The organism is Streptomyces sp. NPDC096046, assembly GCF_040303285.1.
GTDB lineage: Bacteria > Actinomycetota > Actinomycetes > Streptomycetales > Streptomycetaceae > Streptomyces.
The window spans coordinates 1-87,500 of sequence record NZ_JBEOSZ010000025.1 but is presented as its reverse complement, the minus strand read 5'-3'; the positions used below and the strand labels follow the sequence as shown (position 1 = coordinate 87,500).

Annotated in this window: 72 protein-coding genes and 2 pseudogenes; 46 read left to right on the top strand and 28 right to left on the bottom strand. The window is 71.0% G+C overall.

Annotation, left to right across the window (positions count from 1 at the left end):
* Window positions 1–603: 603 nt before the first annotated feature.
* A complete protein-coding gene (locus tag ABTX62_RS22265; protein WP_352117797.1) occupies window positions 604–3,801 on the bottom strand; it encodes a tetratricopeptide repeat protein in 3,198 nt (1,065 codons plus the stop codon).
* A gap of 298 nt (window positions 3,802–4,099) precedes the next feature.
* Here ABTX62_RS22265 and ABTX62_RS22260 point away from each other — a divergent pair, with 298 nt between their 5' ends.
* The 5 genes from ABTX62_RS22260 to ABTX62_RS22240 all read left to right on the top strand — a co-directional run bounded on the left by ABTX62_RS22260 (window position 4,100) and on the right by ABTX62_RS22240 (window position 12,808).
* Window positions 4,100–6,133: a thioredoxin domain-containing protein gene (locus tag ABTX62_RS22260; protein ID WP_352117796.1), complete on the top strand. Its 2,034-nt coding sequence runs from the start codon at window positions 4,100–4,102 to the stop codon at window positions 6,131–6,133.
* A 147-nt stretch (window positions 6,134–6,280) separates the two neighbouring features.
* Complete coding sequence (locus tag ABTX62_RS22255; protein ID WP_352117795.1) at window positions 6,281–7,564, top strand: glycosyltransferase; 1,284 nt, start codon at window positions 6,281–6,283, stop codon at window positions 7,562–7,564.
* Entirely contained in the window at window positions 7,561–9,210 is a 1,650-nt protein-coding gene (locus ABTX62_RS22250) for an ArnT family glycosyltransferase (RefSeq protein ID WP_352117794.1), read from the top strand. Before ABTX62_RS22255 ends, ABTX62_RS22250 begins: the two co-directional genes overlap by 4 nt.
* Entirely contained in the window at window positions 9,207–10,400 is a 1,194-nt protein-coding gene (locus tag ABTX62_RS22245; RefSeq protein WP_352117793.1) for a glycosyltransferase, read from the top strand. Before ABTX62_RS22250 ends, ABTX62_RS22245 begins: the two co-directional genes overlap by 4 nt.
* 59 nt (window positions 10,401–10,459) lie before the next feature.
* Window positions 10,460–12,808, top strand: a complete 2,349-nt coding sequence (locus tag ABTX62_RS22240) for a galactose oxidase family protein (protein ID WP_352117819.1) — start codon at window positions 10,460–10,462, stop codon at window positions 12,806–12,808.
* Here the strand turns inward: ABTX62_RS22240 and ABTX62_RS22235 are convergent.
* The 3 genes and pseudogenes from ABTX62_RS22235 to trhA form a co-directional block, all read right to left on the bottom strand.
* On the bottom strand, window positions 12,799–13,530 hold the full coding sequence (locus ABTX62_RS22235) for a Mut7-C RNAse domain-containing protein (RefSeq protein ID WP_352117792.1): 732 nt from the start codon (window positions 13,528–13,530) through the stop codon (window positions 12,799–12,801). The genes ABTX62_RS22240 and ABTX62_RS22235 overlap by 10 nt on opposite strands.
* Window positions 13,531–13,637: 107 nt before the next feature.
* Window positions 13,638–13,872: pseudogene (locus ABTX62_RS22230) on the bottom strand (TetR/AcrR family transcriptional regulator); the annotation flags it as partial.
* Window positions 13,873–13,924: 52 nt separating this feature from the next.
* Window positions 13,925–14,638: a PAQR family membrane homeostasis protein TrhA gene (gene trhA, locus ABTX62_RS22225; RefSeq protein WP_352117791.1), complete on the bottom strand. Its 714-nt coding sequence runs from the start codon at window positions 14,636–14,638 to the stop codon at window positions 13,925–13,927.
* Window positions 14,639–14,964: 326 nt separating this feature from the next.
* On the opposite strand from trhA, the gene ABTX62_RS22220 reads away from it, so the two are divergent.
* Window positions 14,965–16,794 carry a phosphoenolpyruvate carboxykinase (GTP) gene (locus ABTX62_RS22220; protein ID WP_352117790.1) on the top strand — a complete coding sequence of 610 codons (1,830 nt, stop codon included), beginning with the start codon at window positions 14,965–14,967 and terminating at the stop codon, window positions 16,792–16,794.
* An 810-nt stretch (window positions 16,795–17,604) separates the two neighbouring features.
* On the opposite strand, the gene ABTX62_RS22210 is transcribed toward ABTX62_RS22220, so the two are convergent.
* Both ABTX62_RS22210 and ABTX62_RS22205 read right to left on the bottom strand, forming a co-directional pair.
* Window positions 17,605–18,024 (bottom strand): SCO4983 family protein, encoded by a 420-nt coding sequence (locus tag ABTX62_RS22210; protein ID WP_352117789.1) that lies wholly within the window; start codon window positions 18,022–18,024, stop codon window positions 17,605–17,607.
* A gap of 133 nt (window positions 18,025–18,157) precedes the next feature.
* On the bottom strand, window positions 18,158–19,369 hold the full coding sequence (locus tag ABTX62_RS22205; RefSeq protein WP_352117788.1) for a pyridoxal phosphate-dependent aminotransferase: 1,212 nt from the start codon (window positions 19,367–19,369) through the stop codon (window positions 18,158–18,160).
* A 126-nt stretch (window positions 19,370–19,495) separates the two neighbouring features.
* On the opposite strand from ABTX62_RS22205, the gene ABTX62_RS22200 reads away from it, so the two are divergent.
* Window positions 19,496–20,305 (top strand): hypothetical protein, encoded by an 810-nt coding sequence (locus ABTX62_RS22200; protein ID WP_352117787.1) that lies wholly within the window; start codon window positions 19,496–19,498, stop codon window positions 20,303–20,305.
* 160 nt (window positions 20,306–20,465) lie between these two features.
* Window positions 20,466–21,392, top strand: coding sequence for a S1 family peptidase (locus ABTX62_RS22195; protein ID WP_352117786.1), 927 nt, complete (start codon window positions 20,466–20,468; stop codon window positions 21,390–21,392).
* A 21-nt stretch (window positions 21,393–21,413) separates the two neighbouring features.
* Here ABTX62_RS22195 and ABTX62_RS22190 read toward each other — a convergent pair whose 3' ends face one another.
* A complete protein-coding gene (locus tag ABTX62_RS22190) occupies window positions 21,414–23,027 on the bottom strand; it encodes an N-acyl-D-amino-acid deacylase family protein (RefSeq protein WP_352117785.1) in 1,614 nt (537 codons plus the stop codon).
* A 13-nt stretch (window positions 23,028–23,040) separates the two neighbouring features.
* On the bottom strand, window positions 23,041–24,318 hold the full coding sequence (locus tag ABTX62_RS22185) for an amino acid deaminase (protein ID WP_352117784.1): 1,278 nt from the start codon (window positions 24,316–24,318) through the stop codon (window positions 23,041–23,043).
* 134 nt (window positions 24,319–24,452) lie between these two features.
* Here ABTX62_RS22185 and ABTX62_RS22180 point away from each other — a divergent pair, with 134 nt between their 5' ends.
* From ABTX62_RS22180 to ABTX62_RS22165, 4 genes are all read left to right on the top strand, one after another.
* Entirely contained in the window at window positions 24,453–25,523 is a 1,071-nt protein-coding gene (locus tag ABTX62_RS22180) for a sugar kinase (RefSeq protein WP_352117783.1), read from the top strand.
* Window positions 25,520–26,281 carry an IclR family transcriptional regulator gene (locus tag ABTX62_RS22175; RefSeq protein WP_352117782.1) on the top strand — a complete coding sequence of 254 codons (762 nt, stop codon included), beginning with the start codon at window positions 25,520–25,522 and terminating at the stop codon, window positions 26,279–26,281. The genes ABTX62_RS22180 and ABTX62_RS22175 overlap by 4 nt, the downstream gene beginning before the upstream one ends.
* Window positions 26,278–26,688, top strand: coding sequence for a RidA family protein (locus ABTX62_RS22170; protein WP_352117781.1), 411 nt, complete (start codon window positions 26,278–26,280; stop codon window positions 26,686–26,688). The genes ABTX62_RS22175 and ABTX62_RS22170 overlap by 4 nt, the downstream gene beginning before the upstream one ends.
* 225 nt (window positions 26,689–26,913) lie before the next feature.
* The gene (locus tag ABTX62_RS22165) at window positions 26,914–27,432 is read left to right on the top strand and encodes a hypothetical protein (RefSeq protein ID WP_352117780.1); all 519 of its coding nucleotides are present in this window, start codon (window positions 26,914–26,916) and stop codon (window positions 27,430–27,432) included.
* Between the two features lie 161 nt (window positions 27,433–27,593).
* Here ABTX62_RS22165 and ABTX62_RS22160 read toward each other — a convergent pair whose 3' ends face one another.
* Window positions 27,594–28,946, bottom strand: a complete 1,353-nt coding sequence (locus tag ABTX62_RS22160) for a M14 family metallopeptidase (RefSeq protein ID WP_352117779.1) — start codon at window positions 28,944–28,946, stop codon at window positions 27,594–27,596.
* Window positions 28,947–29,219: 273 nt separating this feature from the next.
* Here ABTX62_RS22160 and ABTX62_RS22155 point away from each other — a divergent pair, with 273 nt between their 5' ends.
* From ABTX62_RS22155 to ABTX62_RS22140, 4 genes are all read left to right on the top strand, one after another.
* Complete coding sequence (locus ABTX62_RS22155) at window positions 29,220–31,688, top strand: ATP-binding protein (RefSeq protein ID WP_352117778.1); 2,469 nt, start codon at window positions 29,220–29,222, stop codon at window positions 31,686–31,688.
* Between the two features lie 142 nt (window positions 31,689–31,830).
* Window positions 31,831–32,733, top strand: a complete 903-nt coding sequence (locus ABTX62_RS22150; RefSeq protein WP_352117777.1) for an anti-sigma factor RsbA family regulatory protein — start codon at window positions 31,831–31,833, stop codon at window positions 32,731–32,733.
* An 81-nt stretch (window positions 32,734–32,814) separates the two neighbouring features.
* Entirely contained in the window at window positions 32,815–33,297 is a 483-nt protein-coding gene (locus ABTX62_RS22145) for an ATP-binding protein (RefSeq protein WP_352117776.1), read from the top strand.
* A gap of 156 nt (window positions 33,298–33,453) precedes the next feature.
* The gene (locus ABTX62_RS22140; RefSeq protein ID WP_352117775.1) at window positions 33,454–34,770 is read left to right on the top strand and encodes an Nramp family divalent metal transporter; all 1,317 of its coding nucleotides are present in this window, start codon (window positions 33,454–33,456) and stop codon (window positions 34,768–34,770) included.
* Window positions 34,771–34,838: 68 nt separating this feature from the next.
* On the opposite strand, the gene ABTX62_RS22135 is transcribed toward ABTX62_RS22140, so the two are convergent.
* Entirely contained in the window at window positions 34,839–36,527 is a 1,689-nt protein-coding gene (locus tag ABTX62_RS22135) for a chitinase (protein ID WP_352117774.1), read from the bottom strand.
* Between the two features lie 473 nt (window positions 36,528–37,000).
* Between ABTX62_RS22135 and ABTX62_RS22130 the strand changes: the two genes are divergently transcribed.
* From ABTX62_RS22130 to ABTX62_RS22060, 15 genes are all read left to right on the top strand, one after another.
* Entirely contained in the window at window positions 37,001–37,867 is an 867-nt protein-coding gene (locus tag ABTX62_RS22130; RefSeq protein WP_502997997.1) for a hypothetical protein, read from the top strand.
* 70 nt (window positions 37,868–37,937) lie between these two features.
* Window positions 37,938–38,645, top strand: coding sequence for a Flp pilus assembly protein CpaB (cpaB, locus tag ABTX62_RS22125; RefSeq protein WP_352117773.1), 708 nt, complete (start codon window positions 37,938–37,940; stop codon window positions 38,643–38,645).
* A gap of 9 nt (window positions 38,646–38,654) precedes the next feature.
* Entirely contained in the window at window positions 38,655–39,887 is a 1,233-nt protein-coding gene (locus ABTX62_RS22120) for a CpaE/TadZ family protein (protein WP_352117772.1), read from the top strand.
* Window positions 39,884–40,276 (top strand): pilus assembly protein, encoded by a 393-nt coding sequence (locus ABTX62_RS22115; RefSeq protein WP_352117771.1) that lies wholly within the window; start codon window positions 39,884–39,886, stop codon window positions 40,274–40,276. The genes ABTX62_RS22120 and ABTX62_RS22115 overlap by 4 nt, the downstream gene beginning before the upstream one ends.
* Complete coding sequence (locus ABTX62_RS22110) at window positions 40,273–40,629, top strand: TadE/TadG family type IV pilus assembly protein (RefSeq protein WP_352117770.1); 357 nt, start codon at window positions 40,273–40,275, stop codon at window positions 40,627–40,629. The genes ABTX62_RS22115 and ABTX62_RS22110 overlap by 4 nt, the downstream gene beginning before the upstream one ends.
* A 24-nt stretch (window positions 40,630–40,653) precedes the next feature.
* Window positions 40,654–41,991 carry a TadA family conjugal transfer-associated ATPase gene (locus ABTX62_RS22105; RefSeq protein WP_283969455.1) on the top strand — a complete coding sequence of 446 codons (1,338 nt, stop codon included), beginning with the start codon at window positions 40,654–40,656 and terminating at the stop codon, window positions 41,989–41,991.
* A gap of 9 nt (window positions 41,992–42,000) precedes the next feature.
* Window positions 42,001–42,945 (top strand): type II secretion system F family protein, encoded by a 945-nt coding sequence (locus tag ABTX62_RS22100; protein WP_352117769.1) that lies wholly within the window; start codon window positions 42,001–42,003, stop codon window positions 42,943–42,945.
* 16 nt (window positions 42,946–42,961) lie between these two features.
* Window positions 42,962–43,849 carry a DUF5936 domain-containing protein gene (locus tag ABTX62_RS22095; protein WP_352117768.1) on the top strand — a complete coding sequence of 296 codons (888 nt, stop codon included), beginning with the start codon at window positions 42,962–42,964 and terminating at the stop codon, window positions 43,847–43,849.
* A gap of 637 nt (window positions 43,850–44,486) precedes the next feature.
* Complete coding sequence (locus tag ABTX62_RS22090; protein WP_502997996.1) at window positions 44,487–45,890, top strand: sensor histidine kinase; 1,404 nt, start codon at window positions 44,487–44,489, stop codon at window positions 45,888–45,890.
* Between the two features lie 29 nt (window positions 45,891–45,919).
* Window positions 45,920–46,870 (top strand): response regulator, encoded by a 951-nt coding sequence (locus tag ABTX62_RS22085; RefSeq protein WP_352117767.1) that lies wholly within the window; start codon window positions 45,920–45,922, stop codon window positions 46,868–46,870.
* 145 nt (window positions 46,871–47,015) lie between these two features.
* On the top strand, window positions 47,016–47,246 hold the full coding sequence (locus ABTX62_RS22080; RefSeq protein WP_352117766.1) for a hypothetical protein: 231 nt from the start codon (window positions 47,016–47,018) through the stop codon (window positions 47,244–47,246).
* Window positions 47,246–47,842 (top strand): pilus assembly protein TadG-related protein, encoded by a 597-nt coding sequence (locus ABTX62_RS22075; protein WP_352117765.1) that lies wholly within the window; start codon window positions 47,246–47,248, stop codon window positions 47,840–47,842. Before ABTX62_RS22080 ends, ABTX62_RS22075 begins: the two co-directional genes overlap by 1 nt.
* Before the next feature lie 34 nt (window positions 47,843–47,876).
* Window positions 47,877–48,461 carry a hypothetical protein gene (locus tag ABTX62_RS22070; RefSeq protein ID WP_352117764.1) on the top strand — a complete coding sequence of 195 codons (585 nt, stop codon included), beginning with the start codon at window positions 47,877–47,879 and terminating at the stop codon, window positions 48,459–48,461.
* 8 nt (window positions 48,462–48,469) lie between these two features.
* Window positions 48,470–49,126, top strand: coding sequence for an OmpA family protein (locus tag ABTX62_RS22065; protein WP_352117763.1), 657 nt, complete (start codon window positions 48,470–48,472; stop codon window positions 49,124–49,126).
* Window positions 49,127–49,246: 120 nt separating this feature from the next.
* Window positions 49,247–51,838, top strand: coding sequence for a hypothetical protein (locus ABTX62_RS22060; protein ID WP_352117762.1), 2,592 nt, complete (start codon window positions 49,247–49,249; stop codon window positions 51,836–51,838).
* An 85-nt stretch (window positions 51,839–51,923) separates the two neighbouring features.
* Here ABTX62_RS22060 and ABTX62_RS22055 read toward each other — a convergent pair whose 3' ends face one another.
* Together ABTX62_RS22055 and ABTX62_RS22050 are read right to left on the bottom strand one after the other, a co-directional pair.
* Window positions 51,924–52,187, bottom strand: coding sequence for a hypothetical protein (locus tag ABTX62_RS22055; protein WP_352117761.1), 264 nt, complete (start codon window positions 52,185–52,187; stop codon window positions 51,924–51,926).
* 565 nt (window positions 52,188–52,752) lie between these two features.
* On the bottom strand, window positions 52,753–53,136 hold the full coding sequence (locus ABTX62_RS22050) for a DUF192 domain-containing protein (protein WP_352117760.1): 384 nt from the start codon (window positions 53,134–53,136) through the stop codon (window positions 52,753–52,755).
* Between the two features lie 331 nt (window positions 53,137–53,467).
* On the opposite strand from ABTX62_RS22050, the gene ABTX62_RS22045 reads away from it, so the two are divergent.
* The 4 genes from ABTX62_RS22045 to ABTX62_RS22030 all read left to right on the top strand — a co-directional run bounded on the left by ABTX62_RS22045 (window position 53,468) and on the right by ABTX62_RS22030 (window position 57,285).
* Window positions 53,468–54,127, top strand: a complete 660-nt coding sequence (locus ABTX62_RS22045; protein ID WP_352117759.1) for a hypothetical protein — start codon at window positions 53,468–53,470, stop codon at window positions 54,125–54,127.
* Entirely contained in the window at window positions 54,115–55,140 is a 1,026-nt protein-coding gene (locus ABTX62_RS22040; protein WP_502997995.1) for a hypothetical protein, read from the top strand. Before ABTX62_RS22045 ends, ABTX62_RS22040 begins: the two co-directional genes overlap by 13 nt.
* Before the next feature lie 155 nt (window positions 55,141–55,295).
* Window positions 55,296–56,174 carry an LLM class flavin-dependent oxidoreductase gene (locus tag ABTX62_RS22035; RefSeq protein WP_352117758.1) on the top strand — a complete coding sequence of 293 codons (879 nt, stop codon included), beginning with the start codon at window positions 55,296–55,298 and terminating at the stop codon, window positions 56,172–56,174.
* A 226-nt stretch (window positions 56,175–56,400) separates the two neighbouring features.
* Window positions 56,401–57,285: a methyltransferase domain-containing protein gene (locus ABTX62_RS22030; protein ID WP_352117757.1), complete on the top strand. Its 885-nt coding sequence runs from the start codon at window positions 56,401–56,403 to the stop codon at window positions 57,283–57,285.
* On the opposite strand, the pseudogene ABTX62_RS22025 reads toward ABTX62_RS22030, so the two are convergent.
* Window positions 57,286–57,708 (bottom strand): annotated as a pseudogene (locus ABTX62_RS22025) (DNA glycosylase AlkZ-like family protein); the annotation flags it as partial. It lies immediately after the preceding gene.
* Between the two features lie 1,003 nt (window positions 57,709–58,711).
* Between ABTX62_RS22025 and ABTX62_RS22020 the strand changes: the two are divergent.
* The 4 genes from ABTX62_RS22020 (at window position 58,712) to ABTX62_RS22005 (ending at window position 63,743) form a co-directional block, all read left to right on the top strand.
* A complete protein-coding gene (locus ABTX62_RS22020) occupies window positions 58,712–59,485 on the top strand; it encodes an isoprenyl transferase (protein WP_352117756.1) in 774 nt (257 codons plus the stop codon).
* A 355-nt stretch (window positions 59,486–59,840) separates the two neighbouring features.
* Window positions 59,841–61,166, top strand: coding sequence for an RNA 5'-3' helicase PhoH2 (gene phoH2 / locus ABTX62_RS22015; RefSeq protein ID WP_352117755.1), 1,326 nt, complete (start codon window positions 59,841–59,843; stop codon window positions 61,164–61,166).
* Between the two features lie 420 nt (window positions 61,167–61,586).
* Entirely contained in the window at window positions 61,587–62,297 is a 711-nt protein-coding gene (locus tag ABTX62_RS22010; RefSeq protein ID WP_352117754.1) for an aggregation-promoting factor C-terminal-like domain-containing protein, read from the top strand.
* A gap of 138 nt (window positions 62,298–62,435) precedes the next feature.
* On the top strand, window positions 62,436–63,743 hold the full coding sequence (locus ABTX62_RS22005; protein WP_352117753.1) for an AI-2E family transporter: 1,308 nt from the start codon (window positions 62,436–62,438) through the stop codon (window positions 63,741–63,743).
* A gap of 83 nt (window positions 63,744–63,826) precedes the next feature.
* Here ABTX62_RS22005 and ABTX62_RS22000 read toward each other — a convergent pair whose 3' ends face one another.
* Window positions 63,827–64,360 (bottom strand): alkyl hydroperoxide reductase, encoded by a 534-nt coding sequence (locus ABTX62_RS22000; protein WP_352117752.1) that lies wholly within the window; start codon window positions 64,358–64,360, stop codon window positions 63,827–63,829.
* Between the two features lie 6 nt (window positions 64,361–64,366).
* Window positions 64,367–64,921, bottom strand: coding sequence for a peroxiredoxin (locus tag ABTX62_RS21995; protein WP_122616009.1), 555 nt, complete (start codon window positions 64,919–64,921; stop codon window positions 64,367–64,369).
* Window positions 64,922–65,054: 133 nt separating this feature from the next.
* Between ABTX62_RS21995 and ABTX62_RS21990 the strand changes: the two genes are divergently transcribed.
* Window positions 65,055–66,005 carry a LysR substrate-binding domain-containing protein gene (locus ABTX62_RS21990; RefSeq protein WP_352117751.1) on the top strand — a complete coding sequence of 317 codons (951 nt, stop codon included), beginning with the start codon at window positions 65,055–65,057 and terminating at the stop codon, window positions 66,003–66,005.
* 16 nt (window positions 66,006–66,021) lie between these two features.
* Here ABTX62_RS21990 and ABTX62_RS21985 read toward each other — a convergent pair whose 3' ends face one another.
* The 5 genes from ABTX62_RS21985 to ABTX62_RS21965 form a co-directional block, all read right to left on the bottom strand.
* Window positions 66,022–68,361 (bottom strand): ABC transporter permease, encoded by a 2,340-nt coding sequence (locus tag ABTX62_RS21985; protein ID WP_352117750.1) that lies wholly within the window; start codon window positions 68,359–68,361, stop codon window positions 66,022–66,024.
* Window positions 68,358–69,047, bottom strand: a complete 690-nt coding sequence (locus ABTX62_RS21980; protein ID WP_352117749.1) for an ABC transporter ATP-binding protein — start codon at window positions 69,045–69,047, stop codon at window positions 68,358–68,360. Before ABTX62_RS21980 ends, ABTX62_RS21985 begins: the two co-directional genes overlap by 4 nt.
* A complete protein-coding gene (locus tag ABTX62_RS21975) occupies window positions 69,044–69,568 on the bottom strand; it encodes a PadR family transcriptional regulator (protein WP_352117748.1) in 525 nt (174 codons plus the stop codon). Before ABTX62_RS21975 ends, ABTX62_RS21980 begins: the two co-directional genes overlap by 4 nt.
* A 127-nt stretch (window positions 69,569–69,695) precedes the next feature.
* Complete coding sequence (locus ABTX62_RS21970) at window positions 69,696–69,965, bottom strand: type II toxin-antitoxin system antitoxin (RefSeq protein ID WP_352117747.1); 270 nt, start codon at window positions 69,963–69,965, stop codon at window positions 69,696–69,698.
* On the bottom strand, window positions 69,962–70,897 hold the full coding sequence (locus ABTX62_RS21965) for an SPFH domain-containing protein (protein WP_352117746.1): 936 nt from the start codon (window positions 70,895–70,897) through the stop codon (window positions 69,962–69,964). Before ABTX62_RS21965 ends, ABTX62_RS21970 begins: the two co-directional genes overlap by 4 nt.
* A 261-nt stretch (window positions 70,898–71,158) precedes the next feature.
* On the opposite strand from ABTX62_RS21965, the gene ABTX62_RS21960 reads away from it, so the two are divergent.
* A complete protein-coding gene (locus ABTX62_RS21960) occupies window positions 71,159–73,450 on the top strand; it encodes a transglycosylase domain-containing protein (RefSeq protein ID WP_352117745.1) in 2,292 nt (763 codons plus the stop codon).
* A gap of 75 nt (window positions 73,451–73,525) precedes the next feature.
* Here ABTX62_RS21960 and ABTX62_RS21955 read toward each other — a convergent pair whose 3' ends face one another.
* The 4 genes from ABTX62_RS21955 to ABTX62_RS21940 form a co-directional block, all read right to left on the bottom strand.
* A complete protein-coding gene (locus tag ABTX62_RS21955) occupies window positions 73,526–75,670 on the bottom strand; it encodes a SpoIIE family protein phosphatase (RefSeq protein WP_352117744.1) in 2,145 nt (714 codons plus the stop codon).
* A gap of 292 nt (window positions 75,671–75,962) precedes the next feature.
* Window positions 75,963–76,637: a cytidylyl-2-hydroxypropylphosphonate hydrolase gene (fomD, locus tag ABTX62_RS21950; RefSeq protein WP_502997994.1), complete on the bottom strand. Its 675-nt coding sequence runs from the start codon at window positions 76,635–76,637 to the stop codon at window positions 75,963–75,965.
* A gap of 101 nt (window positions 76,638–76,738) precedes the next feature.
* On the bottom strand, window positions 76,739–78,142 hold the full coding sequence (locus ABTX62_RS21945; protein WP_352117742.1) for a class II fumarate hydratase: 1,404 nt from the start codon (window positions 78,140–78,142) through the stop codon (window positions 76,739–76,741).
* A 227-nt stretch (window positions 78,143–78,369) separates the two neighbouring features.
* Window positions 78,370–80,040, bottom strand: coding sequence for a fumarate hydratase (locus ABTX62_RS21940; RefSeq protein WP_352117741.1), 1,671 nt, complete (start codon window positions 80,038–80,040; stop codon window positions 78,370–78,372).
* Between the two features lie 168 nt (window positions 80,041–80,208).
* Between ABTX62_RS21940 and ABTX62_RS21935 the strand changes: the two genes are divergently transcribed.
* On the top strand, window positions 80,209–80,910 hold the full coding sequence (locus ABTX62_RS21935) for a DUF1707 SHOCT-like domain-containing protein (RefSeq protein ID WP_352117740.1): 702 nt from the start codon (window positions 80,209–80,211) through the stop codon (window positions 80,908–80,910).
* A 114-nt stretch (window positions 80,911–81,024) separates the two neighbouring features.
* Complete coding sequence (locus ABTX62_RS21930) at window positions 81,025–81,402, top strand: WhiB family transcriptional regulator (RefSeq protein ID WP_352117739.1); 378 nt, start codon at window positions 81,025–81,027, stop codon at window positions 81,400–81,402.
* A gap of 105 nt (window positions 81,403–81,507) precedes the next feature.
* Here the strand turns inward: ABTX62_RS21930 and glpX are convergent, their stop codons facing one another.
* Window positions 81,508–82,542, bottom strand: coding sequence for a class II fructose-bisphosphatase (gene glpX / locus ABTX62_RS21925; protein ID WP_283969487.1), 1,035 nt, complete (start codon window positions 82,540–82,542; stop codon window positions 81,508–81,510).
* 127 nt (window positions 82,543–82,669) lie between these two features.
* Here glpX and ABTX62_RS21920 point away from each other — a divergent pair, with 127 nt between their 5' ends.
* Window positions 82,670–83,194 carry a DUF4245 domain-containing protein gene (locus tag ABTX62_RS21920; protein ID WP_352117738.1) on the top strand — a complete coding sequence of 175 codons (525 nt, stop codon included), beginning with the start codon at window positions 82,670–82,672 and terminating at the stop codon, window positions 83,192–83,194.
* A gap of 129 nt (window positions 83,195–83,323) precedes the next feature.
* Here ABTX62_RS21920 and ABTX62_RS21915 read toward each other — a convergent pair whose 3' ends face one another.
* The gene (locus ABTX62_RS21915) at window positions 83,324–83,569 is read right to left on the bottom strand and encodes an exodeoxyribonuclease VII small subunit (RefSeq protein ID WP_352117737.1); all 246 of its coding nucleotides are present in this window, start codon (window positions 83,567–83,569) and stop codon (window positions 83,324–83,326) included.
* A gap of 9 nt (window positions 83,570–83,578) precedes the next feature.
* Window positions 83,579–84,787, bottom strand: coding sequence for an exodeoxyribonuclease VII large subunit (xseA, locus tag ABTX62_RS21910; RefSeq protein WP_352117736.1), 1,209 nt, complete (start codon window positions 84,785–84,787; stop codon window positions 83,579–83,581).
* Between the two features lie 127 nt (window positions 84,788–84,914).
* Between xseA and ABTX62_RS21905 the strand changes: the two genes are divergently transcribed.
* Together ABTX62_RS21905 and ppgK are read left to right on the top strand one after the other, a co-directional pair.
* Window positions 84,915–85,940: a 4-hydroxy-3-methylbut-2-enyl diphosphate reductase gene (locus ABTX62_RS21905; RefSeq protein WP_352117735.1), complete on the top strand. Its 1,026-nt coding sequence runs from the start codon at window positions 84,915–84,917 to the stop codon at window positions 85,938–85,940.
* A gap of 69 nt (window positions 85,941–86,009) precedes the next feature.
* A complete protein-coding gene (gene ppgK / locus ABTX62_RS21900; RefSeq protein ID WP_352117734.1) occupies window positions 86,010–86,756 on the top strand; it encodes a polyphosphate--glucose phosphotransferase in 747 nt (248 codons plus the stop codon).
* A 228-nt stretch (window positions 86,757–86,984) separates the two neighbouring features.
* On the opposite strand, the gene ABTX62_RS21895 is transcribed toward ppgK, so the two are convergent.
* The gene (locus ABTX62_RS21895) at window positions 86,985–87,461 is read right to left on the bottom strand and encodes a DUF6542 domain-containing protein (protein WP_502997999.1); all 477 of its coding nucleotides are present in this window, start codon (window positions 87,459–87,461) and stop codon (window positions 86,985–86,987) included.
* Between the last annotated feature and the right edge of the window lie 39 nt (window positions 87,462–87,500).

Genomic DNA, 87,500 nt, shown 5'->3' with positions numbered 1-87,500 from the left:
GCCGACGGGCATCCGGCCGTAGGGAGGGGCTCTCCGGACGGGCCTCGCGCGGCTTGGAAAGCGTCGCTGACGGAAGTCCCGCGCATCTGCGAGGCATGCTGGCGACCGGGGGTCCCGCGCGGGTGGTCGGCACGTCCCTGCCGACGGGCACCCGTCGGCAGGGAGGGGCGCCGCCGACGGGCATCCGGCCGTAGGGAGGGGCTCTCCGGACGGGCCTCGCGCGGCTTGGAAAGCGTCGCTGACGGAAGTCCCGCGCATCTGCGAGGCACGCTGCCGACCGGGGCCCCGCGCGGGTGGTCGGCACGCGCCGTCGCCGGGTACTGAGCCGCAGCGAGGAGCGCCGCCGACGGGCACCGGGCCGGGGCGAGGATCGCCGCCGAGAGGGGCGCCGCGCGCAGGGGGAGCGTCGCTGACGGAAGTGCCTGCGCACCTGCGAGGATCGCCGCCGACGGGCAACCCGGCCGGGGCGAGGAGCGTCGCTGATGGAAGCCCCGCGAGGCCCCGCCAAGCCCCGCGCATCTGCGCGGGGAGCGCCGCCGGCGGCCGGGGCCCGGCGTCAGTAGTGGGCCTACGGCCGACCGTGGGCCCACGGCCGACCGTGGCCTACGGCTTCGGCTCCACGGCCACACCCATCACCTCGCGCGCATGCCGGTTCGGCACCATGCCGAGACGCCAGGCCTGCCAGCCCGCCTCCAGGGTGATCCCGCGCTCCAGCAGCAGCTGGTACGCGTCGAGGCAGTCGTCCAGCTTCTGGTCGCGCAGAGGGTGGCCGGCGCGGGACAACTGCGCCAGTTCCTCCTGGGCGACCGCCGTGCCGATCTCCGTGCCGCCCGGGGCGGCGTAGGGGAGCAGGGTGCAGCGCAGGAAGCGGGCCCAGTCCTCGCCCCGGCGGTCGCCGTACGACGCGAACAGCTCCACCGCCTCGTCGCACAGGCCGAGAGCCTGCTGCGTGCGGGCGTTGCCCGCGTCCACGACCGCCAGCTCCAGGCACGTCCACGCCTCGCCATGGGCGACACCGATGCGCCGGAAGTCCGCCCGCGCGTCGACCAGCAGTTGCCGCGCGAACCCCGAGTTCCGCAGGGAACCCGTCTGGGCCGCTCGCTGGTCGCGGGTGACACGGGCCGAGTGGTGCCGGGCACAGGCCAGGCCGTACACATCGCGCATCCGCGAGAACATCGTGCGGGCGCGTTCCAGCTCGCGGACCGCCTGGTCGAGGCCGCCCGTCTCCTCCAGGGCCTGGCCCAGGTAGTACAGCGTCCAGGCCTCGCCGCGCGCGTCCTCGTTGTCGCGGTGCCGCGCGGCGGCCCCGCGCAGCTCCTCCACCGCCTGCGACGCGTCCCCGGCGACCAGCAGCGCCCTGGCCAGCTGCGTCAGAGCCCAGGCCTCACCACGTGCGTCACGGGTCCGGCCGTACAGCTCCAGAGCCGCCCGCAGCTCCGACTCGGCACGCGGGACGTCCCCCATGCGCAGACCCAGCTGACCGAGCTGGAAGTGCGCCCACGCCTGGCCGTGCACGGACTCGCCCCGGCGATGCAGGACCAGCGACTCGGTCAGCAGCTCCAGCGCCTCCGCCAACCGGGACCGGTCCCGCTCCACCGCCGCGAGCGCGTGCATCGTCCACGCCCGGTCCACGGCCAGCGCGGGCGAGGCCTGAAGCGCGAGGGCCTCACGCAGTTTCTCCGACGCCTCGGTCAGGTTGCCCTGATGGTGCAGGGTGATGCCGAGGGAGCACAGGGCGCGGGCCGCACCGGCGTCGTGATGGGCCTCCCGGTAGAGGTCCACGACCGACGTGAGCGTTGTGCGGGCCTTGTCCAGCTCGCCCAGCTGCCGCGCCGCGATGCCCGTACGCCACTGCACCGAGCGGACCAGCAGACCCTCGTCCACCGCCTGGGCCAGTTCACTGATTTCGCCCAGGCGGTAGAGGTCTCCCCGCAGCAGGCAGTAGTCGCACAGGGCGCCCAGCAGGTTCAGCACCGCCGCCTGGTCCACGCCCTCGGCATGCCGCAGCGCCGCCGTGATGAAGCTCGACTCGTCGTCCAGCCAGCGCAGCGCCTCGTCGAGGGACGTGAAACCGTACGGGCTGAAGCGGTTGGTGCGGGTCGACATGTTGCCGTCGACCATCCGCAGCACCGAGTCGGCCAGCTCGGCGTAGTTCACGATCAGCCGCTCCTGCGCCGCCGTGCGCTCGGCCGGCTCCTCCTCGTCGAGAAGGCGGGCCTGGGCGAAGGAACGCACCAGGTCGTGCAGCCGGTAGCGATCGCCCCGGACGTGGTCGATCAGACCGGCGCCGGTCAGGGCCTGCAAGTGGCGCTTCGCCTCCGCCTCGTCGGTCGCCAGCAGCGCTGCGGCAGCGGCGGCGCCCAGCGAGGCCCGCCCGGCCAGGGCCAGCCGGCGCAGCAGCCGCCGTACCGTCTCCGGCTGGTCCGTGTAGCGCAGCCACAGGGCACGCTCCACCGGCTCCACCGGGCCGTAGGCGGCCAGGTCCGCGGCCAGCGCGCGCGGGGAACGCGGACCCAGGCACGAACCGGCGGCGCGCAGCGCCAGCGGCAGCCCGCCGCACAGCTCCCGGACCCGGTCCGCGGACTCGGCGTCGTACGGTCCGGAACGGTCCTGGGCCACCGCCCCCAGCAATTCCTCCGCACCGGCGGCGTCCAGCGGCGCCACCGCCAGCTGATGCACCCGCGCCGGCAGCCCCGCCGGCTCCAGCGGGCCCCGCGCGGTCACCAGCACCAGACTGTCGGACCGCTCCGGAACCAGGGCGCGGATCTGCTCGGCGTCCGCGGCGTCGTCGAGGACGACCGTCACCGGCAGGCCCGTCAGATGCTGGTGGTACAGCTCGCTCAGCCGCTTGACCTGCTGGTCGGGGGAGGAGCGCTCACGGAACAGCAGCTGCTCACGGGGCGCGCCGAGCCGGTTCAGCAGATGCAGCAGGGCGTCGCGGGTGGACAGCGGGGACTCGCCCGGGCCGTCCGCGCGGAGGTCGACGACGCAGGCACCGCGGAAGTAGTCCTTCAGATCGTGCGTGGCGTGCACCGCGAGCGTCGTGCGGCCGCTGCCGGGCCGGCCGTGCAGGACGACGACCGTCGGCCGCGTCTCCGTGCTCGCCCGGGCCGCCTGCACCCACTGCCGGATCTGCGCCAGCTCGTGCCGTCGCCCCGCGAACGGCTCGGCCGGTTCCGGGAGTTGCCCGAAGGACTGCTCCAGCACGTTGCGTCCGCGCGCCGCCGCGCTCTTGTCCGCGCCCCGCAGCCGTGGCCCCGTCTTCTTCGGCCCGGTCGAGGCCGCGAGCACCCGCTGCTGGTCCAGGAACGGGCGGATGCCCCGCACCTCCAGCGCGGTCAGCCACTGCAGCCGCAACTGCTCGGGCCCGCCCGGCTGGCTCGCGGCCCCGGCGCGACGGCTCGCGGCCGGCAGATGCGATCCGACCACCTTCACCACCGTCGCCGCCGCCCCCGCGACACCCACCGTCGCACCCGCCCCGAGAGCGGTCCCGGTCCCCGTGCCCAGGGCCATGTCGGCGGCCACGGCCGCGACCGCCGCCACCCCGGCCACCAGCAGCGCCGTCCCGGCGCCCTCCCGGGCGTAGCGCTGCCCGAAGGTGAGCTGACCGGCCGCCGCCTCGTCCAGGGCGCGCGTGTACGCCTCGTACTCCTCGGACGCGCTCCGCGCCATCACGTCGAGCGCCCCGCGTGCCCGCGCGAGCAGCACCTTCCCGTCGCTGCGCCCGCCCGAGCGGCGCACCTCCTCCTCGACGGCCCGCGCCAACAGCCGCTCGGCCTCCACCCGATGACCGTCCCGCATGTCACGTCCCCCTCCGGCCACAACTTCTGTGCTGAGAAGTGTCCTTGGTGGGAGGCGTGAGCGCGAGGGGGCGACGATCAACGTGTGCGGTCCGGTGACTCGGCTCCGGGGGTCCGTGCGCTGCTGTGTGCGAGTGCCGGGCCGGCTGTCGGAAGGGGTGTCAAGGCGACCACGCCCCTGATCACTCCCGAGTCGAGCCCGTCCGGCGTGGCCCGGCTCCCGTGACAACGGCAAAGGGCGGCGGCGGGCGGGGAACGGGTTCCGCTGCCGGGCGGTCGTCGTGAGGCAGGATGGAAGCATGCCGAACCGACTGGCTCATGAGACGTCCCCGTACCTGCTCCAGCACGCCGACAACCCCGTCGACTGGTGGCCCTGGTCGGAAGGGGCCTTCGAAGAGGCGCGTCGGCGGGGTGTCCCGGTGCACCTGAGTGTCGGCTACTCCAGTTGCCACTGGTGCCACGTCCTGGCGAAGGAGAGTTTCCAGGACGAGGAGACGGCCGCCGTGATGAACGAGCACTTCGTCAACATCAAGGTCGACCGCGAAGAGCGCCCCGACGTGGACGCCGTGTACATGGAGGCCGTACAGGCGGCGACCGGGCAGGGTGGCTGGCCCATGACCGTCTTCCTCACCCCGGACGCCGAGCCGTTCTACTTCGGTACGTACTTCCCGCCCGCCCCCCGGCAGGGCATGCCCTCGTTCCGGCAGGTGCTCCAGGGGGTGCACCAGGCGTGGGACGAGCGGCGGGACGAGGTGACCGAGGTCGCCGGGAAGATCGTCCGGGATCTGGCGGGGCGGGAGATCTCCTACGGCGACGCGCGGACCCCGGGGGAGGAGGAGCTCGCGCAGGCGCTGCTCGGGCTCACCCGGGAGTACGACCCGCAGCGCGGCGGTTTCGGCGGGGCTCCGAAGTTCCCGCCGTCCATGGTGCTGGAGTTCCTGTTGCGTCACCATGCGCGCACCGGTGCGCAGGGGGCCCTGGAGATGACGCGGCACACCTGTGAGCGCATGGCCCGGGGCGGTCTGTACGACCAGCTCGGGGGCGGCTTCGCCCGCTACTCCGTCGACCGCGACTGGGTCGTGCCGCACTTCGAGAAGATGCTGTACGACAACGCCCTGCTGTGCCGGGTGTACGCCCATCTCTGGCGCGCCACCGGCTCGGAGCTCGCGCGCCGGGTCGCGCTGGAGACCGCCGACTTCATGGTGCGCGAACTGCGCACGAGTGAGGGCGGGTTCGCCTCGGCGCTGGACGCCGACAGCGATGACGGCACCGGTAAGCACGTCGAGGGCGCCTACTACGTGTGGACGCCCGAGCAGCTGCGGGAGGTGCTCGGCGAGGAAGACGCCGCACTGGCGGCCGAGCACTTCGGTGTGACCGAGGAGGGCACGTTCGAGGAGGGCGCGTCCGTTCTCCAGCTCCCGGTGCGCGAGGGCGTGTCCGACGCGGAGAAGATCGCCTCGATCTCGCAGCGGCTGCTGGTGAAGCGGGCCGAGCGGCCCGCGCCCGGCCGGGACGACAAGGTGGTGGCCGCCTGGAACGGCCTCGCGATCGCCGCACTGGCCGAGACGGGCGCCTACTTCGACCGGCCCGATCTGGTGGAGGCCGCCGTCGCCGCGGCCGATCTCCTGGTCCGGCTGCATCTGGACGAGCAGGCCCGGCTCACCCGTACCAGCAAGGACGGGCAGGCCGGCGCCAACGCGGGTGTCCTGGAGGACTACGCGGATGTCGCGGAGGGCTTCCTCGCGCTCGCGTCCGTCACGGGCGAGGGCGTGTGGCTGGAGTTCGCCGGGTTCCTCCTCGATCACGTCCTGGCGCGTTTCACGGACACCGAGTCGGGTTCGCTGTACGACACCGCGGCCGACGCCGAGCGGCTGATCCGCCGTCCGCAGGATCCGACCGACAACGCCGCTCCGTCGGGGTGGACGGCGGCCGCGGGCGCCCTGCTGAGCTACGCCGCGCACACCGGGTCCGAGCCGCACCGCGCCGCCGCGCACAGGGCGCTCGGGGTCGTCAAGGCGCTCGGGCCGCGGGTGCCGCGCTTCATCGGCTGGGGGCTCGCCGTGGCGGAGGCCGTGCTGGACGGGCCGCGGGAAGTCGCGGTCGTGGGGCCGTCACTCGACGACGAGGGCACAAGGTCCCTGCACCGGACGGCACTTCTGGGGACCGCGCCGGGTGCCGTCGTCGCCGTCGGCGTGCCGGAGAGCGAGGAGTTCCCGCTGCTCAGCGACCGTCCGCTGGTCGGAGGTGAACCGGCGGCCTACGTCTGCCGTAACTTCACATGTGACGCGCCGGCAACGGAGGTTGAACGGTTGCGTGCGGTGCTGAGCGACTGAAGTCGGGAATCAACGGAAACACGCTCTTTATCTGAACAGCCCTCAGGCTTCACAGTTCCCCCCTAATCTCTGCACGGTGGCGTGACGGGAGGGGCCGCACCGGCACACCGTCACGACACGGGGGTTCTGGGATCTGGGGGGATCTTTTTGCTGACGTCTGTCTTCATCGCCGCGGTTTCACTTGCTCTGTTCTGGATGGCGGCGTTCACGCTGTGGTGGCAGATGCACGCCTGGCGCACGCCGGAAGTGCTCGCCTCCACCCGGTTCAGCAGCCCGGACGGGGACGAGCACGTCTCCTTCTCGCTGTTACTGCCCGCGCGGCACGAACAGGCCGTGCTGGACCACACGATCCGGCGGCTGCTGGAGTCGAGCCACACCGGCTTCGAGATCATCGTGATCGTCGGGCACGACGACCCGGAGACCACCGCCGTGGCCGAGCAGGCCGCCGCGCGTGACGCACGGGTCCGGGTGGTCGTCGACACGCACGAGAAGAAGAACAAGCCGAAGGCCATGAACACGGCGCTGCCGCACTGCCGCGGCGACGTCGTCGGGGTCTTCGACGCGGAGGACCAGGTCCATCCCGAGCTCCTCGCTCACGTCGACCACGCCTTCCGCACCACCGGCGCGGACGTCGTGCAGGGCGGGGTGCAGCTGATCAACTTCCACTCCAGCTGGTACAGCCTGCGCAACTGCCTGGAGTACTTCTTCTGGTTCCGCTCGCGGCTCCACCTGCACGCGCAGAAAGGTTTCATTCCGCTCGGCGGCAACACCGTCTTCGTCCGCACGGACGTCCTGCGGGAAGCCGGCGGCTGGGACCCGAACTGCCTCGCCGAGGACTGCGACCTGGGTGTACGCCTGTCCAGCGTCGGCAAGAAGGTGGTCGTCGCCTACGACTCCGACATGGTGACCCGGGAGGAGACGCCGGGCTCGCTGATGTCCCTGCTGAAGCAGCGCACTCGCTGGAACCAGGGATTTCTTCAGGTGTACCGGAAGAAGGACTGGAAGCAACTGCCCACCCTGGGGCAGCGGCTGCTCGCCCGCTACACCCTGATGACGCCGTTCATGCAGGCCTTCACCGGTCTGATCATCCCGTTGAACGTGGCGATCGCGCTGTTCCTCGACGTGCCCGTCGGCATCGCCTTCATCACCTTCCTGCCGGCCGTCACCGCCCTGGTCACCTTCGTCTTCGAGGTCGTCGGACTGCACGACTTCGGCAAGCAGTACGGGCTGCGTGTCCGCCTCGCGCACTTCCTGAAGCTGATCCTCGGCGGCCCCTTCTACCAGGTCCTGCTCGCCGGAGCGGCCGTGCGGGCCGTCTGGCGTGAGCAGCGCGGCCGCAACGACTGGGAGCTGACCAGCCATGTCGGAGCCCACCTCGACGAGACGGCCGTGAGCCGGCAGGACGTGACCCGAGAGGACGTTCCCGCGTGACCTCCACCCTTCCCGCGGTGACCGCCGCCAAGGTCCCCGCGCAGCGCCGGCCCGCGCCCCGGACCGGTGCGCACCGCAGACCGGAGCCGCCGAGCCGGCTGCGCTCCTCCCGCTCCGACCTGATCCTCTGCGGCCTCCTCCTCGCGGCGATCCTCGTCGTGCAGGGCTGGAACATCGCCGACTACCCGGCCCTCAGTGACGACGAGGGCACCTATCTCGCCCAGGCCTGGTCGGTCCAGCAGGGCAACGGCCTGGCCCACTACACCTACTGGTACGACCATCCGCCGCTCGGCTGGATCCAGATCGCCGTGCTGACCTGGATCCCCGCGCTGATCAGCCCCGAGTCGATGACCGTGGGCACCATGCGCGCCGCGATGCTGGTGATCAGCGGCATCAGCGCGGTCCTCGTCTACGTGCTGGGCCGGCGCCTCGCGCTGCCCCGCTGGGCGGCGGCGCTCGGCATGGTGTTCTTCGGGCTCTCGCCGCTGTCGGTCGTGCTCCAGCGGGAGATCTTCCTCGACAACCTCGCGGTGATGTGGACGCTGCTGGCCTTCACGCTGGCCGCCTCCCCGAGCCGCCACCTCTGGCACCACTTCGGTGCGGGCGTCGCGGCCGCCACGGCCGTGCTCACCAAGGAGACGATGCTCGTCGTCCTGCCCGCGCTGTTCCTCACCATGTGGCGCCACAGCCACCGGGACACCCGCAAGTTCGCCCTCACCGGAGCCGTCACGGCCTGCGTTCTGATCGGCTTCTCCTACCCCCTGTTCGCCCTGCTCAAGGGCGAGTTACTACCGGGCAGCGGGCACGTGTCCCTCTGGGACGGCGTCAAGTACCAGATGACCCGCCCCGGTTCGGGCTTCATCCTGGACCAGGGCTCCGGCTCCTGGGGCGTGCTCCAGTCGTGGCTGTACTACGACAAGATCCTGCCCCTCGGCGGCCTCGCGGGCGCCCTGCTCCTGCTCGTCACCTGGCGCTGGTCGGTCACCGCCCGCGCCCTGGCCGGACCCGCCCTGGCCGTTGCGATCCTCGCCGCTCTGGCCCTGCGCCCCAACGGCTACCTGCCCGCGATGTACGTCATCCAGGCCCTGCCGTTCCTCGCGCTCGTCCTCGCCGGAGGAACCGCCTCGGTCGCCCACGCGGTGCTGAGCCGCTGGCGCTCCGAGGCGGAGAAACGGTACGTCAGCGTGGTCCGGTACGCGCTCGCCGCCGTCCTCGCCCTGGCCGCCGGTGCCCACGTCGTCCCGCACTGGTACGACGGGGCCCGCATCGCCGTCACCACCGACGCCAACGCCCCCTACAAGGCCGCCTCCAAGTGGCTGGCCACCGAGGTCGAGGACCCGGAACGCACCCGCGTGCTGGTCGACGACGCGCTCTGGCTGGACCTGGTGCACCAGGGCTACCGGCCCGGCCTCGGCGTCATCTGGTTCTACAAGGCCGACCTCGACCCGGCGGTGACGAAGACGATGCCGCGCGGCTGGAAGGACCTCGACTACGTCGTCGCCTCGCCGACCGTGCGGCGTGACGCGGCCGACCTGCCCAACGTCAAGGCCGCCATGGAGCACTCGCACCCGGTCGCCACCTTCGGCACCGGCGAGGACCGCATCGAGATCCGCCAGATCCAGACGTCCGCCGGAGGCGCGCGATGAGCCAGGAGTCCACCGTCCCCGGCGAGGTCGTCGAGACCGCCGAGATCCCCGAACCGGGCGCCGTCACCATCGTCGTACCGACGTTCAACGAGTCGGCGAACGTCCGGCAGTTGCTGCGCCGGATCACCGAGGCCGTCCCGGCCCGGCTGCCCTGCGAGGTCGTCTTCGTGGACGACTCCACCGACGACACGCCCGAGGTCATCGAGAAGGCGGCTCAGGACTGCCCGTTCCCCGTGACCGTGCTGCACCGCGAGGAGCCGGTGGGCGGGCTCGGCGGCGCCGTCGTCGAGGGGCTGAAGGCGGCCACGTCCGACTGGATCGTCGTCATGGACGGCGACTGCCAGCACCCGCCGTCCCTCGTGCCCGACCTGGTCGCCACCGGCGAGCGGGCGAACGCCGGGCTGGTCGTCGCCTCCCGGTACATCGAGGGCGGCAGCCGCGCCGGACTGGCGGGCAGCTACCGCGTGTTCGTCTCGCGTGGGGCGACCTGGCTGACCAAGGCGCTGTTCCCGCGCCGGCTGCACGGCATCAGCGACCCGATGAGCGGTTTCTTCGCGATCCGCCGCGGCGCGGTCACCGCCGAGGTCCTCCAGCCGCTCGGCTACAAGATCCTCCTCGAACTCGCCGTCCGCAGCCGTCCCCGCACGGTCACCGAGGTGCCCTTCGTCTTCCAGGACCGGTTCGCCGGGCAGTCCAAGTCCACCGCGCAGGAGGGCTTCCGGTTCCTGCGCCATCTGGCCGGGCTGCGTGCCGCCTCGCCGGTCGCGCGCATGATCGGCTTCGGCCTGATCGGGCTCACCGGCTTCGTGCCGAACCTGGCCGGCCTGTGGGCGCTGACCGCCGCCGGCATGCACTACGTACCGGCGGAGATCCTCGCCAACCAGCTCGGCGTCGCCTGGAACTTCTGGCTCATCGAGCACCTGCTGTTCCGCGAGCGGCGCCGGCACCGCCGCTGGTGTGACCGGGCCGGGCGGTTCGCGCTGCTCGCCAACGCCGACCTGGTGCTGCGCATCCCGCTGATCGCGCTGTTCGTGCACCAGTTCCACCTGGGCGTGCTGTCGGCCACCGCGCTCGCGCTGGTGACGACGTTCGTCCTGCGCTTCGCGGCCACCGAAGCGCTGGTCTACCTGCCGCGCCGGACCGGTGAGAAGCCCGTGCGCGACGGCCGCACCGCGAGGAGAGCCATGTGAACAAGTACCGGAGAAGAACCGCACTCGCAGGCGTGGGCGCGCTCACGGCCGGTCTCCTGATGACCACGCCCCAGCCCGCGTCCGCCGCCAACCTCATCAAGAACCCGGGCTTCGAGACCGCCGGCACCGACGACATGCCGTACTGCTGGAAGAAGTCCGGCTGGGGCGACAACGACTTCACCTTCACCACCACGGCCGACGCGCACGCCGGCGCCAAGGCCATGAAGGTCGAGCTGACCCGCCGCACCGACGGCGACCGCAAGGCCCTGATCACCGAGTCCGCCGAGTGCGCGCCGGTGGTGACGCCGGGCAAGCAGTACGACCTCGGCCTCTGGTACAAGACGACCACACCCGACGCGGCGATCACCCTGTTCCGGCACGACACCACGGCCGGCTGGCAGTACTGGACCGACCTCAAGACCCTGGACCTGGCCGGGGACTGGACCGAGGCCACCGTCCGCACCCCCGAGGTCCCGGCCGGCACCGACCGCATCTCCTGGGGCGTCTCCGTCTACGGCACGGGCTCCGCGACCACCGACGACCACACGATGGACCAGGTGCCCGACCCGGTCCTGCCCCCGGAGTGCACCGGCACCGCCGAGCAGTGCGCGAACGGCAAGTGGGACGTGCTGCCCACGCAGAACCCGGTCCGCTCGATGCACTCGGTCGTCCTGCACAACGGCAAGGTGCTGCTGATCGCGGGCTCCGGCAACGACGAGTCGATGTTCGAGGCCGGCACCTTCACCTCGGCGGTGTACGACCCGGCGAACGGCTCGTACAAGGTCATCCCCACGCCCAAGGACATGTTCTGCGCCGGGCACGTCCAGCTCCAGGACGGCCGGGTGCTGGTCATGAGCGGCAACAAGGGCTACCCGACGGCGGACGGCCGCGTCGGCTACCAGGGTTACAAGGACTCGTACGTCTTCGACCCGGAGACCGAGACCTACTCCAGGACCAACGACATGAACGACGGCCACTGGTACCCGTCGGCGACGATCCTCGGCAACGGTGACGTCATCTCCTTCGGCGGCCTGAAGGAGGACTCCACCGGCTCGGTCACCGCCGAGCTGTTCTCCGAGGCCGAGCAGCAGTGGCAGCCGCTGTGGAAGGTCAACCAGACCTGGTCCTACTGGGGTCTGTACCCGTCGATGATCCTGATGCAGGACGGCCGCCTCTTCTACTCGGGCAGCCACGTCTTCGGCAACAACATCCCCGGCACCGGCTCGGCGATCTACGACTACGGCGCCAACACCATCACGCAGGTACCGGGCCTGCGGAACAAGGACGAGCGCGACCAGTCGGCGAGCGTGCTGCTGCCCCCGGCGCAGGACCAGAAGGTCCTCACCCTCGGCGGCGGCAACATCGACTCCAACCCGGAGGCGAACCGCCTGACCGACATCATCGACCTCAAGCAGCCGAACCCGTCGTACGTGGCCGGGCCGCCCATCCCGCAGGGCACGGTCGACCTCGGCGACGGCCCCGTCCCGCAGACCGGGAACCAGGGCAAGATGTACGTCTCGGCGGTGCTCCTGCCCGACGGCAAGGTGCTGGAGACGGGCGGCGCCCTGCACAACCGCGCCAATTCGGTGTACGAGACGTCGCTCTTCGATCCGGAGTCCGAGACCTTCGACCCGGTGGCCGTCGACCCCGAGGCACGCGGCTACCACTCCTCGGCGTTCCTGCTCCCCGACGGCCGGGTGATGACCACCGGCGACAACCCGGGCAACGGCTCCTGGAACCACGACGTGTCGGTCTACAGCCCGCCCTACCTGTTCAAGGGCCCGCGCCCGCGGATCACTTCCGTCATCGACACCGAGTGGAACTACGGCGACACCCAGCGGATCACCGTCGACCGGCCCATCGCCAAGGCCGAGCTGATCCGCCCGGCCGCCGTCACGCACTCCTCGGACCCGAACCAGCGGTTCGTGGACCTGCCGCTGTCCGTCGACGGCGACAACGTCGACCTGAACGTGACGAGCAACCCCGACCTGGCCCCGCCCGGCTGGTACATGCTCTTCGCGGTCGACGCGAACGGGGTGCCGTCGGTGGCGAAGTGGGTGCATCTCCAGGGCCCGCAGGCGCTCAAGGCGACGGACGCCTCGGCCCATGTCCACGACTTCGCGGACGCGCCGGAGGGGAAGGTCGTCAAGCCCGGCAAGAAGCGCACCGCGCAGAAGGTCAGCCCGACGATCTCCGGCTGTGACCGGCACTACGGCTCGATCAACGTCTGCGTGCCGACCGACTTCCCCGCGGAGGTCAAGAAGACGACGGCGGCACGCTGCAAGTGGCTCAAGGCGAACGACTACGGCCGCCTGAAGATCAACGGCAAGGACGACCCGCTGGGCCTGGACCGCGACCGGGACGGGACCGCCTGCGGCAAGGGCGACGTGAAACGCCCTCAGGGGTAACTGCGCGACTCCGCCAGGGCGCGCTCCACGATGGCCTCCAGCTGCTCGTGGTGCGCGCCCTTCCAGTACGCCCGGCCGCACGCCGTGCACTGCGCGAACACGTCGTACGTGGCATGCGTGCCGTGCTTGAGCTGGTCGGCGACCTCGTCCTTGGTCGCCTTGCGGAGCACGCCGTTGCAGGCCGTGCAGCGCGTCCAGGGGAGCAGCACGGGGCGGAAGCGGTCCAGGATGTCGCGCAGTTGCTCCTCGGGCCGGGTGCTGTAGACGAACGCCCCCGCCCACAGCTCCCGGCGCCGCAGCAGACCCCGGTCGCGGCTCAGCATCACCCGCTGCTCGGCCGCCGAACGCGCCGCGAGGGCCGGGTCGCCGATGTCGGTCGACTCGTAGGCGGTGTCCACGCCGAGCAGGCGCAGCCGGCGGGCCAGCGTGCCGAGGTGCACGTCGAGGAGGAAGCGCAGGGGTGCGCCCGTGACCCGCTGGGGGCGTGCGACGGCCCGTACGGTCACCGCCTCGCCGGTCGACGGGACGTGCGCGAAGGGCACCTCGCGGCCGTCCACGACCAGGGCGCCCACCTCGGTCAGCGGCACGCCCAGCGACTCGACGACATGGCCGAGGCTGGAGACGCCGTCGGTGCCTGCCCGCACGGTGTTCGTGCCCCGGGCCCGGGGCACGAACACCGTCAGCTCGGGGGCGAAATGGACCTGGATCTCGGGACCGTTCACCCGGTCAGGATGCCATGGCCCGGGGCGCCGGCCTCAGGTCTTTCCGCTCGGCAGGCCGTGCTCCAGGACGTCCAGGGCGCGGTCGGCGAGATCCCGGACGTCGTCTTGACAACGATGTCCTCTCTGGTGGGGAAGTACCGGAAGACCGTCGACAGGCGACACCTCGGCGCGGTCGGCGATCTGCTCGATCGTCGTGGCGTCGTAGCCCCGCTCCTCGATCAGCGTGTAGGCCGCGGTGCGGATCGCCCGGCGGGTCTTGATCTTGTTCCGTTCCCGCAGCCCCGGGCGGGGGCGGCCGGAGGGGGTGGGGGTGGAGCCGTCACGCGGGTCATGGCCGGGCACGCCAAAGGCCACGGCTCGCGAGCCGTGGCCGGGAGGGGAGCGGGTGGGGGGCCTACCCGTGCTGGTACGCCACCAGCGAGATCCCCACGTAGTGGGCGACGAAGGCCGCCAGGGTGAGCGAGTGGAACACCTCGTGGAAGCCGAACCAGCGCGGCGAGGGGTTCGGACGCTTAATCCCGTAGACCACGCCGCCCGCGCTGTAGAGCAGGCCGCCGACGACGACCAGGACGAGGACGGCGACACCGCCGGTGCGCATGAAGTCGGGCAGGTAGAAGACGGCCGCCCAGCCCATCGCGATGTAGCACGGGGTGTAGAGCCAGCGCGGGGCGCCGACCCAGAAGACGCGGAAGAGGATCCCGGCCACGGCCGCGCCCCAGATGCCCCACAGCAGCCACCGGCCCTTGGAGTCCGGCAGGAGCAGCATGGTCAGCGGTGTGTAGGTGCCCGCGATGATCAGGAAGATGTTGGCGTGGTCCAGCCGGCGCAGGACACCGTCCATGCGCGGGCTCCAGTCGCCCCGGTGGTACAGCGCGCTCACACCGAACAGCAGGCATGCGGTCAGAGCGAAGACACCGCAGGCGATGCGCCCTCTGGAGGAGTCGGCGAGGGCGGTCAGCACCAGGCCCGCGACCAGAACGGCCGGGAACATGCCGAGGTGCAGCCAGCCCCGCAGTTTCGGCTTCACCGGGTGAGGCAGGGAGAGCGCCTGTGGACCGTGGCCGTCGGCCGCCGAGTCCGAGGGCGCGTCGGGGACGAACGCAGTCATGGCCGAATGGTAGCTACGGAACCGTAAGTGACGTATCAGCGGCTGCGCCTGACCGGTGAAGAGTGGCCATCCTCTCACTTTGGCCCGGTGACGGTTACGCAAACGGTCGGTCAGGTGAACGCAACGTGCACGTAAAGCGGCGCGAGAAACCGTGGCGAGCCTCACGTTGCTCACCTGTGCGCTCCTCTGGACAGATGGGCGCGAGCGTCGGATGATCAAATGAGTGCGGTCGGCACCGGATGAGCGCCCAAGATCCTCCGTGAAGCATCCGGGTCGCAGCCCCCACGGGGCCTGACATCACAAAAATCCCTCATTTAGGAGCAATCGTGGCGCGCGATATCGCGGCTCCCCCCGTCCCCACCACCCATCAGGGGCTGATCTCGTGGGTCAACGAGATCGCTGAACTGACGCAGCCGGACAACGTGGTCTGGTGTGACGGATCCGAGGCCGAGTACGAGCGACTGTGCGAAGAGCTCGTGGAGAAGGGCACCTTCCGGAAACTCGACCCGATCAAGCGCCCCCACTCCTACTACGCGGCCTCTGATCCCACCGACGTCGCCCGCGTGGAGGACCGGACCTTCATCTGCTCCGAGAAGGAAACGGACGCCGGACCGACCAACCACTGGAAGGCCCCTGCCGAGATGCGGGAGATCTTCCAGGGCTCCGAGGGGCAGGGCGGTCTGTTCCGCGGCTCGATGCGCGGCCGGACCATGTACGTCGTACCCTTCTGCATGGGCCCCCTCGGCTCGCCGCTGTCCGCGCTCGGCGTGGAGATCACCGACTCGGCGTACGTCGCCGTCTCCATGCGCACGATGACGCGCATGGGCCAGGCGGTCCTGGACGAGCTCGGCTCCGACGGCTTCTTCGTCAAGGCCGTCCACACCCTGGGCGCCCCGCTGGAGCCCGGCCAGGCGGACGTCCCCTGGCCCTGCAACCAGACCAAGTACATCTCGCACTTCCCCGAGGACCGCGAGATCTGGTCCTACGGCTCCGGCTACGGCGGCAACGCCCTGCTCGGCAAGAAGTGCTACGCCCTGCGCATCGCCTCCGTCATGGCCCGTGACGAGGGCTGGCTCGCCGAGCACATGCTCGTGCTGAAGCTGACCCCGCCGCGCGGTGAGGTCAAGTACGTCGCCGCCGCCTTCCCGAGCGCCTGCGGCAAGACCAACCTCGCCATGCTGGAGCCGACCATCCCCGGCTGGACGGTCGAGACCATCGGCGACGACATCGCCTGGATGCGCTTCGGCGAGGACGGCCGCCTCTACGCCATCAACCCCGAGGCCGGCTTCTTCGGCGTCGCGCCCGGCACCGGTGAGCACACCAACGCCAACGCGATGAAGACGCTGTGGGGAAACTCGGTCTTCACCAACGTGGCGCTGACGGACGACGGCGACATCTGGTGGGAGGGCATGACGGAGGAGACCCCGGCCCACCTGACGGACTGGAAGGGCAACGACTGGACACCCGAGTCGGGCGTCCCGGCCGCGCACCCCAACGCCCGCTTCACCGTCCCGGCCTCGCAGTGCCCGATCATCGCGCCCGAGTGGGAGGACCCCAAGGGCGTGCCGATCTCGGCGATCCTCTTCGGCGGCCGCCGCGCCACCGCCGTACCGCTGGTGACGGAGTCCTTCGACTGGAACCACGGCGTCTTCCTCGGCGCCAACGTGGCCTCCGAGAAGACCGCCGCCGCCGAGGGCAAGGTCGGCGAACTGCGCCGCGACCCGTTCGCGATGCTGCCGTTCTGCGGCTACAACATGGGCGACTACATGGCCCACTGGATCGACGTGGCCAAGGACAAGGACCAGTCCAAGCTGCCGAAGATCTACTACGTCAACTGGTTCCGCAAGGACGACGAGGGCAAGTTCGTGTGGCCCGGCTTCGGCGAGAACTCCCGTGTCCTGAAGTGGATCGTGGAGCGACTGGAGGGCAAGGCGGAGGGCGTCGAGACCCCGATCGGCGTCCTGCCGACGAAGGACGCCCTCGACACGAACGGCCTGGAACTGGCCGACTCCGACCTGGAGTTCCTCCTCACGGTCGACAAGGAGGTCTGGCGCGAGGAGGCCGCCCTGGTCCCCGAGCACCTCAACACCTTCGGCGACCACACGCCGAAGGAGCTGTGGGACCAGTACCACGCCCTGGTGGAGCGCCTGGGCTGAACCCCACCCCCCGAACTCCGCGGCCGGCTGGAACCGACAGTGCCCTGACCAGCAACATCGTCACGGCCGGCCGCGGAACCGACTGGCGGGACCCCGCACAACGGCGTGCGGGTACCGGGTCTGTCATCGCCTCCCGTCCGCCCCGACGGGGCCGGCGGCGACGGACCCACCCCGCCCGCTTCGGCGCGGCCCGCTCAGCGGGCTCACGAACGTGCCGATGAATGACCGAGCGCTCCGGCCGACCGCCTACGTCGACCGGGGCGCTCGGGCGTTTCCGGAACACGGACGAGCAGCTCGCACCACACGGTTGCGGTCGGCTTCCTGCTCCACGCCCCACCGCACGGCCAGCGCGTCGAACAGCGCCGGCCCGCGGCCCGACTCGGCCTCGGCGCCGACTCCTCCGACCAGGACGGGCAAGGCCCGGGGGCCGGGATCGCTGACTCCCAGCCGGACCCGCCCGCCCTCCTCCTGAGCACGCAGCTCTCTTCGCGAGCGCCCGGGAGGCAGTGGGTGTCAGGTGCGGGCGGAGACAGAGGCGAAGGCGGACGGCCGCGCGAGTCACGTCGGCACCGCCGTCACCGGTCCTCACCGCCCTCGGTGCTCCGGCCGCTCCGGTCGTCCCCAGCCGCGCATAGTCGCGGGCGGGCGACAGCCGGGGGGCGACCGGGGAGTCGCATCGCGGGCTCCAGCAGGCGTGACGGCTTCGGGTGCGGGTACCCGGTGGCCCGCACGGAGGGGTTAGTGGCGCCCGGTCCGCGCGTCGCTGCGGGTGCGCGCGGACCGGGGCCGTCAGGGGGAGCCCCGCGGGGCTCAGCGGGAGGCCAGGGGGCGAGGCTCCAGCGCCGCTGTGTGGGCGTCCATCCGCTCGGCGGCCAGGATCGCGGCCGCCGTGTCGGCCCGGGAGGCGGCGACGACCAGTGCGCGGCCCGCCAGGGCGTGGGCCCGCCGGTGCAGGGCGGTGGTGCCCCGCTCGGACCGGCCGCTCATCGGCGCGCGCACCGGGGTGCGCCCTCCGCGCAGCCTGCTCACCTGCTCCGCGAGCCGCTCCGCCGCGGTGTCCAGGTCGGTCGAGGCCTGCGTCGCGCGCAGCTCGTCCGTGACGGCGAGCAGGGCGGCGAGGTGGCCCGCGAGCTGGATGTCCAGCTCTTCCTCACGGGAACGGTGGGGGAAGTCCGGGTTGGGGCCGTCCACCGTGCTGTGGACCGACTTGGCGCGGATCGGTTCGTACATGGGAAGGCCTCCTGAGGTTTTGCAGGAAACCATCCTAGCTTAGATTTCGTCTAAAGTTGAGTTGTTCACAAAACAGGACTGCCCGCGCACATAGGGTGAGCGGGCAGTCCGGTGGGGTGTGTCCTCCGTCGGATCAGGGCTGGCTGTAGCCGTCCAGGAAGTGTCCGATCCGCCCCACGGCGTCGGTCAGGTCCCCGACCGTCGGCAGGGTCACCACCCGGAAGTGGTCCGGCTCCGGCCAGTTGAAGCCCGTGCCCTGCACGACCATGATCTTCTCGCGCCGGAGCAGGTCCAGGACCATGCGGCGGTCGTCCTTGATCTTGAAGACCTTGGGGTCGAGGCGGGGGAAGAGGTACAGCGCGCCCTTGGGCTTCACGCAGGTCACACCGGGGATCTGGGTCAGCAGCTCGTAGGCCGTGTCCCGCTGATCGCGCAGCCGGCCGCCCGGCAGTACCAGGTCGTTGATCGTCTGCCGCCCGCTGAGCGCCGCGACGACTCCGTGCTGTCCGGGCATGTTCGCGCACAGGCGCATGTTCGCCAGGATCGTCAGACCCTCGATGTAGGAGTCGGCGTGGGCGCGCGGCCCGGAGATCGACATCCAGCCGACCCGGTAACCGGCCACCCGGTAGGCCTTCGACATGCCGTTGAAGGTGAGGGTCAGCAGATCGGGGGCGACCTTGGCGGTCGGGGTGTGCGCGGCGTCGTCGTAGAGGATCTTGTCGTAGATCTCGTCGGAGCAGACGAGCAGGTTGTGCCGGCGCGCGATGTCGGTCAGGCCCTTGATCATCGCCTCGTCGTACACGGCCCCCGTCGGATTGTTGGGGTTGATGATGACGAGCGCCTTGGTCCGGTCGGTGACCTTGCGCTCGATGTCGGCGAGGTCCGGCATCCAGTCGGCCTGCTCGTCGCAGCGGTAGTGCACGGCGGTGCCGCCGGACAGGGAGACGGCGGCGGTCCACAGCGGATAGTCGGGCGCGGGCACGAGGACCTCGTCGCCGTCGTCCAGCAGGCCCTGCATCGCCATCACGATCAGCTCGGACACGCCGTTGCCGATGAAGACGTGCTCGACGTCCGTCTCGATGCCGAGGGTCTGGTTGTGCATGACCACGGCCCGGCGGGCCGCGAGCAGTCCCTTGGCGTCGCCGTAGCCGTGCGCCGACGACACGTTGCGGAGGATGTCCTCCAGGATCTCGGGCGGACACTCGAAGCCGAACGCCGCCGGGTTGCCGGTGTTGAGCTTGAGGATCCGGTGACCGGCCGCTTCCAGCCGCATCGCCTCCTCGAGCACCGGGCCCCGGATCTCGTAACAGACGTTGGCGAGCTTGGTCGACTGGATCACCTGCATGTCTGGGAGCTTACGGCCCGGTAACGCGTCCCGGGCCGTGTTTTCCGCCACGTGAGACGCGGGGATTTGCGTCGGTATCGGCGCGCGCTGTCCCACCAGCACCTTCAGTCTCTAGAATGCGCCGCCATGTCCAAGTCATTCGAGTACGCCGACGGAGTGACCGGCAGTGAGCCGCAGGGCGTCCCGAACGTCTACCTGCCGCAGTCCGCCGCGCCTCCGGTCTACGACGCCTACGCCGATCCGGCCGCGGCGCACGGATGGCAGGACGTGTACGACGCGACGGCCGGGGGTGCCGGTGATCCGGGATACGGCGCGGACACCCCGGGCGCGTACCCCGGCGCCACCCCCGGCCGTGCGCACCCCGACGGCACGGGCGGTGCCGTCGGTGCGGACGGCGCCGGTGACACCCGTGAGCTGCCTGCGGTGCCGGCGCGCCCTCGGCCGGTTGCGGGCCACCGTGGCCGGCGCAAGCCGGCTCCGCGGCTCGCGCGCCGGGTGGCGGTCGCCGCCGGTGCCGTGGGGGCCGTGTCGGCGGTCGCTCTGATCGCCGGGTTCACCCTGTCGGGTGGGCCCTCCGGGGGCGCGCGCGGCGGCGAGGGCGGCCGCACGGGTCCGACGGCGGGGGAGACGTCCGCGGCGGAGAGCGCCGGTACCGGCCCGGCGTCGAACCCCGACGTTCCGCTCATCGGCCCGTCGGGCGGTTCTGACGGGTCGTCTGGCGGGGCGTCCGCGAAGGCGTCCGCGCAGGCGTCCGTGTCGCCGTCCGCCGCGGTGGGCCGCACCCCGTCCGCGTCCGGCACGGACAGCGGGTCCCCGGCCACCGGGCCGGCGAGCAGCGCTCCGGCGGACACCGCCCCCACCGCCACGGCCTCGGCGCCCGGCAACTCCGGTGACAGGCCCGGGCGCGGTCGCGGCGGTACGAAGGGGCCCAAGTGACCTTCCGGTAAGGGAGGTTGAGCCGGCGCGGACCGGACATCGGCGTTCCGGTTGTGCAACAGGTTCTTGTGCCGCCCCCTTGTGACGATCACAATGCACATGACAACAGTGCAGGCGGCCGGAAGATTTCCGGTCGCCTCGTCGCAAGAGGGGACCCCCCATGAGAAAACCTCTCGCCGCCGCGTTCTGCGCCCTGGCGATGGCCGGGGCCGGCGCGGCTCCCGCGACCGCCGCCGACGCCGCCCCCACGGGCGTCGGCAAGGCCGCGGACACGGGCTCGGTCACGTCCGCCGTCTCGGGCGTGGTCACGTCCGTGGAGCAGACGCTGTCCGGGCTCACCAACCCGTCGGCCAAGGCCGTGAACTTCGCCGGCACCGTGGCACTCAGCAACTGCTCCGGCTCGGTCGTCCGGATGCCGGACTCCGAGGCCGACGACCCGGCGCTCGTGATGACCAACGGCCACTGCCTGGAGTCCGGCTTCCCCGGCCCCGGTGAGGTCCTCGTCGACAAGGCGTCCAGCCGTACGTTCGGCCTGCTCAACGCCTCCGGCTCGCGCGTCGCCACCCTGCGCGCCGCCAAGCTCGCCTACGGCACGATGACCGACACGGACGTCGCGCTGTACCAGCTCACCACCACGTACGCGCGCATCAAGAGCTCGTACAACATCAACGCGCTGACCCTGAACGACACCCGCCCGGTGGCCGGCACCGCCATCAGCATCCCCTCCGGCTACTGGAAGCGGATCTACAGCTGCTCCGTCGACGGGTTCGCGTACCGCCTGAAGGAGGGCGACTGGACCTGGAAGGACTCGGTCCGTTACACCTCCGCCTGCAACACCATCGGCGGCACGTCCGGCTCACCCGTCGTCGATCAGGCCACCAACAAGGTCGTCGCCGTGAACAACACCGGCAACGAGGACGGTGAGCGCTGCACGGTGAACAACCCGTGCGAGGTCGACGCGAACGGCACCGTGACCGTCCGCGAGGGCATCAACTACGCCCAGCAGACCTACCAGATCCCCGCCTGCTTCGGGATCGACAACAAGCTCGACCTGTACGCGAGCGGCTGCACCCTGCCCAAGCCGTAAGGCAGGGTGCCGGCCGGGCGGTCACGCGGGAGGAGTCCTGCGGACCGCCCGGCCCGCCAGCACGTCCGTGCGCCGGCCGTCCTCGATCACGAACCGGCCGTCGACCAGGACGTGCGGAATGCCCGTCGGGAGCCTGCGGGGCTCCGCGAACGTGGAGCCCGCCGCGACCGTCGCCGGGTCGAAGAGCACCAGGTCGGCCCGGTAGCCCTCGCGGACCAGGCCCCGGTCGGGCAGCCGCAGCCGCGCGGCCGGGCGCGAGGTGAGGTGCGCGACGCACTCCTCCAGCGACAGCACCCCCGACTCCCTGACGTAGTGCCCGAGGTAGTGCGGGAAGGTGCCGTAGGCGCGCGGATGCGGCTTGGCGCCCTGGAGGATGCCGTCCGAGCCGCCGGTGTGCACCCGGTGGCGCATGATCGCCCGGACGTTCTCCTCGTGGCCCACGTGCTGGAGGATCGTCGGGGCCAGCCGGTCCGCCAGCAGCAGGCCGCGTGCGGTCGCCCAGGGCTCCTCGCGCCGCCGGTCGGCCGACTCCCGGACCGTCCGGCCGACGACATCGGCCAGGGCCGGATCGTGCACGCCGGAGATCTCGATGGTGTCCCATTCGATCGGCACGCCGTGGCAGCCGTCGGACCCGGTGACCTCCAGGTGGTGGCGGACGCGTTCCGCGGTCTCCTCGTCCGCCAGCCGCCTGAGGGTCTCCTCCGGGCCGCCCTCGCTCGCCCAGCTCGGCAGCACGGCCGCCAGCGTCGTACAGCCCGGGGTGTACGGGTAGGTGTCGAGGCTGATGTCGGACCCGGCCGCCAGCGCCTCGTCCAGCAGGGTCAGCAGCTCGGGTGCCCGGCCCTTGTTCACGCCGAAGTTCATGGTGGCGTGGGCGAGATGCAGGGAGCAGCCCGCCTCCCGGGTCAGGGCGACCATCTCCGCGTAGGCCTCCAGGGCCCCGGCGCCGTAGGAGCGGTGGTGCGGGCAGTAGTAGCCGCCGTAGGAGGCCACCACCCGGCACAGTTCGGTCAGTTCGGCGTCCCGCGCGTACATGCCGGGCGTGTACGTCAGCCCCGACGACAGGCCTACGGCGCCCTGCTCCAGGCCCTCGGCGACCAGCCGGCGCATCCGGTCCAGTTCTGCGGGGGTGGCCGCGCGGTCCTCCCAGCCGACGGCGAGCGCCCGGACCGTGCCCTGCGGGATCAGGTAGGCCGCGTTCACGGCGATCCCCCGGTCCAGCCGGTCCAGGTACTCACCGACCGTGCGCCAGTCGAAGTCGATGTCGTCGCCCGGTCCGTTCCACCCGGCGATCGCCCGCCGCACCTCGCCGAGCGTGCGGTCGTCGACCGGCGCGTACGACAGGCCGTCCTGGCCGATGACCTCCAGGGTCACGCCCTGCGCGGCCTTGGCGCTGTGGTCGGGGTCGCGCAGCAGCGCCAGGTCGCTGTGCGCGTGCATGTCGACGAAGCCGGGGGAGAGGACCAGGCCTTCGGCGTCCAGCTCCCGGCGCGCCTTCGGCCGCTGACAACCGGCCGCCGCGGCCTCCTTGACGATGGAGACGATCCGGCCGCCGCCGACCACCACATCGGCCCGGTACGCGTCCGCGCCGGAGCCGTCGACGACGTCGGCGTCCCGGATGACGAGCTCTTCCACCGCGCCCGGCCTCCTAGAAGAACGTGCGGACGTAGTCGACGACCGTGCCGTCCGCCTCCGCGACGGGGATCAGCTGCCACTTGTCGAACGAGGTGCACGGGTGGGACAGGCCGAGACCCACCCAGTCGCCGACCTCCAGATCCGCCTCCGGGGTGGTGGCGAGCCAGGCGTGCTGGTCGGACAGGGCCGTCACCGACACGCCGGTGGCCGGGCGCTCGGTGCCGTCCCGGCGGACCACCTGGGCGAAGGGCAGGTCGAGGTCGTGGGCCGCGTCCCGCTTGCCCGCGTTGACGAAGGCCTGCTCGGCCGAGGGCCGCGAGACCACCTGGGTCCACAGGCGGAACGCCGGCTCCAGCGCGCCCTCCTCGGGGACCCGGTTGAACGGGGTCAGCCTGCGATAGTGCCCGTCGTCGTGCGAGACGTAGGCGCCGGAGCGGAGCAGCTTCAGCACGGGGAGCGACAGTGCGGGGATCTCCGCGAAGACCTCGGCGACCGCGTCGAACCAGGCGCTGCCGCCCGCGCTGACCATGATCTCGTCCAGCCCGGTGAACCGCCCCGCCTTGTCGAACTCGGCGGCGAGCGCGACCAGCCGCCGCAGCCACGCCGTCACCCGCCCGGTGTCGGCCTTCGGCACCTCGCCCTCGTAGCCCGCGACACCGACCAGCCGCAGCGTCCGCGTGCCCGCCACCGCGTCCGCGACCGCCGCGCACTCCGCCTCCGTACGCACCCCGGTCCGGGCGCCCTCACCGGCCGCGAGTTCGACGACGACGTCCAGGGGCCGCGTGGCGTCCCGCAGGGCTTCGTCCATCAGCTCGACGCCGCGCACGGAGTCCACGTAGCAGACGCACCGGAAGTCCGGGTCGCCGTCGAGTTCGGCGGCGATCCAGCGCAGGGCCGCCGCGTCGACCACCTCGTTCGCGAGGAACACGCGCCGGGTCCCGAAGGCGCGCGCCACCCGCACCTGGTGCGGCACGGCCAGGGTGATGCCCCACGCCCCGTGCTCGATCTGCCGCTGGAACAGCTGCGGCGCCATGGAGGTCTTGCCGTGCGGCGCGAAGGCCAGGCCGTGCCGGGCCGCATAGGTCTCCATGAGCCTCAGGTTGTGCTCCAGGCGCTCGGCGGACAGCGCGAGCACGGGCGTGGCGAAGCCGCCGGTGAAGAGATTGCGGCGCTGGCCGGCCAGCTCGCCGACCGTCAGGCCGTCGGCGTCCGGCGGGAGGCCCTTGAACCGGTGGTCGACACGCTCTGCGGCGAGCCGGGCGAGGGACTCGGCTGCGGGATCGGCTGGCATGGACTCTCCTGATCTGTGATGTTGCAGTATGTGCAATCTTCATTGCGCATGTCGCTCAACGCTGTCTAACATCTCGGCCACCGCCGGTCAATGAAACCGCCACCCACCGACCTCGCCGAGGAGCTACGAGCATCGTGACCCCCACCGGACCCCGCAACGCCCCCGACGTCGTGGACGTCGTCGCGCTCGGCGAGTCCATGGTCACGTTCCTGCCCTCCCGGCCGGGCCGCCTCGCCGACGTGCCCTCGTTCGAGCGGGGCATCGGCGGGGCGGAGTCCAACGTGGCGTGCGTGCTGGCGGCGGCGGGGCACTCCGCGCGGTGGGTCGGCGCGGTCGGCGCCGACGGCTTCGGCGACCACCTCGTCGAGGAGATCGGCTCCTACGGCGTCGACATCGCGTCCGTACGGCGCGATCCGGCGCGTCCCACCGGCGTCTACTTCCGCACGTCGGGGGACCGGGCCACCGACGCCCACGAAGTGGCCTACTACCGGGCCGGATCGGCCGCCTCGGCGATGTCCGCCGACACCGTCGACCTGGCGGCCGTCCGGGCCGCCCGGGTGCTGCACCTGTCGGGGATCACGGCGGCGCTCTCCGGCGGCTGCCTCGACCTGCTGTGGGAGCTGACCGAGCCGGGCCCGCGCCGGCCGCTCGTCTCCTTCGACGTCAACCACCGGCCGGGGCTCTGGCCCGACCACGACGGGCCCCGGGCGCTGCTGGACCTCGCCCGCCGCGCGGACCTCGTCTTCGTCGGGTCCGACGAGGCCCTCGGCGCGTGGGGACTGCGCGGCGCGTCCGCCGTCCGGGACGCGCTGCCCGAACCCGAGCTCGTGGTCGTCAAGAGGGGCCCGGGCGGCGCCGTCGCCCTCGGCAAGGACCCCGGCGACGCGAAGGGCGCGGACGGCACGGCCACCCTCGCCCACGCGCCCCGCGTGGACGTCGTCGCCGCCGTCGGCGCCGGAGACGCCTTCGCCGCCGGGTTCCTCTCCGCCACCCTGCGCGCGCTGCCCGTCCGGGACCGGCTGCGGCACGGGCATCTGATGGCCGCCGCCGCCCTCACCGTGCCCGGCGACCTCGCGACACCGCCCGCGCGGGAGCACGCCGACCGGCTCGTCGCCCTGGACGACGCGGCATGGGGGAGACTGCGACTCGGCCCGGGCTGGACCGAGCGGACACAGCGGGCCGACGAGGAGGTGCGTACGCCATGAGCCAGACCGTCGACCGCGCGCTCAGCATCCTGCCGTTGCTCGCCGAGGGCCCCGCCGACCTGGGACAGGTCGCCGACCGCCTCGGCGTCCACAAGTCCACGGCCCTGCGCCTGCTGCGCACCCTGCACGAGCACGGGCTCGTCTACCGCCAGTCCGACCAGCGCTACCGCCTGGGCGCCCGGCTCTTCGCCCTCGCCCAGGAGGCGATGGAGAACCTCGACGTCCGCGAGATCGCCCACCCCCACCTGGTCCGCCTCAACGAGGACTGCGGGCACACCGTGCACCTCGCCGTGTACGAGGAGAACGAGGTCCTCTACATCGACAAGGTCGAGAGCCGCTACCCGGTGCGGATGTACTCCCGCATCGGCAAACCCGTGGCCATCACCGTCGCCGCGGTCGCCAAGCTGCTGCTGGCCGACCTGCCCGAGCACGAGCGGCGGACGGTCGCACAGAAGCTCGACTACCCCGCCTACACGTCCCGTTCGACCCCCGACGCCGGTGCGTTCCTGCGTGAGCTGGAGAAGGTGCGCGAACAGGGCTGGGCCACCGACCTCGGCGGCCACGAGGAGTCCGTCAACTGCGTCGCGGCGCCCATCCGCGGCGCCGACGGCCGGGTCGTCGCCGCGATGTCGGTCTCCGCGCCGAACGTCGTCGTCACCGCCGACGAACTCCTCACCCTCCTGCCGCTGGTGCGCCGCACGGCGGACGCCATCAGCGGCGAGTACTCCGGCAGGACACCAGTGAAGGGCACCGTATGACGGACAAGACCGCACTCACCCCGAAGACCCACACCACCCCGCCGGCGAAGTTCTCGCACGGCGTGCGCAAGGGCAACATCCTCCAGGTCGCCGGCCAGGTCGGCTTCCTGCCCGCCGAGGAGGGCAAGGCGCCCACGCCCGCCGGGCCCACCCTGCGCGAGCAGACCCTCCAGACCCTCGCCAACGTCAAGGCGATCCTGGAGGAGGGCGGCGCCTCCTGGGACGACGTGATGATGATCCGCGTCTACCTGACGGATGTGGCCCACTTCGCCGAGATGAACCAGATCTACGACGCGTACTTCGAGGAGCAGGGGCTGACCCGGCCGCCCGCCGCGCGCACGACCGTCTACGTCGGCCTGCCGGCGGGCCTGCTCATCGAGATCGATGCTCTGGCCGTGCTCGGCTGATGGTTCGCTCCCCTCGCCCGCCGCGTGCGTGACCCCCTTCGGGAGGTGTCGCCGATCTGATCGACGGGGCCGGGCTCGTCTCAGGACCCGGACCGTGCGGGAGAGCGTGCTGCCGGTGAGGGGGTTCGCGGTGGCGGCGGTTTTGAGTCTGTTCGTGTAGGCGTCTCATAACGATGCCGCGGTCGACTGTGTGCCGCACAGGTTTGTCGACCATACTGCTCCGCTGTGGAGCAGCGCATAGGTTCGAGCAGCCAGCCCCTGGAAGGCGCCGGATTCGACCCGGCCTTCATCCCCGGGCTCACGTCACCCCCGTCCCGGCCGACGGAGGAGGACGGGCCGGAGAAGGAGCCCGAGGGCGCGGACACCGAGGAGGCCGAGGAGGCCGAGGAGGCCGGCCCCGACCCGGCGGACCCGGCGGAGGCGGCCCCCTCCGAGCAGGAGGAGGAGACCGAGACCGACGGCCCCGTCTTCGAGGCGTCCGACCGCCGCGCCAGGCTGGTCGCCGACCGCAGAGGCGTACGACTGTCCCTGGACGACCAGGAATGCGAGTTCCGCTGGGACGAGATCGGCGCGGTGGAGACGGAGACGGCCCGCTTCGGCAAGCGGTACACCGTCACCGTCCACACCCCTGACCGGCGCTGGTACCCGATCGAGATCGAGGCGCCGGCCAGGAGCCGTTTCGCGGAGTGGGACGCGCAGTTGGACGCGGTGCTGGACGCCTACTTCGAGGAAGACGCCGACTAAGGGGTCCTTTCACTATGCCCGTCCGGGTCGCGCGGCCTGGCACCGCACCTCGCCGCGTTGCCGAAACGCCCAGGTAGCTCCGCTACATGGGCGCTCCGGCGCCTTGCGATGCACGGCACCAGACCACGCGACCTGATCGGACGCTCATAGTGAAAGGACCCCTAAGCGCAGTACTGGCTCTCCTTGCCGATCGACCGGTACATACAGTCGGCGTTCTCCAGCAGTTGCAGCACCGCGTCGCGGTTACGGGAGGTCTCCCGCTCGATCACCTCGTCGGGCGGGTAGAACCCACCCCCACCGGACCGGGGGTACATCTCGAAGGTGTACCCGAAGATCTTGTGTGCTCCCCAGAGGTAGTCGTCGATGGACCCGTCGGTGATGTACAGGTCGCTGGACTGCTCCGCCGTGTACCCGTTGCTCGCGGCCATCTTCTGCCCGACCGCCTTGAACGCCGCGTTGTCGTCCGCGGTCATCCCGGTCGCCGTGTCGGAGTACGTGTAGCCGAACGGCCACAGCACCAGCTCGCTGTAGGTGTGGAAGTCGACCCCCGCCTTGATCTGCTGCGTACCGCCGACGACCCGGCTGCGCACGAAGTCCGCGACGACCTTCACCTCGGGTGCGGACTCGGCGGACGGCCCCCGGTAGGTGTCGGACGACGTGGAGCCCGAGGAGCCGCCGCAGCAGCCCCAGCGGTAGTTCCAGTTGCGGTTCAGGTCCGTACCGACGTACCGCGAGCCGGGGTTGGGCTGCCGGTTCTTGCGCCAGGAGCGGTACGAGCCGGTGGCGATGTCGTACTCGCCGCCGTCCGGGTTGATGTCCGGGACGATCCAGATCTCACGGTTGTTCACCATGCCGGTGACGCGTGAGTCGGAACCGTAGTCGGAGGTCAGCTCGCGCAGCAGGTAGAGCGCCATCTCGACGGTCAGGTGCTCGCGGGCGTGCTGGTGGTGCGTGAACAGCACCTCCGGTTCGGACTCGTCGGAGCCGACGTTGTCGCTGATCTTGATGGCGACGATGTTCCGGCCCTGGTACGACGTGCCGATCACGCGCTGGCTCGCGATGGACGGGTTGGCCGAGACGAGCGCGTTGATCTCGCTCGTCATCTCCGCGTAGTTGTGGTATTTCGAGTCGCCCGACGGGAAGTCGAAGAGCCGGACGCCGTCCTCGCCCGCGGAACGGTCGGGCACCGCGCCGAGCGGGGCGACCTCGTAGCCCAGCCCGCGCAGTTTCCTGATCTGGTCGGCGCGGCCGGAGACCACGACACCGTGACCGTGGACCTCGTCCACGGTCACGCCCGTGCGCTGAAGTGCCGTGCGGTCCTCGGCCGTCGAGTGCAGATGGATCTCGTACTGGCGGACGTCGTCGGCCGTGGCGGCCGCTCGACGGGCGCCGTCGGCGGTGGCGTCGGTCGTCGTCGCGGACAACGGCGCCGCGAGGGCGAGGGCGAGAAGGCCGGCGAGGGCGGCGGTGCGTCTGCCGGTGCGGGCACCGGAGCCTCGTATGCGAAGTCGCATGAAATCTCCTTGTGGGAGGTGGGGTTGTTCCGTGCGACGTGCTGGGTGCGGGTGGCGCACATCGTTCTGCCGATGGCATGGGCAGGTCAAGGCTGAAAGTGGCCGCGCAGTGTACGCGTGCGGCGCCGCGATCGAGGTGACCCGGTGGAAGTGCACCCACAGGGGTGGCCGCGGCGTGCGTAGATGTACGCGGCGGGAGAGGGTGAGGGTCCCCACAAGGGGAGCCGGAGTGTCCGGCTCCCCGGACGACACCCCTCAGAGGACTGGCTGATCATGGGCGGATCAGCGCCACGACGGGACCACCACCTGCCGGCCGAGACGACCAGCTTCGTCGACCGGCGTGGCGAACTGACCCAGGGCCGCGAACTGCTGGCCCGCGCACGACTGGTGACGCTGACCGGGCCGGGCGGCGTCGGCAAGACCCGGCTCGCCGCGCGCATCGCGGCCCGGGTGCGGCGGGCCTTCCCGGACGGCGTGCGCTTCGTGCACCTGTCCGGACTGCACGACCCGGCCCTCGTCCCGCTCACCGCCGCCGACGCGCTCGGGCTCCACGACCACTCCGCCCAGCCGCCCCTGGACGCCCTCGTCGAGCAGGTGAGGGACCGGCGGCTGCTCCTCGTCGTCGACAACTGCGAGCACCTGGCGGGCGCGTGCGCCCGGCTCGCCGCGGCCCTGCTGCACGGCACCGAGGGCGTCCGGATCCTCGCCACCAGCCGGCACCGCCTCGGCCTCACCGAGGAACACCTGCTGGAGGTACGGCCGCTGCCGGTACCCGACCCGGACGGCGACCTGTCCACCGCCGAGGGCTACCCGGCCCTCACCCTCTTCGCCGACCGGGCCGCCGCCGTCGTCCCCGGCTTCCGCGTCACCGCCGCCAACCGCGCCTCCGTCGCCCGGCTGTGCCGCCGCCTGGACGGTCTGCCCCTCGCCATCGAACTGGCCGCCGTCCGCATGCGCGTCCTCGACGTCGACCAGCTCCTCGACCGCCTCGACGACCGCTACCGCTTCCTCACCACCGGCAGCCCCACCGCCCTGCCCCGCCACCAGACCCTGCGGGCGGCGGTCGCCTGGAGCCACGATCTGTGCACCACCCCCGAGCAGACGGTGTGGGCCCGGCTGTCGGTCCTGGCGGGCGGCTTCGACCTGGAAACCGCGGAGGCGGTGTGCGCGGACACCGCCCAGGAGGACCCGGGCCCTCGGCCCGTGGAGGCCCCGGGCGCGGAGGCCCGGCCCCCGGGCGCCCCGGAGCTCACGGGCGTCCCGGGGTCACAGGCCCGGCCCCCCGCGGCGCCCACCCGGGCTCTGGCTTCGGTCCCACGCCTGGGTGCGGACGACGTTCTGGAAGCCGTGGCCGGGCTCGTGGACAAGTCCGTGCTCAGCCGTGAGCCCGGGCCCGGCGGGGTGCGCTACCGGCTGCTCGACACCCTGCGGCAGTACGGGCTGGAGCAGCTGCGGCGGGACGCCGGGGAGGAGGAGACCGCCCGGCGGCGGCAGCGGGACTGGATGCTGCGGCGGGCCGAGGAGTGCGAGCGCGGCTGGTTCGGGCCCGGGCAGCCGGAGACCGTCGCCCGGTTGCGCGCCGACCGGGACAACCTGCGCGCCGCCCTCGACTTCAGCCTGTCCACCCCCGGCGAGGAGCTCGCCGCACTGCGCCTCGCCGGCACGCTCTGGTTCTACTGGCATGCCGGCGGCGCCTCCCGCGAGGGCCTGTACTGGCTCGACCGGGCCCTGGCCGCCGCCCCCGAACCGACCCGGGAACGGGCCCGCGGCCTCTGGGTCGCCGGGCTGCTGGCCGCCGCCACCCGGGACTTCCCCCGGGGCCGCCGCCACGCCACCGAGGCCCTCGCCCTCGCCCGGGCCCTCGGTGACGCGGCCGAGGGCGCCCACGCCGAATACGTCATCGGCGTCATCCGGCTGTTCGGCGGTGATCTGCCCGGAGCGCTGAGGCACTTCGAGACCACCGTCGGCCGTGGCCCCGTGCCCGGCCAGCACCTCAGCCTCGTCGGCCTGGACCAGGTCGAACTCGCCTGCGCGCTGGGCTTCCTGGGGGAGGCCGAGCGGGCGGTGGAGGTCTGCGAGCAGGCCCTGCGGCTGTGCGAGCGGCACGGCGAGCAATGGGTGCGCTCGTACGTGCTGCGGATGCTCGCCCTCGCGCACACCGTGCGCGGCGACTGGCCCCGGGCCGAACGGCACGCCCGCGAGGCCCTGCGGCTCAAACTCGCCGTCCACGACGTCATCGGCATCGCCCTCACCCTCGACCTGCTGGCGTCCGTCGCGGCGGCACGCGACGCCTACGGGCACGCCGCCCTGCTGCTGGGCGGCGCCGACCGCGTCTGGGCCGACATCGACACCGGCCGCTGGGGCGCCCACGTCCTCACCTCCGTACGCCGGGACAGCGAGGAGAGGGCCGTCCGGGCCCTGGGGCGCGAGGCGTTCGAGCGGGCCCACCGGCGCGGCGCGGCGCTCGGTCTCGCCGAGCTGGCCGGCCACGCGCTCCAGGAGCCCGGCCGACCGCACCCCACGGAGCCCGCTGCCCCGCCGCACGACGACACCGCGGTGCGGCTGACCCGCCGCGAGACCGAAGTCGCCCGGCTCGTCGCCGAGGGACTCGCCAACCAGCAGATCGCCGGCCGCCTGGTGATCGCCCGCCGCACCGCCGAAGGCCATGTGGAACGCATCCTCGGCAAGCTCGGCTTCAGCAACCGCAGCCAGATCGCCGCCTGGATGACGGCACAGCGCTGACCCGCCCCCCACGACCCGCCCCCACGACCCGCCCCCCACGACCTGCCCCCCATGACCCGCCCCCCACGACCCGCCCCCCACGACCTGCCCCCCATGACCCGCCCCCCCACGACCCGCACGCTCACCCATCCGAGGGGATCGCATGACCACCGCACAACCCAGCGCCTTCGACCACCGCATGGCCGTCTTCGACTCCGACGACGGCTTCCTCGCCGCCGCCCTGCCCTTCCTCGGCGAAGGACTCGGCGCCTCCGGCGAACCGCCGCCGGTGGCCATCGCCGCCCCGCGCAATCTGGATCTCCTGCGGGACGCCCTCGGCCGCGACGCGAAGGACGTCACCTGCATCCCGCACACCGACTGGTACACGGGTTCCGCCGCCAACGCCGTCGCCCGGGCCGCCGCGTACCTCACCGCGCACGCCGGCCCCGGCGGCCGGATCCACCTCGTCATGGAGCCCGTCTGGAGCGGCCGTGCCGGCCGCTCGGCCCGCGAGACCACCGAGTGGATCCGCTACGAGGCCCTGGCCAACCTCCTCTTCGCGCCCATGGCCACGACCGCCCTGTGCGCGTACGACGCCCGCACCGCCGGGCCCGCCGTCGTCGCCGCGGCCCGCCGCACCCACCCCGACACGGAGGTGTACGAGGACCCGCTGCGTCTCGCGGCCGAACTGGACGCCGTACCCCTGCCGTTGCCCCCGGCCGGTGCGCGGCCCCTGCGGGAGCCGGACGCCGCCGGCGTGCGGCGCTGGGCAGCGGCCCGGGGGCTGCCCGCCGCCGACGCCGAGCTGTTCGCCGCCGCGGTGGCGGAGACGGCGGCGGCCCTCGCACCCCTCGGGGGCGACGCCCTGCTGTGGGGCGAGGCACCCGCCTGCGTCTGCGAACTGCGCTCGGCCCGCCGTCTCGACGACCCGCTCGCCGGGTTCGTCCCGCCCTCCGCCGCGGGCCCGGAACCGGGCCCGGGACTCTGGTACGCGCGTCAGGTCTGCGCCTACGTGGACATCCGCGACGACGCCGACGGAGCGACGGTCCGTCTCCAGTACGCATGACCACCCCACCTGCGCGAACAGGTAGGGGATCGGGTAGTCCTCCCCCTGCGCCGGGCCACCCCTGCGGATCACCCTTGACCCATGCTGCAACTCTCCGGGTGGTCCCTCCCGGACCCCGACGCCCACTACGGCCCGTTCCCGCAACCGCCCCTGGGAGCGGGCCATCTGAGTGTCGAGTACGCACCGCTGCCCTCCGCCGTCCGCGAGGCGCGTGCGGAGGTCCGCAGGCAGCTGGAGGCCTGGGGGCTCGCCGAGCCCGGTGAGGTGGCCGAGGTGGCCGAACTGCTCGTCGGCGAACTGGCGGCCAACGCCCTGGTGCACGCCCGGAGCCGCTTCCGGCTCACGCTCTTCGCCGCGCACGGCGTGCTGCGGTGCGAGGTCGCCGACGGCGAACGCCGCGTGCCGCGGGTGCTGGACGCGGGCACGGGGGAGAGCGGCCGCGGAATGTTCCTGGTGGACGCGCTCGCCCAGCGGTGGGGCTGCCACCGGGACGGGCCGGGCAAGACCGTGTGGTTCGAGCTCGGCACATGCGGATCGGACGGCTGTGGTCGGCGACAGCCGTGACGCTCCGCCGGCCGGGCCCCGGCGGTGCGTCCAGCCGCCCGGGCCCGGCTCCGGCCCGCTCGTCATCGTGGTGGTTTCGCGCAGGTCTCGCACCCCCGGGGTGATTCCGCTCAGGCCCTCTTGTCGGTCCGGCCTCCTTGCGGTTTCTTGACCTTCATGGCGGACACCACGGGCAACACCACGGAAAGCGCGGCCACCCATCCCCCGCAGCCCCGGAAGGCGAGCTGGAAGTACATCGGGCCGGGCATCGTCGTCGCGGCGACCGGCGTCGGTGCCGGCGACCTGGTCGCCACCCTCATCGCGGGCAGCAACTTCGGCTACACCCTCCTGTGGGCCGCGATCATCGGCTGCCTGGTGAAGATCTCCCTGGCGGAGGCGGCGGGCCGCTGGCATCTGTCCACCGGCCGCACCCTGTTCGACGGCTGGGCGAGCCTCGGCCGCTGGACCACGTGGTTCTTCGCGGTCTACGTCGTGGTCTGGGGGTTCGTCTACGGCGCGGCGGCGATGTCGTCGAGCGCGCTGCCGCTGCAGGCGCTGTTCCCGGACGTGATGGACCTCAAGTGGTGGGGCATCGCCTGCGGTCTGGTCGGACTGGTCTTCGTCTGGTTCAACAAGTACGCGGTGTTCGAGAAGGTCATGACGGTCCTGGTGGGCGTCATGTTCGTGGTGACGGTGTACCTGGCGGTCCGTGTCACGCCGAACATCCCCGACGCCTTCGCCGGGCTCCTGCCGGTGCTGCCGGACGAGAAGGACTCGATCCTCAACACGTTGGGTCTGATCGGTGGTGTGGGCGGCACGATCACGCTCGCGGCGTACGGCTACTGGGTCAACGCCAAGGGCTGGACCGACACCGGCTGGATGAAGGTCATGCGGCTGGACAACCGCGTCGCCTACGCCACGACCGGCATCTTCGTCATCGCCATGCTGTTCGTCGGCGCGGAGCTGCTGCACTCGGCGAACGTCGCGATCGCGAGCGGCGACAAGGGCCTGGTGCAGCTGGGTGACATCCTGGAGGACGAGTACGGTCAGGCGACGGCGACGTTCTTCCTCATCGGCTTCTTCGCCGCGTCCTTCACCTCGCTGATCGGCGTCTGGCACGGAGTGAGCCTGATGTTCGCCGACTTCGTGGGCCGCCTGTCGGGCCGGGGCCAGGCCAGGGGCGCGCAGGTCGCCTCGGGCGAACGCGAGCGTTCCCGGCCGTTCCGCGCCTATCTGCTCTGGCTGACCTTCCCGCCGATGATCCTGCTCTTCGAGGGCCAGCCCTTCCGCCTGATCATCATCTACGGCGTCCTCGGCGCGGCCTTCCTCCCCTTCCTCGCCGCGACCTTGATCTGGCTCCTCAACTCCTCGCGTACTCCCCGCGAGTGGCGCAACGGCCCCCTCAGCAACGCGATGCTGGCCGGGGCGGGCCTGCTGTTCCTCGTCCTGTGCGTGAAGCAGATCTGGGACCAGCCGTGGGGGGAGTTCTTCTAGAGCGGCGAGCGGCGGGCGGGGTGAGGGGAGTTCCGGCCCCCCTCACCCCACCGGCCTCATCGGTCCGGCTACGGCAGCCCGTGCACGTGCGGTCCCACCGCGCTGGACCACGCGTTGCCCGCCGTCGCGTCCCAGTTGGTCGACCAGGTCATCGCGCCCCGCAGGTCGGGGTAGGTCCGGGGCGGTGTGAAGGTGCCGCAGTTCGTGGCCCTGGTCAGGCAGTCCAGGGCGTTGTTCACCACGGTCGGGGAGACGTAGCCGCTGCCCGCCCCGCGCGTCGAGGCCGGCAGGCCCAGACCCACCTGGGAGGGGGCGAGGCCGTTCTCCAGCTGGATGCAGGCCAGGGCCGTGAGGAAGTCGACCGAGCCCTGGCTGTAGACCTTGCCGTCGCAGCCGAGCATGGAGCCGCTGTTGTAGTACTGCATGTTGACGACCGTGAGGATGTCCTTCACGTTCAGCGCGGTCCGGAAGTACCCGTTGGACGTCGACTGCATGTCGATGGTCTGGGGAGCCATCGTCAGGACGAGCGACGGGCCCGCCTTCGCCGACAGCGCGCGCAGCGCCTGCGTCATGTACGTCGCGTTGAGGCCGTTCTCCAGGTCGATGTCGACCCCGTCGAAGCCGTACGTCTGCATCACGGAGTACACGCTGTTCGCGAAGTTGGCCGCGGCCGTGGCGTCGTTGACCGACACCGTGCCGCGCTCTCCGCCCACCGAGATGACGACCTTCTTGCCCGCGGCCTGCTTGGCGCGCACGTCCGCCTTGAACTGGTCGACCGTGTAGCCCTTCAGCCCGGCCGAGTCCAGGGTGAAGGACACCGCCCCGGGCGTGCCCGTGGCGTCCGCGAAGGCCACCGCGATGATGTCGTACGCGGCGGGGACGTCCGAGATGCGCTGGACCGTCGCGCCGTTGTCGAAGTTCTGCCAGTAGCCGGTCACCACATGCTTGGGGAGCGAGGGGCCCGGGCCGTTCGGCTGCTTCGTGGTTCCCGTCACCGCCGCCGACTTCGGCGACTCACCGGCCCCGTTCGACGCCGTGACCTGGAAGGAGTACGACGTCGAGGCCGCGAGTCCGGTCACCGTCGCCGAGGTGCCGGAGACGGCGGTCACCTTGGTGCCGTCGCGGTAGACGGTGTAACCCGTCGCTCCGGAGACCGTGTTCCAGGCGAGGGAGACCGACGTGGACGTCGTGCCGGAGACGTTCAGGCCGCTCGGCGCGGACGGGATCGTGGGGCCCGGGTCCGTGCCCCCGCCGCCGTCGGGGCCGAACACCGACACGTCGTCGGCGTAGTACGCCGCCTGCCCATACCAGCCGTGCGTGTACACCGTCACCGATGTCGTGGACGAACCCGTCCTGAAGCTCGTCGACAGCTGCTTCCAGGAGGAGGAGTGCGGCGTCCAGGTGGACACGTCCGTGGTGCCCGTGCCCGTCACACCGAGGTAGGCGTACCCGCCCCGCACCCACGCGCCCAGCGTGTAGGTGGAGTTCGGCTTCACCGCCACCGTCTGGCCGCACCGGGCGTTGTCCTGCCCCGACGGGGTCGCCCGCAGCGCGGCCGACCCGGAGTGCGCCGGGGAGGAGACCGTGGTGCCGCTGCCCGACGAGCAGGTCCAGTCGCTCAGGCCCGACTCGAAGCCGGGGTTCCTGGCGTTGTTGACGTCGGCGGCGTTCGCCTGGCCGACGGTCGTGACAGTGAGGGCCAGGGCAGCCGTGACGGCACCCGACCACAGCCGCAGGGATCGCCTGTGTCTGGACATGACAAGAAAATGGTCCAGACCAGCGATGGTGTCAAGAGGTCCAGACCAACATGTCGACCAGTAGTCCCCCCGCGCACCCCGCCGGCGGCACACCCGCGGACATCCACAACGCGGCACCCGCCGGGTCCGGCATCCTGTCGGCGCCGAACCGGCCGACCTCCATGCCCGGCTTGAAGTCCTTCCCGGCGGCGACCGACGCGGCGTCCGTGAACGAAGGCCCACCGTCGACACCAGGCCCCCCGGGTCCCTCACCCGGGACCGCCGGAGCCCGTCGCAACGACCGGCAAGATGCTCAACCTGCCCCGTTTTGCCGCATCTTGTGCAACGACAGTTGCTCTCCAGCTACACAAACGCTGTTCTCCGGTCACAGAGCCGTGGATACAGTGCTGAGGTAGTCACGCAGTGAAGTCGACACGGTGCGCCGGGGTGACACCCGGCGTTCCGACGGGCATGGGGAAAACGGGGAGCTGCGCGTGCCAACTGCCATTGCCGTGACCAGCGCTGACATGGCGCTGCCGCCACAGGACGAACGGACCCTGCCCGCCGTCGTGCTCCGCGACATCCACCGACGCCCCCTGGAGCAGGCCCTCGCGGAGATGCAGGCCCTGGTCGAGCACCACGGCCATGTGATCGTGGTCTGCCCACAGGCCGCGCCCACCGCGGTGCAGCGACGGCTGCACACCCTGCGCGCCCTCATGGAGAGCGACCGGATCGCCCTGTTCCGGCCGGAACTTCCGCCGCTCGGACTCGCCGTCCTGGCCCGTCAGTTACGGCAGCTCGCCTCCTGCGACATCAGCCCCGGCGTACTCGCCTCGGCCGGCCGGCTGCTCGTCCACTACATCCACGCCGGCGCGCTCCTCAACTCCGTCACCCGGCTCGACCGCGTCCCCGTCGGCCTCAAGTCGCACGCCAAGTCCTGGGTGCCCGGCACGCAGTTCGGCGTCCTCGCACACCCCGAGCCGCACCTGATCAGGATCACCCCCGAAGCCCAGCTCCCCGGCCCCGAGTTCGGCACCTGGATGCTCGTCGCCAAGGGGCAGCTCCAGTCCGACTGGGTCACGGGCACCCTCGCCCCCTCCTGGAAGGTGCAAGGGCTGCGCGAGACCCCGCTGCCGGCCGAGTCGCCCGGCTGGTGGGGCACCGGCAAGCTCATCGAGTTCTGCAGCTACCTGCCCGACCTGTCCGTCCTCTACCAGCTGGTCACGTCCGTGCGCCGGGGCCGGTGCCACTGGTGCGGGATCGACGTCATCGGCGACCGCTGCGTGTTCTGCTCGGCCACGCCCCCCGTCCACGACAGTCCGCCCAGCCGGCAGCTCGAGAACCGGACGGCCGTCGGGTGAGGCCCGGCACCGCTCGTCAGCCCTGTTCCGATCCCGCTCGACCGATATCCCCAACGAGGTTGTACGGTTCATGAACTCCCGTCAGCGCCGCGGCGTGATTCTCCTGCTCCTGTCGGTCGTCTGCGCCCTCGGCGCCTTCGCCGGCGTGCTCTCCGTCATCAGTGACGTGAAGTCGAAAGTCGGCCCCGAGGTCACCGCCTACCGGCTCACCTCCGACGTGCCGCCCTACACCACCCTCAGCACGGGCCAGTTCGAGAAGATCAAGATGCCCGAACGGTGGCTGTCCGACAACGCGGTCACCGATCTGCGGGAGATCCAGGGCAAGATCGCCGTGACCACGCTGCGCGCGGGCTCCCTGCTCCAGTCCGACATGATCGTCCGCCGGCCGGCCCTCCAGCCCGGCCAGCAGGAAGTCGCCATCATGATCGACGCGGCCACCGGCGTGGCCGGCAAGATCACCCCCGGAGCCTCGGTCAACGTCTACGCCACCTTCGAGGGCGCGCGCGAGGGCGACCCCGACCAGTCGAAGATCATCGTCACCAGCGCCAAGGTCCTCGACGTCGGCCGGCTCACCGCGCTGAAGCCCGACGAGGGCAACCGCACCCAGCAGCCCACCGACGCCGTCCCGATCACGTTCGCGCTGTCCGCCCTCGACGCCCAGCGCATCACCTACGCCGAGTCGTTCGCCAAGCGGGTCCGGCTCGCCCTCGTCGCGCCCGGCAGCGACACCACCGTCCCCGAGCGGGACCGGACGTACGAACTCGCGAAAGACAAGTGAGAGGCTGCCATGCCCACGAGGATCCTCCCGGCAGTCGGTGACGCGGACGCGGTCCGGTCCGTCACGACGCTGCTCAGCCAGCTCCCGGACGCCGAGCCCGTCGCCCCGGTGGTCGACTCCACCCAGCTCATCGACACCCTCGCCCGGCTGGCCGCCGAGTCCGTCGACGAGCTGCCGGAGGTCGTGGTCGTGCACGAGCGCATCGGTCCCGTCCCCGCGCTGGAGCTGATCCGCGAAGTGGCCCTGCGCTTCCCGGCCGTCGGCGTCATCCTCGTCACCTCCGACGCGAGCCCCGGCCTCTTCCAGGCCGCCATGGACTACGGCGCTCGCGGCCTGGTCGCCCTGCCGCTCAGCTACGAGGAACTCGCCAGCCGCGTCCAGGCGGTCGCCCAGTGGTCCGTCGGCGTACGACGGCACCTGGGCGCCGGCGGCGACGTCTTCACCGGCGTCGGCGGCACCGTCGTCACGGTCAGCGGCGCCAAGGGCGGAGCCGGGACCACCCTGACCGCGATCCAGCTGGCACTGGCCGCCCAGGCCTCCGGCCGCGGCACCGCCCTGGTCGACATGGACCTCCAGACCGGCGACGTCGCCTCCTACCTGGACGTCCAGTTCCGCCGCTCCGTCGTCGACCTGGCCGCCATCACCGACATCTCACCCCGCGTCCTCGCCGACGCCGTCTTCCGCCACGACAGCGGCCTGGCCCTGCTGCTCGCCCCCGCCGAAGGGGAACGCGGCGAGGACGTCACCGACCGCGCCGCCCGGCAGATCGTCAGCGCCCTGCGCTCGCGCTACGAGGTCGTCGTCATCGACTGCGGCGCCCAGCTCGGCGGCGCCGGGGCGGCGGCCGTGGAGATGGCCGACCGGGCCCTGCTGGTCACCACCCCGGACGTGGTGGCCGTCCGGGGCGCCAAACGGGCCGTGCGGATGTGGGACCGGCTGCAGATCCGCAAGGCCGAGGAGACCACCGTCGTCGTCAACCGGCACAGCCGCGCCACGGAGATCCAGCCGCCCCTGATCCAGAAGATCACCGGCACGGCGGTCGCGGCCACCGTGGTCCCCGCCAATTTCAAGGAACTGCAGAGCGTCGTCGACGCGGGCCGTGTCCACGAACTGGAGAGCAAGAGCTCGGTGAAGCAGGCCCTATGGGGCCTTGCGGGGGAGCTGGGCCTGGTCAAAGCCCCCGACGGTGCCCAGAAGGGGGGCCGGGGGGCGGTGAGCTTCCGGCGGAGGAGGGAGGGATGAACGTGCCCTCGAGAGAGCGGGAGCGGGACCGGGGCCAGGTGACCATCGAGTTCCTCGGCATGACGCCGACGATCATCGTGACGCTCATCGCCCTGTGGCAGGCGGTCCTCGTCGGTTACACCTTCATCCTCGCGGGCAACGCCGCGGACGAGGCGGTACGGCAGGCGACGGCGGCGGAGCCGGGGGCGCGGCCGGGGGCGTGCGAGGAGGCCGGGCTCAGGCACCTGTCGGAGGCGTGGCGATCCGGCGCCACCGTGACCTGCGGCGGCTCCGGCTATGTGACGGCCGACGTCAGGCTGGAAGTGCCGATCCTCTTCCCGGGCACGCTGTCCTTCGGGTTCACGGTCCGCGGCCATGCCGGGGCGGTCGAGGAGGCGAAACCGAGATGACCGGTATCCGCAAGGGCCGCGACCGTGGCCAGGTCGCCATCGAGTACATCGGCTTCCTGCCGATCCTGCTGCTCGTCGCCCTGGCGGCCGTGCAGCTCGGACTGATCGCCTACACGGCCCAGCAGGCCGGCACGGCGGCCCGGACCGGGGCACGCAGCGCGTCGCTGGACGGACCGCACGAGGCGGACTGCCGCGCCGCGGTCAGCAGTTGGCTGGCCGACGGGACGAGCTGCCCGGCGTCGATCGGCGGGGAAGAGGTCACGGTCACGGCCACCGTGCGGATCCCGTCCCTCGTGCCGGGCTGGGAGTTCGACCCCGCCGTCAAGACCGCCACGATGCCGCGCGACCACTGAGCCAGAGCGAGGAGCACCGCACTCATGAGCCTGCGAGCACGTATCAACACCCCCGAGGAGAACGGCAACCGGGGCGAGGACGGCCACATGGTCGCCTCCTACCGGGCCAAGCTCCTGGAGGAGATCGACCTCGCGGAGATGAGTTCGCTGGCCGCCGCCGAGCGCAGGGCCCGGCTGGAGCGGGTGCTCGGGCACATCATCAGCCGCGAAGGCCCGGTCCTGTCGACGGTGGAACGCTCGCAGCTCATCCGCAGGGTGGTCGACGAGGCACTGGGCCTGGGCATCCTGGAGCCCCTCCTCGAAGACGCGTCCATCACCGAGATCATGGTCAACGGCCCGGACGCGATCTTCGTGGAGCGCGGCGGCCGGGTCGAGCAACTGCCCCTGCGCTTCGCCTCCAACGACCAGCTCATGCAGACCATCGAGCGTATCGTCTCCACGGTCAACCGCCGGGTGGACGAGTCGAACCCGATGGTCGACGCCCGCCTGCCCTCCGGCGAGCGCGTCAACGTCATCATCCCGCCGCTGTCCCTGACCGGCGCCACCCTCACCATCCGCCGCTTCCCGCGCTCCTTCACGCTCCAGGAGCTGATCGGCCTCGGCTCGCTCGACGAGCACATGCTGTACCTGCTGGCGGGCCTGGTGCAGGCGAAGTTCAACATCATCGTCTCGGGCGCGACGGGCACCGGCAAGACGACCCTGCTCAACGCCCTCTCCGGCCTCATCCCCGAGGGCGAACGCATCATCACCATCGAGGACTCCGCCGAACTCCAGCTCCAGCAGCCCCACGTGATCCGCCTGGAGTCACGCCCCCCGAACGTCGAGGGCAAGGGCCAGATCACCATCCGGGACCTCGTGCGCAACTCCCTGCGGATGCGCCCCGACCGGATCGTCGTCGGTGAGGTCCGCGGCGGCGAGTCGCTCGACATGCTCCAGGCGATGTCCACCGGCCACGACGGCTCACTCGCCACCGTCCACGCCAACAGCGCCGAGGACGCGCTGATGCGGCTCCAGACCCTGGCGTCCATGTCGGACGTCGAGATCCCCTTCGTGGCGCTGCACGACCAGATCAACAGCGCGGTCGACGTCATCGTGCAGCTGACCCGCTTCGCCGACGGCGCCCGCCGCATCACCGAGGTCGCGCTGATGGACAGCCACGGCAGCGACCCGTACCGCCTGGTCACGGTCGCCCGCTTCGCCGCACAGCCCATGACCTCCGACGGCCGTATCCACGGCGCCTTCGAGTACTTCCCGCTGCCGCGCCGCACCGCCGACCGCCTCTACATGGCGAGCCAGCCCCTCCCACAGGCGTTCGGCATCGCCCGGTCGGCGGACCAGCTAGCCACCCGAGAAGCCAGGTAGGACCGACCGATGGAACTGCAATCGCTCATCACGCTCACCACCGGCGTCACACTGCTGACCTGCGTCCTCGTGGTCGCCGGCCTGCACTCCTACGCCATGGGCAAGGCACAGCGGCAGGCCCTGGTCGACCGCCTGTCCGCCACCGGCCAGATCCCGGTCGGCGGCCGGCGCCGCAACTTCCGCGGGATCGACCGCCGCCTGCGACGCACGAAGCTCGGCAAGAAACTGGAACTCCGCCTGGCGGCGACCGGCCTGGACATCACCCCGGGCGAGTTCTTCGTCTACATGCTCGCCACCGTCGCGGGCCTGTGGCTGATCGGCCAGGCCGCCCTGGCGCCGTTCTTCGGGCCGCTGGCGGGTCTGCTCGGCGTCGGCGTCGCCGTCCAGTTCCTCAACTGGCAACGCCAGAAACGCATCGAGAAGTTCATCAACCAGCTCCCCGAGATGGCCCGGATCCTCGCCAACGCCACCCAGGCGGGCCTCGCCCTGCGCACGGCGATCGGTATGGCGGCGGAGGAGATGGAAGCCCCGGCGGGCGAGGAACTGGGCAAGGTGTCGAACCAGTTGGCGGTCGGCGCCTCGATGGACGACGCGCTGGGGGAACTGGCGGACCGCCTCCCGTCCCGTGAGCTGGTGGTGCTGGTCACCACGTTGGTGCTGTCGAACCGGGCGGGCGGGCAGGTGGTGAGCGCGCTGCGGAACCTGACGGAGACCTTGGAGGAGCGGAAGGAGACGCGGCGGGAGGTGCGGACGCAGTTGTCACAGGTGAACATGACGTCGTACGCCGTCCCGGTCCTGGGCGTCGGCTCGCTGTTCCTGATGAACGGGGTGAAGGACGGCGCCCTGGACCGCATGACCGGCTCCGCCTTCGGCCAGGCGGCGGTCATCATCGCCTTCTCGCTCTACGCCGTCGGCTTCGTCCTCATCCGCCGACTGTCCCGCATCGACGTCTGAGAGCCCGGAGGCAACCATGGGACTGCTCCTCGCCCTGCTGACGGGCCTCAGCGTCTGGGGCGTGTTCGCCGGCCTCCGCATGTACCGCGCGGAGGCCAAACTGCCCGGCGACCTCGCCCTGGCCCTGGAGGTCGGCTCCACCCGCACCGGCGCCGTCGACTCGCTCGTCGACCGCCTCGGCATGCGCTACGCCCCCGCGGTGCTGCGCCTGATGGGCCCCAAGCAGGTGGCCAGGTACCGCCGCAAGATCGACCTCGCCGGCAACCCCGGCGGCCTGACGATCGACCGGTACGCCGCGCGGCGGGTGGTCTACGGCTTCCTCGGGGCCGTGGGCTTCCTGGTCTTCCTCATGCGCGGCCAGCTGTTCGTCGCCCTGCTTCTGCTGGCCTTCGGCGCGTTCTGGACGGAGGTCGGCATCTGGTCGGCGATCCGCATCCGCAAGGACGTCATCGAACGGACCCTGCCGGACTTCCTGGACGTCCTGGCGGTCGTGGTGAGCGCCGGCCTCGGCTTCCGCCAGGCACTGGACCGGGTCGCCTCCCGGTACGAGGGCCCCTGGGCCGACGAACTGCGCATCACCCTGCGCCAGATGGACCTCGGCGTGAGCCGCCGCCAAGCCTTCGCGGAACTGCGCCGCCGCAACGACTCCGAGCAGGTGGCGATGTTCGTGACGGCCCTCCAGCAGGGGGAGGAACTGGGCGCGCCGATCGTCGACACGCTGGTGTCCCTCGCCAAGGACATGCGCCGCACGGACGCCCAGAACGCCCGTCGCAAAGCCGCCCGGGCCGTCCCCAAGGCCACGATGATGATCACGACCTTCATGGTTCCGGCCACGATGCTCCTGCTCGGCGCGGGCCTGATCCTCGGCTCGGGCACGGACTTCGGCTCGGTGACGGGGAAGTAGGGAAGGGGGCGACGGTATGTCGATGACAGGGGAGCGGACGGGGCTGCTGGGCCGTCGACGCCGCCGGGCCGAGCGGACACCGGAGATCACCACACCTCCGGCGGGGACGGTGCTGCCGGCGCATGTCCGCACGGGCGCGCCGGACGTACCGGTGACCTCGGTGACGCCCGCGCTGCCGCCCGGGTGGGAGGCGGCCGGTGCCCTCGCCGGCGGGGAGCCGACCCTGCGGATCAAGGGGGGCGGACGCCGGAGGGCGGGGCCGCCTCGCGCGGAGGCGGTATCCCCTGGGCAACGCCCGGTGCCGGCGGCCGGGGGTGGTGGATTGACCGGGGACGACGGTGGACCGGTCGGGGATGGTGGACCAGCCGGGAACGGTGGACCGGCCAGGAACGGTGGACCGGCCGGGAACGGTGGACCGGCCGGGAACGGTGGAACAGCCAGGAACGGTGGAACAGCCAGGAACGGTGGAACAGCCAGGAACGGTGGACCGGCCGGGAACGGGACACGTGGTTCGGCGGGACGGCCGAAGGACGATCGGGCACCACGAGCCGACTTCGGGCCGCAAGGTCCTGCGGACGGCCGGTGGGCCGGCGCCGCGACCCCGCAGGGGCCGACCGCACCCGACGACGACGACGGCGTGGTCGGTGCGGCCGAGGTCAGGGCGTCCGATGGCGGTGGCGTGGTCGGTGCGGCCGGGGGCTTGGTTGCGGCCGAGGTCAGGGCGTCCGATGGCGGTGGCGTGGTCGGTGCGTCCGGGGGCTTGAGCCGGGCCGAGGTCGGAGCACCCGGCACCGTCGGCATGCCCGCCCACCCCGCGATCGACATCCAGGTCAACGCCCTCCAGGCCATGTGCCGGCAGGTGTTCGGCTTCCGCCTGGCCATGATCGCCCTGGCCACCCCCACCGCCCTGGTCAACGCGAACGACGGCCTCCCCACCCGCCTCGTCGGCGCAGCCGTCGTCGTCACCTTCATGACCTCCTACGTCCTCTTCAGGGACTGGGAGCGCTTCGGCCCGCTCCTGCTCCGCCACCCCTCCCTCCTCGCCGCGGACACCCTCTTCGGGTCGCTCCTCCTCATCGCCGCGGGCCCCGACAGCACCCTCGCCTACGTCAGCGTCTGCACCCCCCTCCTGGCAGGGCTGGTCTACGGCTGGCGGGGCGCCGCTGTCTTCGCCTCCGTCCAGGCGCTCCTGCTGCTCCTCGTCCACGCGGCACAGGAGAACCCGGCCCCCGGCCTCACCGAGTCGGCCCTGCTGCCCGGACTCTGCGTCATCGCCGGAGCCGTCGGTTCCAGCCTCCGCAACCTCATGTTCCGCTTCGGCGCCGCCACCCAGGCCCTCACCACCGTCCAGGCACGACTCGCCGTGACGGAGGCGGTCAGCGCCGAACGCGCCCGCCTGGCCCGGGAGATGCACGACTCCGTCGCCAAGACCCTGCACGGTGTGGCCCTGGCGGCCGACGGCCTGACCGGCTCGGCCGGCGCCGACCGCATGGACCCGGCCCTGGTGAGACAGCAGGCAGCCCTGGTCGCCCGCTCGGCCCGCCGGGCCGCCGCGGAATCCCGGGAACTCCTGGCCGACCTGCGCCGCGAATCGGACCCGTCCCAGGCCACGGACGTCCTCGTCGAACTCGCCGCCCGGACCCGCGACTTCAGCGCCCGAACCGGCCTCCCCGCGGTCTACCGCCCCACCGGCGCCCACGCCGTGCCACCCGTCCCGCCGGCCGTGGCCCGCCAGCTCCTCACCATCGCCTCGGAAGCCATGGAGAACGCCCACCGCCACGCCCACCCGACCCGCGTCGACGTCTGCGCGGGGGTCCACTGCGACCTGCTACGGATCAGCGTCTACGACGACGGCCGCGGCCTCCCGCCAGGCACCACCCTCGAACAACTCCGCCGAGCGGGTCACTTCGGCCTGGTCGGCATGGTCGAACGCGCCGCCTCGGTCGGCGCCCGCATCCGCATAGGCCGCGGCGGCCACCCTCAGGGCACCGAGGTCCGCCTGGAACTCCCCCTGGCCGCCCTGACCACCCCCACCGCATGACGACCGTACGACCCGAGAGGAGGCCCCTGATGCCGGACCACACACCCCACCCCACCGGCGCCCCGCAGCCGCCACCGCACGACCCGTTCGCCGACCTCCCGCAACCGGCCCGGCCGACCCGCCGTCTCCGGGTCGTCGTGGCGGACGACAACCCCGTCGTCCGCGCCGGCCTCACCGCCCTGCTCTCCGGCCGCGCGGACATCGAGGTCGTGGCGGAGGCCGCCGACGGCCGCCAGGCCGTCGAGGCCGCCCACCAGCACCGCCCGGACGTCGTGCTCCTCGATGTCCGCATGCCCGGTGTGGACGGCATCTCGGCCCTGCCGTACCTGGTGCGGATCGCCCCGGTGGTGATGCTCACCTACAGCAGGGAGTCGGAGATCGTCCAGGAGGCCCTGCGACGGGGAGCGGGCGGCTACCTGGTCCACGGCGAGTTCACGGCCGACCAACTGGTCGAGGCCGTACGGGGCATCAAGGAGGGCCGGGCCCACTTCACTCCCACGGCGGCGGGCGCCCTGCTGGCCCAACTCCGCCAGGACAGGGCCCCGGCGCCACCCCTCCCGGAGGGCCTGGGGCAGTCGTCAAGTGCGACTGCATACGGACTTTCCACTTCCACCCAGTCGTATATACCGACTCAACAGCCCGCTTCACCAGTGCATTTCAACACAGCTCCACACTCTTCTCCAGAAAACCTTTCGCAAGTGCAACCGCATGTGGGACAGTCTTCGTCTGGGTGGACGAGTGGCCGTCCGGCCGCTCCCGACAGGTCGCGGTTCCAACTGAGCACCAGGGAGGCGGAGATCATGGACCTCATCGCGTCCGGCATGAACAACCAGCAGATCGCCGCCACCTGCTTCATCAGCGAGAAGACCGTCAAGAACCACATCAACCGCATCTTCGCCAAGCTCCACAGCACCAGCCGCTCCGAGGCCGCCGCGAAGTGGATCGGCACGGCGCCGGACGCACACCGGGGACGGGGGTGATCGTCGGTGACACTGTGCGCGAACAGCTGGTTGGGCCCGAGCCATTGGGCCCGGAATTGGGCCCAGGGGCCCTCTGGCGGACTGGTCGTACCGCCGTACCTTCCCCGTGTCGAAAGCGACACAGCCGAACCCGGAGGGGAACACCATGAGCGACCTGATGCTGAAGACCGCCGTCGCGACCAAGGTCCGCGTGAACGGCTGGAAGAACACGACGGTCGAGGCGATGCAGCGCCGCGCCGGCGACAAGGGGCAGACGGCGGTCGAGTACCTGGGCATCATCGCGGTGGTGGTGGCGATCGTGCTGGCGATCACCGGTACGAACATCGGTCAGACGATCCTCAACAAGATCCAGGAGAAGATCAACGAAATCACCTGATGCATACACGCAGGTATGGCGACGCAGGGCAGGCCTTCCCCATCTACATCACGATGGCGGCAGGCCTGCTCTTCCTTGCGTTGGCGTACTTTGCGGTTGGGCAGGCCGCGGTGAATCGGAATGGTGCTCAGACGGCCGCGGATGCGGCGGCGCTCGCGGCAGCGCAAGAGACCCGGGACAAGCTCGCAGGTGAGTGGCTTGAGAAGGTGCTCGACCCCGCCACGTGGGATGACATCTTCAACGGCCGTGGTGCAGCACTCGACGGGTGCGCACGTGCAAACCAGTTTGCGGCGCATAATGACGCTGAAGTGCGGAGTTGCGGTCAGGGTCCCCGGTCTTTGAGCTACAAAGTTGACGTCCAGTCCAGAGAACCCGTTGGAAAGTCCATCGTCCCTGGCACGGAGAACCAGTACGCGGAAGCCTCCGCCATAGCGGTGATCGAGTCGCGTTGCAGCTTCGAGTTTCCTGCGGGGAACGCCCCAGTAGACGCGCTGCCCACGCTCGACTGCTCCGGCCAGAAGTGGATTTTGAGGCCCGACGACCTCACAGATCTCCCAGCGCCCGAGGACCTCTTCGACGTCCACTTGGCCGACTGACTAGCGAACGACGAGTGATGAAGGAAGCCTACAGATGAGCATTCGGTTCACTGGGAACGCCCGCAGGGGGATTGTCGCGTTGACCGTAGTGGCCGGGCTGGCCCTCGGGGCAGCCGGGTGTGGCGGCAGTGGTGACGGTGAAGACAAGAAGCCGAACCCTTCGGCTTCCGCTTCCAAGGGAGGCGGATCCCAGCCGAGTGCTCAGGAGGGGCAGTCCGAGACGCCCTTGGCCGAACTCAAGGGCACAGAAGGGCTTCTTCTCCAGGTCACTTCCGCCGCCAGGGACGCGGGCGGTTTCATCACTGTGAGCGGGAACCTGAAGAACGACGGGGAAAAATCAGTAGTCATCCCGTCCCAGATGAGCGGCGATGAGACAGAAGTTATCAAACACGGCCCCTCCTTGGGTGGCGCCACCCTCGTAGATTCGAAAGGGAAGAAGCGCTACTACGTGCTCCGCGACACGGATGGACGGCCACTGACGACAACCGGTTTCGGAACGCTTAAGGCCGGCCAGGTCCTTCCGGTATTCATGCAATTCCCTGCACCACCCACCAGCACCACAGACGTGACCGTGCAACTGCCGACGTTCTCCAGCGGCACCATCAAGATCTCCGGGTGAGGCCGGCCATGGAAACCCGCACACGCACCCGAGCGGCGACGGCGACTCCCCGCCTCGCCCTGGTCCTCACCGCCGCCGGCCTCATGGTCGCCGCGAACCTCTACGGAGCCGTCTCGGCCCACGCCGACGAGACCCCCGGCATTCTCCCCGGCACCGAGGCCTCCGCCTCCGCCCCCGTCGAGGTCGACCCCAACGACCCCGATCTGAAGATCCCCGAGGGCGCCACCCTCGCCGAACCCAAGGTCCTCGACATCAAACAGGTCGTCGAAGACCAGAGCGGCGACGAGCGCCGCGAAGACACCAACGCCCGCGTCAAGTTCGCCCTCCAGGCCGAGGTCCTCTTCGGCAAGGACAGCGCGAAACTGAGCGGCGAGGCGAAGACCCGCATCTTCGCGATCGCCACCGAGATCAAGACACAGAACGCGACGAAGATCCGTGTCTTCGGCTTCACGGACAACCTCGGCTCCTCCGCTCACGGCGACGTCCTGTCCAGGAAGCGGGCCGACGCCGTCCAGAACGTCCTCGACCAGGAACTGACCGACTCCAACGTCACGTACGAGGTGCGCGGCTACGGCGAGCAGTACCCGATCGCCGACAACTCCACGGAAACCGGCCGCAAGAAGAACCGCCGGGTCGAGGTCTCCTTCCCGCGCACGGACAGCTGAGCCACCGAAAGTGGGTCCGGCGTTGGGGCCACGGGCCCATGCGTGGGTGATCGACGTTCCTTAGCCTCGGCTCGGTGTCCGTGTTGAACAGCCGTTCATCGAGCCGAGCCGAGGTCGCGCATGTCCACTGCCGGTGACCCGATACCCCCGGGCGGGATGTGGGGTGCACAGAACAGCCCGTCCTGGAGCCGGCGTTCGCCGTTGCCGAGGGAGCTGGGCTGGGCGCAGGTACTGCTGTGGGTGCAGTTCGCGCTGACGGTGCTGTACGTGGTCACCGTGCTGTCGGTGGTGACGTACTACTCCGGGGAGATCTTCGGGATCCTGGTGTACGACTCGCTGCCCAGCGTGGCCGGGGTCTACCTGGCCCGGCGCCTGTGGCGGGGCGGGGTGTGGACGAGTCGTGCACTGATCGCCGTACAGGCGTGGATCGTGTGGCTGTCGTTCGGCACGCTGTTGCACGGTGATCTGCGGGGCGTCACGCAGGCGGCGATGCCGGTGGCGGTCATCGTGCTATTGCGCCGGGCCCGGTCGGGTGAGTGGTTCGAGAGCGCTCCTCAGGACAGGGAGGAGCGCCGGGCGTTCAGCCCGGCGAGGATGATCCGCTGGCGGCGGGACGAGGGCCAGACCGCGGTGGAGTACGCGGGGCTCATCGCGGTGGTCGCCGCGATCATCGTCGCACTGTCGGTGGGCGGCCTGGGCGGGCGTATCGCCGACGGCATCCAGTCCGCGGTCTGCTCGGTGACGGGCACGGCCTGCCCCGCTTCGCAGGGCGATGGAACGGGCACGGATGCGGCCGGGGACAACGACGCCGGGCAGCCGGGTGGTGCGGACGACGGCGGCAACGGCACTGAGGACGGCAACGGCGCGGACGCGGAGGGTGGCGCGAACGCGGACGGCGGTGCGGGGGCAGACGGTGGTTCGGGCGCGGATGGCGAGGCGGTTGCCGAAGGCGACTCGGCCACCCAGGGCGGTGCGGGTGGCCAGGGAGGCACAGACGGCGGCAATGGTACGGACGGCGACACCAGCGACGGTGGTCCGGCGTGGTCGACTCGGATCATCACCTATGAGGGCGCGGGGTCGAACGACACGGTCCCACTCGCTCCGGGGCCGTTCGACGAGAGGTCGCTCTGGGACGAGGTACATGACCAGGAACGCCATGACAGGACGTTCATGGACCATGTTCGAGGCTTCTTCGTGGCCCCGGCCAAGAGCTTCCTGGCCAGCACCATGGACGTCGTCAGCGACCCCGTCGGCTCGGTCAAGGACACCTGGAACGGCCTGAAGGGCTACACCACGAACTGGTGGGGCGACAAGGCCGACGAGCTGGGCGAGGAGTGGGACAAGGGGAACTACGTCTCCTCCGTCTGGGGTTGGGTCAACTCGCCCGAGGACTTCGTGTCCGACCTGGCGACCGACACGTTCGTCGACAAGGAGAACTGGGAGAAGGGCAACTACGGAGCCTCCGCAGGCAACACCGTGGTCAACTTCATCGGCATCTTCAGCCCGAAGACCATCACGAAGTTCACCAAGTTCAAGAACCTGGCCGAGGTGAGCGAATCCCTCGACAAGGCGACCGACGCGGCCGAGAAGACGCGCAAGGCTGCGGAGGCGGGCGATGCCGAGGGTGCTCGGAAGGCGGCGAAGGACGCCGACGAGGCCGCGGACACGGCCGAGAAGCAGGCCCGGGAGTCGGGCTGCACCATCGCGGCGCCGGCTCGCCGGATCCCGTACGGCGGCAACCCACCCGGTACCACCACTGGCCTCCTCACCGGGTCCTCCGGCACAGGCACCACGATCCTCGCCGCCGGGCCGCCCGACTCTCCGTACGTCATCCTCGCCGAGGACGGCTGCGACGAGGAGGCCAAGGAGCGGGCCCAGGATGCCCGGGAGAAGGCGGACGAGGCACAGCAACTGGCCCTGGAGGCCCAGGCGGAGGCGGCGAAGGCCGCCATCAAGCAGGGCAGGCTCAGTATTGACGAGCGCAACATCGACGACTTCGTCAGGAACGCAAAGGACAACCCTGGCAAGAAGGAGATCGGCAAGGAGCAGGCGGCGGCCGCGCTCGACGAGCTCACTGATCTCGCAGGACGCAAGAACGTCGACCGGGCGGGCGCGAGCAAGCTCGGCTCCGAAGTGACCAACGCGCGTACCGCCAGCAGACTCGAGGAAATGCTCGCCGAGGTGCGTGGCGTGCGGCGCGCCTCGGAGGACGCGGCACCCGACAGCACCGTGCACACCGCCGTCGGCTCGGAGCACAACCGGCGTCAGGTCGAGGTCGCGCCCGGAGAAACCGTGGATGTGTCGGACGTGCCGGACGCCGATGTCCTGTACAAGGGGCGGGATGGCAGGGTGCACCTGGTCGAAGTGAAGAACACGGTGAACCCGACGCGGCAGCCGGAATTCGTCGGGAAGATCAACACACTCTCCGAGTGGGAAAAGGCGAATCCGGGCAGAACGACCCGAGTCGAGATCGACAAGCCGGATAAGTGGACTGAGGTTTTTCGGCCCATCAAGGGGCAGAAGGTCTCTCCTGCCCAGCTCATGAACGCAAAGGGAGTTGATGCTCGAATCGGTGAGGCGAACTTCACGGCCAAGCAGCTGGGCGACATGCAGCGGGCGCTGGAGGCGAAGTACAGCCGAGGCGAGGAAATCGACTGGAACCGGTTGAACGACAACCCCAAGGGGGCGTTGGAGTACCTGGGTCTGGAATGAGAGTAGGCCGGGCGCCGACGAGAAGGAGGGTGACGGCTCGCAAGCCGTCACCCCGTGACGCACAACCGATGCCCCAGTCTTCCGTTCAGCCGCCGAACCAGACGACGAGGCGGACGTTGTCCTCACCATGGAGTTCGGACAGCGTGCCCATCACATTCCACACAGGTTGCCATGGTCCGTCGGCCGGCACGAGGTCGCGATAGGCAGGGGCGACGGGTCGGTACACCTCGTCGCCCAGCAGGAGCTCTCCGTCGGCGGGCCACCGGGAGGGAGCGATGTTGCCTTCTCCGAACTTCGCGGCGGCCGAGTCGTACAGCTCGTCCGGGAGTGCGGCCAACCCCCCGGGCACGGGGGATCCTTCAGGGGTACGGGACCAGCGGCGGACCCAGTACCGAGACGGGCCGTCGGTGGAGGGGGCGTTCCAGTCGACAGCTGACAGTTCACGCCACGAGAACCACGAATGACTGTGGCCTTCGAATTCGTCCACATCCCTTCGCACCGTGTCCGAGATATCTACGGGGGCTCCGCGGTCAGGGAAGAGAGCTCTGACAGGCTCCACGCTCCGGACATCGAAGAGTGCTGACCATGACATGTAATCACGGGCCCAGTAAAGGTGCCTGAGTTCGGAAAAGGGCTCCCACATCACGTGTTCAGGGCCATAGCGCCCAGGCCTGGGCCTGCATTCCAGCCATCCATACAGGTCGGTACTCATAATAGCGACTCTATCCAATGCGGCCGCTGAGTGTGCTATTGGCTGGTTATTGACCCGACCCCGACCCCGACCGCTTCGCCGACACGTCGGTGGAGTGCTTGTCGGTGAAGCCTGGCGGGCCGACGGCCTGGGAGAACGCGAAAGCGGGCACAGAGGGGCGCGCTTCGACCCGGACTCGCCGTAAGCGTGGCCTGCCGAGGTCTCAGCCTCCGTCCGCCGACACGACGACCTCCAGCCGGGCCCCTTTCCGAACCCCCCACTCACCCAACGCCCCGGCCCCCGCCTCCACCACGTGCCGGGCGCGCAGCCGAGGCATTCCCAGCCGGCCGGGCCGCATGGTGTGGACGGCGAGGACGCGAAGGTGCCGGTCGAGATAGGCGACGTCGATCGGCATGCGCATCCGGAAGGTGTGCACGCTGTTGGCGGGGGAGAGCAGGATCGCCCCGTCGAGGGAGTCCCGCCCCAACAGGCCCTTCGTACGGGCCCGGTACGAGGTGGCGATCTCCAAGGGCACTGTCACGGACGACTCGTCACCACCCGTGTGCACCACCAGCTCCCCACATCCGTCCCGCCAACGCCGCCCCATCCAAACCCCTCCGGCCGTGCCCTGCCCCATGGCTCTCCGTCCCCAACGTATCCGCAGCGGGCAGCCCGTCACATGGGCCCAGGGGGCCATGCCAAGTCCACGGCGAGCAGCCTACGTTTGCTCGTTCCTGACTGGAACGGCCCTACGCCGCGCCCGTGTTGTCCGCCCCATTGGCGCGTTATGCAACCGTTACGGCCCGAACCGGTCGGCGGATCTCCGATTCCTCCCCATACACCCCGCCTGTTGACAACCATCACGCTGGTGCGGCCGCACCCCGCTGTATAGCTTTGGTTCGCTCAAGAGAAGCTTCGCCTCTGACCGGGAGCCGACCGTGAACCGCCGCCCCACCCTCCTCGCAGCGCTCACGCTGACCGCCGCTGCGGCCCTGACGCTGTCCGCGTGCGGGAGCGATGACAGCTCCAAGAGCAAGGACAACGACAAGATCGCGGGAGCCGACACGGGGGAGAAGGCGACGCCCTCCTCCAACCCGAGCGAGCCGGGTGCGGTGCGTCGACCGAAGATCGAACTGCCGTCGGACGTGACCTACGAGTTCGAATGGAAGAAGACCGGCGACGCCCAGAAGGACGCCGTGCTCAACGATGCCGAGCAGCGCATCAGGGCCGTGGACATGGCGATTGCCAAGCAGGATTCGCTCGACAAGGCCTACCGCTTCTACTCCGAAGGCGCTGCCGCGGCCGAAAGCCAGAAGTACATCAAGGAGTTTGTCGACCACAAAGCACGCACCACTGGTCTGACCCGCTACTACAACGAGAGCCTGACCCTCAAGGAAGACGGCACGGCCGCACTCGTGTACTGCGAGGACCAGAGCAAGGCGTTCAACAAGTTCCTGAAGACCGGGAAGACCGACGTCACGTCGGTGACGAAGGACAGTTACGTCGTCTACGCCGGAACTCTGCGCAAGAACGACAGGGGCGTATGGGTCACCGAGCGACTGATCTCGCAGCGGGGGAGCGCGAAGTGCCAGCCTTGAGCCGTACCGGACGCATACTGCTCACTTCGTGTGTCGTGGCTGCAGCCTTGACCATGGCCGGTCCCGCTTATGCCGAAAAGGGGTTCGGCAGCACGGATGGTGAAACGCAACAAGCCAACGCAGGCAAAGACGGCACCGTCTCCGTCACCGTAGGCGGCGTCGTCTTCGACCGTTCCAAGAACGGCAGCGGCGACTCCGCCGGCGCACTCACCTCAGCCACCTCCTGGGCCCCGCCCCCCTGCTGGTACGCCCCGAAGTACACCCCGGAACAGCTCCAGAAGGCCAAGGAGCCGGTTTGGGAAGCCGGTTCGACGGGCTACGAGTGGGACGCCAAGCAGCGCGACCGGTACGTCAACGGGAAGCCGTACAAGGACTTCAACAAGGACAAGGCCGGCGAGGGCTACTTCTGGGACTCGTTCGTCGACGAGGACTTCCCCCCGGGCTGGGACGCCTGCACGAAGGAGCCCTTCTGGGTGGACCGGGGTGACCCGCCGCCCGCCGACATCCAGAACGCCGTCACGCCCGAGATCCTCGCCGAACTGGCCTACGCCGAGGTCCGTGTCCCCAGCACCAAGGTGACCCTGGCCCCCGCCGCGCAGACCAAGGTCAACCTCCCGACGTGGGCCTGGCTGGACGCCGCCGACTTCAAGCCGGTCTCCGTCACCGCTTCCGTGCCCGTGATCGGCATTTCGGCGACCGCGACCGCGGAACCCGTGTCGCTCCGCATCGAACCGGGCACGAAGGACGCCGTGACCTACCCGGCCTCCGGCGTCTGCGCCATCGACAACGGCCGCATCGGCGAGCCCTACGCCAAGGGCAAGGCGAACCGCACGCCGCCCTGCGGAGTGAGATACCTGCGCTCCTCCGGCGACGGCACGTACCCGCTCCAGGCCACCGTCACGTGGAGAATCCAGTGGACCGGCACCGGCGGCACCGGCGGCGACCTTCCCGACGGAACCTTCGGCGCCACCCAGAACGTGACCGTGCAGGAGATCCAGGCCGTCAACCGCTGAGCTGTGCGTCCAAGCCGATCGGTGGGGCGACCACTCGTGAGGATGGTCGTTCCGCCCGAGGGCCTTGCCCAGATCACCGGGCAGAGTGACGACAGCGACGACGCAGCGCATAAAAGGTGTTGTCCGGCGCATGCAGTCCTGGGTAGGAAGATCCCATGACCCCACTAGGTGCAGTCTTCCGCCCCCAGTTGGCCCCCGAGCGTCTGCGGTCGGTCTGTGAGGTCGCCGAGGAGGCCGGGCTCGAAGAGCTCTGGCTTTGGGAGGACTGTTTCCGAGAGGGAGGCATCTCCACCGCCGCCGCTGCCCTCGCGTGGACCGAGCGGGTGCGGGTCGGGGTCGGGCTGTTGCCCGTGCCCTTGCGGAACGTCGCCATCACGGCCATGGAGATCGCCTCGCTGCACCGGATGTTCCCCGGGCGTGCGATCGTCGGCGTGGGGCACGGCGTGCAGGACTGGATGGGGCAGGTGGGTGCCCGGGTCGAGTCGCCCGTCACCCTGCTGCGGGAGCATCTCGCCGCGCTGCGCGCCCTGTTGGGCGGGGAGCGGCTCTCCGTCGACGGGCGGTACGTCAAGCTGGACGGCGTCGCTCTCGACTGGCCGCCTCAGGGTGCCCAGGGCGGGGTGCTGGCCGGGGCAACCGGCCCGCGGTCGCTGCGGCTCACCGGCGAGGCCGCCGACGGGACCATTCTCACGGCCTCCACCAACGCCGACGGGGTGCGCGAGGCACGCCGGCTCGTGGAGGAGGGGCGGACGGCGGCCGGTCGCACAGCGGGGCCGCACCGGGTTGTCGTCTATCTGCTCACCGCCACCGGGCCCGGCGCCGCCGCCCGGCTGCGCGCGGAGCTGGTCGCCGAGGGGCTCGACTCCGTTCCGGACCTCGGGGTCGCCGGGGACGCCGGCGCTGTGGCCAAGGCCGTCCAGCGTCTGGTCGAGGCCGGCGCCGACACCGTCGTACTGCAGCCGACCGCGGACGAGCCCGACCCGGAGGGGTTCGTACGGTTCGCGGCCGAGAAGGTACGCCCCCTCGTTCCCTGAGGCCCGGTGAGGCCCGGTGAGGCCCGTTGAGGCTCTGTCGCCGTCGAGCGGCTGGGAGCCAGTCGCCCGGTAGGCGTGGGCGAGGTCGCCGTCCCTTCGGAGCGCTCCTTCTCCTCCCTGGGCCGGCGACCGCCCTTCGAGGGAGAGTTCGCAGGGGAAGCCCGCGCCCCACCACCGGGGTGTGAATACCGAGCGGCTCCGCACGGTCCCCTGCCACCATCTCCCCATGGCAGTGCATCAGGGACCACACCCCCCACACCCCGCCACCTTCGAAGAACTCCTCGCCGAGGGCGCCTCCGTCCCGACGGAAGGCTGGGACTTCTCCTGGTTCGAAGGGCGGGCCACGGAAGCACGCCCCTCCTGGGGTTACGCCGTGTCCATGGCCGAGCGGCTGGGCCGGGCGCGTGCGGTGCTGGACGTGCAGACCGGGGGAGGGGAGGTGCTGGACTTCGCCCTCGCGAGGGTCACCGACACCGCCGAGGCCCCAGCCGGCACCGATGCCGCCGCCCGGACCACCGCCCCGAACGCCCCCGAGCCACCCCGGCTCACGATCGCCACCGAAGGCTGGCCCCCCAACGTCGCCAAGGCCACCGATCTGCTCCACCCGCGCGGCGTCGCCGTCGTTGCCGCTGCCGAGGACGATCCGCTGCCCTTCGCCGACGGTGCCTTCGATCTGGTGGTCAGCCGCCATCCCGTGCGCCCCCACTGGCACGAGATCGTCCGCGTCCTCCAGCCCGGCGGGACGTACTTCGCCCAGCACGTGGGCCCGGGAAGCGTCTTCGAACTCGTCGAGTACTTCCTCGGGCCCCAGCCGGACGACGTCCGCAGCGCCCGCCACCCCGACCGTGAGCGTGCCGACGCGGAGGCCGCCGGGCTCGACGTCGTCGGTCTGCGGGCGGAGCGGCTGCGCATGGAGTTCCACGACATCGGAGCGGTCGTGCACTTCCTGCGCAAGGTGGTCTGGATGGTCCCCGGCTTCACCGTCGAGGCGTACGAACCGCGGCTCCGGGAGCTGCACGAGCTCATCCAGGCCGAAGGCCCCTTCGTCGCACACAGCACCCGCCACCTCGTCGACGCACGCAAGCCGGGCGGACGCACGCCGTCCGCCTGATCACGCGTGCGGGCCCACCGTCACCTCTCCCACCACCAGCTCCGCCGCCGCCTCCAGCACCTCACCCACCCGCTCCGCCTGCTCGCCCAGCTCCCGCTTCTGCCGTGCCGTCAGCCGGACGAGCGGCTCGACCGTGACGGTCGTACGACGGCCCCGGCGCCGCTGGTGCCACACCCCGGCCACCACGCCGTCGACCAGCAGCACCGGGTAGTTGCCCGCCTGGCCGCCACTGAGGGCCCGCTGGTACGCCGTCCCGGGGAACAGCCGCTCTCGGGGCTGCCCGGCGACGACGTACGCGTCGAAGTAGGGCAGCAGGCGCACACCCCGCGGCGGACCGTCCGGGAAGTCCGTGTCACCCGCCGCCACCCACGCCGGTGTGCCTTCGAAGTCGACCTCCTCGATATGGCCCGCGGCGGCCAGTTCGCCGTCCTCATGACCGATCTGGATCCGGCCGTGAGCGCGGATGCCCCGCACCTCAGGACGGGCGCAGGTCACTCGTCTCCCTCTCCGCACTTGCGCATCTTCCGACGAGGGTTTTCACATCGTTATCGCTTGCGGCTCGCCTCTCAGCCGCCGCTCACGTAAATTCGGACCAGGGATTCGCGTGAGCAAAGCTGCGCGGGAGGTGCCGCGCAGTGGAGGGGGCTGCGCGGTGTCCGGCCCCTCGGTCCCCGGTCCCCGTCGAGCCGGTGCGGCGGCGCTGTCCGGACGGCGACCCGGTGGCAAAGGCTGATCCGGACGGCGACCCGGTGGCAAAGGCTGATCCGGACGGCGACCCGGTGGCAAAGGCCGATCCGGCCGGCGACCCGGTGGCAAAGGCCGATCCGGACGGCGACCCGGTGGCGAGGGGGCGTCCGGGCGGCGCCCCGACGGCAAACGCGTGATCCGGACGGCGACCCGGCCGCAACGGGGCGATCCGGGCGACGGCTCCGGGTCAAGCGGCCGTTGTGCGGCCGGTTCACCCATCGGGGGGATGCCGGGACAAGTCACCCGAGTGGCCCTCAAGGGGCGGTGATCCCTCCGGTTTCTGTCCCGGAGTATCCGATTTCACCTGTACAGAGGCCATGTTTCGGCCGAAAGCCCGCCCTGAATGAAGGCTTCCGTGGGCACCGCCGCGTCGCCGGGCGGCTCCGGAGAGTAGTTGTGGCACGCCGATGCGCGCAGCATCACTTACAAAGGGTTATGGTGGAAACCCCCCCTCGGGCCGGTCCGTCTCCCCCCCACGGACCGGCCCGTTTTTCTTTGCCCGCCGCGCGGCTCGAACCATCGGCCGGAACCGTTCCTTCCGCCCTTGTTGGCGGCCCGTGCCCGCAGCGGGGGTAGGCTTCGCCTCCGGGGACCGCCATACGGGCAGGGACCGCCCGCGGGCCACGACCGGGCCGCACGCCGCGGCCTGTCCGATCCGTACGGAGGGGCTGACAATCACGTGAACCTGCGCGACAAGCTGCGTAGCCTGCTGGTCAGGCTGTACGCACGCCGGGTGGAAGGCCACCTGGACCACGCTCAGGTGCCCAAGCACATCGGCGTCATCATGGACGGCAACCGGCGCTGGGCGAAGGCCGCCGGTTCCAGCACCGTCCACGGCCACCGGGCCGGTGCCGAGAAGATCGAGGAGTTCCTCGGCTGGTGCAGTGAGACCGACGTCGAGGTCGTCACCCTCTGGCTCCTGTCCACGGACAACTTCGACCGGCCGCAGGAGGAACTCGGCCCGCTGCTCGGCATCATCGAGGACGTCGTCCGCACCCTGGCCGCCGACGGCCGCTGGCGCGTGCACCACGTCGGCACGCCCGACCTGCTGCCCGCCGGGATGCAGACGGTCCTCAAGGAGGCCGAGGAGACCACCACCCACGTCGACGGGATAGTGGTCAACGTGGCCATCGGCTACGGCGGCCGCCAGGAGATCGCCGACGCCGTGCGGTCGATGCTGCTCGACGCCCAGGACAAGGGCACCTCGATGGAGGAGCTCGCCGAGGCCGTCGACACCGACATGATCGGGCGTCACCTCTACACGAGCGACCAGCCCGACCCCGACCTGGTGATCCGCACCAGCGGCGAGCAGCGGCTGTCCGGATTCATGCTCTGGCAGACCGCGCACTCCGAGTACTACTTCTGTGACGTGTTCTGGCCGGCGTTCCGCAAGGTCGACTTCCTGCGCGCCATGCGGGACTACGCCGCCCGCCATCGCCGGTTCGGCGGCTGACGCACCCGCCACCGGACCCCGCGGACACGGGACGTCCCATGTCAGAACACCTCCCGGTACCCCGCCGAAGGCGCGCGTAACACGGAGTTCACCGGTTCGCCGTCATATGCCGTGGCATGGCGACGCTCGTTCGAGGGCATAACTCAGTCAGGTCGACGCCCGAACCACGGGTGTCGGATCTCAGCGGACGGCACGGGGCCGTCCGCCCGGGAGGCCCTTTGCACCAGCCCGATCGTGCGGTCACAGCACGGACGAAGAGGCGGAGGGCCGGTTTTCGGCCCGCGCAGGGCGGCCGACGACCGGTCCAGCTCCATACCGTCGCTCCCCGACCTCATCCGAGGGGGTACGTCCTTCCGTGGTGACCAGCACAAAGCGCCACAAGCCAGACCGGCGCACTTATGTTCTCGACACCAGCGTCCTGCTGGCCGACCCGAACGCCCTGAACCGCTTCGACGAGCACGAGGTCGTGCTCCCCATCGTCGTGGTCACGGAGCTGGAGGCCAAGCGGCACCATCCCGAGCTCGGCTACTTCGCCCGGCAGGCCCTGCGCCTGCTCGACGAGTTCCGGGTCCGGCACGGTCGCCTCGACGCCCCCATCCCGATCGGGGATCTGGGCGGGACCGTCCGTGTCGAGCTCAACCACTCGGACCCCAGTGTGCTGCCCAGCGGCTACCGCCTGGGGGACAACGACTCCCGCATCCTCGCGGTCGCCCGCAACCTGCAGGCCGAGGGGTTCGACGTCACGGTCGTGTCCAAGGACCTCCCGCTCAGGATCAAGGCGTCCTCCGTCGGGCTCCTCGCCGAGGAGTACCGCGCGGAACTCGCCATCACGGACTCCTCCGGCTGGACCGGCATGTCCGAACTGACCCTGCCCGGCGAGCAGGTGGACATCCTCTTCGAGGAGGGCCACGTCTACGTCCCCGAGGCCGCCGAGCTGCCGGTGCACACCGGCCTGACGATCCAGTCGGAACGCGGCAAGGCGCTCGGGCGGGTCACGCCGGAGGGCACCATCCGTGTCGTACGCGGGGATCGTGAGGTGTTCGGCATCAAGGGCCGCAGCGCCGAGCAGCGGATCGCGCTCGACCTGCTGCTCGACCCGGACGTCGGGATCGTGTCGATGGGCGGCCGGGCCGGCACCGGCAAGTCGGCGCTGGCGCTGTGCGCGGGTCTGGAGGCGGTGCTGGAGCGCCGTCAGCACCAGAAGGTGATGGTCTTCCGTCCGCTGTACGCGGTGGGTGGGCAGGAACTGGGCTATCTGCCGGGCTCCGAGGCCGAGAAGATGAGCCCCTGGGCCCAGGCGGTCTTCGACACCCTCTCGGCGGTCACGTCCCGCGAGGTCATCGAGGAGGTCACCGCGCGCGGGATGCTGGAGGTCCTGCCGCTCACCCACATCCGCGGCCGCTCGCTGCACGACGCGTTCGTGATCGTGGACGAGGCGCAGTCGCTGGAACGGAATGTGCTTCTCACCGTTCTGTCCCGGATCGGGGCCAATTCGCGGGTGGTCCTCACCCATGACGTGGCCCAGCGGGACAACCTCAGGGTCGGCCGGTACGACGGTGTCGTCGCCGTCGTCGAGAAGCTGAAGGGGCATCCGCTCTTCGCGCACATGACCCTGACACGGTCCGAGAGGTCCCAGATCGCCGCCCTTGTGACCGAAATGCTCGAAGACGGGCAGGTCTGACCGTCCTCGGTAAGTAGTGCCGGTTATGCGATAGTTGGCGCCGTCCGGAAAAGGCGAAGAGCCTAGCCGGGCGGCGCCTTCGCGTGTGGGCGTTCCGGTGAATCTCCCGCGCCAAACGGGATGTGAGCTTTCACACGCAACGCAGAATTGCCTTGCCCCGTCGGGTTGCGGCAGAGTCTCAGTCCTGTCAGGCCCCGCATACGACACACCTGTACCCCCAGCGGTACGGCACCACCGAAGCAACAGCACCAACTGCATAGCGTTGTCGTATGCCGCCCGAGCAACACGCGGCGCTCCCCTCGCGGGAGTTGCCCACCGGGCCCGCGCCTCCCGTGACCCCGCAGTTGGGGAGGCCAGTGCCAGGGGCACGATTGCGTCCGCGAGGGTCACCGAAGCGGGCGATGCTGGAAGGAAAACCGTGTGAGCCGGATCTCGGTCCGGGGATTCGCAGTGGCTTCGGCCACGGCGGTCACCGCTGTCGGAAGCGTCGTCGGAGTTGCCTCGGGCAGCACCGCGCAGAACAACGACGCCGAAGCGACGGCCAGCGGCGCCACCCTGCTCGCGGACATCCCCGCGGGCCAGCAGGCCCAGGTGCAGACCGCGTCCCTGACGCAGCAGGCCGACGCGCAGGCCATCCAGGCGGACGCGAGCGCCAAGAAGGACGCCGAGGAGGCCGCCCGCAAGGCCGCCGCCGAGACGGCCATCGCCAAGAAGGAAGCCGCCGAGAAGGCCGAGAAGGCCGCCAAGGCCGCCGAGGCGGCAGCCAAGGAGCGCGCGGAGGCCAAGGCCGCCGCCAGCCGCTCCAAGGACATCTCCGACTTCCCCGTCGCGAGCTCCTACAGCATCGCCCAGATCCAGGCGATGGCGCGGCAGATGGTGCCGTCGGGTCAGTTCCAGTGCTTCAGCAACATCGTGGACCACGAGTCCGACTGGAACTACAAGGCGGTCAACCCCTCTTCAGGGGCCTACGGCATGTTCCAGGCGCTGCCCGCTTCCAAGATGTCGTCCGCGGGCGCGGACTGGCGGACCAACCCGGCCACCCAGATCAAGTGGGGCCTGAGCTACATGAACGACCGCTACGGCAGCCCCTGTGAGGCCTGGTCGTTCTGGCAGGCCAACCACTGGTACTGAGCCGACCGGCCCCACGGCCGATCCCGCTGCCTCACGAGAGCCCCGCACCGTCGTCCGGTGCGGGGCTTTCGCCCTGTACGGTCGGACGGGACCGACTCCGGGGGAGTGGTGCGCTGAGACGGGGGAAAAGGACGGATCATGTCGCGAGTGCCAGGGTGGCTCGGCCGGCTCGGTGCCGGGCTGACCGAGATCAGCGAGCGTTACAACGAACGCCGCGCCGAGGCCGAGCGGGAGCGGGACGACTCCGAATCCCCGGCCCTCCCCGACGAGTACGTGCCGCCGCCCCCGGACCACGCGCCCGACGTCGCCCCCCGGCCCGATCCGGCGCTGGCCGTGCCGTGGGGGGTGCGGGTCGCCGCCGAGGCCGGCTGGCGCTTCCTCATCCTCGCGGGCACCGTCTGGGTGCTGATGCGGATCATCAGTGCCGTCCAGCTCGTGGTGCTCTCGTTCGTGATCGCGCTGCTCATCACGGCGATCCTGCAGCCGACGGTGGCGCGTCTGCGGCGCCACGGCGTGCCGCGCGGGCCGGCGACGGCGCTGACGGCCATCCTCGGCTTCGTCGTCATCGGCCTCATCGGCTGGTTCGTGACCTGGCAGGTCATGGAGAACATCGACGACCTCTCGGGCCAGATCCAGGACGGCATCGACGAGTTGCGGAACTGGCTGCTGAACAGCCCCTTCCACGTCACGGACAAACAGATCAACGACATCGCCGAGAACCTGCGTGAAGCGGTCGGGGCGAACACGGACCAGATCACCTCGGCGGGTCTGGAAGGCGTGACGGTCGTCGTCGAGGCGCTCGCCGGGATCCTGCTGGCGGTCTTCTCGACGCTGTTCCTGCTCTACGACGGCAAGCGGATCTGGGAGTGGACGCTGAAGCTGGTGCCGGCGGCGGCGCGGCCGGGGGTGGCCGGGGCCGGTCCGGCGGCGTGGCGGACACTGACGGCGTATGTGCGGGGCACGGTCATCGTCGCGCTGATCGACGCGATCTTCATCGGGCTCGGCATCTACTTCCTCGACGTGCCGATGGCGGTGCCGCTGGCCGTGTTCATCTTCCTGTTCGCCTTCATCCCGCTGGTCGGTGCGGTGGTCTCCGGTGCGCTCGCCGTGGTCGTCGCGCTGGTCACCCAGGGGGTGTTCGCGGCCGTCATGACGCTGGTGGTGGTGCTCGCGGTGCAGCAGATCGAGGGGCACATCCTGCAGCCGTTCATCCTGGGGCGGGCCGTGCGGGTGCATCCGCTGGCGGTCGTGCTCTCGGTCGCGGCGGGCGGCATGGTGGCCGGGATCGGCGGTGCGGTCGTCGCCGTGCCGCTGGTGGCGGTGACCAACACGGTCGCCGGATATCTGCGTTCCTCCTCGCAGAAGGCGGCGCTCCGGCATTCGGTGCGGCCCCGCGGGGCCACGGCGGTGAGTGCCGAGCCCGCCCCCGGGACGCCGCCGGAGTAGCCGGCACCCCGGCACGCCGGCAGGGCCCCGTCCACCGGTGTCAGGTGGGCGGGGCCCTGCGGTACGAGGCGTGCGGCCGGGGGTTACCCGGCCAGGACCGCCTCGGCGTCCAGCGTGACGCCGACCGCCTGGATCACGGAAGCGATCTTGAACGCCTCCTGGATGACCTCGCGGTCGAGACCGGCCTTGCGCAGCACCTGCTCGTGGGAGTCCAGGCACATGCCGCAGCCGTTGATGGCCGAGACGGCGAAGGACCACAGCTCGAAGTCGACCTTGTCGACGCCCGGGTTGCCGATGACGTTCATCCGCAGGCCGGCGCGCAGGTTGCCGTACTCGTGGTCCGTCAGGAGGTGGCGGGTGCGGTAGAAGACGTTGTTCATCGCCATCACCGCGGCGGCGGCCTTGGCCGCCGTGTAGGCCTCCGCCGACAGGTTCGCCTTCGCCTCCGGCTCCAGCTCGCGCAGCACGATCGGAGAGCGCGAGGCGATCGCCGTCGACAGCACCGTGCCCCACAGCTGCTGGGCCGGCAGGTCGGAGTTGCCGATGACCGAGCCCAGGTTGAGCTTCAGATCCTTGGCGTAGTCCGGTATGGCGGACTTCAGGGCATCCAGCGACATGTCAGATCACTCCCCGGAGAGCAGCGCGACCGGGTCGAGGGTCTCGTCGCCCTTCGACCAGTTGCAGGGGCACAGCTCGTCCGTCTGGAGCGCGTCCAGGACCCGGAGGACCTCCTTCGGGTTACGGCCGACCGAGCCCGCGGTCACCATCGAGAACTGGATCTCGTTGTTCTGGTCCACGATGAACACGGCGCGCTTGGCGAAGCCGTCCTCGCCCTCGATGCCGAGGTCGCGCATCAGCTCGTGCTTGGAGTCGGCCATCATCGGGAACGGCAGGTCACGCAGGTCGTCGTGGTCCTTGCGCCAGGCGTGGTGGACGAACTCGGAGTCGCCGGAGAAGCCGAGGACCTGGGCGTCGCGGTCGGCGAACTCGTCGTTCAGCTTGCCGAAGGCGGCGATCTCGGTCGGGCACACGAAGGTGAAGTCCTTGGGCCACGCGAAGATGACCTTCCACTGACCCTCGTAGGTCTTGTGGTTGATCTGCTGGAACTCCTCGCCCTTCTCCAGCGAGACGCAGGCGGTCAGGTCGAACTCGGGGAACTTGTCACCGACGGTGAGCACACACACTCCTTGCAGCGAAGAAACACCCGGATCGCGGGCGTTTCCCATGGGTTGGACGGTGTTGATGTTGGCACAGGCTCGATTGATTACGGAAATAGCTACACTCGGTCGGGTTGATCGGAGGTGGTTATCAGTGACGGTCGGTAATCAGCGTAGACAGCCCAGCCTCGCCCAGCTCCGGGCCTTCGCGGCGGTGGCCGAGCACCTTCATTTCCGGGACGCGGCCGCGGCGATCGGCATGAGCCAGCCCGCCCTCTCGGGTGCCGTGTCGGCCCTGGAGGAGACACTCGGAGTGACGCTCCTCGAGCGTACGACGCGCAAGGTGCTGCTCTCACCCGAAGGTGAGCGGATCGCCGTACGGGCCAAGGCGGTCCTGGGGGAGGTGGGCGCCCTCATGGAGGAGGCCGAGGCGGTCCGCGCGCCCTTCACCGGGGTGCTGCGGCTCGGGGTGATCCCGACGGTCGCGCCCTACCTGCTGCCGACGGTCCTGCGGCTCGTCCACGAGCGGTATCCGCACCTCGATCTCCAGGTGCACGAGGAGCAGACCGCCAGCCTCCTCGACGGCCTCACCGGCGGCCGACTCGATCTGCTGCTGCTCGCCGTGCCGCTGGGCGTGCCGGGCGTGGCCGAACTGCCGCTGTTCGACGAGGACTTCGTGCTTGTCACGCCACTCGACCACTGGCTCGGCGGCCGGGAGGGCATCCCGCGTCAGGTTCTGCGGGAGCTGAACCTGCTGCTGCTGGACGAGGGGCACTGCCTGCGCGACCAGGCCCTCGACATCTGCCGGGAGGCCGGCCGCGACGATGTGCCGGTCACCACGACCGCCGCCGGGCTGTCCACTCTGGTGCAGCTCGTCGCGGGCGGGCTCGGCGTCACGCTGCTGCCGCGCACCTCCCTGAAGGTCGAGACCTCCCGCAGCAACCAGCTCCTCACCGGGTACTTCGCCGACCCGGCCCCCACCCGGCGGATCGCCCTGGCGATGCGGGTGGGGGCCGCGCGCGGCGCGGAGTACGAGGAGCTGGCGGCCGCCCTGCGCCAGGCGCTGCGACCGCTGCCCGTCCGGGTCGTCGACCGGGACGCCTGACGCCCCGTGGGAGGACCTACTCCGTCCGCAGCCCGTCCGGCCGCATCAGTTTCAGCAGCGGCGGCAGGCTCAGCAGCGTCACCGCCAGGACGACGCCCGCGCCGATGCCGGTCACCGACAGCACACTCGGCCAGTCCACCCGGACCGACGTGTTGGTCATCCGCAGCAGGACCGCGCCCAGGGCGATGCCCACCGCCGCGGCGAGCAGCAGGCCCAGCCCGATCGGGATCGCCGTCTGCCACAGCACCGACAGGCTGAGGGTGCGGCGCCGGGTGCCGAAGGCCACCAGGGCCGACAGCAGCTTGCGGCGTTCGCGCAACTGCTCCAGCTGCGAGACCAGCAGACTCGCCCCGATCAGGGCCAGCACACACGCGGCTCCGACGGACAGACCGGTGCGGATGGCGGCGTAGCGGTCGTTGCTCTCGATGCTGTGCCAGGTCATCGGCTGGGACGTCGGGTCGAGCCGCGCCGCCGTGTTGCGCACGTGGTCGTAGGCGTCCGGCACCGAGGGGTCCACGCTCAGGAAGAGCCGCGTGGAGATGAACCCCTTGAGCTTCTCGGGCAGCGCGCCGGGGGTGATCAGGATGCCGCCGCGCTCGTACCCGGTGGGGTCCTCGCGGGACTGGGCCTGCCTGATGTCCTGTGGCACGGTCCAGGAGACCGCGCGGTCGCCCGGGCGGCCGGAGTCCTCCGACTCGGTCCACAGGGCCGTGCCGGGCTTGGCCAGGCGCTCGCTCTCGCTGTCGTACTCCGAGCCCCTGGCCGCGAAGACGTCACCGTCACGGCAGCCGGGGAGCGTGGCCACTTCGCGCAGCGAAGCGCAGTCGGCAACGGTGATCTGGATGAGGGACTCGTCCTCGCCGCGCCGGTCGCCGAGATGGAAATCCGACAGGACGGTGACCTTGCGTACGCCCTCGGTGTCGCGGTACTGCGCGGCGACCGGGGTGGCGTCACTGCCGTCCGGCACGTCCACGCTCATCTGGGCCCGGGAGACGTCGTACTGCGACGCCCTGGTGTAGGTGCCCTCCACCCCGGCGAACAGCATCTGCAGCGCGATCGCCCCGGCCACCGCCACCGCGATGCCGTTGACCATCCGGGCCGCCGCGCCGCTGCTCAACTGAAGTCTGCGCACGGCGAGTTGCCAGGCGACCCCGCCCGAGCCGAGCCGGGCCACGACCGTCTCCACCACCCAGGGCAGCAGGGCCGTGACGCCGACCAGGAGGAGCATCACTCCGCCGACGACGAGGTACTGATTGAACTCCCCGCCGTCCTTGCCCTGCCCGATCATCGGGAGGAGCAGCGCGAGTCCGCCGAGCGGCAGCAGCAGCCGCCACCACAGCCGGCGCCGCGCGGGCCTGGCCGTGCGGACCACGCCGAGCGGCTCGATGACCACCCCGCGCAGGGCGAGGATCGTCACCACGACCGCGGCCGCCGGCACCGCGACCGCGACCAGGACGGCCAGCACGGGCGAGGGGTTCAGATAGCTCGGGAACACACTGACGTGGAACACCTCGACGGAGGCCGCCAGTTGCCGCCCCAGCAGGAAGAAGCCGACTCCGAGGACGAGCCCCAGCACCGAACCGGCGAGCGCCTCGCCGGCGGCGATCCGCCGGGTCATCCGGCTGTCGGAGCCGACCAGCCGCAGCGCCGCGAGCCTGCGGTCGCGCCGCTCGCCGCCGAACCGTACGGCCGCGGCGATGAACACGGCGACCGGCATCAGCAGCACCACGAAGACGACCAGGACCAGCAGGAGCAGCACCGGGTCCCACGGGTCGGACGACCCCAGGTCCGGGTTGCCGAAGCTGTCGATCCGGGCCCCGCTGGCGGGGCCCTCCAGCCGTTCCGCGAGCCCCTTGCCGCCCGCGTAGTAGGCGAGTTCCTGCGAGCCGACCAGCCCCTGCTCGCCGATGGTGCCCGTGATCCGGTAGTCCAGCCGCTCCCGCAGCAGCTTGCCGTCGCCGGAGCCGAGCAGCTCCTTCAGCGCGGGGGAGACGACCATCTCGCCGTCCGCCGGGAACGCCGACACCCCCGGGGGCAGCGGAGCCTTCGGGCCTTCGGCCTCCAGCATGCGCCCGCGCACGTCCCGGTCCCGGAAAACGGTGTCCGAGTCCACGACGATCAGGGTGTCGTCGGCCTTCGGTGTCTCCTGCTGGCTGAAGGTGTGGTCGCTGCGTGCCTCCTCGCGCCGGTCCCGTTCCGCCAGCGCGCCCGGGACGGCGGTGGTGAGCAGCAGCAGCGCCACCCCCAGCCCCACGCCGACGGCCGTCAGCAGCGCCCGGGTCCACCCCTCGCGCCCGCCGGCGAAGGCGAACCGGGCCCCCATGGCCAGGTCCCGGACCCACTGCCCGAGGCTCATACGACGCGCTCCATGTCCCGCGACCTGCCGTCCCGTACGACGATCTCGCGGTCGGAGTACGCGGCCACCCGCGCCTCGTGCGTGACGAGCACCACGGCGGCGTTGGCCGACCGGGCGGCGTCGGTGAGCAGCTCCATCACGCGCTCGCCGTTGAACGAGTCGAGCGCGCCGGTCGGCTCGTCGGCGAACAGCACCCGCGGGTTGGTCACCAGCGAGCGGGCGACGGCGACCCGCTGCCCCTGACCGCCGGACACCTCGCCGGGCCGCTTCTTGCGGAGGTCGTCGACCTCCAGCCGTTCCATCCAGGCCAGCGCGGTCCGCTCGGCCTCCTTGCGGGGCGAGCCGTTCAGCCGCAGCGGCAGCGCGACGTTCTCCACGCAGGTGAGTTCCGGTACGAGCTGCCCGAACTGGAACACGAACCCGAACTCGGAGCGCCGCAGCGCACTGCGCTCGGCGTCGCTCATCGCGGTCACCTCGCGCCCGTTGTACGTGATCGAGCCCGAGTCGGGCATGACGATCCCGGCGAGGCAGTGCAGCAGGGTCGACTTGCCCGACCCGGACGGGCCCATCACGGCGACGACCTCGCCCGGGTGGATGGAGAACCCGGCGCCGTCGAGGGCGGTCGTCGGCCCGTACGTCTTGCGCAGTTCCTGGGCGGTGAGGAGCGAACCAGCGGGAATCGTCATCGGGTCACCGCCTCACGGAGCTTGTCCAGACGCGCCGCGGTCAGCTCCAGCCAGCGCAGGTCCGCCTCCAGGTGGAACAGCGCGTGATCGCAGATGAGCTGGTCGGCCAGATCGCCCTTGCGCTTGCGGTCGGTGAGGATGCGCATGCTGCGCAGGTGCTCCGAGCGCTGGGTGTCGAGGATGTCGCCGGCGTCGCGGTGGGTGAGCAGCGCGAGGACGATCTTGGTGTAGAGGGTCGACTGGAGATACGGCTCCGGCTTCTCCGGCGTGGCGAGCCAGCGCGCGACGTCGGTGATGCCGGCCTCGGTGATGGCGTAGCGCTTGCGCTCGGGCCCGCCGCCCGCCTCGATGCCGTCGACCTCGACGAGCCCGTTCTTCAGCAGGCGGGACATCGTCGAGTAGACCTGGCCGTAGTGGAGCGGCCGGTCGTGACCGAACTTCTCGTCGAAGGCCCGCTTCAGGTCGTAACCGTGCCGCGGGCCGGACTCCAGGAGTCCCAGAAGAGTGTGACCGATGGACATGCCGATGACTCTACCTACTGTGTATACGCCGGGTGTATACGCCGAGTGTGTAGATCATGGCGGGCGGTACCGCCGTGCAGGTCGGGCCGGGTTGTCACGGTTCCGCAACAGCCCGGAGCCGGTCCGTTCAGGCCGGTGGGGGGCCGGGGGGCGAGCCTCCCGGAGACCCGGGCGGCCGTCCCCGCCGGGGCAGCGGCCCGGTCTCCCGCGGCAGCCGGCCCGCCTCCGCCAGCGCCCTGCGCAGCAGGAACTCGATCTGCGCGTTGGCCGACCGCAGCTCGTCCCCGGCCCACCGCGCGAGCGCCTCGTACACCGCCGGGTCCAGCCGCAGCAGCACCTGCTTGCGCTGCTGCTGCGGCCGGCGCTGAGGGTCCGGACCCTCGGGAGGGGCCGTCACTGGTAGAGGGACCCGGTGTTGAGGACCGGCTGCGCGGCCCGGTCACCGCACAGCACGACCATGAGGTTGGAGACCATCGCCGCCTTCCGCTCGGAGTCCAGCTCCACGATGTCCCGCTCGGTGATGCGGGCGATCGCGGCCTCCACCATGCCCACCGCGCCGTCCACGATCTGCCGCCGCGCCGCGACCACCGCCCCGGCCTGCTGCCGCTGGAGCATCGCCGAGGCGATCTCCGGGGCGTAGGCGAGGTGCGTGAAGCGGGACTCGATGATCTGCACGCCGGCCGCCTCCACGCGCGCGTGCAGTTCGGCGGCGAGCTTCTCGGTGATCTCCTCGGCGTTGCCGCGCAGCGAGAGGCCGTCCTCCTCGTGGGCGTCGTAGGGGTACTCGATGGCGATGTGCCGCACGGCCGCCTCGGTCTGGGTGGAGACGAACTCGATGTAGTCGTCGACCTCGAAGGTGGCCTGGGCGGTGTCCTCGACGCGCCACACCACGACCGCGGCGAGCTCGATGGGGTTGCCGTAGGCGTCGTTGACCTTCAGGACGGCCGTCTCGTGGTTGCGCACGCGGGTCGAGATCCTGGTGCGCGAGGTGAGGGGGTTCACCCAGCGCAGGCCGTCCTGCCGGATCGTGCCCCGGTAGCGGCCGAAGAGCTGGACGACCCGGGCCTCGCCCGGCGCCACCATGTTCAGCCCGCACATGGCGAGGAACGCCGCGAGCGCGACCAGGAGGCCGCCGATGATCAGTCCGGCCTTCGCGCCGCTGCCGTCCACCGAGGTGGCGGTCGCTATCAGCCCGGCGCCGGCCAGCAGGCCCAGCAGTCCGAGCAGCAGGGCGAGTCCGCCGCCGATGCTGTGCGCGGTGAACTCCCGCACCCGTGGTGCCGGCATCTGGGGCACGTCGGCCGTGACCTGCGTGTCGTGCGTGGACATGGGTGGTCCCCCGTTCTTCGGTCGAAGCCACTCCTGCATAGCTTCTGTCTAACTAAGTGATATCACTTTTCCCCGTGGTGGCAACCCTGCGCGTGTCTCGTACGTCGGTTCCGTTGGGATGGGTGCTGATTGTCACGTCCGCAAAGGGCCGGATCGGCAGCCCTATCTCTTATCTCCCGGTGTTAGCTTTCTGAGCTGACCTGAGCGGCGAACCTGTGTGACATGTGAGCACACATGAACGAAGCGGAGCGGATCGGACCCATGGGACGAGCGGAAGAAAGACGCGCCCGACAGCGCGGTGGGCGCCGGGCGGCACCCAAGCGCCGCCGTTCGTCGGCCGCGGCCGGGAAGAGCGGCATACGCAGGCTCTTCACCTGGAAGAAGATGGTCGGCACCTTCCTCGGTCTGTGCCTGCTCGGCATGGGTGCCTTCATCGTGCTGTACATGGTGATCGGGATCCCGAAGGGGAACGCCGACGCCAAGCGGCAGAGCAACATCTACAAGTACAGCGACGGCTCGCTGCTGGCCCGCACGGGTGACCGCAACCGCGAGATCGTGGACCTGGCCGAGGTCCCCAAGCCCGTTCAGAAGACCTTCGTCGCCGCCGAGAACAAGACCTTCTACCAGGACGCCGGCGTGGACCTGAAGGGCACGGCCCGCGGTGTGCTCAACACCGTCACGGGCAAGGGCGCGCAGGGCGGTTCCACGATCACTCAGCAGTACGTCAAGAACTACTACCTGTCGCAGGAACAGACCGTCTCGCGCAAGCTGAAGGAACTGGTCATCTCCCTGAAGCTGGACCGGGAGAAGTCCAAGGACTACATCCTCGCCGGCTACATCAACACCAGCTACTACGGCCGTGGCGCCTACGGCATCCAAGCCGCAGCCCAGGCCTACTACCGTGTGGACGCCAAGAACCTCACCGTCGAGCAGGGCGCCTACCTCGCCGCGCTCCTCCAGGCGCCGAACCAGTACGACTGGGCGATAGCCTCCGACACCGGTAAGAAGCTGGTGAAAGCTCGTTGGAACTACGTCCTGGGCAACATGGTCCAGCAAGGCTGGCTCGGCAAGTCCGAGCGGGAGGCCATGAGGTTCCCGACCCCCGAGAAGCCGAAGGCCGACCCGAGTCTGGGGGGCCAGACCGGCTACCTGGTGAAGGCCGCCAACACGGCTCTGGAGAAGCAGCTCATCAGCCAGGGCACCGCCGAGGACGCGAAGCAGGCGGAGGCGATGATCGAACAGGGCGGCTGGACCCTGACGCTCAACATCGACAAGAAGAAGCAGGCGGCGCTCGAGAAGTCCGTCGAGCGGCAGCTGAACAGCAAGCTCGACCCGGACAAGCGTGAGGTCGACGCGGACGTCCAGGCCGGCGCCGCGTCCGTGAACCCGAAGACCGGTGCGGTCGTCGCCATGTACGGCGGCCGGGACTACCTCAAGCACTATGTGAACAACGCGACCCGTACGGACTACCAGCCCGCCTCCACCTTCAAGCCGGTGATCCTGGCCGCTGCCCTGGAAGGGCGGGCCGAGACCCAGGACGGCACCCCGATCAGGGCGAACACGATCTACGACGGCACGAGCAAGCGCCCGGTCGTCGACAACGGCAGCAAGGTCGGCTTCGCCCCCGAGAACGAGGACGACCGGGACTACGGCCCGATCTCCGTCCAGACGGCGATGAACAAGTCCGTCAACTCCGTCTTCGCGCAGATGGGCGTCGACGTCGGCATGTCCGAGGTGGTGAAGGTCGCCGGCGAGCTCGGCATGGACACCGAGAACATGGAGGCCGTGCCCGCCCAGACCCTGGGCAGCATGGGCGCGAGCCCTCTGGAGATGGCCGGGGTCTACGCGACCCTCGACAACCACGGCAAGAAGGTGACCCCGGCCCTCCTGAAGTCGGCGGAGCACCTGAACCGGACCGTCACCATGCCCGACCCGGTCGGTGACCAGGTCATCAGCCGCGAGGCCGCCGACTCCGTCACCTCGGTGCTGACCGGCGTGGTCGACGACGGAACCGCCCAGGCGTCCGTGCGCGACAACCCCCGGCGCGACGGTCAGCAGGTCGCGGGCAAGACCGGCACGTCCGACGACAACCTGTCGGCCTGGTTCACCGGCTACACGCCCGACCTGGTCACGTCCGTCGGCCTGTTCGGGGAGGACAACAAACCCCCGTACAAGCACGTCCCGATGTACAAGGCGGGCGGCGAACCCCGCGTCAACGGCGGTGGCTTCCCCGCACAGATCTGGGCGGCGTACACCTTCGGTGTGATGGGTGAGGTCAGCAAGTTCGACCTGGACACCGAGCAGGGCGCGGCCGTCCAGCCGACCTGGACGCCGACGCCTTCGCAGACGCCGACCAAGGAGCCGACGCAGGAGCCGACGACCGAGGAGCCGTCGTCGTCCCCGCCGCCCACGTCCGAGAAGCCGTCGTCGTCCCCGCCGCCGAGTCCGTCGACGACACCGCCCACCGTCACCCCGCCCACGGCCCCGCAGACGACACCCCCGGGCGACGGCGGTGACCCGTTCGACCCGATCAAGCCGGGCGACGACGCGTAGCAGACGCCGATGGGCGCCCGGTGCACACCGGGCGCCCATCGGCTTGGTGCGTACGGCCCGCTTCCCGCGGCTCCGTCAGCCGTGGTTGAGCTCGAACCAGACCACCTTGCCGGTACTGAGCCGGGTCGCGCCCCAGCGCCGGGCCAGCCGGTTCACCAGGTACAGTCCGCGCCCGCCCTCGTCGGTGGCCCGCGCCTGGCGCAGCCGCGGCAGCTGCGGCACGTCGTCACCGACCTCGCACCGCAGCACGTCCGTGCGCAGCAGCCGCAGGGTCACCGGCCGGGACGCGTAGCGCACGGCGTTCGTCACGACCTCGCTGACGAGCAGCTCGACGGAGTCGCTGAGCTCCTCCAGGCCCCAGCGCTGCAACGCGCGGCGGGCCAGGCGGCGGGCCCGGCCGGGGGCGGCGTCCTCCGGCTCCAGGAACCAGTACGCCACGTCGCTGGGCGCGATCCCGTCGAAGCGGGCGGCGAGCAGCGCGATGTCGTCGTCCCGGTCGCCGGGGCCGAGCATGTCGAGCACCTCGTCGCACAGCGCTTCCAGGGGCGGCGGATGGTCCGGCCCGGTGAGCTGCGCGACCGCGGCGAGCTTCTCCCGCAGCTGCTCGATGCCGGTCCACACATCGCGCAGCCGGGACTCGACCAGCCCGTCGGTGTACAGGAGCAGGGTGGCACCGGCGGGCGCGTCCAGCTCCACGGCCTCGAAGTCCACGCCGCCGACCCCGATCGGGGCACCGGCGGGCACGCGCAGGACCTCGGCGCGGCCGCCCAGGTGCAGCAGGACGGGCGGCGGATGGCCGGCGTTGGCGATGGTGATGCGGTGCGATACCGGGTCGTAGACCGCGTACAGGCAGGTGGCCATGCGGTCCACGCCGAGACGCTGGGCCTGTTCGTCCAGGTGGTGCAGGACCTCCTGCGGCGGCAGGTCCAGGCCGGCGAGGGTCTGGGCCGTGGTGCGCAGCTGGCCCATGATGGCGGCCGACGTCATCGAGTGCCCCATGACGTCACCGACGACCAGCGCGACCCGGCTGCCCGGCAGCGGGATCGCGTCGTACCAGTCGCCGCCAACCCGGGCCGTCTCCGCGGCCGGCAGGTAGCGGGAGGCCAGTCGCACACCCGTCGGGCGGGGCAGCGTCTCGGGCAGCATGGTGCGCTGCAACTCGTCCGCGATGTAGGCCTCGCGGCCGTACAGCACGGCCTTGTCGATGCCGAGGGCGCTGTGCGTGGCGAGCTGGGCGGCCACCAGCAGGTCGTCCGGCTCGAACGCGATGCGCTCGGGACGGCGCAGGAACAGGGCGGCGCCGATCACCCGACGGCGGCCGCGCAGCGGGGCGAGGATCGCCCGCTGTCCGTCCGGAACGGCGAACTCGCCGCCTTCGCCGAGCAGCTCCGGCAGGGCGGCGCGGGCCGCGGGGGCGTCGGTGAACACCGGGCGCACCCCCCGCAGGACCTCCGCGAGCGCGCTGCCGGGCCGCACCTCGCACAGCTCGGCACCGACGGTGTCCAGTTCGTTCGGCTCGGGCTGCGCGGCCGGCAGGAAGCCGTTCTCCGTGTCGCGCTCCACCGGAATCCGGTCGGTGCGGCGCAGCCGCAGCAGCAGCGGGCCGGTGGGCCGCTCGTCGCCGACGGGCAGCGGGTCGCGCAGATAGACCAGGATCGCGTCGGAGAAGGTCGGCACGGTGGCCCGGCACAGCCCCATCACGATCTCGTCGAGGTCGATGCCGCGGGCGATCCGCCGGGTGGCGGCCCCCACGAACCGGAGCCGGTCACCGTCCCGCCGCATGGGCGTGGGCCGGCCGGGCGGCAGGCTCTGGCCGCTGCGGCGCTCCTGCCCGTCGGCGTTCACCCCGGGCCGGTCCTGCTCGTCGGCCGGCTGGACCGGGATGCCCTCGGGGGCGGGGCGCGGCCGAGGGGTCTCGCGCTCGGCGGTCTGCTCGGCACCCGGCTGGGAGTGCTCGGATGCGGGGTCGCTCACGGTGTCCTTGCCCTTGCCGAACGGCGTGGAGGTGCCCGGCTCCGACGTGCCCGGCGTGCCGTGTGCCGTCGTGACCGGAACGGTGACGTCGCCGCCGGGGCGGCCCTGCACCGGTAAGGTGCCCGCGCCCGGCGCACGCGCCGGTGTCGGGGTATGCGCGAACGCCCCGCGGGGATCCGCGGGGTCGACGCCCCCCTGGGGGCGTTCGAACGAGGTCGGCTGCTCCGTCACGCGTGTCGAATCCATCCGTCCGGGGCTGCGCGCCGCGCGCGCAGTGGGTCCCGCCGAAACTCCGATACCCGGAATACGTGCCCCAGGAACGGAATTCCCGCGTGGTCAGAGGTTGTTCCTGTGCCACCGGCAGGCCGTCTGCGGCCTGTGGCGCAGGCCCTGCCGGTGTTGCCCTCGTACCCCTCGCTCACGTCCTGCCGCCCCTCGGTGACGATCGGTCAAGCCCAGCGCGCGCTTCGGTAGTTGCCGCCGCGCGCCCTTGCGGAGGACGATCCTACGTTTCTTGCCCGGGGGCGCAGCAAGGGTCTCATGAGGACACATGCGCGGGCGTACGATCCCAGTCCTCCGGCAGTGACGGTACCGTCCAGGACGGATCCGGGCGCCAGTGCTGCCAGCCTTCCGAGAACGGCGGCCCCCAGGCGCGGATCGACAGCACCGCGTCCCGCCCCGCGGCCCGTACCCTCTCGGCCTGCCGGTCGTCCATCAACCCGTCCCGGCGGGCCTGGGCGAACTCGTCCTCGTCCCGCCAGTGCCAACTGCGGTCCGGATGCACCGAGATGTCCAGGAAGTGATCGACGGAATCCACCCCGCCCGCCCAACGGGCCAGCGGCTCCTCCAGGTTCACGTACCAGTTCTTGAACTGCCAGCCGGGCTCCCAGAACAGCCACACTGACCAGGGCTCGCCGGGCCGGGCCAGCTTCAGCACGCCCGTGCCGAACCACCGGTCGTGCTGCACGGTCCGCGGCTTGGTGTAGCGCGACTCCAGCGGCTCCAGGTGCACGGGCGTGCCGTCGGCGAGCACGGGCTTCACGCACTCGGTGCCGGGGGCCAGCCACACGGCGAGCAGGTCGGCGTCGTCCCGGACGACGGTGACGGGACGCGCGATGTGCACCTGCGTACCGCCGTTCTCCCGGTATCGCCACAGGATCCGGCTCCCGGGCGCCCAGAAGCCCGCCGCACCACCCGTTTCCACGCGTCTCATCGCTTCACCCTCTGCCATGAACAGATATTAGGTGCCATAGGCATACGACGCTGCGGCGCGTGTCACGGTTCACGCGCCGGGCACACGCCCGTGTCCCCTTGTCACGGGTGCGTCATCCGCAGGACGTCCAGCGCCTCGTCGAGCTGCTCCGCGGTCAGGTCCCCGCGCTCCACGTACCCGCCCTCCAGCACGACCTGACGGATCGTCCTGCGTTCGGCCAGCGCCTTCTTGGCGACCTTCGCGGCCTCCTCGTAGCCGATGTACTTGTTGAGCGGCGTGACGACGGAAGGGGAGGACTCGGCGTACTCCCGCGCCCGCTCGCGGTCGGCGGTGATGCCGTCCACGGTCCGGTCGGCGAGCAGCCGCGTCGCGTTGGCGAGCAGCCGGATCGACTCCAGCACGTTCTTCGCGATGACGGGCAGCATCACGTTGAGCTCGAAATTCCCGGCGGCGCCCGCGGTGGCGACGGTGGCGTCGTTGCCCACGACCTGGGCGGCGACCATGAGCACGGCCTCCGGGACGACCGGGTTCACCTTGCCCGGCATGATCGAGGAGCCGGGCTGGAGGTCGGGCAGGGCGATCTCGGCGAGGCCGGTGCGTGGCCCGGAGGACATCCACCGCAGATCGTTGGCGATCTTCGTCAGGCCCACCGCGATGGTCCGCAGCTGTCCGCTGGTCTCGACGATGCCGTCCCGGGCGCCCTGCGCCTCGAAGTGGTTCCGGGCCTCGGTGAGGGGCAGCCCGGTGGTGCGGGCGACCTCCTCGATGACGGCGGCGGAGAAGCCGGGCGGAGTGTTGATGCCGGTGCCCACGGCCGTGCCGCCGAGAGGCAGCTCGGCGAGGCGGGGCAGGGAGGCCTGAAGCCGCTCGACGCCGTACCGCACCTGGGCGGCGTAGCCGCCGAACTCCTGACCCAGCGTCACGGGGGTGGCGTCCATCAGATGGGTCCGCCCCGACTTCACGACGTCGGCGAACTCCTCGGCCTTGCGCTCCAGGGAGGCGGCGAGGTGCTCCAGGGCCGGCACGAGGTCGCGCGTCACGGCGGCGGTGGCGGCGATGTGGATGGAGGACGGGAAGACGTCGTTGGACGACTGGGAGGCGTTGACGTGGTCGTTCGGATGCACGGGCCGCCCGAGCCGCTCACCGGCGAGCGTGGCGATGACCTCGTTGGTGTTCATGTTGGACGAGGTCCCGGACCCGGTCTGGAACACGTCGACCGGGAAGTGCTCGTCCCACTCGCCCTCGGCGACCTCCCCGGCCGCGTCCTGAATCGCCCCGGCGATGTCCTGGTCCAGGACCCCCAGCTCGGCGTTGACCTTGGCCGCCGCGCCCTTGATGCGGGCCAGCGCCTCGATGTGCGCCCGCTCGATGCGCTGCCCGGAGACCGGGAAGTTCTCCACGGCGCGCTGGGTCTGGGCACGCCACTTGGCGTGGGCGGGCACCCGCACCTCGCCCATGGAGTCGTGCTCGGTGCGGTACTCGGTCCTGTCCTGCTCGTCGGTCATCGACGATCACCTCCACGTGTCACAGCGTCAGCGCCGCGACCACTGTTCCCCGTGGAGGCGAATCGTCACCGCCCTTCTCGGGCGAGTCCGGGACCGGGTACCGGAATGGAGGTGAACGTCGGCCGGCGCAAGGTCTCGGAGGAAGTCGTCCGGTTTGTTCGTCCGACAGCCCCTGGGACGGGACGGACAGGGGCGGCGGGGACAGATCCGGCTCCCGCCGCCCCGAGTCACTGCGCCAGGCCGGGGCCCCGCACCGGGATGCTGGTGAACGTGGGCGACGGCGCGGGATCCTGGAAGAAGTCGTTGCCCTTGTCGTCGACGACGATGAACGCCGGGAAGTCCTCGACCTCGATCTTCCAGACGGCCTCCATGCCGAGCTCCTCGTACTCGACGACCTCGACCTTCTTGATGCAGTCCTGGGCGAGGCGGGCGGCCGGGCCGCCGATGGAGCCGAGGTAGAAGCCGCCGTGGGCGTGGCACGCGTCGGTGACCTGCTTGCTGCGGTTGCCCTTGGCCAGCATCACCTTGGAACCGCCCGCCGCCTGGAACTGCTCCACGTAGGAGTCCATGCGGCCGGCCGTGGTCGGGCCGAAGGAGCCCGACGCGTAGCCCTCGGGCGTCTTGGCCGGACCGGCGTAGTACACCGGGTGGTCCTTCAGGTACTGCGGCATCCCCTCGCCCGCGTCCAGCCGCTCCTTGATCTTGGCGTGCGCGATGTCGCGGGCCACGACCAGCGGACCGGTCAGGGACAGGCGGGTCTTCACCGGGTACTTGGTGAGCTCGGCGAGGATCGTGTCCATCGGCTGGTTCAGGTCGATCCTGACGACGTCGCTCTCGTCGAGGTGCTCGTCGGTCGTCTCCGGCAGGAACCGCGCCGGGTCCGTCTCCAGCTGCTCCAGGAAGACGCCCTCGGCGGTGATCTTCGCGACGGCCTGGCGGTCGGCCGAGCAGGACACCGCGATCGCCACCGGGCAGGACGCGCCGTGCCGGGGCAGGCGCACCACGCGCACGTCGTGGCAGAAGTACTTGCCGCCGAACTGCGCCCCGATGCCGATCTTCTGCGTCAGCTCGAAGACCTTCTCCTCCAACTCCTTGTCCCGGAAGCCGTGCCCGAGCTCGGAGCCCTCGGCGGGGATCTCGTCCAGGTAGTGCGCGGAGGCGTACTTGGCGGTCTTCAGCGCGTACTCGGCGGACGTGCCGCCGACCACGATCGCCAGGTGGTAGGGCGGGCAGGCCGCGGTGCCCAGCGAACGGATCTTCTCCTCCAGGAACTTCATCATGGAGGACTCGTTCAGGACGGCCTTCGTCTCCTGGTAGAGGAACGACTTGTTGGCCGAGCCGCCGCCCTTCGCCATGAAGAGGAACTTGTAGGCGCCGCCGTCGGTCGCGTACAGCTCGATCTGCGCCGGGAGGTTGGAGCCGGTGTTCTTCTCCTCCCACATGGTGAGCGGGGCCATCTGCGAGTAGCGCAGGTTCAGGTTCTGGTACGCGTCGTAGACGCCCCGGCTCAAGGCCTCCTCGTCGCGCCCCTGAGTCAGCACGTTCTGCCCGCGCTTGCCCATCACGATCGCGGTGCCCGTGTCCTGGCACATCGGCAGCACGCCCGCTGCCGCGATGTTGGCGTTCTTCAGCAGGTCCAGCGCCACGAACTTGTCGTTGCCCGACGCCTCGGGGTCGTCGATGATCCGGCGCAGCTGCGCGAGGTGGGCCGGGCGCAGGTAGTGCTGGATGTCGTGGACGGCCTCCTCGGCGAGCTTGCGCAGCGCCTCCGGCTCCACCTGGAGGAAGGTCCGCCCGTCCGGCCCCTCGACCGTGGAGACACCCTCGGAGGTCACCAGCCGGTAGGGGGTGGTGTCCTCTCCCTGGGGGAGCAGATCGGTGTACGCGAACTCAGGCATCTCAGCCCATTCCTCACTCGACGGACGGCGGCCCGCCTCCGTTGGCGAGCGCCCACCAGCGTAGAACCTGCCGCCCACGGCGAGCTTGTGAGGTAAGGCTCAGTTCGTCACACCCGGCCACCCTCCCGGGGGGTGTCGCGATCTATCGTGTTTCGGTACGCTGCTGCCGTGGACCTTCAGAAGCAGGACCTTCACCCGCAGGCAGCGCCCGCCGACTCCGCGCTCCGCGCCTCCGACGCCGAGCGCGACCGCATCGCCGACATCCTGCACGACGCCCTGGCCGAGGGGCGGCTCACCGCGGACGAGCACGCCGAGCGCGTCGAGGGGGTGCTGCGCGCCAAGACGGTCGGCGAGCTGGAGGTCTTCATCCGGGACCTGCCCGCGGCCCACCGCCCGGGCCCCGGCCCGTCCCACGCCCCGGCGCCCCGTCGCCCCACGGCCGGCGCCATCCCGATCGATCCCGACGACAACGTGGTCGCGGTCTTCAGCAGCGCCGTCCGCAAGGGCCGCTGGCGCGCGGGCCGCCGGATCCACGCGTACGCGATCTTCGGCAGCGTCGAGATAGACCTCAGCGAGGCCCTCTTCGACCACCAGCAGGTGGTCGTCAAGGCGTTCGCGGTCTTCGGCAGCGTCGAGATCCGCGTCCCGGAGAACGTGTCGCTGCGCGGCATGGGCGGCGGCGTCCTCGGCAGCTTCGAGGTGGCCACCCTCGACTCGGGCGAACCGGAGGCCCCCATCGTCTACGTCGACGGCTGGGCCGTCCTGGGCAGCGTCGAGGCGCGGGCCCGGCGCGGCAAGGTCGTCGCGGACATCCTGGACCGGGTGCAGCGCCAGGTCGACAGAAGTTTGCGCAAACACCTCGGCCATTGACAGTCGCGAAGCCTCCGGAACGGGCGGTTCGGAACTCAGTGCATAGGCGCGCGCACAGCGGGTAGGCCTTGCTGCATCGTCTCTCGCTCGCGAAGCCGTCGTCAGGAGTAGACCGTGCCGCAACCGCCGCATTCGTCCCTGCAGGTCGCTGCCGTTCCGGCCCCGCGGGTGCCAGCGCGAGACAGGGACCAAGACGCCCCGTGGCACACCGAGGCGGTGTGCCGGCGCGACGAGGCCGGCCTGTTCTTCGCCCCCTCCAAGGAGCCCACCGCCGCGAGGCTCTCCCGGGAGGAAGCGGCGAAGCGGGTCTGTGCCCGCTGCCCGGTGATGGTCGAATGCCGCGAACACGCCCTGCTCCAGCCCGAGCCCTACGGCGTCTGGGGCGGGCTCACCGCCGCGGAGCGCCGGGTGGTCCTCGCCCGGCGTCGCCGCCGCGACATGGAACTGAAGAAGGCGGTCCGTCCGGAGAACCGGATAGCGGCCGCGGGCTGACGGCCGCGCACAGGGCCTGCGAAAGGTCACACCGAAAGGGGCGCCCCCTGGAAACCGCCCACCGGGGACGCCCCTTTCGCCGTGCGGGTCCGCTCCGCCTCGGGGCTACTTCCCCTTGTCGAAGTCGATCGCGCTGTAGGCACGCAGCTTGCTCAGCCGGTGCTCGGAGTCGATCCGGCGCACCGTGCCCGACCGCGACCGCATCACGATCGAGTCGGTCGTGGCGGTCTCCGCCCGGTAGCGAACCCCCCGCAGCAGCTCCCCGTCGGTGATCCCGGTGGCCACGAAGAACACGTTCTCCCCGGTGACGAGGTCCTCGGTCGTGAGCACCCGGTCGAGGTCGTGCCCCGCCTCGATCGCCCGCTGCCGCTCCTCGTCGTCCTTGGGCCACAACTTGCCCTGGATCGTGCCGCCCAGGCACTTCACCGCGCAGGCCGAGATGATGCCCTCCGGCGTACCGCCGATGCCGAGCAGCAGATCGACGCCCGTGCCCTCGCGCAGCGCCAGGATCGAGCCGGCCACATCGCCGTCGGAGATCAGCCTGATGCGCGCCCCGGTCTCCCGGATCTCCTTGATGATGCCCTCGTGCCGCGGCCGGTCGAGGATCACCACCGTCACGTCCTCCGGCGCGGACCGCTTCGCCTTGGCGACCCGGCGGATGTTCACCGACACCGGCGCGTTGATGTCGACGAAGTCGGCCGCCTCCGGTCCGGTGACCAGCTTGTCCATGTAGAACACGGCGGACGGGTCGAACATGGACCCGCGCTCGGCGGCGGCCAGCACCGCGATCGCGTTCGTCATGCCCTTCGCGGTCAGCGTGGTGCCGTCGATCGGGTCGACGGCGATGTCGCACTCGGGACCGGTGCCGTCGCCCACGCGCTCCCCGTTGAACAGCATCGGGGCCTCGTCCTTCTCGCCCTCGCCGATGACGACGACGCCGTTCATCGAGACGGTGGAGACGAGGGTGCGCATGGCGCGCACCGCGGCACCGTCGGCACCGTTCTTGTCCCCCCGCCCGACCCAACGGCCCGCGGCCATCGCCGCGGCCTCGGTGACCCGGACGAGTTCCAGGGCGAGGTTGCGGTCGGGGGCCTCGGAGGGCACATCGAGTTCGGACGGCAAGTGATGATGCTCGGTCATCGGAGCGCACCTTTCTGTACGACGACGGCCGGATGAGGGTGTTCTTCGCCCGACTCTATCGCCGAGCCCGCTGAATGAGCAGGGGACCCCACGGATGAGCGCGGCAGGGACCTGCGACGATGGGAGGGTGGCAGGCGAGAACGGCAAGCAGAAGACGGCGCGGGACATGATCCTCTCCATGGGAGTCATCGCCCTGGTGGCGGGCTTCATATACCTCTTCATCCCGCACGACGACAGCGCCCCCGACGTCAAGGCCGTCGACTACCGGGTCGAGCTGCTCACGGCGCGCCGCGCCGCCTCGTACCCGGTGGCCGCGCCCCAGGGACTGCCCGACGCGTGGAAGGCCACCTCCGTGCGTTTCCGGGGGGACGAGTTCGACGCCTGGCACCTCGGCTTCCACGATCCCGAGGGGGAGTACGTGGCGATCGAACAGTCCACCCAGCGGCGCCCGGTCTTCCTCGACGAGGCGACGCAGGGCGCGCGGGCGACCGGGAAGACCGAGCAGATCGACGGCGAGACGTGGACCCGCTACGAGGGCGACCGGTACGACGCGCTGGTCCTCGAGGGCACCGAGGGCTCGACCACGGTCGTGACGGGCACCGCGTCGTTCGCGCAGCTGACGAAGATGGCGGAGGCGCTGGAGACGAAGTGAGCGCGCATGAGGAAGACCCCTGGCGGGTGCCGGGGGTCTTCGTCGTGTGCGTCGCTCAGACGGCCGTGATGGTGCAACGTTCAACTAGTGTGAGAGTGCCGTACGTCCCCCCGACCCGAACGATCCCGGCTACTCCGCGTCCTCGCCCTCCACGGCCTCCTCCGCCAGCGCCGCGTCCAGCCGCGCCCGGGCGCCGTCGAGCCAGCGCCGGCACACCTTGGCCAGCTCCTCGCCGCGCTCCCAGAGCGCGAGGGACTCCTCCAGCGTCGTACCGCCCGCCTCCAGACGCCGGACGACCTCGATCAGCTCGTCCCGCGCCTGCTCGTACCCGAGCGCCTCGCTCATGCCCGGTGTCTCATCAACCTCGCTGGTCATCCACCCACCCTATGTGTCCACTCGTACGGAGAACTCGCCCTCGGAGACCCGCGCCCGCAGGGCCTCGCCGGCCGTCACCTCGCCGGGGTCGCGGACGGCGTGCCCGTCCGTCCGCTGCAGCACGGCGTACCCGCGCTTCAGGGTCGCGGCGGGGGAGAGGGCCACCACGCGCGCGTGCGTGTGCGTCAACTCCGAATCGGCCCGGTCGAGCTGGTGCCGCAGACAGCGCCGGCCCCGGTCGAGCAGGTCCGCCACCTGGTCGGCGCGCTCGTCGATCATCCGGTGCGGATCCTCTATCGACGGCCGCGCGAGCGCGTGCGCCAGCCCTCGCTCCTCACGCTCCACCAGCGCCGCCACACACCGCCGCGCCCGGTCCCGCAGCAGCCGCACCCGCTCGTACTCCTCGCCGACATCCGGCACGACCTTCTTCGCGGCGTCGGTCGGGGTGGAGGCGCGCAGGTCGGCGACATGATCCAGCAGCGGGTTGTCCGGCTCGTGCCCGATGGCGGACACCACGGGCGTACGGCACTGCGCGACCGTGCGGATCAGCTGCTCGTCGGAGAACGGCAGCAGGTCCTCCACGCTGCCGCCGCCCCGGGCGACGATGATCACGTCCACGTCGTCGATCGCGTCGAGCTCCTTCACGGCCTGCACGACCTGCGGCACGGCGTGCACGCCCTGCACGGCGATATTGCGCACCTCGAAGCGCACGGCGGGCCAGCGGTGCCGGGCGTTCTCCAGGACGTCCCGCTCGGCGGCCGAGGCCCGGCCGCAGACCAGCCCCACCAGCTGCGGCAGGAACGGCAGCCGCTTCTTGCGCTCCGGCGCGAACAGCCCCTCCCGCGTCAGGGCCTTCTTCAACTGCTCCAGACGCGCGAGCAGTTCGCCGACGCCGACGGGCCGTATCTCGGCGGCCCGCAAGGACAACTGCCCCCGGGGGGCGTACCACTCGGGCTTCGCGAGGACGACGACCCGGGCGCCCTCGCTCACCACGTCCGCGACGGCGTCGAAGACCTGCCGGTAGCAGGTGACGCTCACGGAGATGTCGTACGACGGGTCCCGCAGCGTCAGGAACACCACACCGGCACCCGGCCGCCGCGACAACTGCGTGATCTGCCCCTCGACCCACACCGCCCCGAGCCGGTCGATCCAGCCCCCGATGAGCCGCGACACCTCACCGACGGGCAACGGGGCTTCCGGAGTCGTGTTCACAGCCATGCCCGCGAGCGTAGTGGCCACCGCCGACAACCGGCCCGCCCGGTGGCGACCGCGCCGCGCGACGTGGTGCCCTTCCCGGGGACTCCCCGGGCCGGGCGATCTACGGCCCGCCGCACGCGGCCTTACGATGGGACGCATGTCTGCTTCGCCTGGCCGCCGTGTCCTGCTCGCCGCCCCCCGTGGCTACTGCGCGGGTGTGGACCGCGCCGTGATCGCCGTCGAGAAAGCCCTGGAGCAGTACGGCGCTCCGGTGTACGTCCGCCACGAGATCGTCCACAACAAGTACGTCGTGCAGACCCTGGAGAAGAAGGGCGCGATCTTCGTCGAGCGGACGGAGGAGGTCCCGCCGGGCAACATCGTGATGTTCTCGGCGCACGGCGTCGCCCCCGTCGTGCACCAGGAGGCCGAGCGCGGCAAGCTCGCCACCATCGACGCCACCTGCCCCCTGGTCACCAAGGTGCACAAGGAAGCCGTCCGCTTCGCGAGCGAGGACTACGACATCCTCCTGATCGGCCACGAGGGCCACGAAGAGGTCATCGGCACCTCCGGCGAGGCCCCCGACCACATCCAGCTCGTGGACGGCCCCGGCGATGTGGCGAAGGTCGAGGTCCGCGACCCGTCCAAGGTCGTCTGGCTCTCCCAGACCACGCTGTCCGTCGACGAGACCATGGAGACCGTCGACGCCCTGAAGGACAAGTTCCCGCAGCTCATCTCCCCGCCCAGCGACGACATCTGCTACGCCACGCAGAACCGACAGCTGGCCGTGAAGCAGATGGGCGCCGAGTCGGACCTGGTCATCGTGGTCGGCTCGCGCAACTCCTCCAACTCCAAGCGGCTCGTCGAGGTCGCCAAGATCGCGGGCGCCCGCGAGGCGTACCTCGTGGACTTCGCCGAGGAGATCGACGAGGCGTGGCTGGAGGGCGTGACCACGGTCGGCGTCACCTCGGGCGCCTCCGTCCCGGAGGTCCTGGTCGAGCAGGTTCTGGAGTACCTCTCCCAGCGCGGCTTCGAGGACGTCGAGATCGTCAAGGCCGCCGAGGAGTCCATCACCTTCTCCCTGCCGAAGGAGCTGCGCCGCGACCTGCGCGAGGAAGCGACGGCCCTGGTCGCCGAGCGCGGCGGCGCCGGGTCCGGTGAACATTCCGGGGAATGATCGGGTACAGGCCGGGCAGCACCGCCCGTCCGGCCTGTGACCGTCAGTCGTTCGTCGTAACGTGGGGCCATGCAGATCTTCGGAGTGGACATCGGCGGATCCGGCATCAAGGGCGCGCCGGTGGACCTGGACAAGGGCGACCTGGCGCAGGAGCGCCACAAGGTCCTCACCCCCCACCCGGCCACGCCCGAGGCGGTGGCCGGCGGCGTCAAGCAGGTCGTCGACCACTTCGGCTGGACGGGCCCGGTCGGGGTCACGTTCCCGGGCGTGGTCACCGACGGAGCCACGATCCGCACGGCGGCGAACGTCGACGACAGCTGGATCGACACCGACGCGCGTGCGCTGCTCGGCGAGCGGCTGGGCGGACTGCCGGTGACGGTGGTCAACGACGCGGACGCGGCGGGCGTCGCCGAGATGAACTTCGGCGCGGGCCGTGGCCGCCGGGGCACGGTGATCCTGCTGACCTTCGGCACCGGCATCGGCAGCGCGGTCTTCGTGGACGGCGTCCTCGTCCCCAACACCGAGCTGGGCCACCTGGAGCTCGACGGGCACGACGCGGAGAAGCGGGCCTCCAGCAAGGCCCGCGAGGACCACGACATGACGTGGGAGCACTGGGCGGTGCACCGCGTGCGCACCTACCTCGCCCATGTCGAGATGCTGTTCTCGCCCGAGCTGTTCATCATCGGCGGCGGAGTCAGCCGCAAGTCCCACAAGTTCCTGCCCTCCATCGAGGGCATCAAGGCCGAGATCGTCCCCGCGCAGCTGCAGAACAACGCGGGGATCGTGGGCGCGGCGATGCGGGCGGCCGGACACTAGGGCGGCCGGAGGCCAGGACGGTCGGGCACGAGGGCGGTCGGACGCCCGGACGGCCGGGCATCAGGACGGCCGGACGCAGGGCTCGGCCGTACACCCGGCGGTCGGATCGAGAGGTGTCACATCGGTGGCGACGCGGGCTGAGGGCTGTCACACCCGTGGCCGGGCCGAGGGCTGTCACATCGGTGCCTGGGTCGAGGGCTGTCACATCGATGCCGGGGTCGAGGGCTGTCACATCGGTGGCCGGGCCCCTGCCGTCCGCCGCCGCTGCACCAGCCGGATCCGCCGGACGATCGCGAGCAGACCGGCGACGAGCGTCCCTCCGTACAGCCAGCCGGCCTGTGTGGCGAGAGCCGTCACCAGGCCCATCAGCTTGCCGCCCGCCCCGCCCTCGCCGTCGGCCACCGGCAGCAGCCCCACGGCGAACGCGATCGGCACGACGACGGGCGCGGTCATCAGATCCCCCGGGCGAACCCAGAGGGCGGTCAGCACGCACACCGGCAGGAACAGCACGCCGTACGCCGTCAGGGACGCCCCGAACAGCGCCGCGCAGAGCGCGCCGAGCAGGAACATCACCGCCGCGCAGAACAGCCCGCTGCCCAGGCCGGTCAGCCGGGGGTTGGGCAGCCGGGCGGTGCCGGACGCCGCTGGGGGCGCCGGGCGCGCGGGGCGCGCGGCGCTCTCGTCCACGATGCGTTCGACCCTCACAGCCTGGCGCTCGCTGATCACGGGGCCGAGGGCCACGCC

What these genes read in the sequence shown, in the direction of transcription:
- ABTX62_RS22265 (WP_352117797.1), bottom strand. Translation starts at nt 3,801, where the DNA reads ATGCGGGACGGTCATCGGGTGGAGGCCGAGCGGCTGTTGGCGCGGGCC.
- ABTX62_RS22260 (WP_352117796.1), top strand. Translation starts at nt 4,100, where the DNA reads ATGCCGAACCGACTGGCTCATGAGACGTCCCCGTACCTGCTCCAGCAC.
- ABTX62_RS22245 (WP_352117793.1), top strand. Translation starts at nt 9,207, where the DNA reads ATGAGCCAGGAGTCCACCGTCCCCGGCGAGGTCGTCGAGACCGCCGAG.
- ABTX62_RS22240 (WP_352117819.1), top strand. Translation starts at nt 10,460, where the DNA reads ATGACCACGCCCCAGCCCGCGTCCGCCGCCAACCTCATCAAGAACCCG.
- trhA (WP_352117791.1), bottom strand. Translation starts at nt 14,638, where the DNA reads ATGACTGCGTTCGTCCCCGACGCGCCCTCGGACTCGGCGGCCGACGGC.
- ABTX62_RS22210 (WP_352117789.1), bottom strand. Translation starts at nt 18,024, where the DNA reads ATGTACGAACCGATCCGCGCCAAGTCGGTCCACAGCACGGTGGACGGC.
- ABTX62_RS22205 (WP_352117788.1), bottom strand. Translation starts at nt 19,369, where the DNA reads ATGCAGGTGATCCAGTCGACCAAGCTCGCCAACGTCTGTTACGAGATC.
- ABTX62_RS22200 (WP_352117787.1), top strand. Translation starts at nt 19,496, where the DNA reads ATGTCCAAGTCATTCGAGTACGCCGACGGAGTGACCGGCAGTGAGCCG.
- ABTX62_RS22195 (WP_352117786.1), top strand. Translation starts at nt 20,466, where the DNA reads ATGAGAAAACCTCTCGCCGCCGCGTTCTGCGCCCTGGCGATGGCCGGG.
- ABTX62_RS22185 (WP_352117784.1), bottom strand. Translation starts at nt 24,318, where the DNA reads ATGCCAGCCGATCCCGCAGCCGAGTCCCTCGCCCGGCTCGCCGCAGAG.
- ABTX62_RS22175 (WP_352117782.1), top strand. Translation starts at nt 25,520, where the DNA reads ATGAGCCAGACCGTCGACCGCGCGCTCAGCATCCTGCCGTTGCTCGCC.
- ABTX62_RS22170 (WP_352117781.1), top strand. Translation starts at nt 26,278, where the DNA reads ATGACGGACAAGACCGCACTCACCCCGAAGACCCACACCACCCCGCCG.
- ABTX62_RS22160 (WP_352117779.1), bottom strand. Translation starts at nt 28,946, where the DNA reads ATGCGACTTCGCATACGAGGCTCCGGTGCCCGCACCGGCAGACGCACC.
- ABTX62_RS22155 (WP_352117778.1), top strand. Translation starts at nt 29,220, where the DNA reads ATGGGCGGATCAGCGCCACGACGGGACCACCACCTGCCGGCCGAGACG.
- ABTX62_RS22150 (WP_352117777.1), top strand. Translation starts at nt 31,831, where the DNA reads ATGACCACCGCACAACCCAGCGCCTTCGACCACCGCATGGCCGTCTTC.
- ABTX62_RS22145 (WP_352117776.1), top strand. Translation starts at nt 32,815, where the DNA reads ATGCTGCAACTCTCCGGGTGGTCCCTCCCGGACCCCGACGCCCACTAC.
- ABTX62_RS22140 (WP_352117775.1), top strand. Translation starts at nt 33,454, where the DNA reads ATGGCGGACACCACGGGCAACACCACGGAAAGCGCGGCCACCCATCCC.
- ABTX62_RS22135 (WP_352117774.1), bottom strand. Translation starts at nt 36,527, where the DNA reads ATGTCCAGACACAGGCGATCCCTGCGGCTGTGGTCGGGTGCCGTCACG.
- cpaB (WP_352117773.1), top strand. Translation starts at nt 37,938, where the DNA reads ATGAACTCCCGTCAGCGCCGCGGCGTGATTCTCCTGCTCCTGTCGGTC.
- ABTX62_RS22120 (WP_352117772.1), top strand. Translation starts at nt 38,655, where the DNA reads ATGCCCACGAGGATCCTCCCGGCAGTCGGTGACGCGGACGCGGTCCGG.
- ABTX62_RS22115 (WP_352117771.1), top strand. Translation starts at nt 39,884, where the DNA reads ATGAACGTGCCCTCGAGAGAGCGGGAGCGGGACCGGGGCCAGGTGACC.
- ABTX62_RS22110 (WP_352117770.1), top strand. Translation starts at nt 40,273, where the DNA reads ATGACCGGTATCCGCAAGGGCCGCGACCGTGGCCAGGTCGCCATCGAG.
- ABTX62_RS22105 (WP_283969455.1), top strand. Translation starts at nt 40,654, where the DNA reads ATGAGCCTGCGAGCACGTATCAACACCCCCGAGGAGAACGGCAACCGG.
- ABTX62_RS22100 (WP_352117769.1), top strand. Translation starts at nt 42,001, where the DNA reads ATGGAACTGCAATCGCTCATCACGCTCACCACCGGCGTCACACTGCTG.
- ABTX62_RS22095 (WP_352117768.1), top strand. Translation starts at nt 42,962, where the DNA reads ATGGGACTGCTCCTCGCCCTGCTGACGGGCCTCAGCGTCTGGGGCGTG.
- ABTX62_RS22085 (WP_352117767.1), top strand. Translation starts at nt 45,920, where the DNA reads ATGCCGGACCACACACCCCACCCCACCGGCGCCCCGCAGCCGCCACCG.
- ABTX62_RS22080 (WP_352117766.1), top strand. Translation starts at nt 47,016, where the DNA reads ATGAGCGACCTGATGCTGAAGACCGCCGTCGCGACCAAGGTCCGCGTG.
- ABTX62_RS22075 (WP_352117765.1), top strand. Translation starts at nt 47,246, where the DNA reads ATGCATACACGCAGGTATGGCGACGCAGGGCAGGCCTTCCCCATCTAC.
- ABTX62_RS22070 (WP_352117764.1), top strand. Translation starts at nt 47,877, where the DNA reads ATGAGCATTCGGTTCACTGGGAACGCCCGCAGGGGGATTGTCGCGTTG.
- ABTX62_RS22065 (WP_352117763.1), top strand. Translation starts at nt 48,470, where the DNA reads ATGGAAACCCGCACACGCACCCGAGCGGCGACGGCGACTCCCCGCCTC.
- ABTX62_RS22060 (WP_352117762.1), top strand. Translation starts at nt 49,247, where the DNA reads ATGTCCACTGCCGGTGACCCGATACCCCCGGGCGGGATGTGGGGTGCA.
- ABTX62_RS22050 (WP_352117760.1), bottom strand. Translation starts at nt 53,136, where the DNA reads ATGGGGCGGCGTTGGCGGGACGGATGTGGGGAGCTGGTGGTGCACACG.
- ABTX62_RS22035 (WP_352117758.1), top strand. Translation starts at nt 55,296, where the DNA reads ATGACCCCACTAGGTGCAGTCTTCCGCCCCCAGTTGGCCCCCGAGCGT.
- ABTX62_RS22030 (WP_352117757.1), top strand. Translation starts at nt 56,401, where the DNA reads ATGGCAGTGCATCAGGGACCACACCCCCCACACCCCGCCACCTTCGAA.
- ABTX62_RS22005 (WP_352117753.1), top strand. Translation starts at nt 62,436, where the DNA reads ATGTCGCGAGTGCCAGGGTGGCTCGGCCGGCTCGGTGCCGGGCTGACC.
- ABTX62_RS22000 (WP_352117752.1), bottom strand. Translation starts at nt 64,360, where the DNA reads ATGTCGCTGGATGCCCTGAAGTCCGCCATACCGGACTACGCCAAGGAT.
- ABTX62_RS21985 (WP_352117750.1), bottom strand. Translation starts at nt 68,361, where the DNA reads ATGAGCCTCGGGCAGTGGGTCCGGGACCTGGCCATGGGGGCCCGGTTC.
- ABTX62_RS21980 (WP_352117749.1), bottom strand. Translation starts at nt 69,047, where the DNA reads ATGACGATTCCCGCTGGTTCGCTCCTCACCGCCCAGGAACTGCGCAAG.
- ABTX62_RS21975 (WP_352117748.1), bottom strand. Translation starts at nt 69,568, where the DNA reads ATGTCCATCGGTCACACTCTTCTGGGACTCCTGGAGTCCGGCCCGCGG.
- ABTX62_RS21965 (WP_352117746.1), bottom strand. Translation starts at nt 70,897, where the DNA reads ATGTCCACGCACGACACGCAGGTCACGGCCGACGTGCCCCAGATGCCG.
- ABTX62_RS21960 (WP_352117745.1), top strand. Translation starts at nt 71,159, where the DNA reads ATGGGACGAGCGGAAGAAAGACGCGCCCGACAGCGCGGTGGGCGCCGG.
- ABTX62_RS21955 (WP_352117744.1), bottom strand. Translation starts at nt 75,670, where the DNA reads ATGGATTCGACACGCGTGACGGAGCAGCCGACCTCGTTCGAACGCCCC.
- fomD (WP_502997994.1), bottom strand. Translation starts at nt 76,637, where the DNA reads ATGAGACGCGTGGAAACGGGTGGTGCGGCGGGCTTCTGGGCGCCCGGG.
- ABTX62_RS21945 (WP_352117742.1), bottom strand. Translation starts at nt 78,142, where the DNA reads ATGACCGACGAGCAGGACAGGACCGAGTACCGCACCGAGCACGACTCC.
- ABTX62_RS21940 (WP_352117741.1), bottom strand. Translation starts at nt 80,040, where the DNA reads ATGCCTGAGTTCGCGTACACCGATCTGCTCCCCCAGGGAGAGGACACC.
- glpX (WP_283969487.1), bottom strand. Translation starts at nt 82,542, where the DNA reads ATGACCGAGCATCATCACTTGCCGTCCGAACTCGATGTGCCCTCCGAG.
- ABTX62_RS21915 (WP_352117737.1), bottom strand. Translation starts at nt 83,569, where the DNA reads ATGACCAGCGAGGTTGATGAGACACCGGGCATGAGCGAGGCGCTCGGG.
- xseA (WP_352117736.1), bottom strand. Translation starts at nt 84,787, where the DNA reads ATGGCTGTGAACACGACTCCGGAAGCCCCGTTGCCCGTCGGTGAGGTG.
- ABTX62_RS21905 (WP_352117735.1), top strand. Translation starts at nt 84,915, where the DNA reads ATGGGACGCATGTCTGCTTCGCCTGGCCGCCGTGTCCTGCTCGCCGCC.
- ppgK (WP_352117734.1), top strand. Translation starts at nt 86,010, where the DNA reads ATGCAGATCTTCGGAGTGGACATCGGCGGATCCGGCATCAAGGGCGCG.